93 protein-coding genes, 2 pseudogenes and 1 riboswitch (1 of these 96 only partly in view) are annotated in these 95,657 nt (G+C 47.1%); of the genes and pseudogenes, 83 read left to right on the top strand and 12 right to left on the bottom strand.

Features of this window, described 5'->3' with window-relative positions; translation table 11 throughout:
• Positions 1-545, bottom strand: a pseudogene (locus BLR06_RS20225) (collagen-like protein); the annotation flags it as partial.
• 735 nt (positions 546-1,280) lie between these two features.
• On the opposite strand from BLR06_RS20225, the gene BLR06_RS06110 reads away from it, so the two are divergent.
• The 8 genes from BLR06_RS06110 (at position 1,281) to guaA (ending at position 10,096) form a co-directional block, all read left to right on the top strand.
• Positions 1,281-2,831, top strand: coding sequence for an ATP-binding protein (locus tag BLR06_RS06110; RefSeq protein WP_092069672.1), 1,551 nt, complete (start codon positions 1,281-1,283; stop codon positions 2,829-2,831).
• A 187-nt stretch (positions 2,832-3,018) separates the two neighbouring features.
• The gene (locus BLR06_RS06105; protein WP_139164444.1) at positions 3,019-3,732 is read left to right on the top strand and encodes a hypothetical protein; all 714 of its coding nucleotides are present in this window, start codon (positions 3,019-3,021) and stop codon (positions 3,730-3,732) included.
• A gap of 55 nt (positions 3,733-3,787) precedes the next feature.
• Positions 3,788-4,528 (top strand): polysaccharide deacetylase family sporulation protein PdaB, encoded by a 741-nt coding sequence (gene pdaB / locus BLR06_RS06100; protein WP_092069666.1) that lies wholly within the window; start codon positions 3,788-3,790, stop codon positions 4,526-4,528.
• A gap of 161 nt (positions 4,529-4,689) precedes the next feature.
• Positions 4,690-5,781, top strand: a complete 1,092-nt coding sequence (gene mqnE, locus BLR06_RS06095; protein WP_092069663.1) for an aminofutalosine synthase MqnE — start codon at positions 4,690-4,692, stop codon at positions 5,779-5,781.
• Position 5,782: 1 nt separating this feature from the next.
• Positions 5,783-6,622, top strand: coding sequence for a menaquinone biosynthetic enzyme MqnA/MqnD family protein (locus tag BLR06_RS06090; protein WP_092069660.1), 840 nt, complete (start codon positions 5,783-5,785; stop codon positions 6,620-6,622).
• The gene (gene mqnC / locus BLR06_RS06085) at positions 6,619-7,668 is read left to right on the top strand and encodes a cyclic dehypoxanthinyl futalosine synthase (RefSeq protein ID WP_092069657.1); all 1,050 of its coding nucleotides are present in this window, start codon (positions 6,619-6,621) and stop codon (positions 7,666-7,668) included. Before BLR06_RS06090 ends, mqnC begins: the two co-directional genes overlap by 4 nt.
• A gap of 10 nt (positions 7,669-7,678) precedes the next feature.
• A complete protein-coding gene (locus tag BLR06_RS06080; protein WP_092069938.1) occupies positions 7,679-8,503 on the top strand; it encodes an MTAP family purine nucleoside phosphorylase in 825 nt (274 codons plus the stop codon).
• Positions 8,504-8,554: 51 nt separating this feature from the next.
• Positions 8,555-10,096 carry a glutamine-hydrolyzing GMP synthase gene (gene guaA / locus BLR06_RS06075; protein ID WP_092069654.1) on the top strand — a complete coding sequence of 514 codons (1,542 nt, stop codon included), beginning with the start codon at positions 8,555-8,557 and terminating at the stop codon, positions 10,094-10,096.
• A 136-nt stretch (positions 10,097-10,232) separates the two neighbouring features.
• Here guaA and BLR06_RS06070 read toward each other — a convergent pair whose 3' ends face one another.
• Together BLR06_RS06070 and BLR06_RS06065 are read right to left on the bottom strand one after the other, a co-directional pair.
• Positions 10,233-12,044: an ABC transporter permease gene (locus tag BLR06_RS06070; RefSeq protein WP_092069650.1), complete on the bottom strand. Its 1,812-nt coding sequence runs from the start codon at positions 12,042-12,044 to the stop codon at positions 10,233-10,235.
• Positions 12,028-12,723 carry an ABC transporter ATP-binding protein gene (locus BLR06_RS06065; protein WP_092069647.1) on the bottom strand — a complete coding sequence of 232 codons (696 nt, stop codon included), beginning with the start codon at positions 12,721-12,723 and terminating at the stop codon, positions 12,028-12,030. The genes BLR06_RS06070 and BLR06_RS06065 overlap by 17 nt, the downstream gene beginning before the upstream one ends.
• A 360-nt stretch (positions 12,724-13,083) precedes the next feature.
• Here BLR06_RS06065 and BLR06_RS20345 point away from each other — a divergent pair, with 360 nt between their 5' ends.
• The 7 genes from BLR06_RS20345 (at position 13,084) to BLR06_RS06025 (ending at position 19,177) form a co-directional block, all read left to right on the top strand.
• Entirely contained in the window at positions 13,084-13,224 is a 141-nt protein-coding gene (locus BLR06_RS20345; protein WP_422699818.1) for a helix-turn-helix domain-containing protein, read from the top strand.
• A gap of 471 nt (positions 13,225-13,695) precedes the next feature.
• Positions 13,696-14,463, top strand: coding sequence for a hypothetical protein (locus tag BLR06_RS06050; RefSeq protein WP_092069641.1), 768 nt, complete (start codon positions 13,696-13,698; stop codon positions 14,461-14,463).
• A complete protein-coding gene (locus BLR06_RS06045; RefSeq protein ID WP_092069639.1) occupies positions 14,453-15,301 on the top strand; it encodes an ABC transporter permease in 849 nt (282 codons plus the stop codon). The genes BLR06_RS06050 and BLR06_RS06045 overlap by 11 nt, the downstream gene beginning before the upstream one ends.
• The gene (locus tag BLR06_RS06040; protein ID WP_092069636.1) at positions 15,252-16,265 is read left to right on the top strand and encodes an ABC transporter ATP-binding protein; all 1,014 of its coding nucleotides are present in this window, start codon (positions 15,252-15,254) and stop codon (positions 16,263-16,265) included. Before BLR06_RS06045 ends, BLR06_RS06040 begins: the two co-directional genes overlap by 50 nt.
• A 432-nt stretch (positions 16,266-16,697) precedes the next feature.
• Positions 16,698-17,267, top strand: a complete 570-nt coding sequence (locus tag BLR06_RS06035; protein WP_092069633.1) for a winged helix-turn-helix transcriptional regulator — start codon at positions 16,698-16,700, stop codon at positions 17,265-17,267.
• A gap of 115 nt (positions 17,268-17,382) precedes the next feature.
• Entirely contained in the window at positions 17,383-18,171 is a 789-nt protein-coding gene (locus tag BLR06_RS06030; RefSeq protein WP_092069630.1) for a nucleotidyltransferase domain-containing protein, read from the top strand.
• Between the two features lie 7 nt (positions 18,172-18,178).
• Positions 18,179-19,177, top strand: coding sequence for a nucleotidyltransferase domain-containing protein (locus tag BLR06_RS06025; protein ID WP_092069627.1), 999 nt, complete (start codon positions 18,179-18,181; stop codon positions 19,175-19,177).
• A gap of 103 nt (positions 19,178-19,280) precedes the next feature.
• Here BLR06_RS06025 and BLR06_RS06020 read toward each other — a convergent pair whose 3' ends face one another.
• The 3 genes from BLR06_RS06020 to BLR06_RS20215 all read right to left on the bottom strand — a co-directional run bounded on the left by BLR06_RS06020 (position 19,281) and on the right by BLR06_RS20215 (position 22,162).
• A complete protein-coding gene (locus BLR06_RS06020) occupies positions 19,281-20,390 on the bottom strand; it encodes a slipin family protein (RefSeq protein WP_092069624.1) in 1,110 nt (369 codons plus the stop codon).
• A 535-nt stretch (positions 20,391-20,925) separates the two neighbouring features.
• Positions 20,926-21,483, bottom strand: a complete 558-nt coding sequence (locus BLR06_RS20220) for an RtcB family protein (protein ID WP_255319472.1) — start codon at positions 21,481-21,483, stop codon at positions 20,926-20,928.
• A 1-nt stretch (position 21,484) separates the two neighbouring features.
• Positions 21,485-22,162, bottom strand: a complete 678-nt coding sequence (locus BLR06_RS20215) for an RtcB family protein (RefSeq protein WP_255319471.1) — start codon at positions 22,160-22,162, stop codon at positions 21,485-21,487.
• A 138-nt stretch (positions 22,163-22,300) separates the two neighbouring features.
• On the opposite strand from BLR06_RS20215, the gene BLR06_RS06010 reads away from it, so the two are divergent.
• From BLR06_RS06010 to BLR06_RS06000, 3 genes are all read left to right on the top strand, one after another.
• Positions 22,301-23,548: a helix-turn-helix transcriptional regulator gene (locus BLR06_RS06010; protein WP_092069621.1), complete on the top strand. Its 1,248-nt coding sequence runs from the start codon at positions 22,301-22,303 to the stop codon at positions 23,546-23,548.
• A 69-nt stretch (positions 23,549-23,617) separates the two neighbouring features.
• Positions 23,618-24,637 (top strand): WYL domain-containing protein, encoded by a 1,020-nt coding sequence (locus tag BLR06_RS06005; RefSeq protein ID WP_092069618.1) that lies wholly within the window; start codon positions 23,618-23,620, stop codon positions 24,635-24,637.
• A 21-nt stretch (positions 24,638-24,658) separates the two neighbouring features.
• A complete protein-coding gene (locus BLR06_RS06000; RefSeq protein ID WP_092069615.1) occupies positions 24,659-25,873 on the top strand; it encodes a tRNA nucleotidyltransferase/poly(A) polymerase-related protein in 1,215 nt (404 codons plus the stop codon).
• Between the two features lie 187 nt (positions 25,874-26,060).
• Here BLR06_RS06000 and BLR06_RS05995 read toward each other — a convergent pair.
• Positions 26,061-26,351 (bottom strand): annotated as a pseudogene (locus tag BLR06_RS05995) (LytTR family DNA-binding domain-containing protein); the annotation flags it as partial.
• Positions 26,352-26,784: 433 nt separating this feature from the next.
• Between BLR06_RS05995 and BLR06_RS05990 the strand changes: the two are divergent.
• The 22 genes from BLR06_RS05990 to BLR06_RS05875 all read left to right on the top strand — a co-directional run bounded on the left by BLR06_RS05990 (position 26,785) and on the right by BLR06_RS05875 (position 49,279).
• A complete protein-coding gene (locus tag BLR06_RS05990) occupies positions 26,785-27,063 on the top strand; it encodes a hypothetical protein (RefSeq protein WP_092069609.1) in 279 nt (92 codons plus the stop codon).
• 62 nt (positions 27,064-27,125) lie between these two features.
• Entirely contained in the window at positions 27,126-27,503 is a 378-nt protein-coding gene (locus BLR06_RS05985; protein ID WP_173812648.1) for a sigma factor-like helix-turn-helix DNA-binding protein, read from the top strand.
• A 789-nt stretch (positions 27,504-28,292) separates the two neighbouring features.
• Positions 28,293-29,243: a phage tail tube protein gene (locus tag BLR06_RS05975; protein ID WP_092069599.1), complete on the top strand. Its 951-nt coding sequence runs from the start codon at positions 28,293-28,295 to the stop codon at positions 29,241-29,243.
• Positions 29,244-29,273: 30 nt separating this feature from the next.
• The gene (locus BLR06_RS05970; protein WP_092069596.1) at positions 29,274-29,519 is read left to right on the top strand and encodes a hypothetical protein; all 246 of its coding nucleotides are present in this window, start codon (positions 29,274-29,276) and stop codon (positions 29,517-29,519) included.
• The gene (locus tag BLR06_RS20340) at positions 29,516-29,839 is read left to right on the top strand and encodes a DUF1799 domain-containing protein (RefSeq protein ID WP_092069593.1); all 324 of its coding nucleotides are present in this window, start codon (positions 29,516-29,518) and stop codon (positions 29,837-29,839) included. The genes BLR06_RS05970 and BLR06_RS20340 overlap by 4 nt, the downstream gene beginning before the upstream one ends.
• Before the next feature lie 2 nt (positions 29,840-29,841).
• The gene (locus tag BLR06_RS05960; RefSeq protein ID WP_092069590.1) at positions 29,842-30,903 is read left to right on the top strand and encodes a hypothetical protein; all 1,062 of its coding nucleotides are present in this window, start codon (positions 29,842-29,844) and stop codon (positions 30,901-30,903) included.
• Positions 30,904-30,907: 4 nt separating this feature from the next.
• Complete coding sequence (locus tag BLR06_RS05955) at positions 30,908-31,276, top strand: hypothetical protein (protein WP_092069587.1); 369 nt, start codon at positions 30,908-30,910, stop codon at positions 31,274-31,276.
• A gap of 226 nt (positions 31,277-31,502) precedes the next feature.
• Positions 31,503-32,093, top strand: a complete 591-nt coding sequence (locus tag BLR06_RS05950; RefSeq protein WP_092069584.1) for a phage minor tail protein L — start codon at positions 31,503-31,505, stop codon at positions 32,091-32,093.
• 73 nt (positions 32,094-32,166) lie between these two features.
• On the top strand, positions 32,167-32,553 hold the full coding sequence (locus BLR06_RS05945; protein WP_173812646.1) for a C40 family peptidase: 387 nt from the start codon (positions 32,167-32,169) through the stop codon (positions 32,551-32,553).
• Positions 32,554-32,555: 2 nt separating this feature from the next.
• Complete coding sequence (gene gpJ, locus BLR06_RS05940; protein ID WP_092069577.1) at positions 32,556-37,532, top strand: TipJ family phage tail tip protein; 4,977 nt, start codon at positions 32,556-32,558, stop codon at positions 37,530-37,532.
• A gap of 301 nt (positions 37,533-37,833) precedes the next feature.
• Complete coding sequence (locus BLR06_RS05930; protein ID WP_092069571.1) at positions 37,834-38,499, top strand: hypothetical protein; 666 nt, start codon at positions 37,834-37,836, stop codon at positions 38,497-38,499.
• Positions 38,500-38,516: 17 nt separating this feature from the next.
• A complete protein-coding gene (locus BLR06_RS05925; RefSeq protein ID WP_092069568.1) occupies positions 38,517-41,369 on the top strand; it encodes a tail fiber domain-containing protein in 2,853 nt (950 codons plus the stop codon).
• 32 nt (positions 41,370-41,401) lie between these two features.
• Positions 41,402-41,644 (top strand): hypothetical protein, encoded by a 243-nt coding sequence (locus BLR06_RS05920; RefSeq protein ID WP_092069565.1) that lies wholly within the window; start codon positions 41,402-41,404, stop codon positions 41,642-41,644.
• A 141-nt stretch (positions 41,645-41,785) separates the two neighbouring features.
• A complete protein-coding gene (locus tag BLR06_RS05915) occupies positions 41,786-42,025 on the top strand; it encodes a hypothetical protein (RefSeq protein ID WP_092069562.1) in 240 nt (79 codons plus the stop codon).
• Positions 42,026-42,134: 109 nt separating this feature from the next.
• A complete protein-coding gene (locus BLR06_RS05910) occupies positions 42,135-42,515 on the top strand; it encodes a hypothetical protein (RefSeq protein WP_092069559.1) in 381 nt (126 codons plus the stop codon).
• Between the two features lie 134 nt (positions 42,516-42,649).
• Positions 42,650-42,979, top strand: coding sequence for a hypothetical protein (locus tag BLR06_RS05905; protein WP_217636840.1), 330 nt, complete (start codon positions 42,650-42,652; stop codon positions 42,977-42,979).
• Between the two features lies 1 nt (position 42,980).
• Entirely contained in the window at positions 42,981-43,274 is a 294-nt protein-coding gene (locus BLR06_RS05900) for a hypothetical protein (protein ID WP_092069553.1), read from the top strand.
• A gap of 2 nt (positions 43,275-43,276) precedes the next feature.
• Positions 43,277-43,999 carry a hypothetical protein gene (locus BLR06_RS05895; RefSeq protein WP_092069550.1) on the top strand — a complete coding sequence of 241 codons (723 nt, stop codon included), beginning with the start codon at positions 43,277-43,279 and terminating at the stop codon, positions 43,997-43,999.
• Positions 44,000-44,024: 25 nt separating this feature from the next.
• Positions 44,025-47,399, top strand: a complete 3,375-nt coding sequence (locus BLR06_RS05890) for a tail fiber domain-containing protein (protein WP_092069547.1) — start codon at positions 44,025-44,027, stop codon at positions 47,397-47,399.
• A gap of 34 nt (positions 47,400-47,433) precedes the next feature.
• The gene (locus BLR06_RS05885) at positions 47,434-47,679 is read left to right on the top strand and encodes a hypothetical protein (protein WP_092069544.1); all 246 of its coding nucleotides are present in this window, start codon (positions 47,434-47,436) and stop codon (positions 47,677-47,679) included.
• 722 nt (positions 47,680-48,401) lie between these two features.
• Positions 48,402-48,752 (top strand): hypothetical protein, encoded by a 351-nt coding sequence (locus tag BLR06_RS05880; protein WP_092069541.1) that lies wholly within the window; start codon positions 48,402-48,404, stop codon positions 48,750-48,752.
• The gene (locus BLR06_RS05875) at positions 48,749-49,279 is read left to right on the top strand and encodes an N-acetylmuramoyl-L-alanine amidase family protein (protein ID WP_092069538.1); all 531 of its coding nucleotides are present in this window, start codon (positions 48,749-48,751) and stop codon (positions 49,277-49,279) included. Before BLR06_RS05880 ends, BLR06_RS05875 begins: the two co-directional genes overlap by 4 nt.
• Before the next feature lie 210 nt (positions 49,280-49,489).
• Here BLR06_RS05875 and BLR06_RS05870 read toward each other — a convergent pair whose 3' ends face one another.
• The gene (locus BLR06_RS05870; protein ID WP_092069935.1) at positions 49,490-50,239 is read right to left on the bottom strand and encodes a LytR/AlgR family response regulator transcription factor; all 750 of its coding nucleotides are present in this window, start codon (positions 50,237-50,239) and stop codon (positions 49,490-49,492) included.
• 250 nt (positions 50,240-50,489) lie between these two features.
• On the bottom strand, positions 50,490-51,500 hold the full coding sequence (locus tag BLR06_RS05865; protein WP_092069534.1) for a sensor histidine kinase: 1,011 nt from the start codon (positions 51,498-51,500) through the stop codon (positions 50,490-50,492).
• A gap of 534 nt (positions 51,501-52,034) precedes the next feature.
• On the opposite strand from BLR06_RS05865, the gene BLR06_RS05860 reads away from it, so the two are divergent.
• From BLR06_RS05860 to BLR06_RS05720, 29 genes are all read left to right on the top strand, one after another.
• The gene (locus BLR06_RS05860) at positions 52,035-52,271 is read left to right on the top strand and encodes an acyl carrier protein (RefSeq protein ID WP_092069531.1); all 237 of its coding nucleotides are present in this window, start codon (positions 52,035-52,037) and stop codon (positions 52,269-52,271) included.
• Between the two features lie 57 nt (positions 52,272-52,328).
• Positions 52,329-53,627 (top strand): beta-ketoacyl-[acyl-carrier-protein] synthase family protein, encoded by a 1,299-nt coding sequence (locus tag BLR06_RS05855; protein WP_092069528.1) that lies wholly within the window; start codon positions 52,329-52,331, stop codon positions 53,625-53,627.
• The gene (denB, locus tag BLR06_RS05850; protein WP_092069525.1) at positions 53,624-54,877 is read left to right on the top strand and encodes a dendrubin biosynthesis beta-ketoacyl-ACP synthase DenB; all 1,254 of its coding nucleotides are present in this window, start codon (positions 53,624-53,626) and stop codon (positions 54,875-54,877) included. The genes BLR06_RS05855 and denB overlap by 4 nt, the downstream gene beginning before the upstream one ends.
• Before the next feature lie 26 nt (positions 54,878-54,903).
• Positions 54,904-55,734 carry a cyclase family protein gene (locus tag BLR06_RS05845; protein WP_092069522.1) on the top strand — a complete coding sequence of 277 codons (831 nt, stop codon included), beginning with the start codon at positions 54,904-54,906 and terminating at the stop codon, positions 55,732-55,734.
• A 22-nt stretch (positions 55,735-55,756) separates the two neighbouring features.
• Positions 55,757-56,023 (top strand): TIGR04076 family protein, encoded by a 267-nt coding sequence (locus tag BLR06_RS05840; RefSeq protein ID WP_092069519.1) that lies wholly within the window; start codon positions 55,757-55,759, stop codon positions 56,021-56,023.
• Positions 56,024-56,068: 45 nt separating this feature from the next.
• Positions 56,069-56,836 (top strand): SDR family NAD(P)-dependent oxidoreductase, encoded by a 768-nt coding sequence (locus tag BLR06_RS05835; protein ID WP_092069516.1) that lies wholly within the window; start codon positions 56,069-56,071, stop codon positions 56,834-56,836.
• A gap of 28 nt (positions 56,837-56,864) precedes the next feature.
• Positions 56,865-57,317, top strand: a complete 453-nt coding sequence (locus tag BLR06_RS05830; protein ID WP_092069513.1) for a hypothetical protein — start codon at positions 56,865-56,867, stop codon at positions 57,315-57,317.
• Between the two features lie 93 nt (positions 57,318-57,410).
• Entirely contained in the window at positions 57,411-57,857 is a 447-nt protein-coding gene (locus BLR06_RS05825) for a hypothetical protein (RefSeq protein WP_092069510.1), read from the top strand.
• 42 nt (positions 57,858-57,899) lie between these two features.
• Positions 57,900-58,847, top strand: a complete 948-nt coding sequence (gene denF, locus BLR06_RS05820) for a dendrubin biosynthesis cyclase DenF (RefSeq protein WP_092069508.1) — start codon at positions 57,900-57,902, stop codon at positions 58,845-58,847.
• A 40-nt stretch (positions 58,848-58,887) separates the two neighbouring features.
• A complete protein-coding gene (locus tag BLR06_RS05815; RefSeq protein ID WP_173812643.1) occupies positions 58,888-59,961 on the top strand; it encodes an alpha/beta hydrolase family protein in 1,074 nt (357 codons plus the stop codon).
• A 299-nt stretch (positions 59,962-60,260) separates the two neighbouring features.
• A complete protein-coding gene (locus BLR06_RS05810) occupies positions 60,261-61,247 on the top strand; it encodes an HlyD family secretion protein (protein ID WP_092069502.1) in 987 nt (328 codons plus the stop codon).
• On the top strand, positions 61,244-62,143 hold the full coding sequence (locus BLR06_RS05805; protein WP_092069499.1) for an ABC transporter ATP-binding protein: 900 nt from the start codon (positions 61,244-61,246) through the stop codon (positions 62,141-62,143). Before BLR06_RS05810 ends, BLR06_RS05805 begins: the two co-directional genes overlap by 4 nt.
• A complete protein-coding gene (locus BLR06_RS05800) occupies positions 62,144-63,049 on the top strand; it encodes an ABC transporter ATP-binding protein (RefSeq protein ID WP_092069497.1) in 906 nt (301 codons plus the stop codon).
• The gene (locus BLR06_RS05795) at positions 63,046-64,170 is read left to right on the top strand and encodes an ABC transporter permease (RefSeq protein ID WP_092069495.1); all 1,125 of its coding nucleotides are present in this window, start codon (positions 63,046-63,048) and stop codon (positions 64,168-64,170) included. The genes BLR06_RS05800 and BLR06_RS05795 overlap by 4 nt, the downstream gene beginning before the upstream one ends.
• 174 nt (positions 64,171-64,344) lie before the next feature.
• On the top strand, positions 64,345-64,944 hold the full coding sequence (locus BLR06_RS05790) for a TetR/AcrR family transcriptional regulator (RefSeq protein WP_173812641.1): 600 nt from the start codon (positions 64,345-64,347) through the stop codon (positions 64,942-64,944).
• Between the two features lie 631 nt (positions 64,945-65,575).
• Positions 65,576-65,860 carry a hypothetical protein gene (locus BLR06_RS05785; RefSeq protein WP_139164440.1) on the top strand — a complete coding sequence of 95 codons (285 nt, stop codon included), beginning with the start codon at positions 65,576-65,578 and terminating at the stop codon, positions 65,858-65,860.
• 77 nt (positions 65,861-65,937) lie between these two features.
• The gene (locus BLR06_RS05780; protein WP_092069486.1) at positions 65,938-66,312 is read left to right on the top strand and encodes a response regulator; all 375 of its coding nucleotides are present in this window, start codon (positions 65,938-65,940) and stop codon (positions 66,310-66,312) included.
• Positions 66,313-67,176 carry a cyclic di-GMP-binding domain-containing protein, MshE-related gene (locus BLR06_RS05775; protein ID WP_092069483.1) on the top strand — a complete coding sequence of 288 codons (864 nt, stop codon included), beginning with the start codon at positions 66,313-66,315 and terminating at the stop codon, positions 67,174-67,176. It begins immediately after the preceding gene.
• A gap of 209 nt (positions 67,177-67,385) precedes the next feature.
• Positions 67,386-68,693: an FAD-dependent oxidoreductase gene (locus tag BLR06_RS05770; protein ID WP_092069480.1), complete on the top strand. Its 1,308-nt coding sequence runs from the start codon at positions 67,386-67,388 to the stop codon at positions 68,691-68,693.
• Between the two features lie 170 nt (positions 68,694-68,863).
• Positions 68,864-68,965, top strand: a riboswitch (purine riboswitch).
• Between the two features lie 252 nt (positions 68,966-69,217).
• A complete protein-coding gene (locus tag BLR06_RS05765; protein WP_092069477.1) occupies positions 69,218-70,588 on the top strand; it encodes an NCS2 family permease in 1,371 nt (456 codons plus the stop codon).
• Between the two features lie 146 nt (positions 70,589-70,734).
• Complete coding sequence (gene purE, locus BLR06_RS05760) at positions 70,735-71,226, top strand: 5-(carboxyamino)imidazole ribonucleotide mutase (RefSeq protein WP_092069474.1); 492 nt, start codon at positions 70,735-70,737, stop codon at positions 71,224-71,226.
• Positions 71,227-71,245: 19 nt separating this feature from the next.
• Positions 71,246-71,956, top strand: coding sequence for a phosphoribosylaminoimidazolesuccinocarboxamide synthase (gene purC, locus BLR06_RS05755; protein ID WP_092069471.1), 711 nt, complete (start codon positions 71,246-71,248; stop codon positions 71,954-71,956).
• Positions 71,953-73,389 (top strand): amidophosphoribosyltransferase, encoded by a 1,437-nt coding sequence (gene purF / locus BLR06_RS05750; RefSeq protein WP_092069468.1) that lies wholly within the window; start codon positions 71,953-71,955, stop codon positions 73,387-73,389. Before purC ends, purF begins: the two co-directional genes overlap by 4 nt.
• Positions 73,390-73,431: 42 nt before the next feature.
• Positions 73,432-74,496, top strand: coding sequence for a phosphoribosylformylglycinamidine cyclo-ligase (purM, locus tag BLR06_RS05745; RefSeq protein ID WP_092069465.1), 1,065 nt, complete (start codon positions 73,432-73,434; stop codon positions 74,494-74,496).
• The gene (gene purN, locus BLR06_RS05740; protein WP_092069462.1) at positions 74,489-75,103 is read left to right on the top strand and encodes a phosphoribosylglycinamide formyltransferase; all 615 of its coding nucleotides are present in this window, start codon (positions 74,489-74,491) and stop codon (positions 75,101-75,103) included. The genes purM and purN overlap by 8 nt, the downstream gene beginning before the upstream one ends.
• Positions 75,104-75,148: 45 nt before the next feature.
• Positions 75,149-76,696 carry a bifunctional phosphoribosylaminoimidazolecarboxamide formyltransferase/IMP cyclohydrolase gene (gene purH, locus BLR06_RS05735; RefSeq protein WP_092069459.1) on the top strand — a complete coding sequence of 516 codons (1,548 nt, stop codon included), beginning with the start codon at positions 75,149-75,151 and terminating at the stop codon, positions 76,694-76,696.
• Between the two features lie 26 nt (positions 76,697-76,722).
• A complete protein-coding gene (gene purD, locus BLR06_RS05730) occupies positions 76,723-77,997 on the top strand; it encodes a phosphoribosylamine--glycine ligase (RefSeq protein WP_092069456.1) in 1,275 nt (424 codons plus the stop codon).
• Positions 77,998-78,364: 367 nt separating this feature from the next.
• Positions 78,365-78,889 (top strand): DUF456 domain-containing protein, encoded by a 525-nt coding sequence (locus BLR06_RS05725; RefSeq protein ID WP_092069451.1) that lies wholly within the window; start codon positions 78,365-78,367, stop codon positions 78,887-78,889.
• A gap of 78 nt (positions 78,890-78,967) precedes the next feature.
• Positions 78,968-81,892, top strand: coding sequence for an insulinase family protein (locus BLR06_RS05720; RefSeq protein ID WP_092069448.1), 2,925 nt, complete (start codon positions 78,968-78,970; stop codon positions 81,890-81,892).
• A 95-nt stretch (positions 81,893-81,987) separates the two neighbouring features.
• Here the strand turns inward: BLR06_RS05720 and BLR06_RS05715 are convergent, their stop codons facing one another.
• Positions 81,988-82,641: a C40 family peptidase gene (locus BLR06_RS05715; RefSeq protein ID WP_092069445.1), complete on the bottom strand. Its 654-nt coding sequence runs from the start codon at positions 82,639-82,641 to the stop codon at positions 81,988-81,990.
• Between the two features lie 192 nt (positions 82,642-82,833).
• On the opposite strand from BLR06_RS05715, the gene BLR06_RS05710 reads away from it, so the two are divergent.
• Both BLR06_RS05710 and BLR06_RS05705 read left to right on the top strand, forming a co-directional pair.
• Complete coding sequence (locus tag BLR06_RS05710) at positions 82,834-83,775, top strand: dipeptidase (RefSeq protein ID WP_092069442.1); 942 nt, start codon at positions 82,834-82,836, stop codon at positions 83,773-83,775.
• A gap of 42 nt (positions 83,776-83,817) precedes the next feature.
• Positions 83,818-84,501: a TetR/AcrR family transcriptional regulator gene (locus BLR06_RS05705; protein ID WP_245698031.1), complete on the top strand. Its 684-nt coding sequence runs from the start codon at positions 83,818-83,820 to the stop codon at positions 84,499-84,501.
• Between the two features lie 203 nt (positions 84,502-84,704).
• Here BLR06_RS05705 and BLR06_RS19460 read toward each other — a convergent pair whose 3' ends face one another.
• The gene (locus BLR06_RS19460) at positions 84,705-84,875 is read right to left on the bottom strand and encodes a hypothetical protein (RefSeq protein ID WP_173812639.1); all 171 of its coding nucleotides are present in this window, start codon (positions 84,873-84,875) and stop codon (positions 84,705-84,707) included.
• 184 nt (positions 84,876-85,059) lie between these two features.
• On the opposite strand from BLR06_RS19460, the gene BLR06_RS05700 reads away from it, so the two are divergent.
• From BLR06_RS05700 to BLR06_RS05690, 3 genes are read left to right on the top strand one after another with little or no spacing between them, the layout of a single operon-like run.
• Complete coding sequence (locus BLR06_RS05700) at positions 85,060-85,374, top strand: YerC/YecD family TrpR-related protein (protein ID WP_092069439.1); 315 nt, start codon at positions 85,060-85,062, stop codon at positions 85,372-85,374.
• Positions 85,375-85,389: 15 nt separating this feature from the next.
• Positions 85,390-86,580 carry an ATP phosphoribosyltransferase regulatory subunit gene (hisZ, locus tag BLR06_RS05695; protein ID WP_218039439.1) on the top strand — a complete coding sequence of 397 codons (1,191 nt, stop codon included), beginning with the start codon at positions 85,390-85,392 and terminating at the stop codon, positions 86,578-86,580.
• A gap of 3 nt (positions 86,581-86,583) precedes the next feature.
• A complete protein-coding gene (locus BLR06_RS05690; RefSeq protein WP_092069433.1) occupies positions 86,584-87,111 on the top strand; it encodes an HDIG domain-containing metalloprotein in 528 nt (175 codons plus the stop codon).
• Here BLR06_RS05690 and BLR06_RS05685 read toward each other — a convergent pair.
• Positions 87,108-88,058 carry a D-2-hydroxyacid dehydrogenase gene (locus BLR06_RS05685; RefSeq protein WP_092069429.1) on the bottom strand — a complete coding sequence of 317 codons (951 nt, stop codon included), beginning with the start codon at positions 88,056-88,058 and terminating at the stop codon, positions 87,108-87,110. The genes BLR06_RS05690 and BLR06_RS05685 overlap by 4 nt on opposite strands.
• 168 nt (positions 88,059-88,226) lie before the next feature.
• On the opposite strand from BLR06_RS05685, the gene hisG reads away from it, so the two are divergent.
• The 9 genes from hisG to BLR06_RS05640 form a co-directional block, all read left to right on the top strand.
• Positions 88,227-88,892 (top strand): ATP phosphoribosyltransferase, encoded by a 666-nt coding sequence (gene hisG / locus BLR06_RS05680; RefSeq protein ID WP_092069425.1) that lies wholly within the window; start codon positions 88,227-88,229, stop codon positions 88,890-88,892.
• A complete protein-coding gene (gene hisD, locus BLR06_RS05675; RefSeq protein WP_092069422.1) occupies positions 88,889-90,229 on the top strand; it encodes a histidinol dehydrogenase in 1,341 nt (446 codons plus the stop codon). Before hisG ends, hisD begins: the two co-directional genes overlap by 4 nt.
• 1 nt (position 90,230) lies before the next feature.
• On the top strand, positions 90,231-91,289 hold the full coding sequence (hisC, locus tag BLR06_RS05670; protein WP_092069420.1) for a histidinol-phosphate transaminase: 1,059 nt from the start codon (positions 90,231-90,233) through the stop codon (positions 91,287-91,289).
• Between the two features lie 4 nt (positions 91,290-91,293).
• On the top strand, positions 91,294-91,887 hold the full coding sequence (hisB, locus tag BLR06_RS05665; protein WP_092069417.1) for an imidazoleglycerol-phosphate dehydratase HisB: 594 nt from the start codon (positions 91,294-91,296) through the stop codon (positions 91,885-91,887).
• 49 nt (positions 91,888-91,936) lie between these two features.
• A complete protein-coding gene (hisH, locus tag BLR06_RS05660; RefSeq protein WP_092069414.1) occupies positions 91,937-92,536 on the top strand; it encodes an imidazole glycerol phosphate synthase subunit HisH in 600 nt (199 codons plus the stop codon).
• Positions 92,537-92,972: 436 nt separating this feature from the next.
• A complete protein-coding gene (gene hisA, locus BLR06_RS05655) occupies positions 92,973-93,701 on the top strand; it encodes a 1-(5-phosphoribosyl)-5-[(5-phosphoribosylamino)methylideneamino]imidazole-4-carboxamide isomerase (RefSeq protein ID WP_092069411.1) in 729 nt (242 codons plus the stop codon).
• Positions 93,702-93,706: 5 nt separating this feature from the next.
• Entirely contained in the window at positions 93,707-94,465 is a 759-nt protein-coding gene (hisF, locus tag BLR06_RS05650) for an imidazole glycerol phosphate synthase subunit HisF (RefSeq protein WP_092069408.1), read from the top strand.
• Complete coding sequence (hisIE, locus tag BLR06_RS05645; protein WP_092069404.1) at positions 94,462-95,115, top strand: bifunctional phosphoribosyl-AMP cyclohydrolase/phosphoribosyl-ATP diphosphatase HisIE; 654 nt, start codon at positions 94,462-94,464, stop codon at positions 95,113-95,115. Before hisF ends, hisIE begins: the two co-directional genes overlap by 4 nt.
• Before the next feature lie 2 nt (positions 95,116-95,117).
• Positions 95,118-95,657 carry the 5' portion of a SagB/ThcOx family dehydrogenase gene (locus BLR06_RS05640; RefSeq protein WP_092069399.1) on the top strand. It continues 195 nt past the right edge of the window, so only the first 540 of its 735 coding nucleotides appear in the window; it begins with the start codon at positions 95,118-95,120; its stop codon lies off the right edge, out of view.

The following is a 95,657-nucleotide window of genomic DNA, read 5'->3' as shown; positions in this document are numbered from 1 at the left end:
GCGCCAGTGGAGCCGGTGTCGCCCTGAGGCCCAGTAGGCCCGACATCGCCCTGGGCGCCAGTGGCCCCGGTGTCGCCCTGTAGGCCGGTCGGGCCGGTGTTACCTTGCGCTCCGGTAGGGCCAGTCGGGCCGGCTATATCTATATCGTCTTGCCCAATCACCAGCAAGGAGGCTTTGACCGGCACAATGGATGAATATGAAATCGCTGCATCGCTGTTGTTTCTTAATTCTACAGTAACCGGTGCTGCAGTGATCTCAATGATGCCAATTCCGACTACTTCTCCTGTTTTAATGGGTGAATTGGCGATGATGGAATCGCCCTGGGATGAAATCAGCGCAAAGCCTGTTCCAATGAAGGAAAGGGTGGACTGCGTAGCAACCCACCAGGTAAATTGATATCGGCCCGCAGCCTGCAGGGTGATAATCCCGGTCGTGCTGTCATAGCTGATCGTGCCGTTTGAAATAGTTGTTGAATCAAAGACCACATTGGCGTTTTGTGCGATCATACCGGATGTTAAACGTTCTAGTTGTAATGATATACTCATTCCGAAAGTCCTTTCTTTTCATATTGTTTACATATTATCTTATGTTATTAGACTAATTTGGTTAATGCTTATTGCAGGTCAGCTGATAGCCCGGTTCCGGCTTTTTCGTACAATTGACGCCAGCCATTCAGGAAGAAGGGTGGATAGTGTTTTGAAGAAAAAAATTGCAGTGCAAGAAATTAGGCAGGCTTAATTAAGTTGAAAATATTTTGTAAGTTAAGTTATGATTAAAACAAATAACAAAATTGGCTATTTCCGATGAGATTATGTTAAAATTTAAACATAGTAACTCTCTTTTACTAGTTGTGGATCATTATTTGTTTCTTATGCCCCCCTCTTGGGGCTCTTTTTTTTGCCTAAAATCAACTGCTTTTTATATTTAAATAAATTTTTTGATTTTTTCTAAATTAACTGAATATTCAGCAGGAATTTGCTCACAGACAACGAATATACTGTATAAGGACATTAAATGTTCTGGCGGGACGTTTAATGTCCACTGGGTTTTCTTGCAAACAAACACTCCTTTTATTTGTTTTTCTTACCCTTCGGGAACCTCTGCAAAGAGGATTTTTTTTGCCTTTTTTTGTTTTTAAGCCTGGCTCTCTAAGCCGGCGGGGCAGGATTTTGCCAAAAAGTACAAGAATAAGTTATTGAATAATCATAGACAAATATCCAAACACGGTGGCTCACAACCGTGTTCTTTCATTGGTTGGTGGATCCGAGAGGGGTTAAGTAATGCTTGAATTGATTCAGGATTATATTGAAAAACTAAAAAATGTAGATAAGCAGCTTGAAACTTTACTGTCTGACCGTAAGATTATTGAAACAGAGTTATCGGCTTTAACCAAGGCCATCAAAAGACAGTCCCGCGTATTTGGCGCAATCGTTTCCATGAGCAATGAATGCTCGTTCATCATTGACCGGAATGCCACCTTCACCTATGCCAGCATAGCCGGAGCGCAATTGCTGGGATTGAAGCAATTGGATGTGATCGGAAAAAACTGGCGGGAGCTGGGCTTGCCTCGTGAAGTCATGGTACCATTTGAGGCTCATTTAAAGACGGCTTTTTTACTGGGGACTTCAGTGACAAATGTCGCTAAGGTTCAGTTTCCTTATGGCATCAGGTATATGGAGTATTATTTAAATCCGGTATTGGGTAAAACCCTGAATGTGGATGCGGTTTTTTGCGTCATTCGCGACGTGACCCAGCATAAAGAATCCGAGACTGTTCAGCAACAGCTTACTTTGCAGTATTTACATGAGAATCAGCGTCTCCAGCAGTTAACTGATGCCGCGCCGATGGCCATTCTGACGGTGGACGGCGATGGGTTTATTACGGCTATCAATCAGGCGGCAATTGAACTGCTGCCCCATATCAGCGATAGCTTTAAGGGTCCGAAATTGTACCGGACATCGCTGAAACTGCACAACGATACCTGCGGCGGGGCTTTGATCGCCAGAGCGTTAAACGGCGAAGAAATTAAGTCCGGCCTGTTTGAGTATAATGACCGGCATTATCTGATCAGCGCCTTTCCAACCAGAGAGAAGGATACCGGCGTTATTTTGGGAGCGGTGGCCTTTTATCAGGATATAACTGAAGTGGAGAAGCTGCGTAAAGAACTGGCGCGTCTGGACCGTCTTAATCTTATTGGCGAAATGGCGGCCGGCGTGGCTCATGAAATTAGAAATCCGATGACTGTGGTGATGGGATATTTGCAAATGCTGTCAGGGCGGGCGGAGGATGGCTTGCAGGAAAAATATGATATCATCATGGAGGAACTGAACCGTATCAATGCCATTGTTACCGACTTTTTATCGTTAGCCAAAGATAAATTGGTGGAAAAGGAAAGCAGCAATTTAAATGAAATTATCAACAGTATTTACCCGCTCATTATGGCGGATGCCACCAAAAATGACATTGAAGTTAAGCTTGTTCTGGCTGATGACATGCCGGAGCTGCTGCTGAATGAAAAAGAGATTAAACAATTGATTTTAAATCTGGTGCGCAATGCCATTGAAGCGATGAAAGCAGACTGCCGGAGGCTGGGCATTGAAACACATGTGCATGACGACAAGGTAGAATTAATAACCTCCGACAGCGGCTGCGGCATTGACAGCCAGCATCTGAATAAAATTTTTGATCCCTTTTTCACAACGAAAGATAACGGCACCGGTTTAGGTCTTGCCGTTTGTCAAAGTATTGTTGACCGCCACAAAGGATCTGTGGAAATCCGGTCTGAAATTGGCCGGGGAACAGCGGTGATTGTAACATTGCCGCGCAGCTGACGGTGAATACACTTGGAATTCAGGCAGACGGGATGCTTATACCAATTCAGGATACTGGCAGGGGGTTTGGTAGTCTGCGGCGAACTATAGAATTGACATAAGTTAGTCAGGGGTTGAGCAAGGTTCAATCCGATACCTTTTTCCGGGGGAATTACGCGGAGAAACGGCTGCCCCGGGATGCATTGACTTGTGGACAACTGAGGGTTCGGGGAATATTGAGCAGCTAGGGGGCTTAAATGTGTTGGGGATGAACAAAGAGCAGCCAGGCAAGGTTGAACCAAAAATGAAGGGGCGGCTGCCGGCTTGTAAATTAGACCGGGAGCTGTTGACCCGGTTATGGGAGGTTTTTCATCGTGACGGCGAATTCTTATGGCACGCCGAAGTTGGTGTGGGCGGTGATCTGCTGGGCAAGCAGGAAGAGCGTCCCAAGCAGGCGATTACAGACTGGGAGGAATTGATCCGTTTGCTGCAGACTCTGCCGCGTATTGACAGCCTGACCATTACAGCCGAAATTCCTGATCACGGGGTGATCGCGCTGGCTTTTCGTAATTTTGCCCCGCCGAGCGGCAAACTGGTTGTGAACAGTGATGATCAGCAATGGGCTGAAGACCGTTATTTTGATGTCCTGGAATTGTTTGAAAGCAAGCGCGACAGTTGGACGACAATGATGCATTCGCGTTGGGGCTTTGGCCTGATTCAGACAGGCATTCCGCTCACGCTGTCCTGTGCCCTGGTGGTATTGACCGCTGCACTGCTTATTCCCTTGGAAGTGCGGAAAACCCAGTGGCTGTGGTGGATTACCGCGGCAACGACCATTATTACGCTTCGGCTGGCTTATACTGTTTCTGACAAGTTGATTATTTATGCAATAAAAAAATATCCTTACATTCGCATCTCATAATTTTCTTACTTCCCGCATAGATACTAATGTAGTTTTGCGGGAGGGGGATGAAGCTGTGATTATCAATTTACGCAGTCTGTTGCAGCACCGTAATTTGTTTTACAGTGTTATCGGTTTGTTGGCAATCAGTGCAACATATATTCAGGTGGCGGACGTAATTGCCGACGGACCGATTGCGATTGCCGGGGTTAGGACCGACCAGAAAGTGGTAGCATTGACTTTTGATCATTCCTGGGGCAATAAGTTTACGCCGTCAATTCTTGATACATTGCAGACAAATAATCTGAAAGTGACCTTTTTTATTATGGGGCCGTGGGCGCAGAAGTATCCTGAGGTGGCGCAGCGGATGGCCAAGGACGGGCATGAAATTGCCAGCCACGGCTACCGGCATGAAAACTACGGCGACAAGACGGCCGAGTGGGTGAAGAGCGATATCGAAAAGGCGCATGCGCAGATTAAAGAGGTGACCGGGGTCGAACCTAAGCTGCTGCGTCCGCCCAACGGCCACTACAGCCAGCAATCCTTAAAGACCACCGATGAACTGGGTTATAAAACAATTATCTGGAATGTGGATTCGCTTGACTGGAAAAATCCTGGCCGTGACGTTATTGTGGAGCGGGTGGCCAAGCGGCTTAAGCCGGGCGCAATTATTCTGCTGCATGCATCAGACACGCCGGTGCAAACCGCTGAAGCTCTGCCGATTTTAATTGAAAAGATCAAGTCGGAAGGGTATCAAATTGTTACTGTCGGGGAACTTTTAACCAAATATGCCGACAAAGGCATCCAGCGGCACTAAGCTTTGGTTTACGATGAGATTACTTCGTGATGATGAGGTAATCTCTATTTCATTGCGGCAGGAAAAGAAAATACTCATACCGAAATAAGTAAAGTTTAATTTGTGACAAAATATCTTGAAATCTGTCAGGATTCTGTTGTCAACTTGAGGTGACGAAAATGATGTCAATTTTAGCTGCAGCGGCAAAGAAGGCGCAAGCCGGAGAACGAATCGACCTGGCTGAGGCCTTAGCCTTATATTACGACAATAATTTATTGCAATTGGCTCAGTGGGCCAGAGCGGCAAAAGAGCGAAAATCCGGACAGGATATTTACTTTAATGTCAACCGTCACATCAATTTGACGAATATTTGCGTTTCCGGCTGTCCCCTGTGTGCTTTTGGCTGTCAGCCTGATCAGCAGCAGGCGTATGTTCTGGAACAGGCCGACGTGGCCGGGATTGTTCAGGAAATTGCTCAGACTACGCCCGATTTGACGGAGATTCATATGGTCAGCGCTTTACATCCCGATAAGCCGTTTGACTATTATCTTAGTATTGTAAAAACCGTTAAAGCCTGTCTGCCGAAGGTGCATGTCAAAGCGTTTACCCCGGTGGAGATCGTCCATTTTGCCAACATTTCCGGTCTGAGTGTTGAGCGGGTATTAGCGGAGCTTAAGGATGCAGGGCTGGATTCCCTGCCAGGCGGCGGCGCTGAAATTTTAGACGATGAAGTACGCAGGGTCATTTGCCCGGATAAAGCCACAACCAGGCAGTGGATTGAGGTGATTACCACTGCGCACCGTTTGGGAATTCCGACAAATGCAACTATGCTGTACGGTCATGTTGAGACAATTGAGCAGCGGCTCAGGCATTTATTGACTTTGCGGGACATTCAGGACGAGACCGGCGGCTTTCAGGCTTTCGTGGCCTTCCCGTTTCATCCGGCCAATACCGGCCTTGCCGGCTTAAACAGAGTGACCGTGTGGGAAGATTTAAAAATGATTGCCCTGGCCCGGCTGATTTTAGATAATTTTGATCATATCAAGGCTTTCTGGATGATGCTGACATTACCGGTTGCCCAGTTGTCTTTGGCTTTTGGCGTGGATGATCTGGACGGTACTGTGGTTGAGGAAAAAATCATTCATGCTGCCGGTGCAAAAACCGGCAAAGGGATTACTAAAGCCAACATCATCAGCCTGGTCGAAGAAACAGGCTATACTCCGGTAGAGCGGGATACCTTTTATCGCCCGCTGCCAAGACAGGCGGAATATTAACATGGAAAAGTCGCGGTTAGGACATATTAAATTCATCAACTGTTTGCCATTATCCTATAGTTTGCTCTACGGGGGATATGACGAGGGGCTGGATATCTATGCGGATGTTCCGGCAAAATTAAACAGGCTTATTGTTCAGGGGCAGCTTGACGTCAGCCCGGTGTCATCCATCGTGTATGCCCAGCACAGCGAGAAATTTCTGATTATGCCTGATGTATCCATTAGCGCTGAGGGGGCCTTGCGGAGCATACTGCTGGTCTCAAAAAAGCCGATTGCCGAGTTGAATCAGGCCAGTGTGGCTTTAACGGCAAAATCGGAAACTTCTCATTGCCTGCTTAAAATTGTATTGCATGATGCTTATCAGGCTGTTCCCGGCTGTTATATTACCGAAGCCTCCACTGCTGAAGAGGCGCTGGCTGACGCCGATGCCGTTTTATTTATCGGTGACGATGCGCTGTTTAACTACCATAACCGGCAGCAGGGTTTATTTTATTACGATATCGGGGCTGAATGGAAGCAGCTGACTGGTTTGCCAATGGTTTATGCGGTTTGGGTGGTGAGGCGGCGTTTCGCCCGGACGCAGCCGGAGCTTTTGCAGACTGTTTATGAACGGGTGACCGGCGGTTTCCGGCATGGTTTGGCGAATATCGATCAGGCCGTTGCCGCTTTTGCGGACAAGCTGCCTTTTAGCTGCGACCAGATCAGCACCTATTTAAAACTCTTAAACTGGTCGTTAACCCCCGCCCATCAACAGGCGCTGCTCAGTTTCTATCAGCGGGCTTATCATATTGGCTTGCTTGAGCAGGCGCCGGAAATTGCCTTCGCGGAGGTCTTACGATGAACCGTTTGTCAACGCCGCAGGCCTTAACCATGCTGGAACAGGCCGATATCCTGGAACTTGGCCGGAAGGCCGATGCGGTTCGAACCAGAATACATCCCGGCGGGCTGGTTACGTTTGTTATTGACCGCAATATCAACTATACCAATATTTGCTCGAGCGAGTGCCGGTTTTGCGCTTTCTTTCGCCGGAAAGATGACCGGGAGGCCTATGTTTTGGCGAATGCCGTTATCCTGGACAAACTGCAGGAAACAATTGCCGCCGGGGGCACGCAGGTCATGCTGCAGGGCGGTCTGCACCCTGGGCTTGGTCTGGACTATTATCTGGATTTATTACGTTTAATTAAAGCGAACTATTCGATCACCATCCATTCTTTCTCGCCGGCGGAAGTCCTGCATATGGCCCGGCAGGCCGGGCTGACCGTCCGGGAAACCCTGATCAGGCTGAAAGCAGCCGGGCTGGATTCCCTGCCGGGCGGCGGGGCGGAAATACTGGTGGACGAAGTCCGGCAGAGGGTAAGCCCGAAAAAGATCAGCGCCGGCGACTGGCTGGCGGTAATGGAAGCTGCCCATGCCGTCGGACTGGAAAGCACAGCGACAATGGTGATCGGTATGGGTGAAACGCTGGCCCACCGGCTGGAGCATCTGGAGAAGATACGGAACCTGCAGGAGAAAACCGGCGGCTTCCGGGCTTTTATCACCTGGACTTTTCAGCCTGGCAATACCGAGCTGGGCGGTGAGAAAACGTCTTCCTGGGATTATCTCCGAACTTTGGCCATGACCCGGTTATATCTGGATAACATCCGGCACATTCAAGGCTCTTGGGTAACCCAGGGCCAAACGGTCGGGCAGCTGACCCTGGCCTTTGGCGCCAACGATCTGGGCAGCATTATGCTGGAGGAGAACGTTGTCCGGGCAGCCGGTACAGCTTACCGGATGTCGATTGATAAAATGACCGGAATGATAGCGGCGGCCGGCAAAATTCCGGCGCAGCGGGATTCACGGTACAGGATTATCAAAAGATTTGCAGGATTGAACCAAAATGAGTGAGGCGGATAAAATGAATTTACTGAAAACAGAATTTGCCGTCATTGGCGGCTCGGGAACCTTATCCAGTGATTTTCCGCTGGGGGCTGATGATCCGGGGGTTAAAATTCTCTATGATGACCTGGAATTTGAAACTCCCTATGGGCTCAGCCCGGCGTTTCGTCTGTTTACGGTGGATGACCGGCAGGTGCTGACCTGCAAGATGCACGGCTGGCGCAGCGATGTCAGCCGGGCCGATGCTTCGCGGCAGGTTTTCTGGGCATTGCGGGAAGCCGGCGTTAAGCGCATTATTGCCGAAGGCGGTGTAGGCACGGTTAACCATCTACTGGATACGCGTGATTTTGTTATACCAAATGACTATTTGGATTTTTCTCTGCGTAAGGATGTGGGGCTGGAAGGAAAATATCTGTTGGTGATGAGGGACGCACTGTGTCCCGAGGTTCGGGACGGACTTATCGAAACAACGCGCAGGCACTATCAGGGACGTATTTTTAGCCGCGGCATTTATGCAGTTACCGAGGGCCGCCATTTTGAGAGTCCGGCGGAGATCAGCATGATGAAGGGCCATGCCGATATTGTGGGGCAGAGTATTTGTCCTGAGGTTTATTTAGCCCGGGAAATCGGCGCTTGTTTTGCCGGATTGTATTATGTGGTGAATTATGGCGAAGGCGTTGTTAAGGAATGGTCTCATCAGGAGCTCAAGGATATTTTTTATGATGATGCGCCAATGATCAGCAGAATTATTTTGGATACCATCAGGTCGCTGTCAGCCACAGGCGAATGCAGCTGCCGCCAGTTACGCAAAGAAACTCTGCTCAAAACTATTTACAATAAGTAGAATTATGTGGTATAGTGTCGACATTAGTTTTACCAAGGGGGATATCTCTGCATGGAAACCAAGCAAAATGAGACTATTTTAATTATGGATTTTGGCGGGCAATACAGTCAGCTGATTGCCAGAAGAATCCGTGAATGCGGCGTTTTTTGCGAAATTGTGCCGTATAATAAGCCGGTTGATCAAATTAAGGCTCTTGGGCCCAAGGGAATTGTATTTTCGGGCGGGCCTTCCAGCGTGCACAGTGAAAATGCGCCAAAATGTGATGTCAGGATATTTGAGCTTGGCATTCCAGTGCTGGGAATCTGTTACGGCATGCAACTGACTGCGCTGGCGCTGGGGGGAGAGGTTGCGCATGCCAAGTCACGCGAATATGGAAACACCAAATTGTTTGTAGACCGCAATGAGGGGATTTTCGCCGAGATCGGCCGGGAAACTCAGGTTCTGATGAGTCATGGCGATCATATCCATACGCCTCCGGCCGGCTTTGCCGTTACCGCCCATACCGCCGGTGCGCCGGTGGCTGCCATGGCTAACGAACAGCGCCGGATTTATGGCGTGCAATTCCATCCGGAGGTTGTACATACAACGGAAGGCATGAAGATGCTGCGCAATTTCCTGTTTAATGTCTGCGGCTGCAGCGGTGACTGGAACATGGGATCGTTTGTCGATCAGGCGGTTCAGGCCATCCGCGAGCAGGTGGGCGATAAGCGGGTGTTGTGCGCTTTAAGCGGCGGCATTGACTCCTCGGTTGCCGCTGTTTTGGTTCACCGGGCAATTGGCGATCAACTGACCTGTGTTTTTGTAAACCATGGCTTTTTGCGCAAAGGCGAGCCTGAACAAGTGGTGAGAACTTTCCGGGACGGGTTTAAAATGAATCTGGTTTATGCCGATGTGGTTGACCGCTTTATGGACCGAATGGCCGGAGTAACCGATCCGGAGGAAAAGCGCAAAATCATTGGCAATGAATTTATCCGGGTATTTGAGGCCGAGGCCTCAAAGCTTGGCGAGATTGACTTTTTGGTTCAGGGCACACTGTATCCGGATGTGGTTGAAAGCGGCACTGCGACCGCAGCCGTAATCAAAAGCCATCATAATGTCGGCGGGCTGCCGGAGGATATGAAGTTTAAGCTGGTTGAGCCGCTGCGGGATTTATTTAAGGATGAAGTAAGAGCGCTGGCCCGTGAACTCAATATGCCTGAAGATATTGTCTGGCGTCAGCCTTTTCCCGGACCGGGACTGGCTATTCGCATCATCGGCGAGGTGACTGCCGAACGGCTGGAGATATTGCGTGATGCGGATGCTATTGTGCATCAGGAAATCAAGAATGCCGACCTGTACCGCAAGGTATGGCAGTCTTTCGCCATTCTGCCGGCCATGAAAAGCGTCGGAGTGATGGGTGATGAGCGTACCTATGCTTATACCGTCGGCTTACGGGTAGTATCCAGCGAAGACGGCATGACCGCCGACTGGGTGAGACTGCCCTATGAAGTCATTGACGCCATTTCGCGCCGGATTGTCAATGAGGTAAAGGATGTCAACCGGGTGGTTTATGACGTAACCTCCAAACCGCCGTCCACAATTGAGTGGGAATAGTTGCAGGAGAGCTGAAAGTCCAGTGTTTACTGGGTTTTCGGCTCTTTTTCATTTTCACGACGGCTTTTTTCTTTTTGCCGTCGTCCGCCAGAATACAGAGTATTTAATTTTTCTTTAGCGCCTTTTAATAAGCACATTACAATTGATTTATCGTTTCGGATACCGATATATTCCGAATTCGCTTTGATGGAATATAGATCGCAGCGCTAGCAGCAACGAAAACGAACAGAATTATTATCATTATTGGAATAACCGGAATATCCCAAACGGCATAGTTGAAGTGAGCGGTAATAAGATTGTCATATAGCAACTTGCTAAGGGACAAACCCACTACACAGCCGACTATACACCCGGATAAGGCGTAGGTAAATGCTTCAGCAGCAATCATTTTTGTTAGCTGGTGTTCGTCCATGCCGACTGCACGCATTACTCCATACTGTTTTATTCTTGAGGACACACTCATCGAAAGACTGTTCACAATATTGAGCACAGTAACCAATGTAATAATTGCTAAAAATCCATATACGAAGAACAAAAATGCGATATATGTGCTGGTAGTACGCTGGTCACGCCGATCACTAAACGCATATTCTTCACTAACTACCTTGCGGATTGCTGCCACGTCCTCGTCTGTTGCATCTCTCGTTGTCTGTACCATAATAAGAGAATAATCAGTTAGACCAGTTAGACGGGCAAAAGTTTCACCAGAAGTAATAATCGTTATTTTACCATTTGTGCTACCATCGCTACTGAAAGGATCATTTTTCAGCATACCTGCAATCTCAAGTTCCTCATTGCCAATCCTTATTTTATCGCCTATCTTTAAAGGACTATCTTTGTCCCAAGTTGTAAGAACGTAATTGCTGTCCCCGTAAACTTCCGAAATATCACTGCCTTTTCTAAGTTGCTTATCTTTAATAAGAGAATTTAAATCAAATTCATCATAGGAAATAATATCAATCGTACTCGACAGAAGATTACCTTTATTTAATTCTGCCGGAATATCAAATTTGCTCCTACGACCAAAAACACGCTCTACCCCTTGCATTCCACTAATCACATCAAGCAACTGACTGTCTATCGAATTTGAACCGTCATTACTTGAAATGTTTATATCAGAAGTATTTGACGACTGAGGCATAAGGTAGCCTATAAACTCTATGAAAACGGAAAAACTCAAAAAAAGAATGATACTAAGTGCAAATGAGCTAGTCATAAGCATCAAGTTTTTCTTTATTGATAGTGCATGATGAATACCAAGAGCCGTTTCAATTTTAAAAAAACGGCTGTGCGCTGCATGTTGAATATTATTTGTGTCTTCTGAATTACCCGATACTGCGGTGATGGGCGATACCTTAGCAGCACGTTTTGCTGGAGAACTGGCAGCAATGAGAACGGTAACAACACCCATAATAATGCCGCTAAGAATACCGATTGTGCTAATTTGAAAAAGAGGTATATCAGAAAACTCTCCACCGACGAAAAAACGCAACGCAGCGCATATTCCCCATGTAATAACAATTCCAAGTATCACACCTATCGGAATCGCAGTTTTGCACCAGTTAAGAGCTTCCAGTCTTACAAAACGGACAATTTGCTGTCTACTCATTCCAATACAGCGCATCATTCCGAAAAATTTTGTCCTTTGGGCGACATTGCTGTTTATGCTGCTTGAAATCATTAGCACTCCTGCAATCAGAATCAGCAAAAATAACACCGCTGCAATAGAATAAAATGTCTGTACTGTTGCATTGCTACTCATTTCTTGAAGCGTCAAACTGCCATGCTTGTCCAACAATCTTGTGGTCTCCATCCTAACGCCCATTTCTGCCATACTGAAAACAGCAGTTACCAAAAATACGGCAAATATAATACAAAGAAGCGTCATACGATTCTGTCTTCTGTGTACTTTTGCAGAAATCGGAATTAAGCTAAGATAGCTTTTCATTTGTGATTCCCCCTAAATCGGTCAGTACGCCATCGGACACTTGCAATATCCGATCTGCGGTCTGTGCGATACTTCGGCTATGGGTAATCATCACAATGGTCTGCTGATATTTTTTTGCCGCTTCTTTTAGCAAAGTAATTACGTCACTGCTATTTTGCGTATCCAGATTCCCCGTTGGTTCATCAGCCAGAATAAGTGACGGTCTTGTAATTAGCGCACGTCCGATTGCTACACGCTGTTGCTGACCACCTGATAATTGACTAGGTAAATGATGGCGACGTCCTTTCAAATTGAGCACCATAAGAAGTTCCTCAAGATACTTTTTATCTGGCTTTTGATAATCAAGCAGTACAGGAAATATGATATTTTGTTCAACACTCAATTCTGGAATGAGATTAAAACTCTGGAAAATAAATCCAATATTTCTGCGTCGAAAGATCGTCAAACTACTATCTTTCATGGAAAAAATATCTTTTCTGTCAATAAATATCTTGCCAGAGGTTGGTGTATCAAGCGCACCTATCATATTCAAAAGTGTACTCTTGCCGGAGCCGGATTCTCCGACAATTGCGACAAATTCACCTTGCGAAATAGAAAAGCTGATATCCTTTAATGCATGTACAGCAGCTTCACCACTACCATAGGTCTTAGAAATTGATTTTACTTCCAGTAAATTCATAGATTATTCACCACTTTCTTTCTTGCTATTGAAAGATTATCATGATAATCCTACTATTATATAACACTCATCCTACGATTTTGTAGGAATTAAAAAAATCCCCAACTTTTTCGCGGTTTCAGGAGCAGAAATATATTCCATAACTTGACCGTCCTTTCGTTTGCAAGCGATATCACCATGAATTATATACGGACAGCCGAACAATATCAATATGCAGACATCATGGATATGATGTATTATCATTAATTAGATGATGTGTATAATCATATCTAACACATAGGTGAACTGTAAAATGTAATTGGGTAAAATAACGATGAAACGTAAAATCGACAAATTTGCTTTTAAAGCTTTAGACAAGACATAAAAGCAGCAAGAAAAGCCAAGGGAATATCAAGGAATCAGTTAGCAGATCAAATGCACATTGCCCCTCGATATATTACGCCCATTGAAAACAGCGAACAGCATCCAAGCCTGCAAATCTTTTATGAACTAGTCACTTAGCAAAAAACGCCGAAACTAATTTTGCAGAATTGGACAATCCTGTAGTCCGGACTATGGGACTGTGACTTCGGAACTACACTACAACAGTGAGTTTATGAACGAAAACTGGAATTAATTGACTTTTATTATCGTTCATGGTAAAATAATTTTAATCGTTGATGAAAGGTGGTGAGAGGTATGAATATTACGTTATTTGCAAGCCTAGGGAACGTGTACGCTAATTGTGAATGGATCAAAGGCTTCGCATTCAAAAATGCGGCGTTATGGGTGAAGTGCGCCCTTTTGCCGGTAATTTGCGCCGGTTTTGGACTTTCACGGAATAATTGCGCCCATTTTGGCCGTGTTGAATACCTCTTGCCTCATATAGTCTTGCCTGATTAGTCAGGTTTGTTGCTGTTTGAGTTGCCCGGGTATTCCGACGGATACCCGGGCATTTTTGCGTCCCAAACTACTCGCAAGGAGCAACCCTATATGACGAAATATTGGAAAACCGCGCAGTTATCTGCGCTTGAAAAGACAAACGGCGGCATTATTTATCTGCTGCCGGACATCATCATCAAGATATGCACACTCATTCCTCTGGTCTATTTATGGAAGGTGGTCATGTCATCAGGTGCAAAAGTTGATATGACCCTTGAGCAAATGCTCACCTATACCGTTGTCAGCGCTCTTCTGGCAGATATGCTGGTTGTTAAAACGCCTGCGTCCGGATGGCTTTCCGAAGGAGTATTGCTGAAACTCTACGGCAGACCTCTCCCGGTGCTCGGCCAGCTTATAGCTTTGACGGCAGGAGGCTGGCTGCCGATGCTGCTGTTGTTTTCTCTGCCGATGGTTATTCTATCACCGCTGTTAGATGTCAATCTAATATCTGCTTCGCCGTATTTTCTATTGAGCCTTTTGCTTTGTATTTCTCTTGGCTTTGCCGTAGATTTTTTATTTGCTTGTCTGTCTATTAAGCTGAGAAATATGAACTGGCTGATTTATCGAATACGCATGGCAATTATTTCAATTTTTTCAGGAACAGTTATTCCGATTAGCCTATTGCCATTTGGACTTGCAGATGCTATGAAATATCAACCTTTTGCATCACTCGGCGGGGCACCGCTATCAATATTTGTAGGGGCGGCTCATGCCGGTGAAACGATTGCCTTACAGATTATCTGGAATTTCATTCTTTGGCCGCTGGCACTAGTTACGTTTCGAAAATCTCAGGAAGAAATGGTGAGTTATGGCGGATAAAATTACGGTTGCACGCCTTATCAAATTGCTTGGCATATCGGCCAAAATGGATTTAGCGTGGCTTCTGCGCGACAGCAAATATGCCTTGGCCATCATTAGCGCAGATATTATTTCCAACCTCTCTATCGTGTCCGGCGTATTTCTAATCTCAGTACGGTTTGGCGGCATCGGCGGTATGAGCGCCGATGAAGTGTTGTTTATGATGGCTTATTCCACGTTGACAACCGGCCTCTTCATGATGTTCGGCTCGGGGAACAACATCCATATCTCAAGGATTATCGGGAGAGGACAGCTTGAACACCTGTTTACCCAACCCTTGCCGATAAAAGTACAATTGGCGACATGCGGCTTTATGCCATTTACAGGCGGCAGCAATTTTGTTGTTGGCGTGATTTTGATGATGATCGCGATCAGCAGATTGGAATTGCTGGTTTCAGTTGGCTGGATATTGTCTCTGGCCGCATATCTGCTTATTACAATGGTAGTTATTGTGGCGCGGGCCTACCTCGTATCAAGCATGGCGTTCTATGCGCCCGCAGCCGCTGAAGAAATCTCCTATACGGCGATAGAGGGAACCTGGTTCATGAGCACGTTCCCGTTGTCTGGGATGCCGCCGTTGGTTCAAATTTCACTAGTAACGATTCTCCCCGAAGGATTGATGGCATGGTTCCCGTCGTTATGCCTCTTAGGCAGGCCCCCGCTGGGGCTCGGCGCCTACTATCCCCTGCTGTATGCGGTCATTCTGTCGCTTATTGCAAGTTGTATTTTCAAGAGAGGACTGAGCTACTATGTCAGAAAAGGCTCTAACCGATACGTTCCCTACGGCTTCCGCCGTTAGCTTATGCAATGTAACAAAACACTTTACACAATGGCAAAGAGACAATTCGGGTAAAGGTATTTTGAGAAACCTGATAAAGCCCGAAAAGAAAGTGATAGCGGCACTTTCAGATGTATCATTTGGTATTCGGAAAGGAGAATTTGTCGCTTATGCCGGGCCGAATGGCGCGGGAAAAAGCACGACCATGAAACTATTGTCAGGTATGTTGCTGCCCACTTCCGGCGAAATCTCTGTGCTGTCGATGTCTCCCCAAAAACAGCGCAGGGAGTTGATGGCAAAGCTGGGCGTGTTGTTTGGCAATCGCACCGAACTTTGGTGGGACCACCCGGTAATCCAAAGTTTTGAGTGGAAAAAGGTGGTCTGGAACATTCCAGAGCCGCTGTACCGTAAAAATCTTGACATGGTGACGGAGCTTCTGGATATCGGCGGGCTGCTCAGAACATTTGCGAGAGAGCTCAGTCTCGGACAACGCATGCGGGCCGATCTGGCTATGATGCTGTTGCATTCACCTGAAATCATCTTGCTTGATGAGCCAACACTTGGACTTGACGTTGTCGCAAAACGCCAGATGATTGACTTCCTCAAAAAGCTGAATCGTGAGGATGGCGTTACCATCATCGTTACAAGCCATGATATGGATGACCTTGAGGAAATGGCGCAACGTATTCTAATGATTTCGGATGGCAAGATCGCCTATGATGGCGACTTTGACGGATTAAGAAAAATCACCGGAAATCTGACTCGCGTTGTTGTGACTACGGAAAACGGATTTAGGCCGGAGCTTCAAAATGCGACGCTATTGTCATCGGAAAATGGTGTTCATGAGTTTGAGCTTGACCTTGCCCAAACTCCGATTAAAACTCTTATGCGGCTCCTATCTGAATTTGATGGGGTTTGTGATGTCGAAATTAAAAAAGCTCCTATTGAACAGGTGATTGCCAGCGTGTATGCCAGTTGGAAATAGTACCGGCCATATGTAAGGCGACGACAACGCAGCAGTGCGGAAAAAGATATACTGGATAAACTAAGATTTAACTTTGGCAAGACACTAGGATGGCATACCCGAGCTGCACGGATGAACAGTTCGGGTATGCCAAATAACTGTGGCGCGATAGGCTTTATATCGTTTAGATTACGCTCCAAGGGAGCGAGTGGGAGTAAAGGGCAAAACAACCCTGGAAAGCCTTGTAAAATCAAGGCCTTACAGCGTTGTTTTTTGCTGAGCGTTAGTTTTCTTAGCTGACTTTCAGATTGCCTCGTTAAAGGTTGACCGTGGAACAGGCCACGGCAGTTTTGTTTTGTGCCTGCTTTATTTTATAAGGACGGGTATGTTATTATTTGAATAAACCAGAGGGGCTTAAAGCGTACTAAACGCGAAAGAGAGGGTAATAAAGAAATGGTAAAGAGCAAAGCTGTATTAACATTTGGCCTTGAAGAACAGGAGCTAAAAGCAATTGTTGGTGTTTTGCATCAACCGGGGTTCGGCATATCTATGGCGCAATCAAACAGTCAGCTGATCAACGGAGCGTATTTTGCCGCTATTATCCGCCGGGATGCGATCTCCCAAAGCGAGAGTGGCGCATTAGGGGCGTTTTTTTCAAAGGTGGATGGCGCTTCGACAACCAAGATTTTCTTAACGGATAAGCAGGACGCTCTTACCAAAACTACAAACGCCCAAATCTTTTACAGTCTTGAAGCGTTGCTGGATAAAATAGACGGTATACTAAAGAAGGCTTATAACCGGGCCAGAAGACAAGAGAATTTGGCCAAGAGCATGGCCGTTTCGTTCTTCATTTTGCAAGCGATTAAAGATCATCCGGGTGTTTCCACAGTTCATTTGGCAGAGCGGTTAAAACGTAGTGAGGCCGCTGTAAAGCGGTATATCGAGGAGCTATGCATGGCTGGCAAAAACATTGTCTATGATTACAGTTTAGAAGGCTGGAGAATACAAGAGGCTACAAATTAATATATTTGTGGTGTAAGATTACCTTATCCGCTTGGTTGCCCTAAGACGGGAATTTAGAAAAATATTTGTAGTAATAAGAATCCAGGATAGAAGAATACCCAATTGAGGTGAAGAGATGCTTAGGGAAATAACCGATGAATTAGCCCGGATTGAATCAGAAAACGGGGTTAAAATTTTATATGCTGTTGAGTCTGGCAGCCGGGGTTGGGGATTTGCTTCTAAAGATAGCGACTATGATGTGCGCTTTATTTATATTCGCCCGTTATCAGGATATCTTAGTATTGAGGATCACAAGGATTATATAGAGGTACCCATCAATAGTCTTTTAGATATTAATGGCTGGGACATTCGAAAAGCGCTAAGATTATACCGAAAATCCAATCCACCACTCATGGAATGGCTGAGTTCACCTATTGTGTATAGAGATGAACACTCCTTGGCCGAGAAGCTTAGAGCATTGAGCAGGGAATATTTTTTGCCAGTGCCTTCGCTCCATCATTATTTAAACTTGGCAAAAAAGACATTTCAGGAAATAATTATAACGAAGCAGGTTAGAATTAAGAAGTATTTTTATGTGTTAAGACCTCTTATGGCCTGCAGATGGATTGATACATACCAAACGATGGCACCTATGGAGCTTCATAAGTTATTGGCTGGCCTAAAAATTGAAGCGGATATTCGGGTGGAAATAGACCGTCTGATGGAGCGAAAGCTTATCAGCACAGAATCCGATATTGAGCCAATCGATCATCAGTTATATCAGTATTTTAACGAAACCATTGCTTATTATGAAGATGAAATTCGTTTTTTACCCAGAAAAGATCATCCAGAAAAAGCAGCATTAGATGCATTGTTTTGCACGATGGTAAAGGAGGCTTGGGCTGGAGAAAATACATCTAGCTGAAGACGTTATGGATATTCAAAACATCAGAAATAAAATAAATAGCACAGAATATGATTTCCTGCGAAAGAACAAGAATCTTGGTGATAGAATTATTCTACTGACCACAGGAGGTTCATATGCCTATGGTACTCATGTGGAAACCAGCGACACTGATATTCGAGGGGTTGCTGCAGAACGAAAAGAAGAACTTTTAGGTCTGTCAAACTTTGAGCAGTTTGAAGACCGTGTTACTGATACGGTAATTTATGGTCTCCGCAAGACCATAAACCTTGCTCTGGCTGGAAACCCTAATATTTTAGAGATGCTAGGCACTCGCGAAGATCATCTGTTGATTTTAACCGAGGAAGGCAAATGCCTGCGCGATCATGCAGACCTATTTCTATCAAAGAGAGTGATTCAGAGCTTTGGGAATTATGCCACTGCCCAGCTAAGACGGCTTCAAAATGCACTGGCCCGAGACAGTTATCCCCAAGCAGTAAAGGAACAGCATATGTTAAATAGTATACAGGGACAGATGCATCATTTTAAGCAAAAATACCAACAATTTATGAATGAAGACATTCACCTGTATATCGATAAGTCCAACAAAGAGGATTATGAAGCGGAGATTTTTATGGATATCAACTTGAAGCACTATCCTTTGAGGGATTTCAAATCGATTTACTCAGAGATGAGCAATGTAGTTAAGGATTATTCCCAATTGAATCACCGCAATAAAAAGAAAGATGCATTGAAATTGAATAAACATGCGATGCATCTGATTCGGCTTCTGATTACAGGTTCAGAGATACTTCAGGGGAAGGGGATACATACCTATAGAGCTGCTGAGAGGGATTATCTTTTAGAGATTAGAAGCGGGAATTTTAACTATGAAGAGATTTTTGCTGCCGTTGATAAATTAGAGGCTGAATTCAAATATGCGGCGCAAAATACGGTTCTACCGGATGAACCTAACCACAAGGCAGCGGAGGAGCTTCTCATCTGTATTTATGAAAAAATGCTTTAACAATTTTAGCAGGGTAATAAATATCGTATCTAATAAGGAAACCTCCTGTATCATTTCGCATTGAATTACAGGGGGTTTATGTGGATATGAGTGTTTATGTAGTTCATGGATTCTTAATGGCAAGTAGTGAATTCAATTGTTCAAGCAGACTGCTATTGCCAGTTAAAGAAATATGACCGATTTTATCGCAGATCTTCTCTAAGAATTCTAGTTCCTTAAGACGGAAGAGGGTTTGATTTTCTTCCATCAGTTTGGCGGTATTTAACAGACTTCTGGTTGATGCCGTTTCCTCCCGGCGTGTAATCACGTTAGCAAGGGCTTTTTTTTCAGCAATCAGGACTGTATTTAAAATATCCTTAATTTCACCAGGAAGGATAATATCTTTCACACCAGCAAACAGAAATTCTACGCCGTAATCCTGTCCTTTTTCTTGAAGGGCTTTTAATACATAGGCAGCAATCTCCTGTTTCATCTTTAAAAGGTCGTCAAGCTTACGTGTTCCCACGTATTCGCGCAGAATAAGCTGCAGCAGGATGTATAGTTGTTGCTCGTAGTCTTTCATTTCTACTACTACTTTTAAGGCATCGGCTATTTTATATTGACAAACGAAATTAAACCGCAGTGGCACTTTGTCTTCTGTCATAATTTCCTGGCCGTTAATTTCGATTTCGCGTTTGCGTATATCCACCTTAGTAATATCGATCTTGTTGAAACCAAGCCAAAAATAATGTCTGCCTGGTTCAAGGGTACGCTGCAGGATGTTATTGAAAAACAGTATGCCCTTCATATGTGGTTCAATATCATATATTCCACAGTAAGGCTTAAGTTGAGGCAGAGCAAGGAGGTCCTTGTCTATGGGATCTTTAATTTCTGGATTGCTTATTGTAACAACTGTAAAAGTATGCTTTTCTAACGATGTCCAAAAAGCATGCTTTCCAGTGCTAAGAACCTCTTGAAATTTATCATCAACATAATGAAAGGCGATTTCCTTATCTGTTACATTGATAATAATAAGCTCGCTGCATAGATCAGCATCTTGCAAAAACAGATCTAAATGATAACCAGCAATGTAAAATGGTTTGGTTATATCCAGAATTTCTACTTTAGTTTGAGAAAATGGTATTATAAAATGTTTCCCGGGTTTTAATTTTCCTCTATAGTTACCATCTTTAAAGAGTATGCCCCGTTCATGGTCTCTAATTGTTATTCGCATAATGGATTCTCCTTTGAATAAAAATATGAGAAAAGTTATGAATATCATTGTTGTGCCCTTCTCTCAGGAATCCCCACAGACTTTTTAGCGGAACTTTGATTCAGCATCAAGGCTTACTGTACCGAAGAATGCAAAGAGTATAGGCATACGCCTGATCTCTTGACAGTCTTGAGCGCAGCTGACTTATGCGTATCCTCAAAATCACAGAGCCAAAGCCTGCTGCGTACTTTGCGGTTAGCCGCGAAATACGCAGGGAATTCCTTTGATCCAGGTGTTTAAAAAGGAAAGACTTAACAGGTCTTTTTCATGTGGGGAGTCGAACCCCATTCCCAAAGGGAATTTACCAATGAAGACTCTACCGCTGAGTTAACCGTAGCAGCTACGGTGGAGGAGTCGAACCTCCGACACTTCAGTTCAGACCGTTCCTTCGGTATACCCTGCAGCAGAGCTGCGGGCACCGCCAGGCTTTTGAAACCTTAGCATGAAAAGTAAACGGTAAAATATATCGTAAAATATACTTCCAATCGTAAGGGCTTCAACCTTTAACTACACCGATCGTACACAGTTTTTTTACCGGTGCGATAAGATCAAGCTCATTTGCAATAACAGTATCAATATCCTTATAGGAATAGCGTGATTCTTCTGCGATATCAGCTTTGCTGTTTTTACCAAGAACAACACCACCGCTTTTCAAATCTGTTATTACTTCTTCGACAGAGAAACTTTCCCTGGCTTTGGTTCTTGACATACGGCGTCCTGCGCCATGAGAGCATGAAGTAAAACTTTCCGCATTACCTTTGCCTTCGACAAGATAACTGTAAGAGCCCATGGCGCCAGGTATAATGCCAGTATCGCCTTCACGTACTCTAATGGCGCCTTTTCTGTGAACCCAGACATTTTTGCCGTAGTGATTTTCAATAGCGGCGTAATTATGATGGCAGTTAATATAGCTGGAATACTCCGGTTGTATACCTCCGGAACGGATGACCCAGCCGTCTATCATTCTTGTTATATCACTCATCATTCGATCCCTGTTTTCCCGAGCAAATGACAATGCTAAATTCATCCAATCAATATAGGATTGACCTTCCATACTATCCACAGGCAAAAAAGCAAGTTGGTAGTTGGTCGGGTACAAGAGAGAACCATTGTTGGTTATGTTCTCTTGCCACCGAGTGGAAAAACTTACAGATTTGGTGTCCCAGATGTCTGCTGCCGGAGTGCAGCATAATAGCTGCCATGCCATCTTCATCTTCCTGCAGTTCAATGAAATGATTGCCGCCACCTAAGGTGCCGATTTGGTAGTAGCTCTGCTCTATTTCTGGAATCAGATCTTTTGCAAAAGAGTATTTATCTATATTAGATAATGCTGTATCTATTGTCGACGAGGTTTGCTGCTTCTTATGATGTCTGAATCCTAAAGGGATATTTCGCAGGATGTCGCCAATGATACCCTGCAGCAATGAACCGTTAGGTGTAGTGGTATTTTTGAGAAATGCAGCTTCAATATTGGTTTGTATACAAGCCATGCCGCATCCGATATCCACACCGACAGCATTGGGGCTGACTACGCCATCTGTAGCAATCACACCGCCGATTGGCATACCTTTTCCAGTATGTGTATCTGGCATTAGGGCGACCCATTTATGTATAAAAGGAAGATTGGATAGGTTAGTAGCTTGCTCTAAGCATCCTTCTTCTATAATATCCTCATCACTCAGCCAGACCTTTATGGGATGGCTATTTTTTTGTTTGTCATAAATTGTATACATGAAATCATCTCCTTGCCTATAATTTACCATAGGAAATTATCAGGTATCATTAAAAAAAGTTTGCGAACTTCGTTGCGTCGTTGACAATTATTATTAGGATGATATGATTAAAACAACCAAAATGTAAGGGTGATAGACATGGCCGGATTTACGGAATTAATCAAGAACTTTGATAAAATAAGAGACTATACTAGAGATTTTTTTGTGTACGGTTATAAATGTAGAAATGATTACACCAGAAAGAGCGGTAGAAGCTACGACAATGAAAGACGAAGAATAGAGAGCTATCTTTCTGGATACATCAAATGGGAAATGAATCCCCGGGGGAAAAATATATATATCAGCACAGATACCTCGGATATTTCCAGTAATCCTCTCTTTGCCATGTGGGAGGCAAAATCTTTTACTAAGAATGATTGTCTATTGCATTTTTGCCTGCCTGATATACTAAGAGAAAATCCTGGCTTAACAGCGAAAGATGTGACAGTTTTTTTAAGTGAGCAGTACCTGTCTTGTTTTAATGATTATGAGCTGGATGTTATGACAATTCGTAATAAGCTCAATGAATATACTGCTGCTGGTTTATTCAGAACCGAGAAAAAAGGTAAAACTTTGCACTATTCCATAAATCAAAACCTGTTCGATCAAGTCGGTCCTTCTGTAATAAACAACCTTCTATCTGCTTTGCAGCTTTTTGAGAATGTTGTTCCCGCTGGGGTTTTGGGCTACTTTATTCGACGGGATAGAGGCAAAAGAGAAGATGTGTTTTCCTTTCGGCATATCTTCATGTCACACACACTGGATGATGAGGTAGTGATTAGGATTGCGAATGCAATGGATTGCCAAAAAAGCGTACGTTTTGAGAACTGCAGTTCTCGGTCTAAGACCCATTCAGTGGAAACTGTGCTTCCGCTAAAAATTGCTACCAATGTAAGGCATGGACGAAGATTTTTGCTGGCTTATAATCTTAGGATGCGCAGGCTGCTTTCCTATCGTTTGGACTATATTAAAAATCTTGAAATTTTAGAGGTAAGTGATATGTATGAAGCAAAATCAGCAGAACTTGAAACCAGGCTGCCTTTTTCATGGGGAGTAGCCCTTGGCAAAAAAACGCAGATGGAGAAAGTTGAAGTAATTCTTCATATTGATGAGATAAGGGAAGGATATGTTCTTGCAAGACTGAAAAGAGAAGGGAAAAATGGCACAATTGAAAAAATAGGAGATCATACCTTTGCCTACCGGAATGAAGTGTTTGACATTATGGAAATGGTTCCTTGGCTTCGAACCTTTATCGGACGGATTATATCTGTCAAAGGATCGAATCAACCAGTCATTCAGCGGTTTATTGACGATATTGACCGAATGGCAAGCTTGTATGATGCATAGCGGTGAGCGTGTCAAATTAGTTAACGACTTGTATGGTATGTGCGATTAGGCGAAAGGGACGGTTTTGTTTTGGGAATTTTTAATGAAATACATAGCCGGTATTTTTATATTATAAGTGAAATTCTAAAAGCCGCTTCCGTAGGCAGTCTGCATAGTAAGGATATTGCTGGGATAGTTGCTAAGTTGGGTTTTGCCGAAACCGCGCTAACCCTGCCCGCTAAATTACTAAATGTTAATGGGGAAGGCTATTATGTACTGAATGAAGAGTCCTCTGGATATAGGCCGGTTTTAAAAGGCGATCCCCCCTTTTTACTGACGGAGTACCAAAAACGGTGGATGCGAGCAATTGTGAAAGATAAACGCTTTTTGCTGTTTATCGATGAAAGTCAATATCAGCTTTATGAAGAACTGCTTTCCAATGTTGAACCTCTGTATGATAGTCGGCATTTTATAACGGTCGATATGGCCAATGACGGTGATGACTACGAAAGCAAGGAATACAGATTGATTTTTAAATCAATCATGCAGGGTATACAAGATAATAAAATTATTCTCATCACCTATGAAAGTGGCAAAGGTAACCGCCTTTCCGGATACTTTGCTCCTTATAAGCTAGAGTATTCTATTAAGGATGACAAATTTAGACTATGCGGGATACGAGTCAGGCAAGGTAGAATGAGAAGCCTCTATAAACTAAATCTTTCCCGGATGCGTTCGGTGGAAATCATGGATAATCATAGACCAGAAAATCTTGCTAGTTATGTTAGAAGCCTTCGTATGCCACTACCAGTAGAGATTGAGATTACAAATGAGCGTAACGGTTTTGAACGAATCTTTACCCAATTATCCAACTTTGAGCGTGTTTCCGAATACGATGAAAATACTAAAAGATGTCTAATGAAAATTTATTATTATGAGGTCGATGAGATGGAACTACTCATAACCCTGCTTTCTTTTGGGCCTGTTATTAAAGTGATTGGTCCCGAACACTTCAAAGAACAATTGATCGGGCGCATAGCAAAACAGAAACAATTGCTTACGATGCTGGATGAAAGAACATCTGCAGAAGGCTATTCAGTTAACAATTAGTCAGGAAAGGTTTGGATACGTATGCTGGAAAAAGAGTTTGTAAGAAAAATCAATAGTATTCATGGTGCGGCATATGTTGTTGGCGGATGGGTCAGAGACTGGATTAGAGGAATTTCTCCTAAAGATAAAGATTATGTAATTACTGGTCTGCACGAAGAGGGCTTTAATAAATTGTTTCCACAAGCAATTAAAGTAGGCAACTCCTTCCCTGTATATTTGCTGGAAATCAATGGCGAGTCTTGTGAAATTGCATTTGCCAGGCAGGAACGTAAAACGGGTGCAGGTTATAAGGGGGTTGAGGTTTCCTTTGATAAAAGTATCCATATTAGGGATGATTTATATCGCAGAGATACAACAATGAATAGTATTGCCTTTGATTTACAAACGCTTGAACTGATTGATCCATTCCAAGGTAAGCAGCACATTGCTGAACGAAAGATATTTCCAACTTCACAACATTTCAAGGATGATCCAATTCGGGCATTGCGAGCAGCGAGACAAGCAGCGCAGTTTAATTTTTTTATTGATGAATCCACAATTGCGTTGATGAAGGAATGCCGGGAAGAATTAATGAGCGAGCCTAAAGAACGATTATTTAATGAATTGGACAAGGCTTTACAATCGAATAAGCCGTCGCTGTTTTTCTTAGCATTACAACAGGCTAATTTGTTGGATATCACGTATCCTCAAATTCATGCTTTAATTGGACAGACACAGCCCGTCCGGTATCATCCAGAGGGAGACGCTTTTAATCATACCTTGGAGGTTGTAGATCGTGTCTCGGAGCTCAACCCCAGAGTTGAGGTTCGATTTGCAGCATTAGCACATGATCTTGGCAAGGGACTGACGCCAAAGGAAAAATTGCCAACACATCATCTGCATGATGTGTTGGGGCTTGATGCCATAAAGGCGTTCGATCAGCATATTGGATTACCTAATAAGTGGATAGCATGCGCAGAGTTTACCATCCAGCATCATATGCGTGTCAATAAATTAAAACAAAAAGGTAAAATTGTTGATTTTATCCTTGCGTTACAGAAAAATCCTATTGGAGATAAAGGATTTAGTGATATTCTGCTCGTTGACAATGGAAGTCTGCCAGATTGTTTACTGAATTTTGAGGAGTATATTGCTGCAATTAAGACGGTAAAGGGTAACGATGCACCGGGTGAGCTGCAAGGGAAAGAAATAGGCGACTGGATTAGGCAGCAACAGATTAAAACCATCCTTAAGTAGCAAGAAGGAGCTGATGCCTGTGGCTGCTGTAATACCCGGTTTCCGGTTCGAAAAACAAGTCTGTCCAAAACCATACCATATGGTTTTGGACAGACTTGTTTTTATGTAGGCTCACTTGGCCGACAGAATCCCGGGCTTTTCCAGCGTCCGATGACCTGCTTTAGTGAGGGAGATTCGACGGTCGTCGCTACAGGCAGTACCGTTTTTGAAATTCTCTGGCGTGTTCTAATGTCATCAGCGCGGTTTCGGTTGTGTTGGACAGCTTGACTAAGTAGGTTTTGGCTCCCCAGGGGGCCAGTTCCAACACCATATCGGAATTGATGATAAACCCTTTGTGACAGCGGAAAAACTTGTATTTTTCCAAGCGTTGTTCTAACAAGTGCAAAGGATCGTTGGTCTGAATAGTCAGGCCATCGGTCGTATAGATTGTGGTTTTACGTTCGTTGCGGGTAATTAAGATGATATCATGCACATTGACAAAGACGCTTTTCTCATTGGATGAACATTCTTAGTGCTATGCACTAGGCAGTTTTTTTGTTGTAATGAGGGTTTGTGCTATTAAGAAATATTAAATTGTCCTGCAATAAATTCAGAGCACTTGTACGGATAAAGAATAGGGAGAAGTTTATGGGAATAATTCCATAAACTTGCTTGATTATAGAAAAAATAATATTTTTTACCATAATTTCTAAAAAATCTGCATGAAATTGTCATAACTTGTACGGATATAAATATAGAGGCAAATCTTTGTTCTAACACTGCATAAAATTGAGAGAATTAGGACACCAGCAAGTATTACTGGATATATGGAAATCGAGGTGATTTTATGCTCAAATGCAATTCGCATTTGTTCGTACAATTTGCTTAATTGGATACCCGGAAGGCGATGATCATTGTTAAGGAGGAGTATTATGTTATATTACACTATAGATATGCTCCGGGAGATGTACCGGCGAGAGCAGCCAAACTGGCCTGAGGATAAAATTCAAGAAAAGGCCCAAACCATTCATAATCTGTTAAACACATTAGATGTTTACTGGCGTAGAAGTAACAAACGCTATTATAAGATGAATATTCATTTATATTCAACGTATCTCATCGATATGTTACTTAACGGTTCACCATCGCAGACCTATCATTATTCGCGGGGAAATTGCAAGCGGAGCTCGGTGAAGAGGGAACGCTGCTGACAGGCCGGTTAGTCCAGCCAATGCAACTTGATCAGATGGCTGATTTGAGGAGGAGAGTAAGCGTGATTAAAGCAGATATAAGAAAATTTGAAGACTATCGAAGTGAGCAAATCGCTAATACGATTAAACGATATCAGCAAGTACGCAGTTCGTTGGAATATGTTGCAAACAGGCTGGATAGAGTAGGGAAAACAGGAGCCAGAACGGCAAAAGAGGAGCTGCTGTGCATTATTGTGGATATTGATCAGGGGATTAAGCACCTAAGTCCGCGTCAGCAACGGGTAATTCTGCTTTTGCAGCAAGGCTATGAATATAAAGAAATTAGTACCGCTATGGGCATTAGCGCCGCTACGGCGGCCTCACATGCAAGTCAGGCGTTTAACAGACTGACCAGCTATTTAAATAAACGTGCAAAATTAGTCCAGAACAGTCTGCACTAAAAAGAGAAAGCCGTGTGTGGTTTCGTAAGGAACGCAGTACCCGGCCCTCGGTACTAACATCCTGTTGAAAGGGCAGGCAGTGAGGGGGTGAGGCATATAGAATAAAAGCCGGTAAGAAGATTTAAGTGACGGGAATGTCATAAAAATGGGTTTTGACTCAAATAAGCCTGCGGCCAACAGCGCTCTGTCAAGCGCTGATATGCGCAATACTTTCGGCACATTAAAAACGCGATTGCCAAAGAACACAACTGGAATGATACAGACGCCAATGTCAGCAGCCACCGCCTGCGGCAATTATCAGTTAAATAAGCTTGGGGGGATGGATATTGTAGTTGCACAGTGCCGCCATGCCAGGCGCGCGTTCAGGCTCATGAGTCGATAAAATCAGCCCATAAACGAATTGACAACGTATATCGTACAGCCGGATACATTTCGGCTGGAGTTGGAGTTTATTTTGCAGGTTATTGCCTTTATGATTCAACGGGGAGGCCGTTAGGGTTACCCGTTACCGATTGGTATGACTTGCCAGCCTGACCGGGTATGCTTTGGTTATTATCCTTTTATAAAAAACAAAAGAAAACATCAATTGAATTGCATAAATCAACTCTGTCTTGTACGGATAAAGAATAGAGGGAGATTCTGAATACCAGCAACCCGGCGGCATAATAACCGGATCTGCCATATTGGTCGGACAGGATAAAACGGAGGTTGTGAGGCTGGCCCCATTCATTGAATAGAAGCCTGCTGAAAGAAGGCGCAGGTGAAGAAAAATTATTTTGGAGGAAGATAATGATGAAACAGGCAGTAGGAGCACAAGGCAGGCTATTATTGGATTTTGAAACGGTATATGGCCAAAATCCGGTGTCGAAAAACGCGAAAGTTCTTCCCTTCAACACGTTTGACGTAAAATCCAAGCAGAATATGAAAGACCCGGCTACGATAACCGGCACGCGCAATCCGGTAGAACCGTCTTCCGGCAATGTCAGCGTAGACGGCAGTATTGTAACGCCGCTTGATGACAGTGCTGTCGGATATTGGCTTAAAGGTCTGTTCGGCAATCCTGTAACAACTGGCGCGGCAGCACCGTATCGACATGTTTTTAAGGTGGGAAATACCCAGCCGTCCATGGTGCTGGAAAAAGGCTTTACCGATATTGGTCAATATGTGCTGCTAAATGGTTGTAAGATCAGCTCATTCAAACTGGCGTTTGGCGGGGAAGATGAATTAACCGCCGCCATAGAAATCATGGGCGGACAGGAACGGCTTTCAGCGGCTCCTTATGCGGAAACTCCGGCAGTTATTCCCTTTGCAGCATTCAATAACATGCATGGCCGCGTGGAAGAGGGCGGCTCTGTTCTGGCTACTGTTACCAAAGGAGAATTTACGATTAATACCGGACTTGACGGCAATCAGTATACCATAGGCAATAACGGCTGCCGCAGTGACATTCCTGCAGGGATATACAAAATAAGCGGCAGCATTACCGCGCTGTTTGACGGTCCTGATTTGCTGCAAAAAGCATTGGACGGAACAAAGTCCAGTCTAAAAGTGAATTTTGCCGCAAACAATCATAGTCTGGAGTTTCTGTTTCCGGAAATACTCTACGAACGCAGTTCGCCAGGCATTACCGGTCCGGCAGGCGTGCTGATCTCCTTGCCTTTTCAGGCTTTTTATCAGAGCAATACGGATCACACCGCTGTTAAGGCAACGTTGGTCAATAGCGTGGAAAGCTATGCTTAAAAGTAAATAATTTTAGTTAGGGAGGATATCATGCCTGGAGCAAGAGCAATGACTTATGCGGAACGAGAAGCTTTTATCGATGCTGGCCTGGACCCAATGTTTACGGATCAAAAAATAACGCCGCAGCGTGAACGCGATATTGTCGGCTGGATGTTAAAAAATATTTATCAAGACTGTGATTTCTCTGGTCAGCCTTATCCTAAATGCCGCAATCTGGCGTATCGTACTTATGAACTGACAATTAAGGCGGAAGAGGATGAAGTAAAAAACTTATAGCGGTCTGGGATTGGTATGCGGAAGGCCGGAACAGTTACTGTGAGGCCTGCCGCGTACGTCAAAAACAGACCGCGAAGCCCATAAATTGTCATGGCTGTAAAGGCAGTTGCCCGGCAATATGTCCGGGCAATCGCCGGGTTTTTGAACTCTGGCGGCTGGTAAACACCCAATGGCGCGTGGGTTTAGGCGGTATGATCGGCCTGGATTATACCGCGGTATTTCGGATCGCGGCCGTCTACCGAATGAAAATAACGCCAGGTTTGTTTGAGAAACTGAGGCAGTTGGAACTACGGGCACTTTTGCATAATAAGGAGGGATAATAATGGACAGTGATACCTCGGCAGCAGTGGACAAATGGGAAGAATACCAGAAAGAGCATATTATTGCCCTGGAAAGTACAACTGAGAAAATGCAGAACATAGCGGAAATACAGGCGTCCACACTGCAAAAAATGACTCAGGTAATACCGGATAACAGCAAGGAGCCAAGCAGTGCAAAGCTGACTCCGGCGATGGAGAAACATATTCAGGATGGCTTTGAAAATTTGCAGAAAAAAATTGATGAAGCCATTGGCGGAATTTTTGACGGAAAACAATCGGTTCGTCAGGGATTTACGCAAATTCTGCAAAATACAGGCAATGAACTGGGACGTGTAGTCATGCAGGTATGGCTGGAGGATACTATTCTTCCGGTGCTTAAAGAATGGTGGCAGGGCAGGATAAAAAACTGGTTTGGCAAAGAGGGCGGTGCCGAGCAGAAGGTGGATGATGCAGTATCATCGGCTGCTGCATCAGGGACACCCGCAACTACCACTGCAGTACAGAAAAAACAAAGTGCGGCTGACAAAGCAAAAGCAGATAAAAACCCGCTTGATGAGGCCAAGTTAATAGAAGACGGTGTCGAGCGGGTGAATGCCAGCATTCAGGGGCATATGCAAAATATGCTCAGTGGAGCGGAAAGTTTTAGGCAGAGTTTTATGGGAATTATCAAAAAACTAGCGCAGGAATTTTTGGTTGTCACTCTGCAGATGTGGGTTACCCAGCAATTTCCCAAATGGATTAATAAGATTTTCGGCATTAAGCAGGAACAAAGCGGGGGGGAAGTGCGCGGGCAGGAAGCGGTGATTGTCGGAGAATCAGGTAAGGAATTGTTTGTGCCCCATACGTCCGGAACAATCGTTCCCAATTATCAACTTAACCGGTCCGCCGCCTCTTTGGCTGAACCGGCAGTAACCATTAATGTGGTTAACAATACCGGCGTTCAGGCCAGCGCCCGCCAGGGACAGATAAACTGGGACGGCCGGCAGTATGTTGTCGATATTTTTTTAGACGCATATGCGCGAAATGTCAGCGGTATGCGCGATATCATAGGGGCGAGGGGGTAGAACTATGACTTTACCGGAATTTCCTGAGATACAGCAGCCTTGTTATCCGTTCAGCAGCGAGTGGGAAGATCCGGCGTTAACTTCCAAAATGGAAAACGGCTACATTGTCTCCCGACCTAAATTTACCAGGGTCAGGGAAACTTTTCGTCTAAAATGGCAGGCTCTGCCGGCGAGGGACTATCATGCTCTGCGCACATTCTGGAAGGATGTCGTCCTAGGCGGCAGCCGGGAATTCTACTGGACTTATCCTGAGGTGCCGGATGACGCCTATAGTAAAAAGGTGTTTACAGTCCGGTTTATAAGCGGAGAGATACGGTTTGATTTGGTTGGTCCGGGTCAGTATTCGGGGGAATTTAAACTACAGGAGGTATAGTCGACCATGGCCCTTGATTTATCTAAAGTGGCGATCCTGGAAAAGAACAAGCTGGCCTCAGACGGGGTATGGCCTAATTCTGCTGGAAATTCAGATTGACCGGGACACCGGCATCCGGATTGTCCGCAATACTTTTGAACTGGGCGGCGATACGCCAACCATGTTGTGCTAAATCATATTATTTTATTCCTGCTTAGTGACAGTCTTTTGAAAAGGAGACATTTTTATGCTTAATTGGTCCCTTGCGGGCATACTTGAAAAAAACAAGCTGGCCAATGACGCTCCATTTCTCTTGTTGGTGCAATTGGACGTTCCTGGGTTGGCAGAACCCATCCGGTTGGTTCGCAATAATGAGGATATTGCCTGGAACGGTCACTCGTGGATACGTTTCCCGATTGACTTAGACAAAATTACAAGCGAGGATGGAAAAGAACTCCCGTCGGTTAGCCTCAAGGTCAGTAATGTTGGCGGTATGGTCCAGACGTATGTCCAGCAGCACAAAGGCTTCTGTGACGCTCCTGTTAAGCTGATGATTGTTCATGCGGCCCATTTGGATAATCCCGTTCCGGAATTTGAAATGGATTATATCATAATTAAAACTGACTATGATGAGCAATGGGTAACGTTTAATATCGGAGCGTCCAACGATCACAGTTTCCGGTTTCCGTTTTGGCGGTATATCAGGGATTTTTGTCCGCATTATTTTAAGGATATTATGTGCGGCTATGCCGGCAATGAAGAACCCTGCGACAATACGCTGTCAACTTGTCAAATCAGGGAGCGCTACAATGGGGAAAAAGGGATGCAATCAGCCTAAATAAGCGGTTTAATCCCAACATTCCTCATCACCTCCCTTTAAGGACAACCTTCGATAGGAGGTATTTATTTCCTTGGTAAAAATTGATGATCTTATTGGCCAGCCCTTTCAAGACGGCGGCAGAGGCCAGGAAACCTTCGATTGCTGGGGGATGGCTCTGGAAGTTTACCGGCGTTATGGCCGGGAGCTGCCCGATTACCGAATATCTGCAATGGACGCCCAAAAAATTGGCGACCAAATGGCAACAGAGGCCCCGGCCTGGGTAGAAGTAAAGCAACCCTTGCCAGTGCCTTGCCTGGTAGTCATCCAGTTAAGCTGCGTCAGCTGGGCCAATCATGTCGGCGTATATATTGGTAACGGGAAGTTTATCCACGCCTATAGTAAAACCGGTGTGATTATTGACCGGATTAAGCGCTGGCAGAGCAATATTATTGGATTTTATGTGCCACGAGGTGAGTAATAGTGCTGGAAATTATAAAAATTGAAAATCCGTTTGACAGGACGCGCCGGGAAACTGAGCGCGTTCATTTTATCCCAGGGCAAAGCCTGCGGACGTATATTCCGGATGAGAATATAGAATTTATACTCAACGGTAATTGGGTGGAGCAGCCGGAAACGACTTATCCCTGCGACGGTGACCAGATCATTGTTATGCCGCATGTTGGCGGAGGTAGTTTTAAAAAGATACTTGGCGTGATTGCCAGCGTAGCATTGGCGGCTTATACGGGGAAGGTTGCGGACGGGCTGTGGGGTCTTGGAAAAGGATCGATTGCCTCTTGCCTTGCCTCCGGTACTGTAGCAGTGCTTGGTGGCAAAATCATAAACGCGCTTGTCCCAGTGGAACGGTCCGGCTTATCATCGCAAGAAACCACCCAAACCTACGGCTGGGACCTGCCAAAGCCTATCACCGGTGAAGGCGGCGTGGTCGGCGTGACCTATGGTGAGTGCATCCCAGCGCCGCAACTATTGGAAAGCCATCTTGACACAGTTGACGATAAGCAATATCTTAACCTGTTGTTTTGCGGTGGCATGGGGCCGGTTGACGAAATCAGCAATATCAAAATCGGTGATAACCCTATCGAAAATTACACTGACGTGCAAATTGAAACCCGGTTAGGTACAAACGACCAAACTGCCATAACCTATTTGGGCAATACCACCAACAACCAGGAAATTTCCCATGAGCTGCAAGACGCCTGGGCGACATACGTTGCCGACAATACGGACGCCCAGGGCCTACAGGTTAGTGTGGAATTTCCCAGCGGCCTTTACCATTTGAATGATAAGGGGAACCTGACAAACGCCTGGGTTGAATTAGAATCTCAGTACAGGCTTGTCGGTGGTGAGTGGCAGAATTGGTTGGGCAGTACCTATGTAGCATCGAGCGGGATTGCCGGCGCTAAATGCGCTGCCGATGCGCCGGCGGAAACGTGGACAATTCTGTGCTTAGGAGTTATGTCTCTTAAGGGCAGTGTTTCTGGTAAAATGGCTAGCAACCTTCGCCCTGGTGAGCTATATGATAATGGTAAAATATCATTTGTTGTCCCGAGGATAGGCACATACACCATCGTCACAGCAAGCACAGCCCGTATTACAGCCGCGCAAAATACCGCAGTTCGCCGTTCCTACAGCCTTGAAAATCTTGCGCCCGGGAAATATGAGGTCAGGATGCGGGTTAAAGCGCGTTCGGCGGTGTCTGGTACCCGAGATTCCACGACTGTATACTGGACGCGACTTACAACTGTGATTTACGGCAATTTTTGCCGGCCGAACAAAGTTTTAATTGGCCTGCGGATACTGGCAACCGGGCAACTGTCTGGCGGTATCCCCAGTGTTACTTGGCGGCAGCGGCGGGACACCGTTTATGCATGGAACCCGTATACGAAACAATATCAAGCCAAGCGCGCTAATAATCCAATTTGGGCGGCCTATGACATCTACCATCAGTGCCGGCTGCTGAGAAATATCAACACCGGTCAAGATGAATACGTTGTATTTGGTATCAAACATGACCGACTTGACCCGTATTGGGACGAATGGATGGAGGCCGCCGCCTATGCCGACGGACAGATTGAAGGCCCGGACGGCCCGGAGAACCGCTTTGAATTTGACGCCTTTTTTGATACTGCCCTAAAACGGCAAGTTGCTGCGCAAAAGGCGGCTACTGTCGGTCACGCCACGATAATGCTCAGGGGCAACAACATCAGCATTGTCTGTGACAAACCTGGGGTTATGACTCAGGTTTTCGGCGAAGGACGTACAGTTATGTCCAGCTTCCAGGGCAGTTTTACCGGAATCGAGGATCGGACAAAATCTGTTGAAGTCATTTTTTCGGATACCGAAAACGATTTTAAAAACACTCAATTTCAGGTTCGTTCGGAGGATTGGGCAGTCAGTTCGATTGCCGATGACACGCCGACACAGCTGCAGTTGTTTGGCGTAAAGCGGCGTTCGCAGGCTAAGCGGGAAGGCGACTATACGCTGGCCAACAATTTATTGGTTACCCAGTTCGTCGATATTTCCACCGACATTGACGCTATGGTTAGCCAATATGGTGATATTGTGGGACTTAATCATGCTGTATCCCAAATTGGCATTGCCTCCGGCCGGCTGGTTGCGGCAACGGAAGATAGCATCACGCTTGACAAAACTGTACTCCTGTCGCCCGGCAAAAGCTACGAGATCATAATTAGCCTGGCGACAGATAAGCTTGTAAAAAGATATATTGTAGCCGTTGCCAAGGACACCGAAACAGATACGCTGACTGTTACTGAGTCCTTCGGGATTATCCCGGAAAAGTATGACAATTATGTGTTCGGCGAGGTGAACAAGTCAGTAAAGCCGTTCCGCTTGGTGGGTGTTACCAAGAACGGCGATTTTAAATGTCAGTTGAAACTTGCCGAATATGTGGAAGGGGTTTATGACGGTGATTTAAACTATCCAGTTGTGGACTATACGCCGCCGGCAGCGGGAACGCTCGAAGTCAGTAATTTAAGCGTATCGTTCCGGGTGGGCTGGCAGGGCTATGGTACAGTCGTGCCGGTAATTTATTGTTCCTGGCAGCTGCCCTCGATGTCCGTTAAATCGGTAATTGTGTATTACAGTGCTGACGACGGCGCAACCTGGACAAAGTGGAGCGATATGCTGGCCACCGAAGCACAGATCAATGGGGTTAAATTGCAAGAGCGATATTTGGTAAAGGTCTGCACTGTAAACGAATTAGGCTTAACTTCGGCGGGGGTGGTATCCGACCCTATCTATATTACGGATGAGGATTTGCCAGCGCCGGAGCATGTTACTAATATTTTTATTACAGAGAACAATCAAAATCAGGGCAACAATGTTGTTTTGAACGAACTCTATGTTGCCTGCACGCCGCCGGACAGCCTGTATTACAGCCACGCCGAATGGTACATTAAATCCCACAACCCGGGGGTGAATGAGTATGACCTAACAGACCCGGCGTTTTATGATGTGCCGGTCGAAGATATCGGCGCGATGCTGGACAACTGGAAATTAGTTGACGGTGCTGCCAAAGATAATATTACCATTAAAAATCTGATCCTGGGCGAAACTTATTCCATTAAAGTAGTGGCCGTTAATACGCTGGGCAAGAAAGCCGACTTTGACACTGCGCCGGTCAAGACTCACACAATCACTGGCAAAACAACTATCCCGTCCACGCCGGACAATTTTGTTGTGCAGATTACCGATGTGGCCACATGCACATGGACAAGGATACCTGATACTGACTGTGATTTTTACGAACTGAGAGCAGACCAAAACCCGGGCGTAAACGCGGGGCTGCTGGCGCGAACAGCATCCACAAAAGCATTACCGACACTTGCTGAGCGTCAGGGGACGCTCTATTTATATGCCCATAACACAGCAGGGACCGTCGGCAAATACTCCGTACCGGCCAGCTATAGCTACTATAAAGCGCCACCGCCTATGCCACAGAATGTAACGATAACCGGCATATTCCAGGGCTTTAGGCTTACTACGGAGGCGCTGCCAACGCACTGCATCGGTATCAACGTCCATGTTGACGGGCAGGTGTATTTTAGCAATAACAATACCTATACTTACGAAGCCCGCAGCGGCATTTTCCAAATACAGGTTGCATTTGTGGATATCTTCGGCGAAGGCGCTTTAAGCCCGGTTGAGTTGGTTGAAGTACAAAGCCAGATTGCCATTGGCGAACTGGAAGATGCGGCACAGGAGGCTATTGAAAAGGCTCAGAAAAGCGTTGCTCAAGAAACGTTTAACAATGCAATGGAAGCTGTTGATGGCGCTATGGAAGTTATCAACGACGCTGTAACCGAACTGGGAGAAACAACCGTATCCAAGACTGAGTTTACGGAAACCAAAAACGAACTAGCCTTGGTTGATACTGAAAACCGGACACTGATCAGCCAGACCACGGAATTCGTCAGCGTTATGAATGGTAAGCTTGCCTCCGCTCCTGACGCTCCGGGCCAGTTCGAGAGCATTGCGGCTTTAAATGTAAAAAATAATCAAATTGCTCTTGTCGTAAACGAGAATAAAACTGCAACTGATAACGCTATTGCCGCCGTGGATATTAAAGCTAATCAGATTAGCCAGACCGTCGCCAGCAACAAGCAGGATGCCGACGGCAAAATAGAGACGCTCACCGGGCAAATAAATGCAGTGCCGGGGAAAATAACGGCGGCTGTCACCGAAGCAAAGCAAGATATAACTAACAATCAAATTGCCCCTGTAGTTACCCGTGTTGCAGCCATTGAAGTAACTACAGAAGGTATAACAAATACCGTATCTGGTTTACAAACGCAAGTAGACGGCAAAGCAGCAAACTGGGTTTATTCGGGGGTTCCTACTTTAAGCAATCAGCCTGCGGTAAACTGGAACACGGCTGCCTTAAAAGAAAAGCATCTAGGGGATATTTACTATGATACTAGCGGAAAAGCCGCATATGTGTTCTCTAAAGCAGGCGCTACTTACTCGTGGCAAGGAATAACGGCTGATGTAGATTTGTCGGAAATTCAAAGCCAGATTAACCAGCAAAACAACCAGATTAGCTCCATCGTGACAAGTACCTTGGCAAACACCCAAGTAACAGCTATCCTGCAGATGCTTCAAGGTCTGTATTTCCGGGCCGCTGACGGCAGTTTGCAATCGCTGCTGGTTATTACGCCGACAGAAGTTTACATCAATACTGGGTATTTACGGATTGCCGCCAATACCAAAATTGATGGAAATGTTATTGCATCCGGGATGATTCAGGCCGGAGCGGTTAAAGCCGGGCATCTGGAATCTAACACTGTTTCCGCCATGTTTGCGAATTTTGGCACGTTTGTGTCTGCAGGCGCAGATGGGAGCAAAACAACTATTAGTGGGCCGCTGATTACTGTGCATCATCCAAACGGTAAATTAGCGGCTCGTTTTGGGCGGTGGTAATATGCAAGGGTTACAATGCTGGGATGCTAATGGGAACTTAACCTTAGATTTAACAGACCGGTTAACCAGGGTTTTGGGCGAGTTTAAAACCGGAACAGTGAACGGAAGTATAACGGACGCGAACATAGCTAATGGAACACCCTGGATATTGAATTTAAGTATGGGTAGAAATATTGCAGAACAGGAAAAAATATTTGACATACTTATAAATGGTTCTACTATTTCTTGGACCTTTACGAATTATAGCAGTTCTTTTCCAGGGACAGCTATTAGTAGAAAATTTATCTACGGGGTGTATTGAATGGCAGCAGGGATAGAGGTTTATAACAATAATAACATTTTGCAAATCACAGATAAGTTTAGGAATTTACAATTTATAGAGAAAATAACTTTATCCTCCTTTAATTCACTGGACATACAAGAGATACCTAACGACTTGAGTAGTTTTTACGCTTTTAGAGAAATAACGGGTACCAGTTCTATCGCTATAATTTATGTGGGTAGCAGTATAATCCGTTTTTTCGCCAAACCTGCCACAAGTGCTGTAGTTGAGGTGTTTCGTTTTGGTTACTCTACTACCGTATCTTCGGGGGGAGGTTTTCAAGTATTCAACAGTAACGGCGAAATTGTGTTTGATTCAAACAACAAATACATGCGGGTTATTGATTCGAGACATACAAACAATCTCGGGAGTGGTATAACATTAAGTCACGATACAAGTATAAAAACAGCTATATTAGCTGGCTCCGTATATACATATAGTGAAATGTACAATACAGACATTATGGGAGGGAGTTGGTATACTTGGCAAGCATCAGACGCACAAGTCTTTAATTTTTATGAGGACAGAATAGAGACAAAGGTGGAAAACCTATCTTCCAGTTTAACCAGCGGAACAACAAACTCCGGTTACTTTAACGAGCGAAAAACTTCCAGTTTCCTGGTCTTAGACGTTACCAACTACTAATGAAAGGAGGCTAACGCATGGCTTTCAATTTTGGCACACAGTACGACGGCAGCGGCAGCATAATCCGAACAGGAGCATACGGTAAGACAACACCGTTTCTGATGACCAACAGCAATTTAGGGCTGTATGATTTTTTTACCGAGAACTTCCGCTCCATAATTGAGGACGGCATAGTAAAAACACCCTGGTCTAACATCCTCTCTAAGCCGACAACCCTGGAAGGATTTGGTATAACAGATGCGGCCCCTGCGGGTTATGGCCTGGGTACAGCGGCAGTTACTGCATACAATGACTGGAATAACTATAAAACAACGGGGTTTTTTCTAGGCAATAATTTACCCAATGCTCCCACAAGTGGAGCGGCTACCTGGTATTGGGTTACTGTCATTAGATACACCGATTCTTATGTATATCAAAAGGCTGTTGGATTCGGCGGCTCTGCCTTTCTCACGTTTGAGCGCAGATGCCAGGCCGGAACATGGTCAGAGTGGGAAAGAGTAGCTAAGTATGCAGACTTGGATACTAAACTATCAAAAAGTAACCTTGTTCCATCAGGGATTGCGACATATCATTACCGTGATGTTTGCGCTTATTATTACGGGGGAGTATCTATTACAGGTACATTAAAGATAGTCCTTCCGACATCTTGGACTGGCACAATGCTTAAAATTGTTATAGATGGTTTAGACCGTGGTGTTGGGAGATCGATGTGGAGTGTCGAACTTGGCGGCAGAATAGAAGTAGCGGGTAATTGGGCCTTTGCTACAGCTACTTTATCTCAGGGATGTCCATTTACAGATATACGTTTTGGACACGATGGAACTAAATGTTGCATCTTGTTAGGGACTATATCTACAATCTGGAATACAGCAAAAGTTATTATAAGTGATGTCTTTGCAGGTCAAGAAGCATCTGCTGCGTTTGGTTCTGGCTGGGGAATGGGTATAATTACCGATGAAAAAGGGATAGCTTTTGGTAGTTCTCCGACGATTTACACAAATGCGAGAGCAAACATTTCTGTTCCGCTTACAGCGGGGAAGTGGAACTGTGTATTTGTAGGTGGAGGAAGAACTGTTTGCGATTTTATCTACTATCACGATTCTGGCAATAACCCTATTAATATTCGTGGTCAACTGTTGACAACTAATGCAAGGCCAACAGGGTTATTACTTAAATATGACGTGTTTTCGTGGCAAACAACGGGGCAATTAGAAATAAAAATAGTCGATACAGGAACGACAAAGAAAATTTATTTTAAACCTATTTACGATAGTAATCTTATCGTAAATCCCAGAAACACTTTTGCATCTATCTATAAAACACCGTTATTTGACCTGGCCGACGATGATACCAGCGGCTTAAACTATGTTTGTAAAGAAATCGGCAGCTTTATTAACGGTGAAAAAATTGCAACCGTCGATCACGTTACTGCTAATGCAGCGCCTGCTGGCTATGGACTTGGAACTGCTGCAAAACTAATAATTGGAACAGATTTGAATAGTATTAGGGGTTGCGGGTTTTTTGCTGGCTATAATATGACTAATTCACCTAGCGGAAAGGGCTGGATACATTTAATCAGTATATCTAACGGGGACGATATTCTTGTGCAATTTGCCCATGACAGTTTTCAAAACAAAAGTATGTATACTAGATACTCGACAGATCGTGGAACTACATGGCAGCCTTGGGTAGAAGTAGCTAAAGTAGTTAGCCCTGCATTTACCGGAATACCTACTGCACCAACGGCTGCCGCCGGAACTAACAATACCCAGATTGCAAACACAGCGTTTGTGATTGCTAATTCAGCGAGGGCTGGTTATGTCCACCACAAAATTAATAGTGCTAAACCGGCAACTGACCTGCCGAGTACTTGGGCTGCAGGGATGTACTATACCCAAATTTATAACAATGGTTTCCCTCTTACTTTTGGGACTTGCCTGACGATCAAAGATGCAAGAAACGGTGTCGAAGCCATACAAATTGGGGTATCCTGGCCGGGTGCAGATGAAGGGTATTCATCAATGTGCATTAGGGGGAAACGTGATGTTGGCGCAGATGTTTGGGGAGGATGGACAAAAGTAGCTACAGATAGAGCCAGTTTTATACCCGCAGTAGATAACGCCTTTACAATAGGCATTGCTGATCACCGCTTAGCCCAAATATTTGCAGCCAGTGCCACGATCAATACCTCCGATGAACGCGCTAAAACCGACATTGAAGAACTAAAGCTTGGCCGCAAAGTCATAAAATCACTTCGTGCCGTTAAATTTAAATACCGTGAGCGATTGAAGAAAGTGGAAGCCGTCGAAGATGGCACAGAAATTGTAGAGATCGAACCGGAGCGAACAGAAACCCGGATAATAACCCCCGCTGTTTATGAAACGGTAGAAATCGAACCGGCAGAATATGAAACTGTAGTTACTCAGCCGGAGGAAACAAATGAAGAGGGGAATGTAATTGCTGAAGCTGTCACAGAAGAAGTATTAATAAAGGAAGCCATAACCGAAGAACGCTTGGTATCCGCAGAAGTAACCGAAGAAATCATTATCCCCGCAAAAACCGAAGAACGTCCGAAATACAAAGAAGTAATTACATCGCTACCCGGTGTCCGCCCCCACGCTGGATTTATCGCACAAGAGGTAAGGGCGGCGCTTGAGGCGCTTGGTTACGGGGATATAGGGGTATGGACGTACGACAAAGAGGCAGACCGATACGGTCTGCGCTACGAAGAAATAACTCCATTCCTAGCACTAGCCATACAGGAACTAGATTCCGAAGTTGAGGCGCAGGCAGCAAAAATCGAAGCGCAGGAGGTGATGCTGAATCAGCTCACGGCTAGAATAGAAGCTTTAGAAAATCAAACCGCATAAGCGGTTATTTTAATTTAAGGGAGGATTTTATTATGGATAAAATTATGCAATTAAAATCAGAGGCATTTGACATTAGGAGAGAGCAGGAGCGCTTAAATGAGCAAATTAATCAATTAGAGCAACTTAGGCAGCAAAAAGTGCAAGAAATATGGATAGCGGAACAGCAACTGACAAACCAACAGCAAGGGCAACCATCGGTACGAGTAGATCAAATTACCCCAGCGCGAACACCGGGGATTACGCCTGATCAGGTCAAGGACGCAGCAAACCGCTAAGGCGGTTATTTTTATGGGGGTGGGGCAATCCAGATTGCAATTGGTGAGTTGGAAGACGCCGCGCAATAAGCTATTGAAAAGGCTCAGAAAAGCATTGCACAAGAAACGTTTAATAACGCAATGGATGCCGTCAGCGACGCTATGGAAGTTATCGACGGCGCTGTAGCTGCGCTGGGAGAGACAACGGTATCCAAAACTGTGTTTACGGAAACCAAAAACGAGCTGGCTCAGGTTGATACTGAAAACCGGACGCTGATCAGCCAGACGGCGGAATCTGTAGGCATTATGGCCGGTAAACTAAACTCCGCTCCTGACGCTCCGAATCAGTTTGGAAGCGTTGCTGCCCTAAATGTAAAAGTAACCAAATCGCTTTTGCCGTAAATGAAAACAAAACCGCACTGTCGCCGCTAACAAACAGGCCCAGGGTAGCATAAACGCGCAACTGCAATCCCAAATTGACGGCAGCATTACTACCTGGTTTTCCGCCGGGGTGCCGACGCTCAGCAATGCCCCGGCCAACACATGGACGACCAATGCCGTTCGTGATGTCCATTTAGGCGATTTGTACTACGACACAAACAATAAAAAAGCCTACCGCTTTATGAAAACTGGCACAGTTTATTCCTGGGATTTAATATCAGATACCGATGTTACTGCTGCGCTGGATGCTGCACAGAAAGCACAGGACACCGCCGACAGTAAGCGCAGGGTATTTATAGCAGCGCCTGTTCCGCCATATGATGTCGGGGATTTGTGGACGCAAGGCACTGGCGGTGAACTTATGTGCTGCAAAACCAAAAAAACAACAGGCCAGGCGTACGCTGCTGCCGACTGGGAAAAAGCGACTAACATACGGACGACAGCAGCCTGAACCGCTTTCTCAGTGGCATTTATGCAACTGATAAACAGGGCGTGCAAAGCCAGTTTACGCAACAGGCAGACCGGATCAACAGTTTAGTAACAGAAATTGGCAAGCCGCTGGCTCAAACTCAAGTGACTGCTATCTTGCAAATGCTCCAAGGTCTGTATTTCCGGGCCGCTGACGGCAGTTTGCAATCGCTGCTGGTTATTACGCCGACAGAAGTTTACATCAACACTGGGTATTTACGAATTGCCGCCAATACCAAAATTGATGGAAATGTTATTGCATCCGGGATGATTCAGGCCGGAGCGGTTAAAGCCGGGCATCTGGAATCTAACACTGTTTCCGCCATGTTTGCGAATTTGGGTACGTTTGTCTCTGCTGGAGCTAATGGCAAAACAACGATCAGCGGAGCGTTAACCACAGTCCACGACGAAAACGGGCAATTAAGAATAAGATTTGGGAGGTGGTAAGATGCCCTGCGGGCTGCAAATTTGGGACGCAAACGGTAATTTAACTTTAGATGTGACCGACAGATTAACCAGGGTTTTAGGTACATTCTCTACCGGCACTACTGACGGCTCCCACACCGATGCTGCGCTTGCGTTTGGGACTCCCTGGATACATGCAACCAGCAGTTATCCTTATAACTCATATGCATGTCAGTATACTGTTAGCGGGACAACAATTAGCTGGACATTTATCGAAGGCAGCCCCTTTAATCAAGACGGTAAGCGTCCAGAATATGTTATTTATGGGGTGTATTAATTATGGCAGCAGGAATAGAGATTTATAATAATTCTGGGATTTTGCAAATTACAGCCGAATACAAGAATTTGCAGCTTGTCAGTAAAGGCACTATTACCCTAAAGCAGCAAACCAACAATTACTCTATTTCAGTAGACACAGGAGAGGGAAAAATTATTGCTTTTAAAATCCCTGCTGGCAGAAGGGTGTATACCCTTCCTTACAAGGAAGGGAGTTGGTTTTATCATCCCGCTGATGGTTTAGGGGATTTATTAGTTACTTACTATATTTTTGATTTTGCAAACATTCCTTCGGGACGATATTTTGAGGTGAGGAACGAAAACGAAGAAATTTGTTTCTCTGATGCCGCGAAGTTCATGAAGGTATTATCATCGGGAAGTGGAGCAATAAAGGATGGACATAGTTGGAGTTGGCCGGGTTCTAACGAGGAATGGGTTTTTGGGGAATACGCAACAACATCTCCTGATAATGTGGCAGTTGTTGTTGGGAAGGCTCCCACAGCGACACATGTAGTTAGTGATGGTGATGAGACAGGGGCGGGGATACAGCACGTAAACGTACACTTTCAAGGCCCGGCAATAGATTTTAGTTCAACGAATGTTAAATTATCTGTGAATGGTTCTTACTTGCTTTACTCGTACTATTTGGGCGACATGAATATCCCCACGAGGAATTACTTTCAAACAAGGTACAATTATTTAGTCTTAGACGTTACTAATTACTAACACAGAAAGGAAAGGAGGCTACCACGTGGCATTTAACTTTGGAACACAGTACGACGGCAGCGGCAATATAATTCGAGTGGGGGCATACGGCAAGACAACGCCGTTTCTGATGACTAACAGCAATTTAGGGCTGTACGATTTTTGGGCTGAGTGCCTTCGCGCAATAATGGAGGACGGCATAGTTAAAACGTCCTGGACTAACATCCTGTCTAAGCCGAGTACCCTGGCAGGTTTTGGTATAACGAATGCCGTAGCTGCGTCTGATGTTGTCACCACAGCTACAGCAAATAAGTTATTACGTCTTAACTCCGAAGCTAAACTTCCCGCAAGTATCACAGGAGATGCAACTACTCTTGGTACGATACCAATTACGAACTTTCCCCGAATGTCGCAAGGGATTGGTAGCAGCATTACCGACTTTAACGATCTGCCTGCCCTATTTGCGTTTATACCAGGTTATATGGGCGCAGTAAAAAATTTTTCCATAGTAGTATCTAGTGGCACGGCTATAACTAACGCCCCATACTCATCGGGTATTTGGGGATATTTAAGTGTAACTGGAGTTTATAATAGTGCTTCTTCTGGTTGGATTTTTCTAAGATTCAGAGATACCTCTAATCGGATATATGAAAGACAATGGGTAAATGGGACATGGGGAGTTTGGCACGAGATTGCTAAATCAAGCGGAGCTATTTTTACCGGAGCCGTGAGAGTATCAAATACAAGCCCCTCGTTTGACTTAGTTAAAACAAATGCCTCGACTGATAATAAATATTGGGGAGCAGTGGTGGGTGATAATTCTATAGCTTTTAGGGTGTTAAATGATAACTACAGTTCAGCTACCACCTTCATGGGGGTTTACCGCTCAGGAATGACAATTGATACTGTATCATTTCCGAATGGGAATGTAGTAATTGGAGGAATACCTCTTCTTTATAAAAGCAATACTCAAGCTTGGCCTTATGTCCCGCATGTTGGGAATACAGGGGTTTTGGACATTGGAAAATATTTGGACTTTCACGACACATCAGCAGACGGTCTTGATTATGCTACAAGATTAGCTTGCGCTCCATCTGGAAAACTTGGCTTGGGAGGTGTACCTAGTAGTTCAATACCAAGTCAATTTCAGGTGTATACTGGAGGAGCAGGCAATAGTGGAATATCTGTTCATGCAACTGTTACAGGCGTTAGAAATGGCTATCTTTTTGGTTCTGGTACTGCGGGATATTTGGATTTTGATTCAACAATTACCGGAGGAGTCAGGCTCTCATCTTTTGGGCCACTTATATTTGGTGGCAACACTAATGCAATATATGGGGAGAGTTCCTTCACTGAGCAAATGAGAATTACGGTTGGAGGATTTTTGGGATTAGGCACAAATGATCCACTAGCTACTTTTCATGTTTCAAGGCCAGCAAATCCTGTCTCTATCTTGGGTGAAAGAAATGCCCTTATAACATCTGCCGCCCCACGTGCCACAGGGATACAGCTAAGAGGTGGCAGCGCGTCTAATGCAAACGCAAGACTACCCTACGGAACTATAATAAGTTATGCTTCTGATTCTACTGCCGGAGCAGAAAAGGGGGGATTATTGTTCGAGATAGGTGAGGGAAATAATTCTGTTACAAAAATGTATCTAGATTATAAAGGGTTTTATCCCAGTGTAAATAATACAGATGCGCTTGGATTAGTAACTAATAGATGGGCTTCTGTATATTCAAGTGTCTACTATGCGAGAACATTAGGCACTACTTCTATGGCATTAGAGAGGGCAGAGATACTAAATGGAAATCAAAGAGTAGGAGCAATATTGTTTAGGGGAGGTAACAGCTCAAATCAAATCGCAAACTTAGATTACGCTTTAGCATCAGGTTTTTGCGAAACTGCAACAGCAGGTTCAGAAGTAGGTGGATTTTTGGTTGCAACAAGAAACGCCGCAGGAAATCTACTTGATAGGTTATATGTAAACCATCAAGGCATTAGGCCAGCAAGTGATAATAATTTTAGTTGCGGACAGTCTAATTTTAGGTGGTCTACCCTATTTACAGATCATGGGAGATTTACGGGATTAATCAAGTTAGGGCCAAATGCTAATACAGCAACAAATGATACTTACATGCTGTGGATAAATCGCGCAGGGTCTCCTTATATGATAGGTTTAGAGAGAACAAGTACACTATCCAGTGGGGCGGCTGCGGCAGGGATTACTTTTCATGGAGGGAATGCGAGTTCTGCTTCTGCAAATATCGCATATGGCACAATTAATGCTTATGCCCAAACTGCGACAGCAGGAAGCGAAATTGGAGCATTTGGGATAGGGACATATGCAGGTGGAGGTATTGCTACAAGGTGCTATATAGATGTTAATGGCATTCGACCTGGTAACAATAATGCATATCTTTTAGGAGCTAGTAGTTATAGATGGTCTGAGTCGCATATACAAAAGGAATATGTTTATGACATAGTAAGCGTTGGAACATTATCCCCAGCATTTAATGCTTCTGATTACGGAACGTTAATTCTAAATGGTTCCACTGGAGGATACTTAGGGTTTACTCAAAATAATACTATAATTGGCAGAATATCAGCAAATTCTAATGGTATGTATATTGGTAATAATTTGGACCTTCCTATAAATTTCAGAAGGAATAATATAGACAGATGTTTTATAGATTCAGGTGCTTTTGCGCCATCTGTTGATAATAATTTTGCCCTTGGCGGTTCAGGCTTGAGGTGGTCACAAATCTTTGCCGCTAGTGCAACCATTAATACCTCCGATGAAAGATCGAAAACTGACATAAAAGATTTAGATTTAGGACTGGATTTTGTTAACTCCCTTCGTCCAGTAGAATTTAAGTACAAAGTCAGACAAAACGAATTATCCCAGGTTGAAGACGGAACTGAAACAGTAGAAGTAGAACCAGAACGTACTGAAACTAGAGTAGTCACCCCTGCAAAATATGAGACTGTCATTATAGAACCAGCCAAATATGAAACTGTTGTTATCCAATCGGAGGAACTGGACGAAGAAGGAAATGTAATTACTGAAGCTGTAACCGAAGAACGACTAGTAAAAGAAGCTGTCACAGAAGAAAAACTTGTATCCGAAGAAATAACAGAAGAAGTTATTATTCCGGCAGTTACTAAGGAACAGCCTAAGTACAAAGAAGTAATAACTCCACTTCCCGGTAAGCGCCCTCACGCCGGTTTGATCGCGCAGGAAGTAGAGGAAGTCCTGGGCGAAAGGGATATTGGATTATTTACGATCGGAGAAGATGGCTCACACGGTCTGCGCTATACAGAGTTTATCGGCCCGCTGATAAAGGCAGTGCAGGAGCTATCGGCCAAAGTAGATCAGCAAGCGGCTGAAATAGCCGAATTAAAGAATCAAACCGCATAAGCGGTTATTTTAATTTAAGGGAGGATTTTTTATCATGGACAAAATCATGCAATTAAAATCAGAGGCGTTTGACATTAGGAGAGAACAGGAACGCTTAAATGAGCAAATTAATCAATTAGAGCAACTTAGGCAGCAAAAAGTGCAAGAAATGTGGATAGCGGAACAGCAACTGACAAAACAACAGCAGGGACAGTCAGGGCAGGTAGAGCAAATTTTTCAGCAAGTACGCGAACACCGAGGATTTACGCCTGATCAGGTCAAGGACGCAGCAAATCGCTAAGGCGGTTATTTAAATTGAGCAGGGCATTATTATGACTAGGCAAAATCTATCCGAAACAAAAGTAAACATTAAAAAAATATTGAGTAGTCACATCAAGTGCGAGGAGGGAATACCGTCATGATTATGAGTAATTCTCTTTCGGGGTATAGCGTTTATCGCAACAAACTAAAAAGACTATTCCGATAAAGGAATATCTCCGACCACTTAAGATAATTAATAGAAATAAAGGTATCTTAATGTGGGGACGTGATTAATGATCGTAATTAATACAATTCAACACGCATTTAAAGACCTGTATTTCCCTAAGAATTATTGGAAAAGTTGACATTCGTATTTACCTATGATATTAGTAAACATGAAGAACGGTTTTTGAGTAGTGTGCTCTAATTCTTTTAACCGCACAATTTGAAGCTGAAGGGAAACAGGATTTAAAGAGAACCACTTTTGTTTTTTCAGAAAATGGGGAATTAAGTTTGAGAATGCCTGATGAAGCTATGGGAATGCACATGAACGCCATTACTATTGGGGGATAGAGGACGAAAGCGTAGTCAAATATAAAGTTTTAGAAATATTACAAAGACAAAATCCGTCATTAACGATACACAATTTGTACGTTATGGATAATGTTTAGAGGCATTAAGCCTCTTTTTTTATTTTAGTCGTAAGATTATGACGTGTGAAACAGCCGCTAATAGGCGGTTGTTTTTTTATGGGGTGGGGCAATGGAAGCAATACAAGTCATATCATTAATACCATATATCATACAAAACCCGAACTTAATCGGGTTTATTTTATTTGTCATATGTTTTCTGCCGCTGCTGGCTTATGTTGTCCGCAAGGCGGACAAGCAGGCTGACCGGCAGCAGGAGTTTTTTAACAAGTCAATGGATGATGCCAAAGTTAGAGAAGAACGGCTGGGCGATTTAGTGAACAATACGCTTGCTAAGCAGACGGAAGCCCTAAACAACATCAATAATACGATGGTCTGCCTAAATCAGAATGTCGGCGAAATCAAGGAGCGAGTGGATGATATTGAAGATCGTATTGGATCTGAAAAGGAGCGCGCATCATGAAAATTACAATTAACGGAGGCCACTGCCCTGGATTAGATTCCGGGGCAGTAGGGGCAACTGGCCTGCAGGAGGCCGTTGTTGTTAAGGGCGTTATGCAGCGGGTGGCCGGGTATCTAAGGGATATTGGTGCCGTAGTGCTGGAAGTACAGAAAAACGAACTGTATCAAATCACAGATACATCTAACCGGTTCGGCGCTGATTTATTTGTTAGCATTCATTGCAATGCAGCGGTAAATCGGGCGGCGCAGGGGACCGAAACCTATTGTTATTCGCTTGGCGGGCAAGGGGAGAAACTGGCAGGATGCATACAGCGGCAGATAGTCAATAGCCTTGGTACTGTTGACCGGGGAGTTAAAACGGCCGGATTTTATGTGCTGAAAAATACTGATTGTCCTGCGGTATTGGTCGAATTGGCATTTATCTCAAACCCGGAGGATGAGGTATTATTGGCCGATGCCGGTAAACGAGATGAGTTTGCCCGGGCGATAGCCAGGGGAATAACTGATTATTTGGCAGGGGTGTCGTAATGATTGTTTTGCAATCCTTACTGGGGAATTAGATGATTTTTTGGCTGCTGTAATACCCGGTTTCCGGTTCGAAAAACAAGTCTGTCCAAAACCATACCATATGGTTTTGGACAGACTTGTTTTTTTATGTAGGCTCACTTGGCCGACAGAATCCCGGGCTTTTCCAGCGTCCGATGACCTGCTTAGGTGAGGGAGATTCGACGGTCGTCGCTACAGGCAGTACCGTTTTTGAAATTCTCTGGCGTGTTCTAATGTCATCAGCGCGGTTTCGGTTGTGTTGGACAGCTTGACTAAGTAGGTTTTGGCTCCCCAGGGGGCCAGTTCCAACACCATATCGGAATTGATGATAAACCCTTTGTGACAGCGGAAAAACTTGTATTTTTCCAAGCGTTGTTCTAACAAGTGCAAAGGATCGTTGGTCTGAATAGTCAGGCCATCGGTCGTATAGATTGTGGTTTTACGTTCGTTGCGGGTAATTAAGATGATATCATGCACATTGACAAAGACGCTTTTCTCATTGGTTGAAATTTTAAGCTTGGGATTTTTTCGGCCATACAGCGTTTCCGCCCGTTTTAAAAATTCAATTTTTTCCCGCTCTTCCTTCAATTCCTTTATCCGCTTTATTGTTCGATGCAGCCGGTTCAGATCAAACGGCTTCACAATGTAATCAAAGGCATAGACATCAAAAGCCTCATGGGTAAAACAATCATAAGCAGTAACAAAGATGAGAAATATCCTGGGATTGAAGGCGAAAATTTCTTTCGATGCTTCGACGCCATTGATCCCCGGCATATTAATATCTAAAAACACAGCCTCCGGATTCAATTGTTCAACAAGCTCAATCAACTGTCTGCCATTTTCGGTCTTGCCAATAATCTCTACGCCGTCAATTCTTTCTATTACACGTGTTAAAAGGAGCCGCATTGCAGAATCATCTTCAGAAATAATGACTTTTAACATAATAAAAACCTTCTTATCCTCAGCCATATTTATGTCTTGCCAGAGTTTCGACAACAGGAGAAATCGGGGCAGCGAATGCCAACTCTGCATTCTGCCTGTAGAGCCAAAGTGTAAAGACAGGTATTGTATTCTTATTGCTGCAATTTTATTTCTATACATAATAATAAATTAATATTTTTCGGCTGTAAACATGTTTGTCCCGAAAGTCTGTTTATAGTGTCTAAAAGGGTTATTTTTTATCCCGAAGATTTCAATAACTGCTTTTCTTTCCCGATTTGATATGACTTACGGTACCGGCTTGCAGTCCGGCTTGTTCCGCCGGTATCGTTATCCTAAAGCAAGTGCCGTTACGGTCACTGGTAACCTGGATATTGCCGTGATATTTATACACAAGTTTTTTTATGCTGTAAAGCCCCAAACCTCTTTCTTTTCCTTTAGTCGAAAATCCCGCCTGGAATATTTTACCGGATATGTCGGGCAAAATGGTTGCTCCGAGATTTCTAACTTCGAAAATATAATCTTTAGCGTTCTGCAGAATGAAAACCTCAACTATCCGCTCCGGGGCAGAGCATTCTTGTGCTGCCTCAAGAGCATTGTCAATTAAATTGCCGAGAACCAGGTTGATATCTCTTGTGTCCATAGACAATTTTCGCAGGCTGGTCTGAACCGTAACGTGCAAATTGATTTTTCGCGCATCTGCTAACCCGGTCTTGGCGTACAACAGGGCTGTAATCCCCAGGTTATCGGTTTTTATCATTTCCGAGGCAGCCGTTACTTCGGAGACGCTCTTTTTCAAATAGTCTTGCGCCGCCTGGAACTCTTCTACTTCCAACAATCCATAAACGACCTGCAGTTCCTGCCTGAAATTGTGGCGTTGTTCCCGCATGGTAAGCAGTAATTCTTTTACTTTTCCCAGCGTATCCAGTTGGGTTTGTGACTCAATTTGATGTTTCAGTTGAAGGACCAGCCGGTTAATCACAGTTATAGTGAAAACAGGTAAAAGAATGTTTACTATGATGAAATATAAATAGAAATAATCAGGCGCAAAAAGTTCTCTAAATCGAACAATATACTGACAAAAGAAAAAAACAATGATTACGCTTTGTGAAAACAACAATCCGAACACCGGAATAAATATATTGCTTTGTATCGTTTCCGGGTTCTCGGCTAACCGAGGAAAGGGACATATCGCAATCATTAAGATCAGCATAGCTTCCAGAAAAGAATTAATAAAGATCATTAAGACATTACCCTGCAGCACTTTTTTACCTCCCTTCAGAATATTTACGGTAGCATGCTGTTTAGGCAATGAAAAGCTTAATTCATGTAAAATAATATATTATTTTACAATATATGTCAATAATTTACGCGGCCGGCGGAATTTGTAAAGGCTGGAACCGCTTGGCATACCGGTCTTGGACAAGACAGCAAACTGCCGTTTTAGGCAAGAATAGCGCCATTTAAGACAGAAGGTATGGAATTCAGTAAAAACTCTGTGTTATAAAAGAAGCAGGCAGGAACTGGTAATATGCCGGTTTGCCGCCGACGATAACCGTGCTGTCTGGAATTGGCCGGAAGGACGGATTTTGGGCAAAGGAGAGTGGAAGTGTTTTACAGACCGGCAGGCGGCATGGCTGCCGTCATTGGACTGAATGATGGAAAGCATCCGGCGCCTGCTGGCAATAGACGGAATGAAATTTGAAGAAATAGGGGCGGGGGCGGTTTTAACCGGCCCGGTTCAACGGATCAACCGGTAAATCAACTCTGAAAACGAAATCAAAAGGGAAGTGAGAAAATGGACGAAAACACATTAATTGAGGCAATTGCAAAATCTCTGGGCATATCAAGTCGTGAAATGACGGCTGCTACATCTTTGACGAACGAGATAGGCGTTGATTCAATTGAAATGGTAAAGCTCTGCCGTGATTTAAGAAAAACATTTCACTGCGATTTGGAATTCTGCGAAGTTAAGGAAGCTGATACAATCGAAAACCTACTGATCCATCTGTCAGAGAAGAGCCGGGCATCTTAGACAATCGTATGTAACAGCCGGGCAATGGTATCGTCAGCAGAGGAGGAAAGACGGCGTATGAAAAAAAGGGTGGCTGAGAACAAACGGGTTGTTATCACCGGGGTAGGAATTATTTCCCCAATTGGCATTGGCAAGGAAGTATTCTGGAAAAATTGTGTCAGAGGGAAATCAGGTGTGAAAGGAATTGAGCAATTTCCGGTCGAGCAATTTAAATCGAAAATATGTGCGGCTGTTGAAGATTTTGAGCCGCGGGAATTTAAATTAAAAGAAAATCAGCTGGCGAGATTAGACCGCTATGCTCAATTTGCCCTGGCTGCGGCTAAAATGGCCATACAGGATTCCAAACTTGACAGGAATGAACTTGACTGCCGCCGGGCGGGCGTCAGCATCGCCAATGCAATAACCGGTACAACCTCCATGGAACAGGAATTTTTAAAGAGGACGGAACAGTGCACCGAGGCGTTTGACGTAGCTTGGACAAGCAAGGCGTTATATCAGGCATTTACTTATAGTACGGCGTCTCTTGAAGTGGCCGCTGAATTTAAACTGAGAGGCGCGTGTCCGACCTTACCGACAGGTTGCGCCGCCGGTCTGGATGCGATCGGCTTTAGTTTCGATTTGATCAGAAGCGGATATGCGGACGTCATGATTACTGGAGCAGCAGAGGCCCCTCTATGTCCGGTAACGCTTGCCGCTTTTGATATTTTGGGCGCTGTATCAGCCAAAAGAAACAGTACGCCTGAAAAAGCCTCACGGCCCTTTGACAAAGAACGTGACGGCTTTGTTTTAGGTGAAGGAGGCGGAATTCTTGTTTTGGAAGAACGGGAACACGCTATAAAAAGAAGAGCGCCAATTTTAGCTGAGATCTATGGATATGGTTCAACTTGTAATGCCTACCATATGACCGAACTGCTGCCGGACGGAGAAGATCTGGCAAGGGCGCTGGAAATTGCTTTGGCGGATGCGGGAGTAAGGCCCGAACAGATTGATTACATTAATTCACATGGCAGTTCAACTCCGCAGAATGATGTTAATGGAACAGCTGCATATAAAGCCGTGCTGGGGAAAAGAGCCTATGAGGTGCCTGTCAGTTCCTTGAAATCTATGCATGGGCATGCTTTGGCGGCGGCAAGTGCAATGGAAGTTGTTGCTTGTGTGCAATCACTGGTCAACAAAGAAATTCATCCGACGATTAATTACGAGTATCCTGACAGCCGGTGCGATCTGAATTATGTACCGAACCAAAGCGTAAAACCTAAAAATCTGAACTTGATTCTAAAAGATGCCAGCGGCTTTTCTGGAATACACAGCGCGCTGGTGCTTGGAACCGAAGCCCCCCGGGGAGGCCTACAATGAACGCGAAACAAGTAGTCATTACCGGTTTGGGTGTTATTGCGCCGAATGGCATTGGCAAAAATCAGGTATGGGAAAATTCTGTGGCCGGAAAGAATTATATACAGCAGATCACTAAATTTGCTGTACAGGACTGGCCTGCGCAAATGGCCGGTGAAGTAAGGGGATTTGCGGAAACGGATTTTATTTCTTCCCGTCAAGCCCACAAATTGGACGTATTCACAAAATACGCAATTGCCGCCAGCGATTTGGCGATCAAAGATAGTGATATCAAGCTGAATCAAATGAATGCGGATCGAATCGGCGTCTATATCGGAAATTGCTTTGGCGGATGGACTTTTAACGATCCTCAGCTGAGGCTGCTGCATACAAATGGAATTGACGATTTCAGCCCTTTTGTAGGAACGGCATGGTTCCCGGCAGCGCCGCAAGGTGAAATTACGATCAAAAACAAGCTGAGAGGTCACAGTAAAACCTTTGATTCCGGAAGAGCCAGCGGACTGACCGCGATTGGCTATGGGGCAAGAGCCGTTTTGCAGGGACGGGCGGATATTATTTTGGCGGGCGGTACTGAAGGGTTAATCAATCCCTTTACGTTTGCCGCACTTTGCACGGAAGGCATTGAAGAACCCCGGCACAGAATTGCGGAAAGTGGCGTCTATCAGCCCTTTGACCGGCGAAGAAACGGATGGGTTCCCGGCGAGGGAGCAGCGATTTTGGTACTGGAAGAATACGAACATGCAAAACGGCGAGAAGCAAAAATATACGGAGAGATCAAAGGGTTTAGCGATAGCACAGTCGCCTGCCATCCCCGTTTTCTTTCCGGTCAGGAATTGGGGCTTGATTATACGATGACTGAGGCGTTGGCTGATGCGGATTTAAGCCAGCAGCAGATTGATTTAATCATTGCTGACGGTTTGGGAACAGAGCTAGGCGATTTATGGGAGTACCGGGCGGTTAAGAAAAGCCTGGACAAGGTGTATTCCACAGTTCCGGTTACTGTCCCTAAAACGATGACCGGCAATTTATACGGAGCAGCCGGGGCTTTGGATGCATTTTGGGCAGCTATGTCCATAGAAAATAATACCGTTTTACCGACACTTAACTATGAAGTAGCCGATCCCTTAATTGAATTGAATATTGTCCATGAAACGCAAAGAGAACGGACAATTAATAATGTAATGATTAATGGACGCGGCAATGGCGGAATTTGTGCAAGCCTGGTCATCGGGTCAGTCGCTGCAATGCAGTAAAGAAACAAAGGACAGGGGACAAAGCTATGAATACTTGCCGCATCGTTGATTTAAGTGTCGCAATTGATGTAAATGACTGGGAGCCTAATCCGGTAAAATGTGAAATTGTGGGTCATAAAGAAGGCGCCGACCTGCTGGGGGAAAATTTGATTTATATGCGTGGTACCAACTGGTTCTTAACCTTGGTGGAACGTTTCAAACACGTTGTCGGCCGGGGACTGAGCCACAAGCATTTCCCGGAAGAAAAAGGCTTATCATTATTTACTTATAAACTTACTACCCACACAGGCACGCATCTTGATGCTCCCTATCATTTCGGCGATACAGATTCTGCCGGAAAAAAAGCCAAAACGATAACAGATATTCCGTTGGAATGGTGCTTTGGAAATGGTGTATTGTTGGATTTTGGAGCTTTGACGGCAAAGGAGCCGGTTTCAAAAGCGGAGGTTATTGCAAAACTTAAGGCAATAAATTATCAAATTCAACCGTTTGATATTGTATTGCTGAAAACCGGGGGCGATCAATATGCAGGTACGCCGCAATATTTCGCCAGTTTTCGGGGCGTGAGCGCCGAAGCCACAGAATATTTTATTGACTGTGGCGTAAAGATTATCGGCATTGACAGTTTTGGGTTTGATCCGCCTTTTCAGCGAATGATCGGCAATTACCTGCGGGACAAGGATGTAAAGCACTTATGGCCGGCTCATTTTTTAGGCCGAAAAAAAGAATATTGCCATATAGAACGTCTCGCCAACTTAGATAAAATACAAAACCCGACAGGGTTTAAGGTATGCTGCTTTCCGATTAAATTAACTGGCAGCGATGCAAGCTGGTGCAGGGTAGTTGCGCTTGAATAACTCGAGTTTAGGAGGAGCGAGAATGAGTACAAAAGAGATTGTGGTCAAAGTAACTTCGAATACCGGCACCTGCAAGGCCGGGCATAAAACAGGCGATATATTTAAAGTTACGCCCGCTGATTCAGGGGGACTCTGCGGCGCGGCTTATCACACGATATTTCCGATTGTCGCGGCATTGGCCTGGGACGGAGTTTTGCCTCTGGATAATCCGGACAAGATAGAAACTTGCTGCCCGGATGTGAAGAATTTGGTCAGTTTCGAAATTATCCGTCAGGATATTGCCAAGTAAGCGGGTTCACTGGTTAATAGAGGATTTGGAAAGGAGCTTGAGACAGTGAAAAAAACAGCATTGGTTACAGGAGCGGGCAGAGGCATTGGTAAATCAATCGCTTTACAATTGGCGAAAGACGGCTTTCAGGTTGTTTTGGTGGCAAGAACGGCAGCGCAACTGGAAGCGGCGGCTAAGGAAATAGCTGGTTTTGACGGGCATTCGGCCTGGTTTGTCTGTGATATTTCCAGACAGGAAGCGGTAGAGGCGATGATGGGCCAGGTAATGAAAGACGTGGCGAAAATTGATGTACTGGTTAACTGCGCCGGGCGAAGCGGCGGCGGCAAAACAGCGGAAATGGACGATACGCTTTGGCATGATATCATCAACACCAACTTAAACAGTGTTTACTATGTATCAAAAGCCGTATTGAACCAAGGCAATTTAACCGCCGGCGGCGCGATTATCAACATCGCGTCCACCGGTGGCAAACAGGGGGTGCCTTTTGGCTCGGCCTATAGCGCTTCTAAGGCGGGGGTTATTGCGTTTTCGAAGGCGCTGGGAAAGGAACTGGCTAAAACCGGAATAACAGTCAATGCCGTATGTCCTGGCTATGTTGAAAGCGATATGGCGCAGAAAGTCAGAGAAGCCAGCAGTAAACTGCTGAACATTCCGCCGGAAGAGGTGAAAAAGAAATTTGAAAGCATGATCCCTATCGGCAGATATATCGTTCCTGATGAAGTCGCCGCAATGGTCTCTTTTTTGGCCTCGGACAAGGCCAGGGGTATTACCGTCCAGGCGATCAATGTCTGCGGAGGGCTGGGCAGCTTTTAAAACAGCTTGTAAAAGGAGTGAGATCCGGATGGGAAAAGAAAAGCGGCAACAGGTAAAGAGCTTCGAAGTTATAAATTATATTGTCTCTGCCGAATGGCTTCCGGTCGAGGATGAGGAAGGGCATGTGATGGGGGTGCAAAAACGGGAGGGAGCAGCGAAATTTATGGATGGCGAAACTGCGCAATACTCTTTTGTAGGAACTTTCGATATCCCCAATGGCCGGGAGGGAACGGCAAATGGGTATACCAGGCTGGAGTTTGAAGACAAATCCTTGATAATAATTTCCTGGCAGTCCGCCCTGCCGTGGCAAAATGGAAAACTGCCTGTCAATAAAGGATGCGGAACACTGGTCAAAGGAACCGGCCGTTTTGCAGGTATCCGGGGCGAGTCGGTCTTTAGCGGCAGGCAGCTAAAAGCTGCGGCTGAAGATCCCCGGGGGACGGCCATTGCCAATGTTACAATTACCTATGCTCTTCCTTAGTGCCAGCCGCAAGCAGCGCTATAAACGCTTGTGCAGGCTTCTGCTATCGATTGTCCTGCCCGGCTGCCGTCAGGGAAAAAAGGAGTGTTTGCTGTGAGAGTATTTCATCAAATAACAGCCGTCATTGCGCTGTTGACTATTTGCACCTTTCTGCTGTCCAGCGTAACAGCAGAACTGATTGGCGAACCGGCATTAATTGCCGGAGTAAAAAAATTGATTGTTTATGGTTTGTCCATAGTACTAATTTGTATGCCCTTGCTGGTGGCTTCCGGGAGGAAGCTGGCGGCTTATTATCCCGGTCAGCCCTTGATTGAGGCAAAAACCAGGCGCATGAAATGGATTGGTGTCAACGGGATTGTTTTCCTGACGCCATTGGCTTTTATCCTGGACTATTTTGCCCAAAATGCGCAGTTTGATCTGAGTTTTTTTGCTTTTCAAATTTTGGAAATTGTTTGCGGAGGAGTGAATATCTTTCTGTTCAGTCACATGTTCATGGATGGCAAGCAGATCAGCCGGAGCAAAATTACACTTGAAAGTTAGCGGGCGGGAAGAGAAAAAATTGTAAGCGGAGGTATTGAATTTATGGAAATCACCCTTCATTCGATCGAAATCAGCGCATCTGTAGACAGAGTTTACGATATATGCGCCAATGTAGCAAAATGGCCTGAGTATTTTCCTCCATGTAAAAAAGCCGAAATTATATCTGAGCGCGACAATCTTCAGGTTATCGCAATAACGGCCGAGTCCAATGAGACGGAATTTAGCTGGCAGTCAGAACGAAGGTTGTATCCGGATATTTATCGCATTGATTTTGAGCAGTCCAAGCCAAGCCCGCTAGTAAAGTACATGCAGGGCCGCTGGAACATGTTTACCCTTAATCAAGGAGCCTTGCTGGTGCTGGAACACAGGTTTGAACCTAAGGACACTGTCGCAGGAGTTGTCGATGAGGTTCAAAACGCAACAGATGCAATACAGTTTATGCACCGCACCATTGAAGATAACAGTACCAAAGAATTGAAGGCCATAAAAAAGCTCTTGGAAAGCGAGCATTTAGGCCGGACGGAGGCGGTATTTTCGTCGGGAATTGAAATCAGGTCAACGGCCAGACAAGTCTTTGACCTGCTGTATCAGGTGCAGGAATGGCCTCAGGTACTGCCGCATTGTAAAAAAATTGAACTTCTCTATGAAGACGGACATAATCAGGAATTTGAGATGACGGTTGTAGGCGTAGGGGAAAAGTTGGAGGTCATGAGGTCGATCCGTCATGGCTACGCCAATCGGATGATTGAATATTTTCAGCCGTCGTTGCCGCCGGCTCTGCAACGGCATGAAGGTCGATGGGTTATTACCGATAAAAAGAATGGAGTATATCTTGAATCCTGGCACAGGATCGCTCTTGCGGAAGAGGGCGTCCGAAAACTATGGGGCGGGATCAAACCGGAAGAGGCTTTGACGCTTGTTCAACAAGCGATTGAGAAAAACAGTATGATTACGATGCAGACGGTAAAGGCATATTTGGAGAAGGTATAATATGCACAGCAGGTGCAGGGCCAAAAAGGAGGATATAATAATGAGCGCAAACAGAAAAAGTCCCGTTTTTCAAAACTTTAATCGAATGATGGCCAGCGGTCTTGACCACACCGATTATACCAGAATTATCGACAGAGTAGGCCGCGGTGAGGATCATGTAAGAGTCTGCGAGGAGCTTGGCGATAAATGGTTTGCGGCTGCCGAAGAAGAATTAAAAAACGGACACAGGGAGACGGCGCAAATATTTTTCATCAACGCTGCGGCGGTCTACCGGATCGGTGAATATGATATTATTGCGATAACGGATGAAAGGCTCAGAATCTATAGAAAGCTGTTGGACAGTTACTCGCGGGGCATTCAGTTATATGAGAATATGACGGCTGAAAAAGTATCGCTTCCTTATCATAACGCCAAGCTGAGCGGCTGGCTGCTGCTCCCCAAGCAGGCCCCGGGAGCTGTTCCGGTTGTTGTTGCCACAGGCGGTCTTACCGGATTTAAGGAAGAAGTGCATACGATAGCGGTGTCGCTGGTTGAGCGGGGGCTGGGCGTTTTTCTCATCGACGGGCCGGGGCAGGGCGAATCCTTATATTTTAATCAATCCTACTATGAAGTGGAGCATGAAAAAGCGTATGAGGTAATTTTCGATTACCTACTGAGCCGGAGCGCTATTGGTGGAAAAATCGGACTGTTTGGCGCTAGTTTCGGCGGCTATCTTGTTGCCCGTGCGGCAGGATTTTTGTCCGGTCAGTTAGGCGGCTGCGTATGTCGCGGCGGTTCCTATCAGCCGGAAGAAATGATTTCGGTTTATCCCAACGCCTTAGAGAAGCTGGCTATCCGCTTTGGCAAAGATATAGACTATGTAAAGGAGCATTTCCTGTCTAAAATGACGCTGGCCGGGATAGCCGAAAAAATAACTTGTCCGCTGCTCATTATCCACAATGAACAGGATCCTCTTTTCCCGGTGGCCGGAGCGAAACGAATTTTCCAGGAAGCTTCGTCGACGGATAAGACGTTAAAAATTTACCCGGGATTTGATCATTGTGCAACCTTCGATGCTACGGAAGTGCAGCGGTATCTGGTAGACTGGTTTGCTGACAGGCTATTTGCAAAATAGCTTTCTTTATACCGGTTATGCAATGCGCTGATAGAAGCTGAGCTGTTTCATTAAGAAACCTTGCTCAGCTTTTTTATTTATTGGAGGAATGATTGACAGAATTTTGTAATCAGTGATATGATTAAATCAATCGATTGATTGATTTATGAAAGAGCTGCGGTGATGAATGCTTGTGTAAGGTTCAGCCATCGTTTTGTCAGGCAATACTGTAGTTGAGAAAACCAATGCTCCGGGCATTCTGAATGAAGTTTTTTCGGCAGAGGTTTGGATTTCTATGGATTCAATATGGAGGGGCGAACATGAAGAATCAGGCCGGGTTAAAAAAAATCATGGGAATTGGCATAGTGTTATTGGTTTTGGCGGGGGTCAGTGGCTATAAGCTGTATTTGCCCGGGGAAAAGGGGATCACTGCCACCGGTACGGTAGAGGTGACGCTGGCTGATATTGTGCCCAAGACAAACGGCTATATGTCCGAGCTGAGCATTCAGGCGGGTGATACGGTTCAAGCCGGCCAGGTGATTGCAAGAATCAGCCGCAAGGATTTAAAGGCGCAATTGCTGGCTGATGAGGCCGCCTTACACAGGGCCGAATTGCAATTGGCGGATTATGAAAAAGGCGCGAGAGCGCAGGAGATTGAACAGGCCAAGGCGGAAATGGCATCAGCGCAGGCAACCTATCATAAAGCGAAAAATGATTTAAAACGTTATCTCGTTCTCTTTCAGGATCATGCAATTTCCGCGCAGCAGCTGGACGCTGTTCAGGCAAGTTATGATGTTGCCGAAAACAGCATGCTTGCAGCTCAGTCCAGAAAGAGCCTTGTCGTAGAAGGCACCCGTCCGGATATCATTGAAGCCCAGCGGGCCGAGGTGGAGCGCTTGCGGGCTGTGATTGACGTAACCCGTTCGGATTTGGCCGATACCGTTGTGAGCAGTCCGATGAATGGCGTGGTATTAACCAAAAATTTTGAAAATGGGGAGTACCTCAGCGTAGGTTCGGCGGTTGCTACGATTGGCGACTTAAGTGATTGCTGGGTCAAAGTCTATGTTTCTTCGGAACAGCTCGGCCGGATTCAATTAAATCAGCCGGTCGATGTTCACATTGACGCCTATTCCGACCGGACGTTTGCCGGTACCATTAAAGAGATTAGTCAAAATGCCGAATTTACCCCCCGCCAAAGCATAACCCAGCGGGAGCGGGCAAATTTGGTGTTTTATGTTAAAGTTAAGCTTGATAATTCTGACGGCGTTTTCAAACCGGGAATGCCTGCGGATGTGGTTATTCAATGATTGCCCTGAGCAATGTATCGAAGGCTTACCAGACCATACAGGCGGTAAATAATGTGTCGCTGGAAGTGAGAGCTGGTGAAATCTTTGGCCTGGTGGGACCGGACGGCGCCGGTAAAACAACGATGATGCGTATACTGACCGGGCTGCTGGCCCCCACTTCCGGAACGGTTAGCGTTATGGGTTCCGACAAGCTGGAAACAGCCAGGGAGCATATTGGCTATGTTCCGCAAAAATTCAGCCTGTATGGCGACTTAACCGTTTTGGAAAACATTCGTCTGTTTGGGGCGCTGTACGGCCAAAACAAAGAACAGATCGAAGTATTGGCCGAACATATTTTAGGATTTACCAAAATACTGCCGTTCAAGGATCGTTTAGCCGATCATTTATCGGGCGGTATGAAGCAAAAATTAGCACTGGCGGCCGGTTTAATGCACCAGCCCCGCCTCTTTCTGCTCGACGAGCCTACCACTGGCGTCGATCCGGTTTCCCGCCGCGAGTTTTGGCAAATGCTGTATAATCTCAATAAGGAAGGCACAACTATTTTTGTTTCGACTCCCTATATGGATGAAGCGGAGTTTTGTACGCGGATTGCGTTTATGCATCAAGGGCGCATTGTTTCCTGTGATTCGCCGCAGGGCTTACGCCAAAGATATCCCTATAAAGTGCTGGAATTGCGGGCAAGTGACCGCAACATAAAACGGCATTTGGCAGACTGTCCCATTCTGGACATCAATAGCTTCGGCGAGACCTATCATTTGGCGGTAAACAATGCCGGTGATGCGGCAACCAGGATCCGTCAGGCGCTAGCGGCGGCGGGCATTGCAATTACCGGACTGGAAGAAATAGAGCCTACCCTGGAAGATGTGTTTGTGGTATTGGCAAATGAGGTGGCTTAAATGTATGCCGTGGAAATCAACAATCTTTTCCGCCGTTTTGGCGGCTTTATTGCTGTAAATCATATTTCACTGAAAATCAAACAAGGCTCTATCTATGGCTTTCTCGGTCCGAACGGATCGGGTAAATCCACGACAATCCGGATGCTATGCGGTCTGCTGCAGCCAACTGCGGGGGAAGGGAAAATATTGGGCCTGGATATTATTCGCGACAGCGAAGCGATTAAACAAAAAATTGGCTACATGAGCCAGAAGTTCAGCCTTTACGATGATCTGACGGTTTTGGAAAATTTAAAGTTTTATGCCGGTATGTACAGCCTGCCGCGCAGCACGGCAAAAGAAAGAATTGAGGATATGCTGGTTCTGGCCGGGATCAAAGACCGGCGGCATGAATTGGCCGCCAATTTGTCCGGCGGCTGGAAACAGCGGCTGGCTTTGAGCTGTTCGATTATTCACCGTCCGTCAATCCTCTTTTTGGATGAACCGACCGGAGGCGTAGATCCTAAGTCGAGACGGCTGTTTTGGGATATTATTTATCAACTGGCCGGGCAAGGAACTACCGTTATGGTTACCACTCATTTTATGGATGAAGCTGAACATTGTGATATGATCGGCTTTATGTTTGAAGGTAAGTTAATTGCAAATGAAGCACCCTCGCGCTTGAAAAAGCTGATTCCGGGCGTATTGGTCCGCATTGATACCGCCGAACCCATGCAATTACTGGAGCAACTGGAAGAGGAGCGGATTTGCTGTCTTGACCGTTATCCATCCGGGGCCGGCGTACATATTCTTTTGGAAGCGCACCAGCTCGAGCAGCTATCTTCTTATAAATGGAAAAGAATCAATCCCGGTTTGGAAGATGTTTTCGTTTATTTAGTAAAGTGTCAGCGGGAGGGAGAAATAACATGAAAAGGCTGCGGGCAATCCTGATCAAAGAGTTCCTGCAAATGCGGCGGGACCGGTTGACGCTGGCGATGATGCTGCTGGTACCGGTCGCACAGCTTATGCTGTTTGGCTATGCAATCAATACCGACGTTAAGCATTTGCCGACCATTGTTTTTGACCAGTCCCTCCAGCAGGATAGCCGCGACCTGCTGAATTCTTTAACCGCCAGCGGGTATTTTGATATTCACTATACCGCCCGGAATTTCCAGGAGATCAATGAGGCGGTTGATTCCGGCAAAGCCAAGGTGGGGGTGATTATCCCTCCTGATTTTTCCAGTCAGCTAAAGCATGGGCGGACGGCGACCGTACAAATGATTGTAGATGCTTCCGATTCGCTGTCTGCTTCTTCAGCCATTAGTGCGGCTCAATTGGTCAGCCAATTGAAATCACAGCAAATATTGCTGCAAAAAATGAAGGGCTACACGGGCCATGCCGAACAAAGTCCGTATGAGATCCGTATCCGGCCCTGGTATAACCGGGATTTTGTGTCCGCATTTTATATGGTTCCGGGTATTACGGGCGTTATTTTAACAATGACCATGGTGATGATTACCTCAATGGCGATTGTTCGGGAACGCGAACGGGGGACGCTGGAGCAATTGATCGTTACGCCGATGAAAAGCTGGGAGCTTATGCTGGGGAAGATTATCCCGTACAGCATTGTGGGATATGTACAGGTTACCGTTGCCATTCTGGTAGGAATCGCCGCCTTTGACCTGCCGATCAGGGGAAGCCTTGTCCTGCTGTATGCGTTAACCTCTTTTTTTATTATTGCTTCCCTGGCGCTGGGCATATTGATTTCCACTGTAACAAAAACACAAATGCAGGCCATGCAGCTGTCATTTTTTATATTTTTGCCAAGCATACTGCTTTCCGGGTTCATGTTTCCCCGCGATGCTATGCCGGCAGTGTTTAACCTGCTTGGCAATGTCCTGCCGATTACCTTCTATTTGGAAATTATGCGCGGCATTATCCTTAAAGGGGTGGGCATCAGCGTATTGTGGCATAATGTTCTGGCTTTAATCGTTTTTATTGTTCTTGTGCTGACCATTAGCATAATGAAACTCCAGAAGAAAACTGCTTAATAAAGTTTAGCTTGTTTGATGAAACTAACCTAAATAAGCAGGTGGCTTACCCTCTCCAGTGATCGCAGCAATGTGGAGCGTTGACAGGAAAGCCGGGCACCCATGGAGCGCATCTGTATTTTATATCCGGTAACTGATATAATTTATACCAGCTGGTTCAAGGAGTTGCATATTATGGAGCATGATACTGCAGGCAGGATTGTGGCTATCGCTATTCCCCTGTTTGCGAAAAAAGGATATACTGCCGTCACAATACGGGAAGTAGGTGAGGCAGCCCAGATCAATAGTTCAGCTATTTCTTACTATTTTAAAAGCAAGGAAGGCCTTTATCAGGCGGTCCTGGAAAAAAGTTTTTTACCTGTCGCCGAACTGTTCCAAAGGGTAGATTCACTGTCCGGCCTGAACCCGGTGGAACGTATCGAACTGTATGCACAAACCATCGGCAAAATCCATCAAGAACAGCCTTTTTTAGCCCGGATTATTCACAGTGAGCTTGCCAATCCGACTTCTTGCGGTGAAAGAATAATTAAAAAATACATTTCAATGCTGTATCAGTTTGTTTCCTCGTCACTGCGTGAGGGCGTTCATAGCGGAGCATTTGCACCAGGGCTGAATCTTAGTTATGCGGCGTTGTCATTAGCCGGAATTATGAATTTTTATTTTCTTGTCATACCTCTGGTAAAAGAGTTTGTCCACCTATCGGAGGATTCCGACCAGGAATATATTATGCAGGCGTTAAAAATATATCTGGATGGGGTTAATGCAAGACCTTAGGGGCAATGGTGTTTCTGAGCTTACACTTTTAAATAGTGACGGGAAATCTTCTATCTGAGGCTGGTTAGTGCTGATGCGCCAGTCAGTCTTTTTTTGTGCATCCGGCATATGGGATACCACGTTTTGGCCGGGCGCCGGGCCGGTCTTCTGGCGAAGCGTCTTTGTTAAAATAAGTTAACTTTAGCGGTATTCGCTGACTCATGTAGGCGAACTTCTATAATTTAATTGTTGCCATTGCGAATAAGGAGTAGATGTTGATGAACTGGCTTGCTAATTTGAAAATAGTCTATAAACTAGGGTTCTGGTTTTATTGGCGGTGTTCAAGCCCTGTCCAAGCTGGCCCAGGAATTGCAGGCGGCGGTCGTACAATTCCGGGTATAAAGCAGCGGTTGATGGTTTACTGAAATAGTTAACTTCAATTTATATTGGGCAAAGCCTGGCTATGAGTAATACCGCAGGTTTTGCTTTTTTTGCGGCTGGCAAAGGACAGAATTAACGCAATGTTAACCTGGCGATAATGCTTGCCTTGCTGTTTTGTGTTATCTTGAAGTTGTAAGCTTCAAGGGTTTATCCGGCTGAAGCCCCAATCAGACAGCCCGGCAAGGACGTTTTATGAGAAAGGATGATTATTTTGAGCTATTTATCTGTAGCGGAGATCAAGCTTGGAATGACGCTCAATCAAGTATTGGCAAGTCCTGATGGAAAAATCGTTTTTGGCCAGGGTTCGATTGTTAATGAGCAGTTACTGGCCTGCCTGAAAAAGTGGAAAGTAGCAGGCGTTGATGTGGCCGAAGCGGAGACGGCTGAATTCAGCTTTGCGGAAATTGAAAAAATGATTGCCGATATTATCGGGTCTTTGTCGGAAAACCAGTCAACAGATCGGCCTCAGGCTGGGGTAAGCTGCATTCAGGAGTGAATCGGTATTAAACTGAATTTCTTGACAAAGGGCGCGCTTAGATTGCCTGGCGGATTTTATGGTAAGGGGAGAATTTTTTGCAACAGCCACTGAAAATTTTAATTAATGACGATTCTTTATTATTGAGAAAAAAACTGAGAGCGGAATTAGAGAATTTGGGATGCGAGGTATTTGAGGCCAAAGATGGACGGGAGGTCATCAAAGTCTATTCGCAGATTCGTCCGGACGGAGTATTGATGGATATTGTCATGCCCAATCTAAACGGTCTGGACGCTTTAAAAGAAATTAAGGCAATCGATCCCAAGGCCAGGGTAATTATGCTGTCTTCGACTGGAACGGCGGCCAAATTGCTGGAGGCGCTTAAACTCGGGGCGATGGATTTTATCCAAAAGCCGTATACCGGCAGTCAGATCGCCAAAGCCATCAAGGACATTGGCCGGAGGGAGAACTAAATGATTAGTCAATTTTTGGCGCAATATATACTGAACCAGGGACTGCTTGCTCCGGAACAAATACGGGAAGCGCTTGAGAGCCGGCGCGCAGTTCGACCCAAACTGGGTGTGCTGGCCATTGATCAGGGGTTTTTGACTGCGGTCCAGGTTGAGGAAATTCACCGGCTGCAGCATACTGTTGACAAAAGATTTGGTGAGATCGCTCTGGATAAAGGCTATTTGTCGGTTGAGCAGTTAGCTGCTCTTTTGGCTGCCCAGGAAAATGAACAGCTGAATTTCGGCCAGATATTGGTCGAACGGGGTTTTATGAGCTTCAAACAGCTGGAACAGGCTTTAGCCGGTTACAAACGCGGGAATACGCTCCAGCAGCATGCGGATATGCCGTTATTACAAGAGCATATCCGTTCCTGTTTAACCATTTACAGCCATGAAGATGCCGAATTATACACCGCTTATGTCGCATTATTTCTGCGGTCGATAGTCCGGTTTCTGGATGTTGTTCCCCTGGTGGTCGAGCCGGCCCGGCGGCAGAGCGGAGAGCAGTGGTTTGTTTCGCAAGACCTGACCGGAGACTTTGCTTTACAGAGCAGTTTTACTGCTGAGGATCATGTTCTGCTGGAATTGGCGCGCCGGTACAGCGGGGAAAGCATTGACGAATTGGATGCGCTTGCCCTGGACAGCGCCGGGGAATTTTTAAATGTTGCCAATGGTCTTTTTTGCATTAACCTTGCGAACCGGGGGCTGAATATCGAGCTTCAGCCCCCGGCGGCGGCAAAAGGCGCTGCCTTGGCGGAAAATGCTCAGCCTGCCTTAGTGATAGAGACCGGCTTCGGCAGAATCATGCTGCTGTTGGCCGGTAAATAAGCCAAAATTTGAAGGAACTGGATCAGTTGTTAAAACAGGCGTGCATGCGCCTGTTTTTGGTATCCTGGAATAGTATAATTATGATGCATTTAAAGGAAACTAATTGCCAGGGGGATTTTGCAGGCGCTTTGAGCTGCCGGTTGACAGTGCGGTTGAAGTGGAATTGATCGTTAAAGTGAAGGCTTAGTGATAACTCAGGGAGGGATTGGATGGCGAACGTAGTTGTAGTGGGCGGCGGCTGGGCCGGATGCGCGGCCGCTGTCGCCGCCAGCAAGGCCGGCATCGGAAAGGTTGTTTTGCTGGAACGTACCGATATGCTGCTGGGCACTGGCCTGGTAGGCGGGATTATGCGCAATAACGGCCGTTTTACGGCCGCCGAGGAAGCTATCGCGATGGGCGGGGGCGACCTGTTTCTGGCCGCCGATCAATGCACGCGCCATCGCAATGTCGAATTCCCCGGACATCAGCATGCCAGCTTATATGATGTTGCGGCAATTGAACCGGCGGTACGAACTGTTCTGGAAGCCTGCAAAATAGAGTATCATACGCTGGCCAGGGTGCGGGATATCACCATGACCGGGACGAGGCTGAATTCTGTGATTACCGACAGCGATGACGAGATTTATGGTGAGGTGTTTGTTGAAGCTACCGGTAGTGCCGGACCGCAGGGAAACTGCAGCCGGCATGGCAACGGCTGTGCCATGTGCATCATCCGCTGTCCGGCTTTTGGTCCCCGGCAAAGCATTGCCGGACGGGCCGGCGTCACCGAACGGCACGGGAAAAAGCCGGATGGTTCGACAGGCGCCATGAGCGGGTCCTGTAAAATTTTAAAAGAATCACTGGATCCGGCGATTGTGCATCAGCTGAATTCCACAGGCGTTGCGATTGTTCCGGTTCCGGAAGAGCTGCGCAAGGCGGATAGCTTATCAATCAAAGCCTGCCAGCAGTATGCCTTAAAGGAATTCGCCGAGAACATGATTCTTTTGGATACCGGTCATGCCAAACTGATGTCGCCTTACTATCCGCTGGACAAGCTGCGCAGCATACCGGGGTTTCAAAATGCCCGTTTTGAAGACCCTTATGCCGGCGGCGCGGGCAATTCGATGCGTTATTTTGATATGGCGCCGCATGACAATTCGCTTAAGGTGCATGGTCTGGACAATCTGTGGTGCTGCGGCGAGAAAGCCGGTTTGCTGGTCGGACATACCGAAGCGATTGTGACCGGGCTGTTAGCCGGACATAATGCCGCCCGTCAGGCGGCCGGGCGGAATCCGCTGGTTTTGCCGGAAAGTCTGGCCATTGGTGATGCCATTGCCCATGTAAACCGTCAAATGCAGACGGAGGCCGGCCTGCGTTTAAAATATACATTTTCCGGGGCTCAGTATTTTGACAGAATGCAGGCGCTGGGGTTGTATACCACCGATATTGCCGGCATCCGGGCGCGGGTGCGTCAGGCTGGAATGAGCAGCCTGTTTGCGGAAAACGTTTTTCAGCAGGCCGCTCAATTGTGTCGGTGATTTAGCATGAGAATCCGGTTTACAGTAGCTGCTTTTGGCCGTTCTTAGCTCCCCAAGCCTGCCGGGAGGGTTAGAGCGGCTTACTTATGGGAAAAATCCGAACGTTATTTCTGAGATTTGTTTTAAAGTTCATTTTTCATTGACAGCTTCTGACGTGTTCTGCTATTATAAGTGAGTAAAGTTCATCTGCTCGTATAATGATGAGGATATGGCTCATAAGTTTCTACCAGATAACCGTAAATTATCTGACTACGAGTGAAAGTGGTACCTAGGGTTCCGCATGGCCGGCGTTGTCCATGTATTTTCAGTGTCTGGCTGTGGCTGCGACCAAGTGGTACAAGTGTTGGCAGTATTGACGCTACACCGTTGGGACAAAAGCCCGGACGGGAATTTCGCTCACTTTAAGTAAGGCGATTTTCCCGTCCGGGCTATTATTATTTGGAGGTGAATGGTTAAAGTAAATGGTGCGCTTACTGCGGCGTTTTTACTCTTATTTCAGAAAAATTTAAGGAGATAGAATGAACATGCTGGATAAATTTTTTGCGCTTAGTGCGCGCAATACCGATGTTAAAACTGAAGTTGTGGCCGGTATTACAACCTTCATGACCATGGCTTACATATTATTTGTTAATCCGAGTATTCTGAGCTCAGCAGGCATGGACAAGAATGCCGTATTGCTGGCGACAGCCATTGGGGCCGGCCTGGTTACCATCATGATGGGGGTATTTGTCAATTATCCGATTGCGCTGGCGCCGGGGATGGGCCTGAACGCCTTTTATGCTTTTACCGTGGTCATCGGGATGGGGGTACCCTGGCAGGTAGCGCTGGGCGCTGTTTTTATTTCCGGTCTTATTTTTATTTTGTTAACCGTTACGCAGGTTCGTCAGCTGTTGGTTGAAGGCATGCCGTTTTCGCTGAAGCACGCCATCACCGTTGGCATCGGACTGTTCATTACCATCATTGGCCTAAAGCTTTCCGGAATTATGTCCATCCGGTTGTCGCTGATCCCGCCAACATTGGAAAAAATTGTCGCTGCCCACGGGAATGGTACGCCGCTGTCTTTTGAAACCATTATTGAATTGGGCGCTTTAGCCAATAAAGAGGTTTTGCTGGCCGTTTTTGGACTGCTGTTCATTGCCGCGCTGATGGCCCGTAATGTTCGCGGTTCCATGTTGATTGGCATTCTTACCACTACCGTTCTGGGCATTGCCATGGGGGTTGTGCAGATACCGGCCGGGTTTAGTCCTGTGGCGATACCTGATTTCAGCAACAATGCATTTTTCGAGCTGGATATCATGGGTGCACTGAATATGGGACTGATGACCATTATTTTTACCTTTACCTTTGTTGAGTTGTTTGACACGATGGGGACGCTGGTCGGTACGGCAACCAAGGCCGGCCTGGTGGATAAGAACGGTAAATTTCCCCGTATTGGCCGGGCAATGCTGGTGGATGCGTTTGGGGTAAGCTTCGGCTCGCTGCTGGGCACCAGCACCATTACCGCCTATGTGGAAAGCGCGGCCGGGGTTGGTGCAGGCGGCCGGACGGGTCTTACTGCCGTTGTCTGTGGTTTGATGTTTTTACTGGCGTTATTTTTTACACCGCTGGCTGCTTTAATTCCCAATGCGGCTACGGCTCCGGCGCTGATCATTGTTGGGGCGTTAATGATGGAAGGCGTCCGCAATATTGATTTTAGTGATTTCACCGAAAGTCTGCCGGCGTTTTTAACCATTGTCATGATGCCCTTTACTTACAGCATTGCCAACGGTATTTCCGCCGGCCTGGTCATGTATCCTGTGCTTAAGCTCATTACCGGCCGGGGCCGGGAAGTCCACTGGATTCTCTACATTCTCGCCATTTTGGTTGTCGCCAGATTTATTTTCCTGAATGAATAGCCTTACGTTTGCTGCTTCATCCGGCTCCGGCGCCAACCGGAGCCTGGATGGCAAGGCGTACTGAATTTGCCAATTAGCCAGCCGCATCATTTGGCGGCGGATTTGAATAGATCACTCAACTGAACAAGAGGAGGGGAGAGTAGCAAATGAAAGTTGCAATCATTATGGGCAGCGATTCCGACTGGCCGGTATTAAAGCCGGCGCTTCAGCTTTTAACCGAATTTGGCCTCGAAACCGAGGTGATTGTTGCATCAGCCCATCGAACTCCGGCCAAAGTTCATGACTTTGTTGCTACCGCGCCTGAGCGCGGCGTAAAGGTGTTTATCGCCGCCGCCGGCGCAGCCGCTCATTTACCGGGCGTGGTGGCCAGTATGACTACCCTGCCGGTGATTGGCGTGCCGATCTACGGCACTGCGCTCAACGGTTTGGACGCCTTGCTGAGCATTGTGCAAATGCCCTCGGGTATTCCCGTCGGCACAATGGCGCTCAATGGGGCCAAGAATGCGGCCATATTTGCCGCGCAGATTTTAGCGGTGGGCAATCCGTCCATTCAGGATAAACTGCTTGTTCATCGTCAGAATATGGTGGATGAGGTTGAGGCGAAAGCCGCCAAAGTACTAGCTGATCAATCATTTTAAAAGACCGGGAGGAATTATTGTGGAGAAACAGCCTTTATATGAAGGAAAAGCCAAACAGATTTATGCGACAGACAAGGCCGAAGAAGTATTGGTCTATTACCGGGATGATGCTACCGCTTTCAATGGGGAAAAGAAAGGCACAATTTTAAATAAAGGGATTCTTAACAATCGTATTTCATCATTCTTTTTTAGACTGCTGACCGAGCAAGGCATTCCCAACCATTTTATCAGCATGCCCAGCGACCGGGAGATGCTGGTGAAAAGCTTGAAAATTCTCCAGGTAGAAGTTGTTGTGCGCAATATTGCCGCCGGCAGCCTGGCCAAACGCATTGGCTGGGAGGAAGGGCGCAAGCTGCCTGCACCTGTCGTCGAGCTTTATTATAAGAACGATGAATTAGGCGATCCGCTAATTAATCATTTCCATATTCAGGCATTGAGACTGGCCACAGCCGAACAGGTAGCCGCAATGGAGCAGTCGGCGCTTAAGATTAATGACATCCTGACCGGGTATCTCAAGGAGAAGGATATTGAGCTGATTGACTTTAAACTGGAATTTGGCCTTTACCAGGGCCAGGTTATTCTGGGTGATGAAATTTCCCCTGATACCTGTCGTTTCTGGGACAGCAAAACAGGGGAAAAACTGGATAAAGACCGATTCCGCCGTGATCTGGGCAAGGTTGAGGATGCCTATAAAGAAGTATTGCACCGTTTAACAGGAGAGGTGTTATGATCGATGCCGTCCTGGATAAATTAAAGGAAGAATGCGGCGTTTTCGGCATCTATTCTCCGCAGGAGGATGTATCGCTGTTTACCTACTGGGGCCTGTACGCCCTGCAGCACCGGGGCCAGGAGAGTGCGGGCATTGCCGTGACCGACGGCTCCTGGATGGATGTGCACCGGGGGATGGGACTGGTCAATGAGGTGTTCCGGCATCAGCTGCCGCGGATGGACCGGCAGCGTATTGCCATCGGCCATGTCCGGTATTCAACCACCGGTTCCAGCCTGCTGGCCAATACTCAGCCGTTGATGGTTACTTATGCCGGCGGGCATATCAGTCTGGCGCACAATGGCAATCTGACCAATGCCAGTGAATTGCGCACTGAACTGGAACAGGCGGGCAGCGTTTTTCAGACTTCGATTGACAGTGAGGTTTTTGTCAATCTGATTGCCCGCTCCCGCAATCATTCCATTGAAGAAAAAATTATGGATAGTTTAAATAAGATCCAGGGCGCTTATTGTCTGGTTCTTATGACCGAGGAGAAGCTGGTGGGCGTGCGTGATCCGCATGGCTTCCGGCCGCTGTGCCTGGGCAAAGTCGGCGCAGGCTGGGTGATTGCCTCCGAGTCCTGTGCGCTGGATACCGTTGGCGCTGAATTTGTCCGTGACATCGAACCTGGTGAGATGGTGGTCATTGACGACAGCGGTCTCAAATCTTACCGCTTTGCTCCTGCCAACAAGCGGGCGCTGTGTATTTTCGAATATATCTATTTTGCCCGGCCGGACAGCGTCATTGACGGACAAAGCGTTCATGCCGCCCGGTTTGAAATGGGCCGGATGCTGGCGCGGGAAAGCGGTTTTACGGCCGATATCGTGATATCGGTGCCGGACTCGGGTACAACGGCTGCTTTGGGATTTAGCCATGAGTCGCGGATACCGTTTATGGAAGGTTTAATGAAAAACCGTTATATTGGCCGGACGTTTATTCAGCCTGAACAGAAAAAACGGGATTTAAGCGTCAGGCTGAAGCTCAACGCCGTCAAATCGGTAGTGAAGGGCAGATCGGTGATCATGGTCGATGATTCTATCGTCCGCGGCACGACCAGCGGTAAAATCGTCCGTATGCTGAAGGAAGCGGGAGCAACCGCCGTTCATATGTGTGTCAGCTCACCGCCGATCGGTTTTCCCTGCTATTATGGAATTGATACTTCAGTTCGCAAAGAACTGATTGCCGCCTCCAAGCAGGTTGAAGAAATCAGGGAATATATTGGCGCGGACTCGCTCCACTTTTTGTCTTTGCAGGGACTGTGGGATTCGGTGGGCGGCGTTCATTCTGAAGATATGTGTCATGCCTGTTTTAGCTGTAAATACCCTGCCTCCATACCGTGTGAGGCATCCTGTGCCAGCAATAAATATGTCTTTGAAGAGCGCAGGAATCAGGCGTAATGTTGATGCCCCTGGGTGAAGAATACCGAATGGAGGATGTTCATGAGTAATATAAAAGATAAGGCCCTGACTTATCGTGAGGCCGGGGTGGACATTGACGCCGGCAACCGGGCGGTTGATTTAATGAAAAAACATGTCCGGGCTACTTACCGGCCGGAGGTATTGGGCGATATCGGCGGCTTTGGCGGCTTATTCGCCCTGAATGCCGGCCAGTATAGCCAGCCGGTGCTGGTTTCCGGCACCGACGGGGTTGGCACCAAGCTGCGGCTGGCGTTTATGCTCGACCGGCATGATACCATTGGCCAGGATGCCGTCGCCATGTGTGTGAATGATATTCTGGTTCAGGGAGCCGAACCGCTGTTCTTTTTGGACTATCTGGCGGTTGGCAAACTGGAGCCGGAAAAAGTGGCTGCTGTGGTCAGCGGCGTAGCTCAGGCCTGCACGGCCTCGGGTTGTGCCCTGCTGGGCGGAGAAACGGCTGAGATGGCCGGGTTTTATCCGGATGGAGAGTATGATATTGCCGGTTTTGCGGTTGGTATTGTCGACAAACCTAAAATGATTACCGGGGAAAAGATTAAACCGGGCGATGTACTCATCGGTTTGCCGTCAAGCGGCCTGCATTCCAACGGGTTTTCGCTGGTAAGGAAAATTTGTTTTGAACGCAAGCAGTTCCCTGTTGATCAATATATCCCGGAGCTAAGCAAAACGCTGGGTGAGGAACTCCTGACGCCCACCCGTCTTTACCCTAAAATGTGCCTGCCGCTGATTCGCTCCTGCACGATTCATGGCATGGTTCATATTACCGGCGGCGGTTTCTATGATAATATTCCCCGCGTTCTGCCGCAGGACTGTTCAGTGGAAATTGATACCGCCGACTGGCCCAAACCGCCGGTATTTGCCCTGCTGCAGGAGTGGGGCGGTGTAGACTGGCCGGAGATGTACCGGACGTTTAATATGGGCATTGGCATGATCCTGGTGGTGCCGGCAAATGCTGTTGATGATGTCCGGCGCAAGCTGGCCGATCAGTCCGAGGAAAGCTATGTGATCGGTAAAGTGATTGCCGGAGGCCGGGAGGTACACCTCAGGGGAGGCGTATTTGGTGTCTGAAAAAGTGGTATTGGGCATTTTGGCCTCCGGTCGCGGCAGTAATCTGCACTCTATTGCGAAAGCCGTTCAGTCCGGTCAACTGGCGGCAAAAATTGGTGTGGTCATCAGTGACAAACCGGCGGCCAATGCCTTGAACCTGGCGGCTGATTTCCAGCTGCCGGCTGTTTGCGTTGACCGGAAACAGTATCGGACGCAATTGGAGTTTGAGCAGGCCCTGGCGAATGAGCTGCAGCTGCATCAGGTTAAACTGGTTGTTCTGGCTGGTTTTATGAGAATTCTAAGCCCTTACTTTGTCCATTTGTTCGCCAATCGCATCATGAATATTCATCCGTCGCTGCTGCCGGCTTTTCCCGGCAAAAACGCACAGGAGCAGGCCATTCGTTATGGCGCTAAATTATCAGGCTGTACCGTTCATTTTGTCGATGAAGGCATGGACAGCGGTCCGGTTATTTTACAGCAGGCAGTGCCGGTTTTTGCTGAGGATACGCCGGACAAGCTGGCTGAACGGATTTTGCAGCAGGAGCATCAAGCCTATCCTCAGGCCATTAAACTGTATGCGGAAGGTAAATTGCAGATTGACGGCCGTTTGGTGAAAATCACTGAATAGGTTAATCTGTACCGGCATTCTATTAGGATCGCGAGGGATAAATATATGAACGTGAGACGCGCTCTGATCAGCGTATCTGATAAAACCGGGGTGGTCGCATTTGCCCGTCAGCTCCACCAACTGGGAATTGAACTTATTTCCACCGGGGGAACGATGAAAACACTGCGGGAAGCCGGCATACCGGTAACTTATGTCAGTGATGTTACCGGGTTCCCGGAAATTATGGATGGGCGGGTAAAAACGCTCAATCCCTATATTCATGGCGGAATTTTAGCCATCCGGGATAATGAAGAACATATCGCCGCGATGGAAAAACATCATATTCAGGGAATTGATATGGTTGTGGTCAATCTTTATCCTTTCCGTCAGACGGTTGCCAGACCTGATGTTACCTTGGCCGAGGCTGTTGAAAATATCGACATTGGCGGACCGGCCATGATCCGGGCAGCCGCCAAAAATTTCAACTATGTGACGGTAGTGGTAAATCCGGAACGTTATGGGGACATTATCGGGCAGTTAACCGGCGATAAACGGCAAATCAGCGTCGAGCTCCGCATGGCCCTGGCCCGGGAGGCCTTTAGCCATACAGCGGAATACGACGGCTATATCAGCAGCTATCTGGCCGGCCAGCTGGGTGAAGGTCAGTTTCCGCAGACAATGCAACTGGTGCTGGAAAAGGTGCAGGACCTGCGTTATGGTGAAAACCCCCATCAGCCGGCGGCCTTTTACCGGGAAAAGCATTTTGCCGGAGCCGGCATAGCCAAGGCCCGGCAATTGCATGGCAAGGAATTGTCTTTCAATAACATTGCCGATGTTGAGGCTGCTTATGCCATTGCGGCTGAATTTGATCAACCGGCGGCAGCTATTATTAAACATACCAACCCTTGTGGCGCAGGCGTTGGCGAGACATTAGCCGAAGCCTACGGCAAAGCTTATCAGGCTGACCCGGTTTCGGCCTTTGGCGGCATTGTCGCGCTTAACCGGACCGTAGACGAGGAGACCGCCCGTCAGCTTAGCGCCATTTTTATTGAGGCGGTGATTGCCCCCGGGTTTGAACAAGCCGCCCTGGAAATTTTAACACAAAAGAAAAATATCCGGCTGCTGACGGTTGAATTAGCGGCCGGCGGCCGGCCGCCGGGGCTGGATTATAAAAAAGTTTCCGGCGGTTTTTTGGTGCAGGCCCTGGATGTGGCTGATGCCGCTCCGGCTGAGCTAAAGATTGTTTCTAAGCGTCAGCCCACCGGGGAAGAGTGGCGGCAGTTAACGTTTGCCTGGAAAATTGTCAAGCATGTCAAATCCAACGCTATTGTGGTAGCCGGCGGCAATCAGACGTACGGCGTAGGCGCAGGTCAGATGAACCGGGTTGGCGCAGCGGCAATTGCCCTGGAACAGGCTGCCGGTAAAGCGCAGGGCGCAGTTCTGGCGTCAGATGCTTTTTTCCCGTTTCGCGACACTGTTGATACGGCGGCTAAGGCGGGAATTACCGCAATTATCCAGCCCGGCGGGTCGGTAAAGGACGCTGAATCCATTGCTGCCGCCAATGAACATGGCATTGCCATGATTTTTACCGGAATGCGGCATTTTAAACATTAAGTGCAGCCTGCTTAAGGAGTGATTGTGTGCGAATTTTAGTAATTGGCGGCGGCGGACGCGAGCATACGCTGGTATGGAAAATTGCCATGAGTCCGAAGGTCGGGAAAATTTACTGTATTCCGGGAAATCCGGGAATTGGCCAAATTGCCGAATGTGTTGATATCAGTATTGCCGATAATGCGGCGCTGGTTGATTTTGCCCGGACAAATCATGTTGATTTAACTGTTGTCGGTCCGGAACTGCCGCTCACCAATGGCCTTGTTGATGCCTTTGCCGCTGCGGGACTGAAGGCTTTCGGTCCCACTCGGGCAGCGGCTGAACTGGAAGGTTCCAAAGCTTTTGCCAAAGAGTTAATGCAAAAATATGCCATTCCCACCGCTGGCTTCGCTGTTTTTACCGATGCCGCCAGTGCTAAAGCGTTCATCCGGAAAACCGGCGCGCCGGTAGTGGTAAAAGCCGATGGCTTAGCTGCCGGCAAGGGCGTTGTGGTCGCAATGACGATAGACGAAGCCTTTGCGGCGGTAGATATGATGATGCGCGATCAGGCGTTTGGTTTGGCCGGCAGCAGGGTAGTTATTGAAGAATATCTGACTGGCGAGGAAGCTTCGCTGTTGGCCTTTACGGATGGCTATACCGTTGTGCCGATGATTTCGGCCCAGGATCATAAACGGGCTTATGATGGCGACCAGGGACCCAATACCGGCGGCATGGGTACTTATGCCCCCGCGCCGGTGGTGACCCCGGCGGTGCTGGAGCAGGTCAGGCAGCAGGTGCTGCAGCCGGCGGTTGATGCCATGCGGCAGGAGGGGAGGCTTTATCGCGGTTGTCTTTATGCCGGTTTGATGATCAGTGAGAAAGGTCCCAAGGTGATTGAATTTAACGCCCGCTTCGGTGACCCGGAAACACAGGTAGTGCTGCCGCTGCTGGCCAGTGATTTGGTTACTGTGATGGAAGCCTGTATTGATGGAACGCTGGCTGATCTGGAAGTGGTCTGGGAAGACCAGGCTGCCGTTTGCGTGGTAATGGCAGCCGGCGGATACCCGGGCAGCTATGCCACCGGCGACGTCATCAGCGGCATCGAACGGGCTGAACAGGCCGGAGCTATGGTATTCCAGGCCGGGACGGCCGCTAAAGAGGAAACGATTGTCACCAATGGCGGCCGGGTTTTGGGCGTTACCGCAAAAGCGCCCACCATTAAAGCCGCTGTGGAAAAAGCCTATGCCGCCCTGCAGGAAATCAACTTTATTGATATGCATTACCGCAGGGATATTGCTCACCGGGCAATGGAAAAGCGCAGTTAAGTATTCTTTCTTAACAAACAGGGAGACCGGTTCCTCGTTTGCAAAAGCAAACAAGGTGACCTGTCTCCCTTTGTTTTTGTTAAGCCTTAAGTAACACCGAGGAGCGGGAGATCGTTATGTAGAAGGACGGCCCAGAGCGGGGCTAGTGCTGATGCCTTCACGGGCATACATTGGACGGAGGTTAAGCAACAGCGGCGCAGCACTTAAATGCTCTCCTCCGGGTTTTTACCTGACAGCTTTGAACGTTGGCGACGCCCCGTTTATCCTGTGCGGTAATTTATTGGTCCTTATGAAACAAATAGAGGTAAGAGTTGCAATTTTGGCGAATAATAATTGGAATAGATTGAATTGATGGAGATGTGAGGTCATGGAGATCACCGGCTTAATGCTGAATGTTATCGTCATCCTGCTTTTGCTCGGCGGTATTGGTTTTACGCTGATTGGCCTGCCTGGCAATGTTTTAATATTTTTAACGGCTTTAGGGTATGGCTATTTAGAGGGCTTTGTGCATATTAATTATCAGACCCTTTTACTGTTGCTGGCAGCGCTGATTTTGGGGGAACTGGTGGAATCTTTTGCCGGAGCCGTAGGCGCGAAAAAGGAAAAAGCGTCGTTTCGGGCCATCATTGCGGCTTTTTTCGGCGGGATAATCGGCGGCATTATCGGCACTGGCATCCTGCCGGTTGTCGGGTCCATTGGCGGCGCAATATTAGGGGGCTTTGCCGGCAGTTATCTGGCTGAATACACCAAGCATCAGAATTTGGATAAGGCCGGCCGTGTGGCGCAAAGTGTAATTAAGGCTCAGCTGATTGGCCTGGTCATCAAATTTGCTATCGCCATTACTATGATCATTTACATATTGGTCCATCTGCCCTGGCGGGAATTTTTTTAGCTTCCAGGCAGGAATAGCCGCCCGGGCGGCAGTAAAGACTACAAAGAATGTGATAACCGAAAGAGAGGGACACAACGTATGACCTTACAATTAGGAGCTGTTTATCACGGCTTCCGGCTGACCGAAGAAAAGCAAATCGAGGAAATACATTCACTGGCCCGGTTGTTTTATCATGAAAAAAGCGGGGCCCGCTTGCTTTATCTGCAAAATGAGGATGATAATAAGGTATTTTCCATTACATTTCGCACGCCGCCTGCGGATAGCACCGGGGTGGCGCATATCGTCGAGCACTCGGTGTTGTGCGGTTCTCGCAAGTTTAATATGAAGGAACCGTTTGTGGAATTGATCAAAGGTTCTTTGAACACCTATCTTAATGCCATGACGTTTCCCGATAAAACGATGTATCCGGTGGCCAGCCGCAATGACAAGGATTTTCATAACCTCATGGATGTTTATCTGGATGCGGTATTTTTCCCCAATATTTATCAGCATCCGGAAATTCTGATGCAGGAAGGCTGGCATTACGAGCTGGAAGACAGAAACGGTGAGCTAACGTATAAAGGCGTTGTCTATAATGAAATGAAAGGCGCGTTTTCAACGCCGGAGGCGGTGCTGGATAAAGAGATTATGGCCTCTTTGTTTCCTGATACCACTTATGGCTTTGAATCCGGCGGCGACCCGGATGATATTCCGGATCTGACGCAGGAAGACTTTCTGGAATTTCACCGCAAATTGTATCATCCGGCCAACAGCTATCTTTTTCTCTATGGCGATGTAGACATTCTGGAAAAGTTAGCCTTTATTGACGAAGAATATTTAAGTGAATTCAGCAGGATACCGGTGGAATCAGCAATTTCCCTGCAGTCCTTATTCAGTGCCAAGGCCGAAAAAACCGCCGAATATCCGGTTTCACCCAATGAACAATTACAGGATAAAACTTTTTTGAGTTTGAATTTCCTGATCGGCAAGGCGACCGAACCGGATAAGACCCTGGCGTTTCAGGCTTTGGAACACTTGCTGCTCAGAACTCCGGCCGCCCCGCTGAAGAAAGCCCTGATTGACGCCGGGATCGGTAAAGATGTGTTAAGCAGCTTTAGCGAAAGCATTCTGCAGCCGACATTCAGCATTATTGTCAACGGATCGGAGGTTGAGCACAAAGCCAGATTTGAACAGGTCATTGAGGAGACTTTGAAAAAACTTGTCGCCGGGGGCATTGATAAGAAGCTGATTGAGGCCTCCATTAATCTGCTGGAGTTTAAATTGCGGGAAGCTGATTTTGGCCGCAGCCCGAAGGGGCTGGTCTATAATATCAAGTGCATGAACAGCTGGCTGTATGATGAGAGTCCCTTTCTGCAGTTAGAGTATGAACAGGCGCTGGAAAAAATTAAGACGGCCTTAACCGGCAATTATTTTGAGCAGCTGATTCAGGAAAGACTGCTTGATAATCAACATAAGACTGTTGTCATTTTACAACCCCGACAGGGGCTGGCTGAACAGAAATCAGCCGAAATAAAAAAAAGACTGGCTGAGCATAAAGCTAAGCTGTCCACCGGCGAGGTTGACCGGATCATTGAGCAGACCAGGCATCTGAAGGAACGCCAGGAAACACCGGACTCCCCTGAAACACTGGCGGCAATCCCGCTGCTCAGGCTGAGTGATATTGATGGCAAGGCCGAGGAACTCATTCTCAGCGAGCAAAACGAGCAAGGGGTAAAGGTGCTGTTTCATCCCATTGCCACCAATCAGATTGCCTATATGAATTTATATTTTGACGCCGCCGGCGTTCCCCAGCCTAAATTAGCCTATGCTTATTTGCTGGCCGAGATTTTAGGCAAGGTTTCGACCGAACAGTATGAATATACCGAACTGGCCAATGAAATCAATATAAATACCGGCGGAATCAGTTATGATGTGCTGGCTTATACCGAAAATGACAATGATGACGTGTACTACCCTAAGTTTAGAATCAAGTCCAAGGCACTGGTAAAAAAACTGCCCAGAATGCTGGAAATCATTGGCGGCATTACAGCCTCCAGCGAGTTTACCGATAAAAAGAGGTTAAAGGAGCTTGTTCAGCAGGTCAAAGCCGCCCTGGCAATGTTTTTACTGCGCAATGCCCAGCAGGTTGCCGCCGGGCGTGTATTGTCCTATTTTTCGCCATCGGCGAAATACAATGAAGCCGGCTTGTTGACTTTTTATGAATTTATGGTCGATTTAGAAAAGAATTTCGACGGTAAATTCGCTGAACTCAGCGCTAACCTGCAAAGCGTGGCTAAACTGGTGTTTAATAAAAGCAACCTGCTGGTCAGCGTTACGGTCGAACAGGACAATTACAGCCGTTTCCAGCAGGCGTTTGACCAATTGCTGAGCCGCCTGGGCCAGGAGCAGGTTCAGCCCCGTCCCTACGATTTTGCTATTGCCGCCTTAAATGAAGGCTTGATGACCTCCGGCAAAGTCCAGTATGTGGCCAAGGGAGCCAACTTCCGCAAACTGGGCTATGACTATCATGGCAGTTTGAAAGTGCTGGAAACTATTTTGCGGTATGACTATCTGTGGAATAAAATCAGGGTGCAGGGCGGCGCTTACGGAGCCTTTGCCCAATTCAGGCGCAACGGCAATATGGTGCTGGGTTCCTACCGGGATCCAAACCTGGGCGAGACGCTGAAAGTGTATAATCAAACGCCGCAGTATTTACGCAGCTTTGATGTCAGTGAGCGGGAAATGACCAAATATGTAATTGGAACAATGAGCCAGCTGGATACCCCGCTTACACCGCCAATGAAAGGCGATGTCGCCGCCGAATGCTATATCCGGAACATTACCCAGGCTATGATCCAGCAGGAACGGGATGAAATATTAAGTACCAGCAAAGCAGGCATTCAAAAGCTGGCTGACTTAATTGACGCTGCGATGAAACAAAACTATCTGTGCGTACTTGGCAGTGAAGAAAAAATTTGCGCCAATAAGGATACGTTTAAGCAAATCAAAAACATTTTTGAATAAAGGAAAACAGGCCGGTGCTTTCCGGCCTGTCAATCCCTGCGGGTTGGCCTTCCGGATTCCCGGGAGGCGAACACCATACTTTCTTCGTAACCGGCTTAATACTTGTCAAAACTGCGGGCGCCAATATAACGGTCCACAAAGTACTGCTCAGACAGGGACGATATTGCTACCTGCTTGGCGGAAGAACTGGCGTGAATGAATTGGTCATTGCCCATATAGAACCCTACATGGGATGCGCCTGGCTTATAGGTGGTGAAAAAGACCAGATCGCCGACTTTTAAATTCTTTTTATCAACCGCTTTACCGGCGGCAAATTGCTCAGCCGCAGTCCGGGGGATGGAAATACCGTTTTGTTTCATTACATACTGGGTAAAGCCGGAACAGTCAAAGCCGGCCGTGGTTGTACCGCCCCAGACGTAGGGAACGCCCAGATATTTTTTACCGGTGGCAATCAGGGCATTGCCGGTAGCCGTCGATTGGCCGGCTGTTTGCTTGCCTGTTATGCCGGGGGCGACGGAGTTATCATCTTTACTGGAGCTGTTGCCCAGCAGTTTGCCTAATAACAGTCCCACCAAAACGTCAAGGAAGCTGCTGCCGCCGGAAGAACTGCCGGAATTGGCGGCAGCAGTTTTTGTCGTCGGGGTGAGCAGGCTGTCCAACGCAGAGGCATAAGTCGGGGCCGGGGTGATTACAGTTACCGATACGGTCAGGAGCAACGCGACCGCCAGCGGCGATTTAACCTTAAACATTGTGCAACCCTCCTATTGTTTTCCGGTGATACCGGAACGAATGAGCGAAAATTTTTAACACATGGTACTATCATACCTTATTTTAAACATTATGTAAACTTGAAAAAGTTAGTAGTGCTGTAAGGCGATGCCGGCGGATCCAATTGCAACAGCCGGCAGGAGCTTGAAAAATGGATTGGGGGAGGCCTGGCAATGCAAATTATTGATTTACATTGCGATACCATTTCCGCCCTGGCTAAATGCCGGCCGGCCGGCGGTCTGCGTTCTAATGAACTCAGTGTGGATATCGGCAAATTGGAGCAGGCCGGGTCGCTGGCGCAGTTTTTTGCGATGTTTATTGACCTGCAGGAAACCGCTCAGCCATTGGCGGAATGTTTACGGCTTATTGCGTGTTTTTCTCAGGAAATGGCTGCCAATCGTGATAAAATCAAGTTGGCCACCTGCTATGCCGATATTGAGAGTAATGACAAGCTTGGTAAAATTTCGGCCTTTCTAACAATTGAAGAAGGCGGGGTGTTTGGCGGTAAATTAAGCAATTTGCGGCTGTTTTACGATTTGGGCGTGCGTTTAGTGACCCTTACGTGGAATTATCCCAATGAAATTGGCTTTCCTAACTGCCGTCCGGAATATCAAAACAGTGGTCTGACTGAGTTTGGGCGGCAGGTGGTAAATGAAATGAATCAGCTGAAAATGATTGTTGACGTGTCTCATTTGTCTGACCAGGGATTTTACGACGTAGCTGAATGCGCCAGCCGGCCGTTTGTGGCCTCTCATTCTAATGCCCGCAGCATAACCGGCCATCCCCGTAATCTTACCGACCCGATGATCAGGCGATTGGCGGAAAAAGGCGGTGTAGTGGGCGTTAACTTCGCCAATCGTTTTCTTGGCGCCAGTCCGGTCAGCCGGGTGGAGGATATTGTGCATCATATCAGACATATCTATCAGGTTGGCGGTATTGATGTACTGGCGCTAGGCTCGGATTTCGACGGTATTGATCCCCGGCTGGAAATTGAAAACATCGGGCAAATTGGCAAATTGGTTCAGGCGTTAAAATGCAGCGGTTTTAAGGAAGGAGAAATTGAAAAAATCTGTAATAAGAATAGTATAAGGGTAATCCAAGCCTGTTTGTCTTAAAAGCGGGTTAGCCGGCGGATAAATTTATCGGGAGAACGGATTTTGATTGACAGTGCTTGGGCGAGTTTTTATAATGATAATGTTATGTATTTGGGGGAGGTAATGATTATTTACAGCCGGGAAAACGAAATTTCTACAGACTCACAAAACAAACGCCAGCAGATCCTGGAAGCAGCATATGTGGTTTTTTCCCGCAAAGGCTTTCACCGGGCAACCGTTGACGAGATTATTGCATTAGCCGATACCGGAAAAGGTACGGTCTACAATTATTTTGTCAACAAGGAACAACTTTTTTATACCTTAATTAAGGAACGGAGCACGCCATTTGAGCAAATATTATCCGAGATTGCCAAAACCGGTTTGCCGCCCCTGGACAAAATCAGGGCGATGGTTAAGGTATTTCTGCAGTTCTATTCGGATAACGCCGATTTATGGCGGGTGTTGATGCATGAATTGCGCGGTTTGGGCAGCGAAGGCTATTCGTCGTTTAGTGAGGAGCAGCAGGAGAAATACCAGCAGCGCTTTCGCGACACCATCGGCCTGCTGCAAGTGGTGTTTCAGGAGGGAATTACCCAGGGCGTTATCCGGGAATGTGATACCAACCGGGTTGCCTATGGTTTGTTCAGTGTTATTGTCATGATGGTGTTCCAACATTTGGTCGGTGACGATGTTGAGGCCACAGCAAACGAAATTACCAGTGTTTTCTTTTACGGCGTAGGCCAATAATTTTTTTATAGCCTGGTGTGACTGGTTGGTCAATACCAAAAGCCGGTAAGCAGGAGAAGGCCCGGTAACTCAAAAGCGTTAAACGGAGCCACAGAAGGATACGATCGGGTGTATGCCGCGGGAATGGCAGAGCCGGACGAAAAGAAGCTTGCTTGCAGGCTTCTTTTTTACCTCATGAATACTCCGGGCAGCCAATGCCCAAACTAAGATGCCTGCACCGTCATTGCCCTTGGCTGGCTGGTACACGTTGCGCCCGTCCCGCCGGTAACCGGCAGCGATCTGGTCGTTAACACTGACCGAAACAACCGAAGCGTTTGGGACTGGGCAAGCTGACCGGCGAAAGCAGCGCCAACTGCGGCAGTAGGATTTTGCATTGATGAACGAATTTCCAGCTACATAACAAAAGTACGGGCCCCAGTTTGCGCCCGTACTTTTTCCTTTTTCGCAGGTATTTTATTTATGGCAATTTCATAAGTTAAAGAAATAAAGCAGGAAAACGTTAAAGGAACCCGAAATAAAATAGAATGGTAGCTTGCCGAAGTGAGAAGGAGTGATGAAATGTCCTTTAATGCCAAACTGAAAGATGAATTGACAGACCAATTGTTCAGGGCGATATTATTGTTGCAGAATGAGGAGGAATGCTATCAATTCTTTGAAGATATCTGCACAATCAGCGAGTTGAAATCTCTGGCGCAGCGGCTGGAGGTAGCCCGCATGATCAGCGGTGAGCATACTTACAGCGCCATTGTTGAGCGGACGGGCGCCAGTACGGCGACCATCAGCCGGGTCAAAAAGTGCCTGCATTATGGTGCGGACGGTTACAAAATAATTTTGACGCGCTTAGCTGAGCAAGAGGACGCAGTGAAACGATAGAATGGAGTGTTTACCTTGAACCAGAACGAATTTGTACCGCAAATACCCTATGGCACCCGGGATTTTCTGCCGCGTGAAGCCAGCCGCAAACGGGCGATTGAAGCCGCGCTGGCCGGTATGTTTGTCCGGTGGGGCTATGATGAGGTGGTTACCCCGACCATTGAGTATTTGGACACGTTAACGCTGGGGGCAGGCTGTGAAGTTCAGCAAAATCTGTTCAAATTTTTTGATAAGAATAACCATCTTCTGGCTCTGCGGCCGGATATGACCACACCCATTGCCAGAGTCGCCGCCAGTCGTTTACGGGAAAGCCCTCTGCCGCTCAAACTGTTTTATCTTACCAATGTATTCCGGTATGAGCAGGCGCAGGCCGGCCGGCAGTGTGAATTTTATCAGGCCGGGGTAGAACTAATGGGAGCAGCCGGGCCAACCGGCGATGCAGAGGTCATAGCTTTGGCGGTAGAGTCAATGCGGGAGGCCGGTTTGGCTGAGTTCCAAATCAGCCTGGGGCAGGTGGAGTTTATCAATGGCATTATGGAGGAAAGCGGACTGGCCTTGCAGCAGCGTCAGCAGGTAAAACTGGCGATGCTGACCAGGGATCTGGTGGGGCTTGGCGAAATCCTGGCGATTAGCGGGCTGAGCCGGGAGGTGCAGCATTTATTGCAGCGGATTCCGGTATGGCATGGGCGTGAGGACATGCTTGATCAGGCCTTAACGATGGTGACAAACGAAAAAAGCCGCGGGGCCCTGGCCAATTTAGCGGAAATTTACCAGTTGCTCAAGGTTTATGGCGTTGAACAATATGTAACCTTCGATTTGGGGATCATTCGCGATTTTGATTATTATACCGGCATGGTTTTTGAAGGTTACACGCCAGGCCTTGGTTTTCCTCTGTGCGGCGGCGGACGTTATGACCAAATGCTGAATTCGTTTGGGGCAGGCGCTCCGGCCACCGGTTTCGCCCTGGGCATTGAACGGATTATGCTGGCGCTGGAACGTCAGGGGAAAACCGATAAAGCCGAGGCTAAAAACTTCTACGTGGCCTGGCCGTCCGGCCGTCTGGCGGCGGCAATTACCAAAGCCGGGCAACTGAGAAAGTCCGGCTATTCGGTGGAAGTCGCCTGTCAGGCCCAGACAGAGCGGGAGGCAGCAGCCAGCCAAACGGACAAAGGCTTTGAACGGCTAATTTATCTTACGGAGGATTAAGCGATGTTAACCCGGGTCCGGCAGGTGTTTTGTGCATTTACGGCCCGTATTAGCCCGGCGGACCGAGCGTTTGTTGAGAGTAGCTTACAGCCGCCTGAACAGGCGTTGTTTTGGGGGATGAATTTGCCTGACCAGCGTCATGCCCTGAATGTGGCCTATACGGCCCGGAAGCTGGCTGACGGCGTGGCGGGCGTTGACCGCCGCTTATTGACGAAGTGCGCCTTGCTGCATGATGTCGGCAAAGTTTACGGCGATGTCAGTACGGCTGATAAAATTCTAACGGTAGTTGCGCACCGGCTTGCCCCCCGCTGGGCAAAGCAGTGGGGCCGGGCCGGCCGCGGCAGTAAACTGCAAAATCTGCGTCATGCTTTTTATGTCTATTTTCATCATCCGGCCCGCAGTGCGGCGTTGCTGCAGCAAGCGGGTACAGAGGCGTCCGTCGCCGCTATTGTGGCGAAGCATCACGCAGCTCCGGCCCATGATGATCCACCGGAGCTGGCAATATTAAGGCAGGCCGATCATCAGCATTAATAGCCTTTTTGCTTGTCAATCAAATTGACCATATCTTCACCGGCGGCAAAGCTGGTCAGGTTTTGACAAAACAGCTTAATTGCCCGGTCCAGATAATAAGGGGAAATTGCGGCAATATGCGGTGTGATGATGACGTTGGGCATAGTCCAAAGCGGTGAGCTTTGCGGCAGTGGCTCCTGTTCAAAAACATCCAGCGCCGCTCCTTTGATGGTTCCCTCGCGCAAAGCGGCAGTCAGGTCGGCTTCATTCACGACCGCTCCCCGGGAAACATTGATGAAATAAGCCGAAGGCTTCATCTGCCTGAATAATGCAGTGGTAAAGAGGTGCCGGGTCTGGGCGGTTAACGGTAATGCGACAACAATAAAATCGGCGGTTTTCAGCAAATCGGTCAGTTGGTCAGGCAGATAAAGCTCATCCACGAATAATTCGGCGGTTTGTTCCCGTTTGGCGGCAATCACCCGCATACCCAGCGCTTTGGCCCGTTTGGCGACTTCGCGCCCGATACTGCCCAAACCAACGATGCCGATGGTCTTTTCGTAAACTTCCTCCAGCGGAGTGCGTTGCCAGATTTGCTGCTGTTGCTGTTTGAACAGCACATGCAGTCCGCGGGTAAACGCCAGGATCAGGGACAATACATGCTCCGACATGGGAATGCCGTGAATTCCCCGGGAGTTGGTAAGCTTGACCGACGAATTCAGCATTTCAGGAAACAGCAGCTTTTCCACACCGGCGCTCAGGGCATGAACCCACCGTAATTCGGGAGCCTGGGTAAATAACGGCCGAAAATCTGCTGTTCCCCAGGTTGCCACAATATTGGCGTCTCCTATATGCCGGCCGGCGTCAGCCGGTTCGGCCGCAAGCACCGTGCTGTCCGGTGCAGCGCTTTTAATAGCGGCGATATGCCGCTCCGCCAGTTTATTTATGACCAGAATATTGAATGCAGGCATTGTTTCATGCCGCCTCCTTTACCAATTGTTATCTTATTTAATATATATACTTCGCTTCATTTTTATAAATTCCTACATAAAAACGTTGACGCCGCTGATTCCCGATGGTAACATAGTGATATATTAGCACTTTAAATAACTAAAGGATAGATGAGCAGGAGGGTTTTCGTGACTTCAAGCGATATGGAATATCTTACGATTGCCTTGCCGAAGGGCAAATTGTTTACGCCGGCGGCCGCTTTGCTGGGAAAATTAGGCTGCACGGCCGAAGGCCTTAGTGAAAACTCCCGTAAATTAGTGATCAGCAATGAGGTTGAAAAAATAAGATTTATCATTACGAAAACGGCTGATCTGCCTACCTATGTCGAATACGGCGCTGCCGATATTGGCATTATTGGCAAGGATGTGCTGCTGGAAGAAAGCAAAGATGTCTATGAACTGCTGGATTTAAAGTTTGGCTACTGCCGGATGGTGGTGGCCGTACCGCAGGCATTGAAGCAGGAAAAGCTGAGTGATTACGCACATATGAGGGTAGCCACGAAATACCCCAATATTGCGGAACGGTATTTTCATAGTATGGGTATTCAAACCGAAATTATTAAACTGAATGGTTCGATTGAATTGGGACCAATGGTGGGGCTGGCCGAAATTATCGTTGATCTGGTTGAAACCGGCCGTACGCTGAAAGAGAATCAGTTGGTAGAGGTTGCGCAGATTCATCCTGCAACCGCCCGGTTAATTGCCAACCGGGTCAGTTTTAAAATGAAGTTTCCCCGCATTGAAAAATTAGTGGAAGACATAAAAAGCTTACTGGAAAGCGAGGCTGGAAAGTGAAAGTTGTTGATACAAAGGATTTGTCAGCCCGGGAAGTTATCAATTTGCTGAAAAAGCCGGCTTTTGACGAAGTGAGGCTTGACGACAGGGTGAAAGCCGGCATTAGGAGGAATTTTGGCGCTGATCTGACGGCAGCTCAGGTTGTCGACAAGATTGTAACTGCAGTACGGGCCGGAGGGGACGAAGCGGTGGCTGGCTTTACCAAGCTGATTGACGGCGCCGATTTTTCCGGCAAATCGTTTGAGGTCAGTCCGGCGGAATTTACCGCCGCCAGAAAGGCGGTGGACGATAAGGTATTAGCCTCTATCAGGCTGGCCATTGACAATGTCCGCCGGTACCATACCGAACAATTGCCGAAATCCTGGCTGACTTACCGGGAGCATGGGGCAATACTGGGTCAGAACTGCCTGCCGCTGGACCGGGTTGGCATCTACGTTCCCGGCGGTACAGCGGCTTATCCCTCCTCGGTAATTATGAATGCAGTTCCCGCCGTTGTGGCCGGTGTCAAGGAGATCCTCATGGCCGTGCCGCCGGCGCGCGACGGCAGTGTCAATCCCTATGTTTTAACCGCAGCCCGCGAAGCCGGAGTGACCAGGGTATTCAAAGCCGGCGGTGCGCAGGCGGTTGCCGCGTTGGCTTTTGGTACGGAAACGGTGCCGAAAGTGGATAAGATCACCGGCCCGGGCAATATCTTTGTTACCCTGGCGAAAAAAGCCGTTTACGGGTACTGCGATATTGATATGCTGGCAGGTCCCAGTGAAATTCTGATTGTAGCTGATCATACCGCCAATGCGCGCTATATTGCCGCTGACTTGCTCAGCCAGGCCGAACATGACCTGCTGGCGTCAAGTATTCTCATCACCGACTCTCCGGCCCTGGCCGGTCAGGTAGCGGCCGAGGTTGAAGCGCAGCTGGCCGTTCTGCCGCGTCAGGAAATTGCCGCGGCCGCCCTGACCGGGAACGGTTTGATCATTGTCGTCCGGGACATGGCTGAAGCAATCGAGCTTGCCAATGCTTCAGCGCCGGAGCATCTGGAAATTTTAACGGCCGATCCTTTTCAGCAGCTGCCGTATGTACGGCATGCCGGGGCGGTGTTTCTGGGACCCTATTCGCCTGAGCCGTTAGGCGATTATCTGGCCGGGCCGAACCATGTCCTGCCGACAGGCGGAACAGCGCGGTTTTATTCGGTGCTGAATGTGGAAACCTTTATGAAGAGAACCAGTATCATTGCTTATACCAAAGCCGCTTTAAGCGGGGTAAGCGCAGATGTTATCCGGCTGGCCACTGCGGAAGGTTTGGAAGCTCATGCAAATGCAATCAGGGTGAGAGGTGAATAAAATGGCGGATTACCGGCCAGGATTAAACGAACTGCCCACTTATTCCGTAGAGGAACGCGAGTGGGAGATAAAAATTGACGCAAATGAAAGCAGTTTCAATTTACCGCCATTGGTACAGGAACGTCTGATGAACCGCCTGGCGGGTCTGGCGTTCAACCGTTATCCGGATATTGGAATGAAAGGTCTTAAAGAACAAATTGCCGGGAATTTCCAGTTGCGCAGCGACAATGTGTTGATCGGCAATGGCTCAAGTGAAATTTTGGAAAAGTTATTTCATGCCTATGGCGGCGGCGGGCGCAGCATTGTTTTTCCTGCGCCTTCCTTTTCCATGTACGACATTTACGCCAAGTTGTCGGAAAGCAGGGCAATTCCGGTCCAGCTGGAGTCCGATTATTCGCTGAGACCGGATAAGGTGCTGGCTGCGGCCAGGGATTCAGCGGCCAAACTGATCGTGCTTTGCACGCCCAATAATCCTACCGGCAATGCAATGGAAGAGCAGGATATTGAATATATTGTCCAACAGGCCGGCTGCCCGGTGGTTGTGGACGAAGCTTATATTGAGTTTCATGGCCGGTCGGCAGTTGACTTATTGAACCGGTATGCCAATGTGATGATTGCCCGTACTTTCTCCAAAGCCTATGGTTTTGCTTCAGCCCGGATTGGTTATCTGATTGCTGCGGCTGATATTGTCGCCATGCTGGGTAAAATCTGCATGCCTTATCATGTCAATGCCCTGTCTTTAGCCGGGGCGGAAATTATTTATCAGATGCGCAACGAGTTTGCGCCTTACATCCAGCAGACGATTGGCGAACGCCGGCAGCTGGCTGCGGCGCTTGAGGAATTGCCGGGCGTGACGGTTTATTCTTCGGTTACCAACTTCTTACTGGTTAAGTTTACCCAGGCGGGCAGGGTTGCGGCCGTGCTTGCGGAACATGGCATCGGGGTGCGTGATTTCAGCAGTGTACCGGGCCTGATTGACTGCCTGAGGATTTCGATCGGGACACCGGCTCAGAATGACAGGGTATTAAAGATAATTACCGGGTGCCGGGAAAGGGGCTGAAGCGATGAGCCGGTCAGCAGCAATTGCGCGTAAAACAGCGGAAACAACAATTGAAGTCAAGCTTCAAATTGATGGCGGCGGCAATTCCAGTATTCATTCCGGGATTGGTTTTTTTGATCACATGCTGGTATTGCTGAGCCGGCATGGTTTGTTTGATTTAACGGTCAGGTGCGCCGGTGATCTGGAAGTTGACGGCCATCATACCGTTGAGGATATCGGTATTGTTTTAGGGCAGGCGTTAAAACAGTCCCTCGGGGACAAACAGGGCATTAAACGGTATGGCACCGCCTTTGTGCCCATGGATGAAGCGTTGGCCATGGTGTCGCTGGATATCAGCGGCCGGCCGTATTTGGTTTACGATGTTGCAACGCCGGCGCCCAGCATCGGGGCTTACGACTGTGAACTGACCGAGGAATTTTTGCGGGCGCTGGCGGTCAATGCCGGATTAACTTTGCATGTTAAGTTATTGACCGGGAAAAATTCACATCATATTATTGAAGCAATATTCAAGGCGCTGGGGCGGGCTTTGGATGAAGCCACCCGCCAGGACGAACGGATTGTTGGCGTAATGTCCACCAAAGGCACTTTGGAGGGCTGAATAAGGCGAGAACCGGTCGATTATGTTTGGGGATACGGAGGAGTACATGATGATTGCAATCATTGATTATGGCATGGGCAATCTGTATAGTGTGGAAAAAGCCTTTGCCAGGTTGGGAGCCCGGGTTGTGGTAACCAGTGAAGCGAAAGCGATTGCGCAGGCCGATAAAGTGGTTTTGCCGGGGGTAGGAGCGTTTGGCGACTGCATGAAAAATCTGCGCAGCTCTGGTTTGATTCCGGTCATCGAGTCGGTGATTGCCGGCGGCAAACCGTTCCTGGGCATCTGCCTGGGCCTGCAGCTGTTGTTTGAGGGCAGTGAAGAAGATCCCGGCGTGGACGGCCTGGGGATATTTGCCGGGCAGGTCCGAAAGATTACGGCCCCTGATCTAAAAATTCCCCATATGGGATGGAATAGCCTGGCTTTCCAGCAGACCAGCCCGTTGTTTAAGGGCGTGGACGCCGGTTCCTATGTTTATTTTGTTCACAGCTATCACGCCGTGCCGGAGGCTGATATTGTGACTGCTGTGGCCGACTATGGCCAGACGGTTACCGCCGCTGTGGGGCGGGACAATGTGCAGGCTGTGCAGTTCCATCCGGAAAAATCGAGCAGCGTTGGTTTGTCCATTCTGGCGAATTTTGTTAAACTGTAAGGCGGGAACGATTGAACCACAGAGGGCGCGGAGTACACGGAGGGTTACGGGGGAACGGTTTAACCGCAAAGTACTCGAAGGACGCGAAGGGGACGCAAGAGGTTATATAGTGGGAACGGATTGAACCACAGAGGGCGCGGAGTACACGGAGGGTTACGGGGGAACGGTTTAACCGCAAAGTACTCGAAGGACGCGAAGGGGACGCAAGAGGTTATATAGTGGGAACGGATTGAACCACAGAGGGCGCGGAGTACACGGAGGGTTACGGGGGAACGGTTTAACCGCAAAGTACTCGAAGGACGCGAAGGGTTAACGGGAGTAGGGGGTTTTATTTGGATTTCCGGTGCAATGATTTGTGCCGTTTTCTGGTTCCCTCTGTGACCTCTGTGTACTCTGTGGTTCGCCAGGCATTTTGTTTTTAAGGGTGGTGGTTTGTGTGATTGTTTTTCCGGCGATTGATATCCGGGGGGGAAAGTGCGTCCGTTTGACGGAAGGACGGTTTGATCAGGAAACGGTTTTTGGCGAGCAGCCGGTGGATATGGCCAGGCGCTGGGCCGGTGAAGGGGCTGAATTTTTACATGTGGTCGATTTGGACGGGGCGCTGGCCGGGAAACCGGTAAATACTGATGCTATTAGAGAGATTGTCCAGGCTGTGGATATTCCTGTACAGCTGGGCGGCGGAATCCGGTCGCTGGAGACCATTGCGGCGCTGCTGGCGGCGGGGATCCACAGAGTTATTTTGGGTTCGGTTGCGGTTCGCCGGCCTGATTTGGTCAAGGCGGCCTGCGACCGGTTTGGCGGGCGGATTGTTGTCGGCATCGACGCCCGTGACGGTCAGGCCGCGGTCGAGGGCTGGGGGGTAACCGGGGGAGTGAGCGCCGGGGAATTGGCGCAAAAAATGGCTGCCGCCGGCGTTGAGAGGATTATTTATACCGATATAGCCCGTGACGGCACCCTGTCCGGGGTGAATGTCGCCGCTACGGCGGCCTTGGCCCGGCTGGCCGGCATTCCGGTGATCGCTTCCGGCGGGGTGAGCGGCATTGATGATATTAAGGCTGTCAAGACGGCTGAAGCTGACGGGGTGGAAGGGGTAATTGTCGGCAAGGCTATTTATACCGGCAGCCTCAGTTTAACGGAAGCTATTGATTGGGCGCGGGGAGGGTGAGTCAGTTGTACACTAAGCGAATCATTCCCTGCCTGGATGTTAAGGACGGGCGGGTGGTTAAAGGAACGAATTTTGTCGGCCTGCGCGATGCCGGCGATCCGGTGGAGCTTGCTGGTATTTATGACCGGGAAATTGCCGATGAATTGGTTTTCCTGGACATTACCGCTTCCTGTGAGGAGCGCAATACCCTGGTACAGATGGTGGAGCAGACTGCCGCCCAGGTATTTATCCCGTTTACGGTGGGCGGGGGAATTCGAACCGGCGATGATATCCGCAGAATGCTAAAGGCTGGTGCGGATAAGGTTTCACTGAATACGGCGGCCATCAAAAATCCGGACATTATCGCTGAAGGCGCCCGGCGTTACGGCAGTCAGTGCATTGTATTGGCGGTGGACGCCCGCAGGACAGGCGCCGACCGGTGGGAAGTTTATATCAACGGCGGACGGACGCCAACCGGGCTTGATGTGCTGGAGTGGGTAAAAAAGGCCACTGCTCTGGGGGCGGGAGAAATTTTACTGACCAGCATGGATAAGGACGGGACGAAGGATGGTTATGATATTGCTCTGACCAGAGCGGTGTCCGAAGCGGTAAGCGTGCCGGTCATTGCTTCAGGCGGAGCAGGTGAATTAAGTCATTTTTACGATGTGCTGACAGCCGGGAAAGCTGATGCTGTTTTGGCGGCATCAGTATTTCATTACGGTCAGTTTACCGTTCGCCAGGTTAAGGAGTATCTAAAATCACGCGGAGTGGAGGTGCGGTTATGAATTTTACGAATATCAAATTTGACGCCAATGGCTTAATCCCGGCAATTATTCAGGATGTAAAGAGCAATACTGTGTTAATGTTGGCCTATATGAATGAACAAGCGCTGCACAAAACGGTAGAGACCGGCTTGACCTGGTTTTACAGCCGCAGCCGTCAAGCGCTCTGGCACAAGGGCGAGACTTCCGGCAATGTGCAAAAGGTGATTGATATCTACTATGATTGTGACGCCGATAGCCTGCTGGTCAAGGTAGAGCAAACAGGCGCTGCCTGCCACGAGGGCACCTTTTCCTGCTTTAGCCGCAAGCTGGGCCAAACGGACAGTCAGGGTGAGAAGCTGTTTGCTCCGGAGGAGGTCTACGGGCAGTCTCCCGCTACGGTGCTGCATGATTTATATCATGTCATAAATAATCGCCGGGACAATCCGAAAGAGGGATCTTATACTACCTATCTGTTTGAAAAAGGTCAGGACAAGATTCTGAAAAAAGTTGGCGAGGAGTCGGCTGAAACGATCATTGCTTCAAAGAACAACGACAATAACGAGCTGTTGTATGAAATGGCTGATCTTTGGTATCATTGCCTGGTACTGCTGGCCTATCATAAGGTTAGCCCCAGCGAATTGCTGGCCGAGCTGCTAAAACGGAGGAAATAGGGATGAGTAAAACTACCGGTCAGGAGTTTATGCTGAAAACCCGTTATGCCTATTTAACGGGATCGGGGCAATCCCAGGGAGCCGCTCCGCCGGAACTGGAACTGCCTTGTGACCCGGCCGGCCTAAGCATACAGCTGCCTGAACCTGAGCTGCTGCCGGATCATCATGTGAACTTTCTGGAACTGATCGAAATGAGGACAAGTTCGCGGCAGTATGGCAACGAGCCGCTTACGCTGCCGGAACTGTCTTATCTGCTTTGGTGCACCCAGGGCGTGAAACTGGTGATGCCTGGCTCGGCAACCTTCCGGACGGTGCCTTCCGCCGGGGCCAGACATGCGTTTGAGACCTATTTATTTGTGAATCGAGTGGCTGGGCTGGAAGCTGGCTTATACCGGTTTTTGGCAATTGATCATAAACTGGTCGCCGTTCCGGGAATCGCCGGCGGCAGCGAGGAGCTTACGGCGGCCTGCTTACATCAGCAAACAGTGAAAAACAGTGCGGTTACCTTCCTGTGGACGGCGGTAGCCGCCCGAATGATCTGG

This window comes from Dendrosporobacter quercicolus, assembly GCF_900104455.1.
Classification (GTDB): Bacteria; Bacillota; Negativicutes; order DSM-1736; family Dendrosporobacteraceae; genus Dendrosporobacter; species Dendrosporobacter quercicolus.
Note: the sequence above shows the minus strand (reverse complement) of the source record. Positions and strands in the feature narration are given on the sequence as shown.

What these genes read in the sequence shown, in the direction of transcription:
- denB (WP_092069525.1), top strand. Translation starts at nt 53,624, where the DNA reads ATGAACGCGAAACAAGTAGTCATTACCGGTTTGGGTGTTATTGCGCCG.
- BLR06_RS06020 (WP_092069624.1), bottom strand. Translation starts at nt 20,390, where the DNA reads ATGCGAATAACAATTAGAGACCATGAACGGGGCATACTCTTTAAAGAT.
- BLR06_RS05840 (WP_092069519.1), top strand. Translation starts at nt 55,757, where the DNA reads ATGAGTACAAAAGAGATTGTGGTCAAAGTAACTTCGAATACCGGCACC.
- BLR06_RS05950 (WP_092069584.1), top strand. Translation starts at nt 31,503, where the DNA reads ATGCTTAATTGGTCCCTTGCGGGCATACTTGAAAAAAACAAGCTGGCC.
- BLR06_RS05960 (WP_092069590.1), top strand. Translation starts at nt 29,842, where the DNA reads ATGGACAGTGATACCTCGGCAGCAGTGGACAAATGGGAAGAATACCAG.
- BLR06_RS05770 (WP_092069480.1), top strand. Translation starts at nt 67,386, where the DNA reads ATGGCGAACGTAGTTGTAGTGGGCGGCGGCTGGGCCGGATGCGCGGCC.
- denF (WP_092069508.1), top strand. Translation starts at nt 57,900, where the DNA reads ATGGAAATCACCCTTCATTCGATCGAAATCAGCGCATCTGTAGACAGA.
- BLR06_RS05930 (WP_092069571.1), top strand. Translation starts at nt 37,834, where the DNA reads ATGGCAGCAGGGATAGAGGTTTATAACAATAATAACATTTTGCAAATC.
- BLR06_RS05795 (WP_092069495.1), top strand. Translation starts at nt 63,046, where the DNA reads ATGAAAAGGCTGCGGGCAATCCTGATCAAAGAGTTCCTGCAAATGCGG.
- BLR06_RS05790 (WP_173812641.1), top strand. Translation starts at nt 64,345, where the DNA reads ATGGAGCATGATACTGCAGGCAGGATTGTGGCTATCGCTATTCCCCTG.
- BLR06_RS05685 (WP_092069429.1), bottom strand. Translation starts at nt 88,058, where the DNA reads ATGCCTGCATTCAATATTCTGGTCATAAATAAACTGGCGGAGCGGCAT.
- hisB (WP_092069417.1), top strand. Translation starts at nt 91,294, where the DNA reads ATGAGCCGGTCAGCAGCAATTGCGCGTAAAACAGCGGAAACAACAATT.
- BLR06_RS05765 (WP_092069477.1), top strand. Translation starts at nt 69,218, where the DNA reads ATGCTGGATAAATTTTTTGCGCTTAGTGCGCGCAATACCGATGTTAAA.
- guaA (WP_092069654.1), top strand. Translation starts at nt 8,555, where the DNA reads ATGGAAACCAAGCAAAATGAGACTATTTTAATTATGGATTTTGGCGGG.
- BLR06_RS05725 (WP_092069451.1), top strand. Translation starts at nt 78,365, where the DNA reads ATGGAGATCACCGGCTTAATGCTGAATGTTATCGTCATCCTGCTTTTG.
- BLR06_RS06090 (WP_092069660.1), top strand. Translation starts at nt 5,783, where the DNA reads ATGGAAAAGTCGCGGTTAGGACATATTAAATTCATCAACTGTTTGCCA.
- BLR06_RS06080 (WP_092069938.1), top strand. Translation starts at nt 7,679, where the DNA reads ATGAATTTACTGAAAACAGAATTTGCCGTCATTGGCGGCTCGGGAACC.
- BLR06_RS06035 (WP_092069633.1), top strand. Translation starts at nt 16,698, where the DNA reads ATGGTAAAGAGCAAAGCTGTATTAACATTTGGCCTTGAAGAACAGGAG.
- BLR06_RS05775 (WP_092069483.1), top strand. Translation starts at nt 66,313, where the DNA reads ATGATTAGTCAATTTTTGGCGCAATATATACTGAACCAGGGACTGCTT.
- BLR06_RS19460 (WP_173812639.1), bottom strand. Translation starts at nt 84,875, where the DNA reads ATGCAAAATCCTACTGCCGCAGTTGGCGCTGCTTTCGCCGGTCAGCTT.
- BLR06_RS05880 (WP_092069541.1), top strand. Translation starts at nt 48,402, where the DNA reads ATGGAAGCAATACAAGTCATATCATTAATACCATATATCATACAAAAC.
- BLR06_RS05900 (WP_092069553.1), top strand. Translation starts at nt 42,981, where the DNA reads ATGCCCTGCGGGCTGCAAATTTGGGACGCAAACGGTAATTTAACTTTA.
- BLR06_RS06050 (WP_092069641.1), top strand. Translation starts at nt 13,696, where the DNA reads ATGACGAAATATTGGAAAACCGCGCAGTTATCTGCGCTTGAAAAGACA.
- BLR06_RS05990 (WP_092069609.1), top strand. Translation starts at nt 26,785, where the DNA reads ATGTTATATTACACTATAGATATGCTCCGGGAGATGTACCGGCGAGAG.
- BLR06_RS05700 (WP_092069439.1), top strand. Translation starts at nt 85,060, where the DNA reads ATGTCCTTTAATGCCAAACTGAAAGATGAATTGACAGACCAATTGTTC.
- BLR06_RS05810 (WP_092069502.1), top strand. Translation starts at nt 60,261, where the DNA reads ATGAAGAATCAGGCCGGGTTAAAAAAAATCATGGGAATTGGCATAGTG.
- hisIE (WP_092069404.1), top strand. Translation starts at nt 94,462, where the DNA reads ATGAATTTTACGAATATCAAATTTGACGCCAATGGCTTAATCCCGGCA.
- BLR06_RS05970 (WP_092069596.1), top strand. Translation starts at nt 29,274, where the DNA reads ATGCCTGGAGCAAGAGCAATGACTTATGCGGAACGAGAAGCTTTTATC.
- BLR06_RS05805 (WP_092069499.1), top strand. Translation starts at nt 61,244, where the DNA reads ATGATTGCCCTGAGCAATGTATCGAAGGCTTACCAGACCATACAGGCG.
- mqnE (WP_092069663.1), top strand. Translation starts at nt 4,690, where the DNA reads ATGTCAATTTTAGCTGCAGCGGCAAAGAAGGCGCAAGCCGGAGAACGA.
- BLR06_RS05885 (WP_092069544.1), top strand. Translation starts at nt 47,434, where the DNA reads ATGGACAAAATCATGCAATTAAAATCAGAGGCGTTTGACATTAGGAGA.
- BLR06_RS05800 (WP_092069497.1), top strand. Translation starts at nt 62,144, where the DNA reads ATGTATGCCGTGGAAATCAACAATCTTTTCCGCCGTTTTGGCGGCTTT.
- BLR06_RS05920 (WP_092069565.1), top strand. Translation starts at nt 41,402, where the DNA reads ATGGATAAAATTATGCAATTAAAATCAGAGGCATTTGACATTAGGAGA.
- BLR06_RS05915 (WP_092069562.1), top strand. Translation starts at nt 41,786, where the DNA reads ATGGAAGTTATCGACGGCGCTGTAGCTGCGCTGGGAGAGACAACGGTA.
- BLR06_RS20215 (WP_255319471.1), bottom strand. Translation starts at nt 22,162, where the DNA reads ATGTATACAATTTATGACAAACAAAAAAATAGCCATCCCATAAAGGTC.
- BLR06_RS05845 (WP_092069522.1), top strand. Translation starts at nt 54,904, where the DNA reads ATGAATACTTGCCGCATCGTTGATTTAAGTGTCGCAATTGATGTAAAT.
- BLR06_RS06010 (WP_092069621.1), top strand. Translation starts at nt 22,301, where the DNA reads ATGGCCGGATTTACGGAATTAATCAAGAACTTTGATAAAATAAGAGAC.
- BLR06_RS06030 (WP_092069630.1), top strand. Translation starts at nt 17,383, where the DNA reads ATGCTTAGGGAAATAACCGATGAATTAGCCCGGATTGAATCAGAAAAC.
- purH (WP_092069459.1), top strand. Translation starts at nt 75,149, where the DNA reads ATGAACGTGAGACGCGCTCTGATCAGCGTATCTGATAAAACCGGGGTG.
- purE (WP_092069474.1), top strand. Translation starts at nt 70,735, where the DNA reads ATGAAAGTTGCAATCATTATGGGCAGCGATTCCGACTGGCCGGTATTA.
- hisC (WP_092069420.1), top strand. Translation starts at nt 90,231, where the DNA reads ATGGCGGATTACCGGCCAGGATTAAACGAACTGCCCACTTATTCCGTA.
- hisH (WP_092069414.1), top strand. Translation starts at nt 91,937, where the DNA reads ATGATTGCAATCATTGATTATGGCATGGGCAATCTGTATAGTGTGGAA.
- BLR06_RS06070 (WP_092069650.1), bottom strand. Translation starts at nt 12,044, where the DNA reads ATGAAAAGCTATCTTAGCTTAATTCCGATTTCTGCAAAAGTACACAGA.
- BLR06_RS20220 (WP_255319472.1), bottom strand. Translation starts at nt 21,483, where the DNA reads ATGGAAGGTCAATCCTATATTGATTGGATGAATTTAGCATTGTCATTT.
- mqnC (WP_092069657.1), top strand. Translation starts at nt 6,619, where the DNA reads ATGAACCGTTTGTCAACGCCGCAGGCCTTAACCATGCTGGAACAGGCC.
- BLR06_RS05860 (WP_092069531.1), top strand. Translation starts at nt 52,035, where the DNA reads ATGGACGAAAACACATTAATTGAGGCAATTGCAAAATCTCTGGGCATA.
- BLR06_RS05870 (WP_092069935.1), bottom strand. Translation starts at nt 50,239, where the DNA reads ATGTTAAAAGTCATTATTTCTGAAGATGATTCTGCAATGCGGCTCCTT.
- BLR06_RS06065 (WP_092069647.1), bottom strand. Translation starts at nt 12,723, where the DNA reads ATGAATTTACTGGAAGTAAAATCAATTTCTAAGACCTATGGTAGTGGT.
- BLR06_RS05955 (WP_092069587.1), top strand. Translation starts at nt 30,908, where the DNA reads ATGACTTTACCGGAATTTCCTGAGATACAGCAGCCTTGTTATCCGTTC.
- BLR06_RS05710 (WP_092069442.1), top strand. Translation starts at nt 82,834, where the DNA reads ATGCAAATTATTGATTTACATTGCGATACCATTTCCGCCCTGGCTAAA.
- purF (WP_092069468.1), top strand. Translation starts at nt 71,953, where the DNA reads ATGATCGATGCCGTCCTGGATAAATTAAAGGAAGAATGCGGCGTTTTC.
- BLR06_RS05690 (WP_092069433.1), top strand. Translation starts at nt 86,584, where the DNA reads ATGTTAACCCGGGTCCGGCAGGTGTTTTGTGCATTTACGGCCCGTATT.
- BLR06_RS05875 (WP_092069538.1), top strand. Translation starts at nt 48,749, where the DNA reads ATGAAAATTACAATTAACGGAGGCCACTGCCCTGGATTAGATTCCGGG.
- BLR06_RS05715 (WP_092069445.1), bottom strand. Translation starts at nt 82,641, where the DNA reads ATGTTTAAGGTTAAATCGCCGCTGGCGGTCGCGTTGCTCCTGACCGTA.
- BLR06_RS06045 (WP_092069639.1), top strand. Translation starts at nt 14,453, where the DNA reads ATGGCGGATAAAATTACGGTTGCACGCCTTATCAAATTGCTTGGCATA.
- BLR06_RS06025 (WP_092069627.1), top strand. Translation starts at nt 18,179, where the DNA reads ATGGATATTCAAAACATCAGAAATAAAATAAATAGCACAGAATATGAT.
- BLR06_RS05855 (WP_092069528.1), top strand. Translation starts at nt 52,329, where the DNA reads ATGAAAAAAAGGGTGGCTGAGAACAAACGGGTTGTTATCACCGGGGTA.
- BLR06_RS06040 (WP_092069636.1), top strand. Translation starts at nt 15,252, where the DNA reads ATGTCAGAAAAGGCTCTAACCGATACGTTCCCTACGGCTTCCGCCGTT.
- BLR06_RS05815 (WP_173812643.1), top strand. Translation starts at nt 58,888, where the DNA reads ATGAGCGCAAACAGAAAAAGTCCCGTTTTTCAAAACTTTAATCGAATG.
- purM (WP_092069465.1), top strand. Translation starts at nt 73,432, where the DNA reads ATGAGTAATATAAAAGATAAGGCCCTGACTTATCGTGAGGCCGGGGTG.
- BLR06_RS06000 (WP_092069615.1), top strand. Translation starts at nt 24,659, where the DNA reads ATGCTGGAAAAAGAGTTTGTAAGAAAAATCAATAGTATTCATGGTGCG.
- BLR06_RS05925 (WP_092069568.1), top strand. Translation starts at nt 38,517, where the DNA reads ATGGCTTTCAATTTTGGCACACAGTACGACGGCAGCGGCAGCATAATC.
- BLR06_RS05895 (WP_092069550.1), top strand. Translation starts at nt 43,277, where the DNA reads ATGGCAGCAGGAATAGAGATTTATAATAATTCTGGGATTTTGCAAATT.
- BLR06_RS05720 (WP_092069448.1), top strand. Translation starts at nt 78,968, where the DNA reads ATGACCTTACAATTAGGAGCTGTTTATCACGGCTTCCGGCTGACCGAA.
- BLR06_RS05830 (WP_092069513.1), top strand. Translation starts at nt 56,865, where the DNA reads ATGGGAAAAGAAAAGCGGCAACAGGTAAAGAGCTTCGAAGTTATAAAT.
- BLR06_RS06110 (WP_092069672.1), top strand. Translation starts at nt 1,281, where the DNA reads ATGCTTGAATTGATTCAGGATTATATTGAAAAACTAAAAAATGTAGAT.
- BLR06_RS05975 (WP_092069599.1), top strand. Translation starts at nt 28,293, where the DNA reads ATGATGAAACAGGCAGTAGGAGCACAAGGCAGGCTATTATTGGATTTT.